The sequence below is a fragment of the Oleiharenicola lentus genome (assembly GCF_004118375.1).
Lineage (GTDB): Bacteria > Verrucomicrobiota > Verrucomicrobiia > Opitutales > Opitutaceae > Lacunisphaera > Lacunisphaera lenta.
Genome location: NZ_SDHX01000001.1, coordinates 2,521,850 through 2,637,192, shown reverse-complemented (window position 1 = coordinate 2,637,192; position 115,343 = coordinate 2,521,850). Strand labels below are relative to the sequence as shown.

Annotated in this window: 88 protein-coding genes and 2 tRNA genes (2 of these 90 running past the window's edge); 40 read left to right on the top strand and 50 right to left on the bottom strand. The window is 64.3% G+C overall.

Translation table 11 applies throughout. The features are described 5' to 3' along the window. The 11 genes from xylA to ESB00_RS10825 all read right to left on the bottom strand — a co-directional run. Window positions 1-486, bottom strand: the 5' end (the start) of a protein-coding gene (gene xylA / locus ESB00_RS10875) for a xylose isomerase (protein ID WP_129047714.1). It extends 843 nt beyond the left edge of the window; the window shows 486 of its 1,329 coding nt (coding positions 1-486); the start codon lies at window positions 484-486; the stop codon falls past the left edge of the window. 157 nt (window positions 487-643) lie between these two features. After that, window positions 644-1,516 carry an SMP-30/gluconolactonase/LRE family protein gene (locus ESB00_RS10870; protein WP_164976149.1) on the bottom strand — a complete coding sequence of 291 codons (873 nt, stop codon included), beginning with the start codon at window positions 1,514-1,516 and terminating at the stop codon, window positions 644-646. Between the two features lie 23 nt (window positions 1,517-1,539). Further along, the gene (locus ESB00_RS10865) at window positions 1,540-5,310 is read right to left on the bottom strand and encodes a ThuA domain-containing protein (protein ID WP_164976148.1); all 3,771 of its coding nucleotides are present in this window, start codon (window positions 5,308-5,310) and stop codon (window positions 1,540-1,542) included. After that, the gene (locus ESB00_RS10860) at window positions 5,307-6,734 is read right to left on the bottom strand and encodes a four-carbon acid sugar kinase family protein (RefSeq protein WP_129047712.1); all 1,428 of its coding nucleotides are present in this window, start codon (window positions 6,732-6,734) and stop codon (window positions 5,307-5,309) included. Before ESB00_RS10860 ends, ESB00_RS10865 begins: the two co-directional genes overlap by 4 nt. Beyond that, a complete protein-coding gene (locus ESB00_RS10855) occupies window positions 6,727-7,125 on the bottom strand; it encodes a VOC family protein (RefSeq protein ID WP_129047711.1) in 399 nt (132 codons plus the stop codon). The genes ESB00_RS10860 and ESB00_RS10855 overlap by 8 nt, the downstream gene beginning before the upstream one ends. A gap of 11 nt (window positions 7,126-7,136) precedes the next feature. Beyond that, window positions 7,137-8,192, bottom strand: a complete 1,056-nt coding sequence (locus ESB00_RS10850; protein WP_129047710.1) for a Gfo/Idh/MocA family protein — start codon at window positions 8,190-8,192, stop codon at window positions 7,137-7,139. Between the two features lie 14 nt (window positions 8,193-8,206). Further along, window positions 8,207-9,469, bottom strand: a complete 1,263-nt coding sequence (locus ESB00_RS10845) for an MFS transporter (protein ID WP_129047709.1) — start codon at window positions 9,467-9,469, stop codon at window positions 8,207-8,209. Next, the gene (locus ESB00_RS10840) at window positions 9,466-10,134 is read right to left on the bottom strand and encodes a cyclase family protein (RefSeq protein WP_129047708.1); all 669 of its coding nucleotides are present in this window, start codon (window positions 10,132-10,134) and stop codon (window positions 9,466-9,468) included. The genes ESB00_RS10845 and ESB00_RS10840 overlap by 4 nt, the downstream gene beginning before the upstream one ends. Before the next feature lie 60 nt (window positions 10,135-10,194). After that, on the bottom strand, window positions 10,195-11,259 hold the full coding sequence (locus ESB00_RS10835; RefSeq protein ID WP_129047707.1) for an isocitrate/isopropylmalate dehydrogenase family protein: 1,065 nt from the start codon (window positions 11,257-11,259) through the stop codon (window positions 10,195-10,197). A 230-nt stretch (window positions 11,260-11,489) separates the two neighbouring features. Then, the gene (locus tag ESB00_RS10830) at window positions 11,490-12,761 is read right to left on the bottom strand and encodes a hypothetical protein (protein ID WP_129047706.1); all 1,272 of its coding nucleotides are present in this window, start codon (window positions 12,759-12,761) and stop codon (window positions 11,490-11,492) included. Between the two features lie 76 nt (window positions 12,762-12,837). Beyond that, the gene (locus ESB00_RS10825) at window positions 12,838-13,680 is read right to left on the bottom strand and encodes a hypothetical protein (protein WP_129047705.1); all 843 of its coding nucleotides are present in this window, start codon (window positions 13,678-13,680) and stop codon (window positions 12,838-12,840) included. A gap of 164 nt (window positions 13,681-13,844) precedes the next feature. Here ESB00_RS10825 and ESB00_RS10820 point away from each other — a divergent pair, with 164 nt between their 5' ends. From ESB00_RS10820 to ESB00_RS10805, 4 genes are all read left to right on the top strand, one after another. After that, the gene (locus tag ESB00_RS10820) at window positions 13,845-14,990 is read left to right on the top strand and encodes an AraC family transcriptional regulator (protein WP_129047704.1); all 1,146 of its coding nucleotides are present in this window, start codon (window positions 13,845-13,847) and stop codon (window positions 14,988-14,990) included. Window positions 14,991-15,152: 162 nt separating this feature from the next. Next, the gene (locus tag ESB00_RS10815; protein ID WP_164976147.1) at window positions 15,153-17,489 is read left to right on the top strand and encodes a DUF1592 domain-containing protein; all 2,337 of its coding nucleotides are present in this window, start codon (window positions 15,153-15,155) and stop codon (window positions 17,487-17,489) included. Further along, window positions 17,486-18,832 carry a DUF1552 domain-containing protein gene (locus ESB00_RS10810; RefSeq protein ID WP_129047702.1) on the top strand — a complete coding sequence of 449 codons (1,347 nt, stop codon included), beginning with the start codon at window positions 17,486-17,488 and terminating at the stop codon, window positions 18,830-18,832. The genes ESB00_RS10815 and ESB00_RS10810 overlap by 4 nt, the downstream gene beginning before the upstream one ends. Before the next feature lie 63 nt (window positions 18,833-18,895). Continuing rightward, window positions 18,896-20,338: an ankyrin repeat domain-containing protein gene (locus tag ESB00_RS10805; RefSeq protein WP_164976146.1), complete on the top strand. Its 1,443-nt coding sequence runs from the start codon at window positions 18,896-18,898 to the stop codon at window positions 20,336-20,338. Window positions 20,339-20,412: 74 nt separating this feature from the next. Here the strand turns inward: ESB00_RS10805 and melA are convergent, their stop codons facing one another. The 3 genes from melA to ESB00_RS10790 all read right to left on the bottom strand — a co-directional run bounded on the left by melA (window position 20,413) and on the right by ESB00_RS10790 (window position 23,466). Further along, entirely contained in the window at window positions 20,413-21,879 is a 1,467-nt protein-coding gene (gene melA / locus ESB00_RS10800) for an alpha-glucosidase/alpha-galactosidase (protein WP_129047700.1), read from the bottom strand. A 171-nt stretch (window positions 21,880-22,050) separates the two neighbouring features. After that, a complete protein-coding gene (locus ESB00_RS10795; RefSeq protein ID WP_129047699.1) occupies window positions 22,051-22,377 on the bottom strand; it encodes an EF-hand domain-containing protein in 327 nt (108 codons plus the stop codon). A gap of 117 nt (window positions 22,378-22,494) precedes the next feature. Next, entirely contained in the window at window positions 22,495-23,466 is a 972-nt protein-coding gene (locus ESB00_RS10790; protein ID WP_281278159.1) for an aldo/keto reductase, read from the bottom strand. Between the two features lie 202 nt (window positions 23,467-23,668). On the opposite strand from ESB00_RS10790, the gene ESB00_RS10785 reads away from it, so the two are divergent. Next, complete coding sequence (locus ESB00_RS10785) at window positions 23,669-24,976, top strand: glycoside hydrolase family 27 protein (protein WP_129047697.1); 1,308 nt, start codon at window positions 23,669-23,671, stop codon at window positions 24,974-24,976. A gap of 8 nt (window positions 24,977-24,984) precedes the next feature. Here ESB00_RS10785 and ESB00_RS10780 read toward each other — a convergent pair whose 3' ends face one another. The 7 genes from ESB00_RS10780 to ESB00_RS10750 all read right to left on the bottom strand — a co-directional run bounded on the left by ESB00_RS10780 (window position 24,985) and on the right by ESB00_RS10750 (window position 35,790). Next, window positions 24,985-27,330: a 3-keto-alpha-glucoside-1,2-lyase-like domain-containing protein gene (locus ESB00_RS10780; RefSeq protein WP_164976144.1), complete on the bottom strand. Its 2,346-nt coding sequence runs from the start codon at window positions 27,328-27,330 to the stop codon at window positions 24,985-24,987. 101 nt (window positions 27,331-27,431) lie between these two features. Continuing rightward, the gene (locus tag ESB00_RS10775) at window positions 27,432-29,036 is read right to left on the bottom strand and encodes an SLC5 family protein (RefSeq protein WP_129047695.1); all 1,605 of its coding nucleotides are present in this window, start codon (window positions 29,034-29,036) and stop codon (window positions 27,432-27,434) included. Between the two features lie 11 nt (window positions 29,037-29,047). After that, window positions 29,048-30,610: a family 43 glycosylhydrolase gene (locus ESB00_RS10770; RefSeq protein ID WP_129047694.1), complete on the bottom strand. Its 1,563-nt coding sequence runs from the start codon at window positions 30,608-30,610 to the stop codon at window positions 29,048-29,050. Next, window positions 30,607-31,107: a GNAT family N-acetyltransferase gene (locus ESB00_RS10765; RefSeq protein WP_129047693.1), complete on the bottom strand. Its 501-nt coding sequence runs from the start codon at window positions 31,105-31,107 to the stop codon at window positions 30,607-30,609. Before ESB00_RS10765 ends, ESB00_RS10770 begins: the two co-directional genes overlap by 4 nt. A gap of 19 nt (window positions 31,108-31,126) precedes the next feature. After that, entirely contained in the window at window positions 31,127-32,245 is a 1,119-nt protein-coding gene (locus ESB00_RS10760) for a glycoside hydrolase family 43 protein (protein ID WP_129047692.1), read from the bottom strand. Further along, window positions 32,242-33,873 (bottom strand): sulfatase, encoded by a 1,632-nt coding sequence (locus ESB00_RS10755; protein WP_164976143.1) that lies wholly within the window; start codon window positions 33,871-33,873, stop codon window positions 32,242-32,244. Before ESB00_RS10755 ends, ESB00_RS10760 begins: the two co-directional genes overlap by 4 nt. Window positions 33,874-34,230: 357 nt before the next feature. Next, window positions 34,231-35,790: a sulfatase family protein gene (locus ESB00_RS10750; protein ID WP_129047690.1), complete on the bottom strand. Its 1,560-nt coding sequence runs from the start codon at window positions 35,788-35,790 to the stop codon at window positions 34,231-34,233. Between the two features lie 134 nt (window positions 35,791-35,924). On the opposite strand from ESB00_RS10750, the gene ESB00_RS10745 reads away from it, so the two are divergent. From ESB00_RS10745 to ESB00_RS10735, 3 genes are all read left to right on the top strand, one after another. Then, window positions 35,925-37,511, top strand: coding sequence for a sodium:solute symporter family transporter (locus tag ESB00_RS10745; RefSeq protein ID WP_164976142.1), 1,587 nt, complete (start codon window positions 35,925-35,927; stop codon window positions 37,509-37,511). 7 nt (window positions 37,512-37,518) lie between these two features. Next, window positions 37,519-38,736: an alpha-amylase family protein gene (locus ESB00_RS10740; RefSeq protein ID WP_129047688.1), complete on the top strand. Its 1,218-nt coding sequence runs from the start codon at window positions 37,519-37,521 to the stop codon at window positions 38,734-38,736. Window positions 38,737-38,834: 98 nt separating this feature from the next. Then, window positions 38,835-40,517, top strand: coding sequence for an SLC5 family protein (locus ESB00_RS10735; protein WP_218938729.1), 1,683 nt, complete (start codon window positions 38,835-38,837; stop codon window positions 40,515-40,517). Between the two features lie 93 nt (window positions 40,518-40,610). On the opposite strand, the gene ESB00_RS19655 is transcribed toward ESB00_RS10735, so the two are convergent. The 12 genes from ESB00_RS19655 to ppk1 form a co-directional block, all read right to left on the bottom strand. Continuing rightward, entirely contained in the window at window positions 40,611-40,784 is a 174-nt protein-coding gene (locus ESB00_RS19655) for a hypothetical protein (RefSeq protein WP_164976141.1), read from the bottom strand. Window positions 40,785-40,898: 114 nt separating this feature from the next. After that, window positions 40,899-42,353 (bottom strand): glycoside hydrolase family protein, encoded by a 1,455-nt coding sequence (locus tag ESB00_RS10730; RefSeq protein ID WP_129047686.1) that lies wholly within the window; start codon window positions 42,351-42,353, stop codon window positions 40,899-40,901. 4 nt (window positions 42,354-42,357) lie between these two features. Next, entirely contained in the window at window positions 42,358-44,304 is a 1,947-nt protein-coding gene (locus tag ESB00_RS10725; RefSeq protein ID WP_129047685.1) for a glycoside hydrolase family 2 protein, read from the bottom strand. Window positions 44,305-44,311: 7 nt separating this feature from the next. Next, window positions 44,312-45,721, bottom strand: coding sequence for an arylsulfatase (locus tag ESB00_RS10720; RefSeq protein WP_164976140.1), 1,410 nt, complete (start codon window positions 45,719-45,721; stop codon window positions 44,312-44,314). 100 nt (window positions 45,722-45,821) lie between these two features. Further along, window positions 45,822-47,186, bottom strand: a complete 1,365-nt coding sequence (locus ESB00_RS10715) for a glycoside hydrolase family protein (RefSeq protein WP_129047683.1) — start codon at window positions 47,184-47,186, stop codon at window positions 45,822-45,824. A gap of 523 nt (window positions 47,187-47,709) precedes the next feature. Beyond that, the gene (locus ESB00_RS10710; RefSeq protein WP_129047682.1) at window positions 47,710-49,074 is read right to left on the bottom strand and encodes an MFS transporter; all 1,365 of its coding nucleotides are present in this window, start codon (window positions 49,072-49,074) and stop codon (window positions 47,710-47,712) included. 108 nt (window positions 49,075-49,182) lie between these two features. After that, window positions 49,183-50,004 (bottom strand): MBL fold metallo-hydrolase, encoded by an 822-nt coding sequence (locus tag ESB00_RS10705; RefSeq protein ID WP_129047681.1) that lies wholly within the window; start codon window positions 50,002-50,004, stop codon window positions 49,183-49,185. A 267-nt stretch (window positions 50,005-50,271) separates the two neighbouring features. Further along, entirely contained in the window at window positions 50,272-50,652 is a 381-nt protein-coding gene (locus ESB00_RS10700) for an ACT domain-containing protein (RefSeq protein WP_129047680.1), read from the bottom strand. Window positions 50,653-50,746: 94 nt separating this feature from the next. Continuing rightward, a complete protein-coding gene (locus ESB00_RS10695; protein ID WP_129047679.1) occupies window positions 50,747-51,586 on the bottom strand; it encodes an EamA family transporter in 840 nt (279 codons plus the stop codon). Window positions 51,587-51,790: 204 nt separating this feature from the next. Continuing rightward, the gene (locus ESB00_RS10690) at window positions 51,791-53,485 is read right to left on the bottom strand and encodes an ABC transporter permease (RefSeq protein ID WP_129047678.1); all 1,695 of its coding nucleotides are present in this window, start codon (window positions 53,483-53,485) and stop codon (window positions 51,791-51,793) included. Between the two features lie 304 nt (window positions 53,486-53,789). Further along, the gene (locus ESB00_RS10685) at window positions 53,790-54,170 is read right to left on the bottom strand and encodes a hypothetical protein (RefSeq protein ID WP_129047677.1); all 381 of its coding nucleotides are present in this window, start codon (window positions 54,168-54,170) and stop codon (window positions 53,790-53,792) included. Between the two features lie 246 nt (window positions 54,171-54,416). Further along, window positions 54,417-56,579, bottom strand: coding sequence for a polyphosphate kinase 1 (gene ppk1 / locus ESB00_RS10680; protein WP_129047676.1), 2,163 nt, complete (start codon window positions 56,577-56,579; stop codon window positions 54,417-54,419). Window positions 56,580-56,757: 178 nt separating this feature from the next. Between ppk1 and pap the strand changes: the two genes are divergently transcribed. Next, on the top strand, window positions 56,758-58,233 hold the full coding sequence (gene pap / locus ESB00_RS10675; protein WP_129047675.1) for a polyphosphate:AMP phosphotransferase: 1,476 nt from the start codon (window positions 56,758-56,760) through the stop codon (window positions 58,231-58,233). Between the two features lie 69 nt (window positions 58,234-58,302). On the opposite strand, the gene ESB00_RS10670 is transcribed toward pap, so the two are convergent. Then, window positions 58,303-60,060: a DUF2264 domain-containing protein gene (locus ESB00_RS10670; RefSeq protein WP_246026463.1), complete on the bottom strand. Its 1,758-nt coding sequence runs from the start codon at window positions 60,058-60,060 to the stop codon at window positions 58,303-58,305. Window positions 60,061-60,115: 55 nt separating this feature from the next. After that, window positions 60,116-61,300, bottom strand: a complete 1,185-nt coding sequence (rho, locus tag ESB00_RS10665; protein ID WP_129047674.1) for a transcription termination factor Rho — start codon at window positions 61,298-61,300, stop codon at window positions 60,116-60,118. 141 nt (window positions 61,301-61,441) lie between these two features. Here rho and acs point away from each other — a divergent pair, with 141 nt between their 5' ends. The 11 genes from acs to ESB00_RS10610 all read left to right on the top strand — a co-directional run bounded on the left by acs (window position 61,442) and on the right by ESB00_RS10610 (window position 69,949). Next, the gene (gene acs, locus ESB00_RS10660; RefSeq protein ID WP_246026462.1) at window positions 61,442-63,376 is read left to right on the top strand and encodes an acetate--CoA ligase; all 1,935 of its coding nucleotides are present in this window, start codon (window positions 61,442-61,444) and stop codon (window positions 63,374-63,376) included. 57 nt (window positions 63,377-63,433) lie between these two features. Next, window positions 63,434-63,985 carry a type II secretion system protein gene (locus tag ESB00_RS20005; protein ID WP_129047672.1) on the top strand — a complete coding sequence of 184 codons (552 nt, stop codon included), beginning with the start codon at window positions 63,434-63,436 and terminating at the stop codon, window positions 63,983-63,985. Further along, the gene (locus ESB00_RS10650) at window positions 63,982-64,590 is read left to right on the top strand and encodes a type II secretion system protein (RefSeq protein WP_129047671.1); all 609 of its coding nucleotides are present in this window, start codon (window positions 63,982-63,984) and stop codon (window positions 64,588-64,590) included. Before ESB00_RS20005 ends, ESB00_RS10650 begins: the two co-directional genes overlap by 4 nt. Continuing rightward, a complete protein-coding gene (locus tag ESB00_RS10645) occupies window positions 64,587-65,285 on the top strand; it encodes a pilus assembly FimT family protein (protein ID WP_129047670.1) in 699 nt (232 codons plus the stop codon). The genes ESB00_RS10650 and ESB00_RS10645 overlap by 4 nt, the downstream gene beginning before the upstream one ends. 47 nt (window positions 65,286-65,332) lie before the next feature. After that, window positions 65,333-65,806, top strand: coding sequence for a hypothetical protein (locus tag ESB00_RS10640; RefSeq protein ID WP_129047669.1), 474 nt, complete (start codon window positions 65,333-65,335; stop codon window positions 65,804-65,806). Beyond that, a complete protein-coding gene (locus ESB00_RS10635; RefSeq protein ID WP_129047668.1) occupies window positions 65,803-66,813 on the top strand; it encodes a PulJ/GspJ family protein in 1,011 nt (336 codons plus the stop codon). Before ESB00_RS10640 ends, ESB00_RS10635 begins: the two co-directional genes overlap by 4 nt. Continuing rightward, complete coding sequence (locus ESB00_RS10630; RefSeq protein WP_129047667.1) at window positions 66,810-68,021, top strand: hypothetical protein; 1,212 nt, start codon at window positions 66,810-66,812, stop codon at window positions 68,019-68,021. The genes ESB00_RS10635 and ESB00_RS10630 overlap by 4 nt, the downstream gene beginning before the upstream one ends. Window positions 68,022-68,129: 108 nt before the next feature. Continuing rightward, window positions 68,130-68,351, top strand: coding sequence for a hypothetical protein (locus ESB00_RS10625; protein ID WP_129047666.1), 222 nt, complete (start codon window positions 68,130-68,132; stop codon window positions 68,349-68,351). A 182-nt stretch (window positions 68,352-68,533) separates the two neighbouring features. Further along, window positions 68,534-68,608 (top strand) — tRNA-Met (locus ESB00_RS10620). Beyond that, window positions 68,575-68,871: a GIY-YIG nuclease family protein gene (locus ESB00_RS20240; RefSeq protein WP_129047665.1), complete on the top strand. Its 297-nt coding sequence runs from the start codon at window positions 68,575-68,577 to the stop codon at window positions 68,869-68,871. Before ESB00_RS10620 ends, ESB00_RS20240 begins: the two co-directional genes overlap by 34 nt. A gap of 151 nt (window positions 68,872-69,022) precedes the next feature. Then, window positions 69,023-69,949, top strand: a complete 927-nt coding sequence (locus ESB00_RS10610) for a nucleotidyltransferase family protein (RefSeq protein WP_246026461.1) — start codon at window positions 69,023-69,025, stop codon at window positions 69,947-69,949. A gap of 185 nt (window positions 69,950-70,134) precedes the next feature. Here the strand turns inward: ESB00_RS10610 and ESB00_RS10605 are convergent, their stop codons facing one another. Genes ESB00_RS10605 through ESB00_RS10595 form a run of 3 tightly spaced genes read right to left on the bottom strand, consistent with a single transcriptional unit; the run spans window position 70,135 to window position 73,274 of the window. Further along, window positions 70,135-70,443, bottom strand: a complete 309-nt coding sequence (locus ESB00_RS10605; RefSeq protein ID WP_129047664.1) for a molecular chaperone DnaJ — start codon at window positions 70,441-70,443, stop codon at window positions 70,135-70,137. A gap of 1 nt (window position 70,444) precedes the next feature. Next, a complete protein-coding gene (locus ESB00_RS10600; RefSeq protein ID WP_129047663.1) occupies window positions 70,445-71,158 on the bottom strand; it encodes a PP2C family protein-serine/threonine phosphatase in 714 nt (237 codons plus the stop codon). Window positions 71,159-71,192: 34 nt separating this feature from the next. Further along, window positions 71,193-73,274: an ATP-dependent DNA helicase gene (locus ESB00_RS10595; protein WP_129047662.1), complete on the bottom strand. Its 2,082-nt coding sequence runs from the start codon at window positions 73,272-73,274 to the stop codon at window positions 71,193-71,195. 78 nt (window positions 73,275-73,352) lie between these two features. Between ESB00_RS10595 and ESB00_RS10590 the strand changes: the two genes are divergently transcribed. Then, on the top strand, window positions 73,353-75,590 hold the full coding sequence (locus ESB00_RS10590; RefSeq protein ID WP_129047661.1) for a heavy metal translocating P-type ATPase: 2,238 nt from the start codon (window positions 73,353-73,355) through the stop codon (window positions 75,588-75,590). A 77-nt stretch (window positions 75,591-75,667) separates the two neighbouring features. Beyond that, window positions 75,668-76,147, top strand: coding sequence for an outer membrane lipoprotein (locus ESB00_RS10585; protein ID WP_129047660.1), 480 nt, complete (start codon window positions 75,668-75,670; stop codon window positions 76,145-76,147). Window positions 76,148-76,178: 31 nt separating this feature from the next. Here ESB00_RS10585 and ESB00_RS10580 read toward each other — a convergent pair whose 3' ends face one another. Next, window positions 76,179-76,607, bottom strand: a complete 429-nt coding sequence (locus ESB00_RS10580; protein ID WP_246026460.1) for a L,D-transpeptidase — start codon at window positions 76,605-76,607, stop codon at window positions 76,179-76,181. A gap of 123 nt (window positions 76,608-76,730) precedes the next feature. Here ESB00_RS10580 and ESB00_RS10575 point away from each other — a divergent pair, with 123 nt between their 5' ends. The 8 genes from ESB00_RS10575 (at window position 76,731) to ESB00_RS10540 (ending at window position 82,930) form a co-directional block, all read left to right on the top strand. Beyond that, window positions 76,731-77,780 carry an aspartate-semialdehyde dehydrogenase gene (locus tag ESB00_RS10575; RefSeq protein WP_129047658.1) on the top strand — a complete coding sequence of 350 codons (1,050 nt, stop codon included), beginning with the start codon at window positions 76,731-76,733 and terminating at the stop codon, window positions 77,778-77,780. A gap of 44 nt (window positions 77,781-77,824) precedes the next feature. Further along, window positions 77,825-77,901: transfer RNA gene (locus ESB00_RS10570), tRNA-Val, on the top strand. A gap of 12 nt (window positions 77,902-77,913) precedes the next feature. Then, window positions 77,914-78,768 carry a hydroxymethylbilane synthase gene (gene hemC / locus ESB00_RS10565; protein ID WP_129047657.1) on the top strand — a complete coding sequence of 285 codons (855 nt, stop codon included), beginning with the start codon at window positions 77,914-77,916 and terminating at the stop codon, window positions 78,766-78,768. Then, entirely contained in the window at window positions 78,761-79,543 is a 783-nt protein-coding gene (locus tag ESB00_RS10560; protein ID WP_129047656.1) for a uroporphyrinogen-III synthase, read from the top strand. The genes hemC and ESB00_RS10560 overlap by 8 nt, the downstream gene beginning before the upstream one ends. Before the next feature lie 84 nt (window positions 79,544-79,627). Next, complete coding sequence (locus ESB00_RS10555; protein ID WP_129047655.1) at window positions 79,628-80,722, top strand: DegT/DnrJ/EryC1/StrS family aminotransferase; 1,095 nt, start codon at window positions 79,628-79,630, stop codon at window positions 80,720-80,722. A gap of 67 nt (window positions 80,723-80,789) precedes the next feature. Continuing rightward, window positions 80,790-81,464 (top strand): phosphoribosylanthranilate isomerase, encoded by a 675-nt coding sequence (locus tag ESB00_RS10550; RefSeq protein ID WP_129047654.1) that lies wholly within the window; start codon window positions 80,790-80,792, stop codon window positions 81,462-81,464. A gap of 11 nt (window positions 81,465-81,475) precedes the next feature. Further along, window positions 81,476-82,186: a hypothetical protein gene (locus ESB00_RS10545; RefSeq protein WP_129047653.1), complete on the top strand. Its 711-nt coding sequence runs from the start codon at window positions 81,476-81,478 to the stop codon at window positions 82,184-82,186. A gap of 57 nt (window positions 82,187-82,243) precedes the next feature. After that, window positions 82,244-82,930, top strand: coding sequence for a lysophospholipid acyltransferase family protein (locus ESB00_RS10540; RefSeq protein ID WP_129047652.1), 687 nt, complete (start codon window positions 82,244-82,246; stop codon window positions 82,928-82,930). Between the two features lie 119 nt (window positions 82,931-83,049). On the opposite strand, the gene ESB00_RS10535 is transcribed toward ESB00_RS10540, so the two are convergent. Both ESB00_RS10535 and ESB00_RS10530 read right to left on the bottom strand, forming a co-directional pair. Then, window positions 83,050-84,234: a PQQ-dependent sugar dehydrogenase gene (locus ESB00_RS10535; RefSeq protein WP_129047651.1), complete on the bottom strand. Its 1,185-nt coding sequence runs from the start codon at window positions 84,232-84,234 to the stop codon at window positions 83,050-83,052. Between the two features lie 28 nt (window positions 84,235-84,262). Next, window positions 84,263-85,645: a glycoside hydrolase family 28 protein gene (locus tag ESB00_RS10530; protein ID WP_129047650.1), complete on the bottom strand. Its 1,383-nt coding sequence runs from the start codon at window positions 85,643-85,645 to the stop codon at window positions 84,263-84,265. Window positions 85,646-85,855: 210 nt separating this feature from the next. Between ESB00_RS10530 and ESB00_RS10525 the strand changes: the two genes are divergently transcribed. Continuing rightward, window positions 85,856-87,097, top strand: coding sequence for a methyl-accepting chemotaxis protein (locus ESB00_RS10525; protein ID WP_129047649.1), 1,242 nt, complete (start codon window positions 85,856-85,858; stop codon window positions 87,095-87,097). A gap of 351 nt (window positions 87,098-87,448) precedes the next feature. Here ESB00_RS10525 and ESB00_RS10520 read toward each other — a convergent pair whose 3' ends face one another. Continuing rightward, on the bottom strand, window positions 87,449-88,900 hold the full coding sequence (locus tag ESB00_RS10520; RefSeq protein WP_218938728.1) for an ATP-binding protein: 1,452 nt from the start codon (window positions 88,898-88,900) through the stop codon (window positions 87,449-87,451). Between the two features lie 179 nt (window positions 88,901-89,079). Further along, entirely contained in the window at window positions 89,080-90,009 is a 930-nt protein-coding gene (locus ESB00_RS10515) for a 5'-methylthioadenosine/S-adenosylhomocysteine nucleosidase (RefSeq protein WP_129047647.1), read from the bottom strand. 111 nt (window positions 90,010-90,120) lie between these two features. Here ESB00_RS10515 and ESB00_RS10510 point away from each other — a divergent pair, with 111 nt between their 5' ends. Then, window positions 90,121-90,903, top strand: a complete 783-nt coding sequence (locus ESB00_RS10510) for a CE1 family esterase (RefSeq protein WP_129047646.1) — start codon at window positions 90,121-90,123, stop codon at window positions 90,901-90,903. A 68-nt stretch (window positions 90,904-90,971) separates the two neighbouring features. Here ESB00_RS10510 and katG read toward each other — a convergent pair whose 3' ends face one another. Together katG and ESB00_RS10500 are read right to left on the bottom strand one after the other, a co-directional pair. Then, a complete protein-coding gene (gene katG, locus ESB00_RS10505) occupies window positions 90,972-93,191 on the bottom strand; it encodes a catalase/peroxidase HPI (RefSeq protein WP_129047645.1) in 2,220 nt (739 codons plus the stop codon). A 582-nt stretch (window positions 93,192-93,773) separates the two neighbouring features. Continuing rightward, window positions 93,774-94,631 carry a tetratricopeptide repeat protein gene (locus tag ESB00_RS10500; RefSeq protein WP_164976137.1) on the bottom strand — a complete coding sequence of 286 codons (858 nt, stop codon included), beginning with the start codon at window positions 94,629-94,631 and terminating at the stop codon, window positions 93,774-93,776. A 118-nt stretch (window positions 94,632-94,749) separates the two neighbouring features. Here ESB00_RS10500 and ESB00_RS10495 point away from each other — a divergent pair, with 118 nt between their 5' ends. Next, window positions 94,750-98,193, top strand: a complete 3,444-nt coding sequence (locus ESB00_RS10495) for an MFS transporter (protein ID WP_164976136.1) — start codon at window positions 94,750-94,752, stop codon at window positions 98,191-98,193. Window positions 98,194-98,246: 53 nt separating this feature from the next. Here the strand turns inward: ESB00_RS10495 and ESB00_RS10490 are convergent, their stop codons facing one another. The 4 genes from ESB00_RS10490 to ESB00_RS10475 form a co-directional block, all read right to left on the bottom strand. Further along, window positions 98,247-98,615 (bottom strand): four helix bundle protein, encoded by a 369-nt coding sequence (locus ESB00_RS10490; protein ID WP_218938727.1) that lies wholly within the window; start codon window positions 98,613-98,615, stop codon window positions 98,247-98,249. Window positions 98,616-98,729: 114 nt separating this feature from the next. Next, window positions 98,730-99,965, bottom strand: a complete 1,236-nt coding sequence (locus ESB00_RS10485) for a sugar efflux transporter (RefSeq protein WP_129047642.1) — start codon at window positions 99,963-99,965, stop codon at window positions 98,730-98,732. A 350-nt stretch (window positions 99,966-100,315) separates the two neighbouring features. Further along, complete coding sequence (locus tag ESB00_RS10480) at window positions 100,316-101,413, bottom strand: Ldh family oxidoreductase (protein WP_129047641.1); 1,098 nt, start codon at window positions 101,411-101,413, stop codon at window positions 100,316-100,318. A gap of 101 nt (window positions 101,414-101,514) precedes the next feature. Further along, the gene (locus tag ESB00_RS10475; RefSeq protein ID WP_129047640.1) at window positions 101,515-102,495 is read right to left on the bottom strand and encodes a phosphoglycerate dehydrogenase; all 981 of its coding nucleotides are present in this window, start codon (window positions 102,493-102,495) and stop codon (window positions 101,515-101,517) included. A 112-nt stretch (window positions 102,496-102,607) separates the two neighbouring features. Between ESB00_RS10475 and ESB00_RS10470 the strand changes: the two genes are divergently transcribed. From ESB00_RS10470 to ESB00_RS19650, 3 genes are all read left to right on the top strand, one after another. Continuing rightward, window positions 102,608-104,041 carry an FAD-binding oxidoreductase gene (locus tag ESB00_RS10470; protein ID WP_129047639.1) on the top strand — a complete coding sequence of 478 codons (1,434 nt, stop codon included), beginning with the start codon at window positions 102,608-102,610 and terminating at the stop codon, window positions 104,039-104,041. A 229-nt stretch (window positions 104,042-104,270) separates the two neighbouring features. Next, entirely contained in the window at window positions 104,271-108,077 is a 3,807-nt protein-coding gene (gene smc, locus ESB00_RS10465) for a chromosome segregation protein SMC (RefSeq protein WP_129047638.1), read from the top strand. 116 nt (window positions 108,078-108,193) lie between these two features. Beyond that, window positions 108,194-108,355 (top strand): hypothetical protein, encoded by a 162-nt coding sequence (locus ESB00_RS19650; protein WP_164976134.1) that lies wholly within the window; start codon window positions 108,194-108,196, stop codon window positions 108,353-108,355. Window positions 108,356-108,515: 160 nt separating this feature from the next. On the opposite strand, the gene ESB00_RS10460 is transcribed toward ESB00_RS19650, so the two are convergent. After that, the gene (locus tag ESB00_RS10460) at window positions 108,516-110,762 is read right to left on the bottom strand and encodes an ATPase, T2SS/T4P/T4SS family (protein ID WP_129047637.1); all 2,247 of its coding nucleotides are present in this window, start codon (window positions 110,760-110,762) and stop codon (window positions 108,516-108,518) included. Between the two features lie 122 nt (window positions 110,763-110,884). Here ESB00_RS10460 and ESB00_RS10455 point away from each other — a divergent pair, with 122 nt between their 5' ends. From ESB00_RS10455 to ESB00_RS10440, 4 genes are all read left to right on the top strand, one after another. Beyond that, window positions 110,885-111,370, top strand: a complete 486-nt coding sequence (locus ESB00_RS10455) for a YraN family protein (protein WP_129047636.1) — start codon at window positions 110,885-110,887, stop codon at window positions 111,368-111,370. Between the two features lie 120 nt (window positions 111,371-111,490). After that, window positions 111,491-113,029, top strand: a complete 1,539-nt coding sequence (zwf, locus tag ESB00_RS10450; RefSeq protein WP_129047635.1) for a glucose-6-phosphate dehydrogenase — start codon at window positions 111,491-111,493, stop codon at window positions 113,027-113,029. A 127-nt stretch (window positions 113,030-113,156) separates the two neighbouring features. Next, complete coding sequence (locus ESB00_RS10445; protein ID WP_129047634.1) at window positions 113,157-114,119, top strand: glucose-6-phosphate dehydrogenase assembly protein OpcA; 963 nt, start codon at window positions 113,157-113,159, stop codon at window positions 114,117-114,119. Between the two features lie 71 nt (window positions 114,120-114,190). After that, window positions 114,191-115,343 carry the 5' portion of an MFS transporter gene (locus tag ESB00_RS10440; RefSeq protein WP_129047633.1) on the top strand. The gene runs 233 nt beyond the window's last position, so the window shows 1,153 of its 1,386 coding nt (coding positions 1-1,153); the start codon lies at window positions 114,191-114,193; its stop codon lies beyond the right edge, outside the window.

Below are 115,343 nucleotides of genomic sequence, written 5' to 3'. Positions count from 1 at the left end.
GTCGGGGTTGGTCGAGGCGCCGCACATGAAGCGCGGGTTGCTGAAGAGGTTGGCGGTGCCCCACAGGAGCTTCACGCCGGTGGCCTTTTGCAGGCCCTTCGCATGGGCGACGATCTTGTCGAGGATCTTGTTGGACTCGGCCAGCGTGCGGCCCTCGGGGGCGATGTCGCGGTCGTGCCAGCACCAGAAGGGCGCCTCGATCTTCTGGAAGAACTCAAAGGCGGCGTCCAGGCGCACCTTGGCGACGGAGACGGGGTCCTTGCCGGATTCCCACGGGCGCACGATCGTGCCCGGACCGAACGGATCGGAGCCGGTGCCACGGAACGCGTGCCAGTAGGCGATGGAGAAGCGCATGTGCTCCTTCAAGGTCTTGCCGTCGATGATCTCCGACGGGTTGTAGTGCTTGAAGGAAAGCGCGTTGGCGGAACGCGGGCCCTCATAGCGGATCTTGCCGATCTGCGGGAAGTGCTTGTTCAAGGTTTTCATGACAAATTGAGAAGCGAAAGAGCGTCAGGTGCGGGTGATTCGAAGACGACAAAAGCACAAAGAGGCAGGTGCTGATGATAATCTCGTTTGTTCTGCCAGAATGCTCGGTGCATTTCCAAATTCCTCGAACCAGACCCTGGGTGAAGATGGGCCCGCTTCAAGGTCTGTGGAGAGTCAGGAAAGCGAGCGCTCCTGCTTTAGTGTCCGGCACGACCAGCAGGCTGGCGGGTTCATCAAGCAGGAAGTCGGCGGCCGAAGTGAGGGTGGCTAGCAGTCTCTTCGGTCCATCTGCTGGAATGGCCCAAACCCTGCCGGTGAACACCTCGCTGACGTAGAGCGTGCCGCGGGAGTCGCGTGCTATGCCGTCGACGCTGCGGTGACCGGTCGCGACGATGCGAAAACCACCCGCACGATATTCGAGAATATTGCCAGTGAAGAATTCCGCGAGCAGAAGGGTGTCGTTGGACAGCGAGGTAACACCATTGGGCAGCAGCATGGTGCGCTGGTTTTCGACCGCGATGCTGACCTTGCCGTCGAGCGTGATGCGGTAAACACGGGCGATAACCGGAATGGCGGCCGCCTCCGCGCTATCCACGGGCCAGAGCTGGCCGCCGGGATCGCGCATCTTGGTCACGGCCCCCATGTCGGTCACGAGCACGCTGCGACCGTCGGGCGCCAGGGCAACATCGTTGAGGTAGGACGGTGGATGCGGAAAGTCGCTTGGGCCGGCCAGCAGTTCTTTTTTGCCGGTCGAGTCGATTTTCCAAACGCGCGTGAAGTCTGCCGTGATCAGGTGATCGCCGGTGAAGACGATGCCCTTGGGATCGTCATATCCGGCGGAAAAATCAGAGACAGCATCGCCGCGGATGCGCACGATCCGGCCATTGCCGTCACCGTCCTTGCGGGTTTCGCCCATGAGCGTGGCGAAAAGATCACCCCCGAAGCCGCGCGTGACGCTCTCGGGGTTGGGTCCGACGGCGATGACCTGAAGGGTCGGGGTCGCGGCGAGAGGGCCGAACGCGAGCGGCAAGAGCAGGGCGAGGCGTAGGGCATTCATCGTCCGGCGGTCCACTCGACGGCGTTGACGAGCAGACGGTTGAATTCCGGCGCGCCGCGCGCGCGGCCGTCGTGGCCGAGGGCGAGACCGACGGTGCGGCCGTTTTCGCGGGCGGGCACCCAGACGCTGGGATGAGTCTGCTTCGAGTTCGGGCTGGGTTGCGTCTCGGCCAGCACGGTGACGGGCACGCCGCCAGAGCGAGTTGTCACTTCATAAAGTTCGTCGGTGATTTTGAAAGAAGCGGGGACGCCGCGCATGACCGGATGGCCGGGCTGGCGGTTGAAGACCTCGAACTCAAAGGGCTTGGGGTGGGAGTTGGCAGCGATGCCGATATAACTGCTCTCGTATTCAGTCCAATCCGGCCAGGTGCGCCATACGCCGCTGTGGAGGGCGACGAAGCCGCGGGCGGCCTCAAGGTGGGTGGCGACAGCGCGGCGAAACGAAGGCGTGGCAGGCCAGCCCAAGGCGCTGCTCAGCACGAGCACGTCGGCGTCCACGAGGGCGAGGGCCGCGGTTTCGGGGTCGTCGACGTAGATAGGGCGGTGACCGGCGGCGGCGATCGTGGCGACGTCGGCCCGGTTGAACCATTGGGCGAAGTCGTGGTAGTTGCCGCCGCCCACGACCAGCACCTTGGCTCCGGAACCGGCCGCGAAAACCGGGACGGCTCGCACCACCGCCAGCCAGTCCTGACTGTCGGGGGCGGTGAGCTTGACGGCACCGCCACCGGAGATGCGGGGACCGGACACGAGTGAGCCGCCCGTGCGCGGGTTGAACCAAGAGACGGCAAAGTCGCCGGCTGCTCCGCCCAGGTCGAGGGTGGCTTCGCCGCCGGTCGGCAGATAGACGAGGTAGAGCTTCCCTGACTGCGCGAGGCAGTAGCGGGAGTTGTCGTGCGCGGGATTGCCGACGAGTTCGTCGGCGTTGGTCATTTGCGCGAGCGGGATGGCATGGTCGCGGAAGAAACCGAGGGCGATACGGCAGAAGTCCCAGGAGCGTTCGCGGCTGCGGAAATCCTCAAGGAGGAGGTCGTTTTCGGGGAGCTGGTAGCCGAAGTAGTATTCCACGCCCGCGCCACCCGCCATCAGCGTGCCCCAAAGCGTGGCTTTGCGGATGTCATGTTCGTCGTAGCCGACCTCCTTGCCCTGGTTGTTCTTGCCGGCATAGCCCTTGTAGCCGAGGTCGGGGGGCACACCCTGATTGGCCGGGTTTTGTTCGTCATTGCAGACAACCCAGGGGCGCCCGGCGGCGGCCGAGGCGCGGACCCAGCGCAGGGTCTGCTGATGGGCCAGTTTCCAGCTGTTCTGCGCCGAGGCGCCAGTAAGCTCGGACTGTTTGCCCAGGAGGTTCTCATAGACCTCGTCCTGCTGCTCGGGGAAACTGTGGATGACCAGCAGGTGGTCGTAAGGATCGGTGTCCCGGATGTATTGCGCCATGGCGCGCTGCTCCTCGGGGGTCTGGGTGTTTTCTTCACCCAGATTCCAGTTCAGGGCGAGGTTGTGCCCGAAGCGGGCGATCATCTCGCGGAAATACAGGCGCCGCTCCGGGCCGGTGGCGCCGGCGTCGAGGGCCTCGGGAATCACCTTGGGCGTCTTGCGGGCTCCGGCGCGATGGTCGTCGCTTTCATTTTCCTGGAGCTTGAAGTGGAGAAAGACACCCCGGGCCTGCGCGTGCTCGAATACGATGGCCCATTGGTCGAGCCGTGAGCAGTCGTAGTGAAATTTCTCGTCGCGCGCCACGAAAGGCCAGATGTTGTCACCGTCGCCGGCGGCGTTGTAGGTCAGGAACGACACGGCGTTGGCACCCTTGTGGCCGAGGTAATTGATCGCGCCGATGAGTCCCTTGCCTTTGCCGCCTTTCCAACTGGGATCGCCTTCACGCCAGTCAGCTACGTGGGGGGCCCAGGTTTTGAGAGGCACTTCCTTTTTGAGAGCGAGGGCATCATCGAAATCGGTGTAAGCAAGGAGCGTCTCGGGGGCGTCAGCGCCCGCCTTGAGGAAGGGCTGACCACTTCCTGCGGCGATAAGGTAGTGACCACCACGGTAGGTGAGCCGACCACCGGCACGAAAGTCAGGGTGTTTTTTGTTCGAGCCAGTCACAACAAAGGAACCGGACAGGCCGTCATAGGGAGCAACGGGTGAGCCCCCGCCGTAGGTGGCGGCATTGGATCCGCGGGTGAATGAAACCCGATAGTTCCATTTGCCGCCGCGGTCGGGGGAGAGATGGGCGCGCCAGATGGTGCCAGCGGTGGCGGAGGTCTCGGCGGCGTTGCCGTCGGCGGCGAAGTAGCCCGGCACGACGTAGCTGGGGGTGCCGGACTCGTGGGTGAAGGTGACATCGAAGCGGTAGTCTGTGAAGGGATTGGGGGCGGTGTCGGTCTCGGCGGCGAAAGGACCGGCCAGATCCACGGTGACCTTGTGCCAGGCGCGGAGCTCGCCGCCGACTTTTACGGTGGCGTCACCATGGGGTTGGCGGGGCACGGGGCGGAAGAGCTGCTCGCGCTGGGCGCGGGCGAGTTCAAGGCGCGACTGGCCGTGGCCGACCGCGCTCATGGGGATGAACTCGATCTTGGACCAGCGGGCGCGACTCCACTCCTTGCCGTCGGCGGAGGCGATGCGGGAGCGCACCTCGACCAAGGTGCCCTCGCTCACATCCACATCCCACCAAGTCTGGGTATAACGCTCGCCTTCCTCGAACATCGCATTGGAAAGCGGGCAGACAAAGCGACCGATGAGCCTGTCGGCGAGGCGGACCTCGAATTCCGATGCCCCGTCGCTCTCGCCCACGGCATGCAGGACGACGCGGTAGCGGCCGTTGGAGGCGGGGACGGTGAACTTGACGGCAGCCTCCTTGTTCCTGTCGGGGTGGATGGCGGCCCACTTGCCTTTGTCGAGGTAGTAGCCGGTGCCATCAAGCTTCAGGCTGGCGGCGGTGACAGTGCCGGCCGCAGCCGCTGAGGGTGCGGGGGCGCTCTCCGTGGCGGGTTGGGGCGCCTTGGGCGGGAGCGGTGTCACGGCGGGTGTATCCGTGTAACCGGCGGGAATCGCGAAGGCGGCCGGAACACGCCCGGCATGCACGCGCGGTTCAGGGCCGGTGCCCTCGGGAACATAGTTGGGGGCGTTGGTGAGGATCACCTTGTCCAGCTCGAAGCCATCTTCCCGCATTGAGATCTGAATGGTGTGCTCGCCCGCAGTCGGCACGTCGAGGTAGAGCTGGCCCGGCACGCCAACGTGCACCTTCTCGGTGCGCTGACGGCTGTCCCAAGCCCAATCTCGCTTTTTCACCGTTTGCCAGCGCCGTCCACTTTCCGGCCAAGTGCCATTGATTCCGAAATGCACTCCATTGTCTTCAGGTCCGGTGGACAGAATCCTAGCCCAGACGTGATAGCGCCCAGGGGTGGAGAAATGCACGCGATAGGAGAGGATCGCCAACTTACCCGGCTCGTTCGAAAAATTCTCTCCGGCAACGAGTTTTTCGTCATGCGACCAGCGCGTATCCGGCAGAATCTCCAGATAGGCGCCGCCGCTGGCGCCGAGCACATGGGTGCCATCGGTGTCGGGAGCCAGTGTCGGATGCTGCTGGGCGTGGGTGAGGTGCCAGGCGCGCACGGTGCTGAGTTCCTGCTTGATGAAATGTTCGGCTTCAAACGCGACCAGGCCGTCGCGCTCGGCGAAGACGAGATCGGGATCAGCGATGGGAGCAGAGGCGAAGGAGGAGACCAGTCCGACGGCGAGGCCGAACGTCAGACGGAACAGAGGTGGGGTTTTCATAAGGCGGGGGAGGATTGCAGACGGTTGACTGCTTCAACCAAGGCGGATTCGCCGCCCACGTTTCCTGGGAAAATGACGTAATCGAGACCGGGGAATTTACTCTCGGCACCGAGGCGCCACACGGGCACCCCTGGCAGGAGTTGGCCCTGCACCGTGGCCCGGCGAACTCCGAGGCCGGCGGTAGCGACATCGCTCGAAGTGATGCCGCCCTTGGCGATGAGGAACCGTGGCCGCACGGTGAGCTGGCGGACAATCTCGACCACGGCGGAGGAAACGCGACCGACGATGGCGAGGCTTTCCTCCGGGCTGGCACCTGTGACCAGATCGCGGCTGGTGACCAGGAGCACGAGCTCGCCGAGGCTGAGCAGCTGGTTGATCCGGAGGGCGGCGTTTTTGACAGCAGCCTGACGCTGGGTCGGACTGAGCAGGTCAGGCACGCGCACTTCCACCTCGCGCACGGGCAGCGCGGCCCGCAGCGCGCGAACCTGAGCCGTGGATTTGGGGACATAGGAGCCGACCACGATAAGTCCGCCGGTGGAGAGAGCGGGAATGGAAAAGGCTCTGCCATCCAGCAGTGGTTGTGGTGCCTGTCCAAGGCGGGCGGCGACCAGGGATGCAGCGGTGCGCACCAGAAAACGGAGTCCCGCGGTTTCGGCTTGGAGCAGGCCCAGCGCCAGCACTTCAATGTCCCGCCGGGCGACCGCGTCACTAACGACGATGCGGTTCGCCGGCAGTGCGATCAGTCTCGAGGCCACTCCAGATGGTCCCTCTGTTCTGAGGACGGACAACGGAAGATGCACCACTTCGCCGGCGGGAACACGCCCGCCGGTCTTTTCTTCCACCCAGGCGGGCAGAAAGGATTGGCGGTAGCCGAAGGTTGGATCGCGCGCGAAGGCGGTCTCACCGGCGGGCACAAGTTGGTCGCCCTCGGCCACGTAGTGAATCCCGTCGAGCGTGATCCGGCCTCCGGCTTCAAAGTAGGGGACGATCAGGGTGCCATGGAAAGGTCCGAGCGCCTCGGCCAGGGTGTCGGTCTCCAGCGGATAATGACCGCGCAAGGTGGAGTCGCCGCGGGAGAAGACGGTGAAGAGGGTGCCCGTCTGGACTGCCGCAGCGCGCAGATTGGCCGCCAGTTCAAGGTGCAGCGCGCGGGTGGCGGCCGAGGCGAGACTGCGTGAGTTGGTGAGGATATAGAAGCCCGGCGCGTCGCCCTGAAGGGCCGTCGCCAGGGTTTCGACCTTCCAATCGGTGACGACCTGGATGTTCTGGACTGTCTGGGTGCCGGTGGGGTCGTCGTCGAGCACCACGAGCTTTGGGGCGGTGCGGGCGGCGACGGCCAGGCCCGGCAGCAGGTCCTCGGGCCATTCAGCCGGGAGATTGGCCAGCGCGTCGGCGCGGGAGAGTGGCCGCAGGGTCTCAGGCACCGGTTACCTCCACTTGCACGCCTTGGGTGGCGGATTTGGTCAGGAAGAGGGCGCGCTTGCCGAGGGTGCCCTGATGAGGGGTGGCTTCGCCCGCGAGGCCGGCGGCCCGTAGCAGTTCGCGCGAGGTGCCGACGTCGGACACTTTCAAACAAAAGTGATGGAGGCCGGGGCCGTTCTGCGCGAGCCACGCCTGGAGCGGGTGATCCGGCTTCAGGGGCTCCACGAGTTGCAGGTGGGTGTTGCCGAGGTCGAGGTGGGTGAGGCGGATGGCGCCACCGTTGACGACTTCGCTGCAGACGACGGGGAAGCCGAGGCGGTCGCGCCAGATTTTGAGCGCTTCTTCCGTGGATGGAACGGCGATGGCGAGGTGGTCGAGGCCTTGATGGTTCATGGGCAAATTGATCAGGAACGGATATCGACGGGACCGCGCTGGGCGGCCGAAGCATACATGGCCTCCTGGATGGCCATGGTCTTGAGGTATTCCTCGCCGCTCGTTTCGCAGGGGGCACCGGTGAGAAGGCAGTCGGTGAAATGGCGCTGAGCGAGATAGCAGCAGTCGCCGGCAAAGCCGCGGCGTTCGTGTTTGTAGTCCACCGGTCGCTCCTCCCCGCCAAGCGGCTTCAAGGTGATCCGGCCGTCGAGATAGAGGCGGAGGCTGCCGCCATTGCCTTCCACGAGGAATTCGCCGAAGGTGTAGCGGGCCTCGGTGACGGGGCAGGCGGGCTCGTTGAAGCGGTTGGCGTCCCACTGGCCGACGGCTCCGTTGGCGAATTCAAAGATGAGCAGGCCGCAGTCCTCGCCCTTGATGATGGGGTTGAGGCGGCGAAGGAAAGCGGTTACGCGGCTGATGTCGCCGGCCAGGTAACGGAAGGTGTCGATGTAGTGGACGCCGGTTTCGTAGACGAGAAGCCGGGGGTAGTCGCGGAAGTAAGGCTGGCGGGGGATGTAGGCGTTCTCACCCCAGCCGTCGCCCATGCGCGAGCGGAAATACAGGGAATGGAGCTTGTCGCCGATGGCGCCCGCCGCGATCTGGCGCCTGATCTCACGGTGCCAGGGCTGGAAGCGGAAATTCTCGTGCACCATGAATTTCACGCCCGCGCGCGCGGCGTCGGCGACGATTTCCCGGGCGACGGCGAGTGAGGGGCCAAGGGGCTTCTGGCAGATGATATGGATGCCACGTTTCGCGGCCTCGGCGCAGATGGCCTGATGGGAGGGCGGCGGCGTGATTATGTCCACGAAATCGGGCTTCTCGCGGTCGAACATCTCCCGGTAGTCGGTGTAGCATTTCGTCAGGCCGAATTTCGCTGTGATCTCTGCGGCCTTGGCCGCATCGCGGTTGCTGAAGGCAACGATCTCGACCTCGGGAAGGCGGGACCAGGCTTCGTATTGAAAGTGGCTGAAGTAACCGGCGCCGATGCAGACGCCTTTCAGTCGGGGGGAAGCAGAAGCGGAACACATGAGCTAGGGAGGGATCAGGCAGGGGAGGGGGGGGCGATTTTGCGGGAAGGATCGACGACGACCCAGCACAGGGCGGCAAGCACGCTGAAAACTGCGATCAGGTAGAAAAAGACATCGGCGCTCCCCGTTAGGTGCAGCAAGAACGGGAAGGCGGGGCCGATGATGGCGGAGCCGATGTTGCCGGCCATGTTCATGGTGCCTGAGACCTGGCCGGCGTGCTGGCCGCCGATGTCGATGCAGAACGACCACGACGGGCTGAGGATCATGTCCACGCCGAACACCGCGACTGATAGCCAGAAGACGGCTGGGCCGACGGAGGTTTGCTGAACACTGATGATCATGCCCACGGCGGTGAGTAGGAACCCGGCGATGGCGGGGAGCTTACGCGACAGATGGCGGTGTCCGCTTGCATAGATCCTGTCCACCAGCCAGCCAGAGAATATGTTGCCGGCTGCTCCGCAGAGCAGGGGGACCATGGCATAGAGCCCCGCGCCGCCGGCGGAGAGATTATAGGTGCCCTTAATGTGCGGGTAAAGCCAGGTTAGGCAGAAGAAGGCAGTAAAATTGGAGAAGAGATACTGGGTCATCATCAGCCACAGGGAGCTGGACCGAAACATATGCCCGAGCGGCAGGCGGCCGGAGACGGGCGGGGCGGCGCCGCCCTGACGATTGGCGCGAATGTATGCCAGTTCTTGCGCGCTGATGCCGTTGTGCTCGGATGGATCATCGCGGAACCAGAGCCACCATGCGAGGGACCATCCGCAGCCGATGACCATGAGGATGGCGAAAGTCAGCTTCCATCCGAGTGACTCGACGGTGATGCCCAGCACAGGTAGGGCGAAAGCGGCGCCGAGGCGCGAGCCGGAGAAATTGATGCCCTTTACCAAACCGCGTTCTTGGGTGGGAATCCAAGAATACACTGTCCTTGCCATGCCGGGGAAAGCCCCGGCCTCACCGGCACCGAAAAGGAAACGGATCACCAGCATGGAGCCGTAGTTCCATGCGACGGCACTCAGTCCGGTGAAGATGGACCACGACGCGACGATGGCGGTGAGGATCTTTCGTGCGCCGAGCTTGTCGGCCAGCATGCCGGAGGGCGTCTGAAACAGAGCGTAACCGATCGCAAAGGATGACATAACCCAACCAAACTGCGTATCAGTCAGACCAAGATCATGGGTGATCTGACCCTTGGCCGTTGAGACACAAACGCGATCCACATAAAGCAGAACTGAGAGCAGAAAGGTCGCGCAGACGACAAGGTAACGTTTGGGTATCATGGGGTGGGTGTAAAGTCCCAGTCGGGCAGCGGACCCTCGGCAGCAAAGGCTCGCACGGGGCAGCCGTCGCCGCCGGCGAGTCGGAGGGGGAGAGCGGCAAAAAAGACACGGTCGGTCTTCAACAGGTCAAGGTTGGTCAGACCTTCGACGATAGTGACGCCGCCAGAGAGGAGAATCTGGTGAATGAGTGTGACCTCGGGCAGATTCGACACGTCGGCCACGGAGGGCGGCTCAACGCCGAGGAGCTTGACCTTCTTCGCTACGCACCAGCGGGCGAGTTCTTCGGAGATGCGCGGGAGGCCATCGCGATAAACGGCGGGGTTGTCCACGTGGGCGCTCCAGCCGGTGTGGAGCAGGAGGCTGTCACCGGACTGGAATTGGTCCGCGACGGCGCCGAGGCCGGCGACGGTGTGGAGGGACTTGGGGGCGAGACCGGGTTGGCGCACGACCCACGCCGGGCCCATGCAGCGGGCGGGGGTGTGCTGATCAATGGTCTCGGGGCCGGCGGCGAAATGGATCTGTGCGTCCATGTGCGTGCCGGCGTGGGAATAGAGGTGCCAGGTGGCGGCGTTCCAGCCGTTGGCCCCGACGGTGAATTTGGGTTCGGTTTCCACGCCGCGCATGCCGGGGCGCAGGGGCATGGTGAGGTCGATGAGGCGGTTCATGGATTTTTGATTTAGGATTCTCGATTTTTGATTTCGATCCAGGCCGGTCGGAGACCGGCCCTACTCGAGGGCGGCGATGATTTTTTCGGTGATCGCGCGTGTGCCGAGGCTGCCGCCGAGGTCGGCGGTGCGGTTGGCCGGGTCGCCGCAGACGCGGGCGACCGCCTGCTCGATCAATCGGGCCGCGCGTTTCGTCTCGGGGTGGTCGAGCCAATCGAGGAGCATGGCCAGCGAGAGGATGGTGGCGACGGGGTTGGCGATGCCCTTGCCCGCGATGGTCGGGGCGGTGCCGTGGGAAGGTTGGAACAGTCCGTATTCGTCGCCGAGGTCGGCCGACGGCGCCATGCCCATGCCGCCGACCAGGCCGGCGGCGAGGTCGGAAAGGATGTCTCCGAACATGTTCTCCGTGACCATCACGTCGAAAGTGTGAGGGCGCTGGACGAGAAATAGCGCCATGGCGTCGATGTAGACCCGGTCGGTCTGAACATCCGGAAACTCGGCGGCGACTTCGTCGAAGACTTTCCGGAAAAAGGCCATCGAAGGCAGGACATTCGCCTTGTCCACTAGGGTGCAATGCTTGCGGCGAGTGCGGGCGAGCTTGAAAGCTTCGCGACAGACGCGCTCGGCGCCGCGGCGGGTGATCTTCAAGGTGTCGGTCTCGAAGTCGCGCCCTGCGGGACGCGGCGTGAGACGTTCGGAGAAGAGGCCTTCACAGTTTTCCCGGATGATGACGAAATCGATCGGTTTGCCGTTGACGCCGCCATATCCCTTCAGCGGCGAGTGCGATTCGTGGTAGAGCTTGATCGGGCGGACGCCGTTGTAGAGGTCGAGTTTTTCGCGGATGTCGATCTGCGGGGTCATCTCGACCCCATTGGGCCAGCGCACGGAGGGGAGGCCCATGGCGCCGAGGAGGATGGCGTCGGCCTGTTTCATGCGGGCGATGGCCGAACCCGGCAGTGGGTCGCCGTTTTTCAAGTATTCGCCCGCGCCCACCGACAACTCGGTGCACTCAAAGCGAACGCCCCGCAGCCGGGTTTCCGCGGCGCGCAGGACATCTAGACTGGCTGCGACCACTTCGGGGCCGATGCCGTCACCGGGCAGGATGGAGATGTCAAATTTGATCATGCACTGAGATCGGTTCCGATGACGAGGATAGCGGGTTTTTGGGCATTAGTGCGTCGTCGTCGTAGGGTTATCGTCATACGGATTGTTCAGCGCGAAATCCGTGCGTTCTCGGGTCCAGTGCAGGAAACCTAGGCATTGAGTTCCTTGGAGGCCAGATAAGTCGCGGGGCTATCGTGATAGCGTGAGTCAGGTGATTCGGAAAAATGGCTGACTTCATTAGACGTCAGCGATCAGTAGATCGTCGAGCTGGGCAATGAAACCAGTGCCGAGTTGTCGCCGGCGTTCGTATTTATAGGCGCACCGGTGGTCCGCCGCAGCACGAGGCGGTCGAGCATGTGTCCCTGTGAGCGACCGGAGAGCTCAAGCGTATGCATACCGGCCTCGAGGCGTCGGCACACGGGGGTGTCGGGGTGCGGCTTGCCCGGGTCGGCGTGGGTGCTCCAGCTCCAGCCCGCCGGGTGGCCGAAGAGGGCGATCTTGCGCCAGTCTGTGCCGAGAACGGCCTGCCCCGGCACGTCGGTGCCGCTGAGAAAACGTAGCCAAGTGTCGTTGCCATCGGGATCGCGCGTGTCGGGGCGATTGGCATGATCGGGCAGACGGGAACGCCAGAGGAACTGGTAGTCGCCGGGAGTGGTGATGCGAAAGTCCAGGCGCAGCACCCCTTCACCTGCAGGTCGGCCTTGGTGAGGCAGCGTCCAGGCGATGTAGCCCGCGCCCGTGTGGCCGTTCGCATCTTGTTGGAGTTCCCAGCCCGAGGAGGGGAGCAAGTCTTCGGCCTCAATGACGAGCAATCCGTCGCGTTCGGTCGGGACACGGGCGGCGACGGGTGCATGATCGGCGGGCGGGGTCCAGGTTTCGTCGGTGGTCAGCACGAACTGGTCGAGTTCGCAGCCGTCTTCACGCATGGAGGCCGTGATGACATGCACAGCTGGACTGGTGATCTCAAAGAAGAGCTTGCCCTTGTGCTGGCGGTGACGGTTGGCCCACTGCCATTTCTTGCCGCCAAAGGTGTGGGAGCGGGCGCTCGAGTCGGGCCACGTGCCGTCGATGCCATAGTGCAGAGTGTTGTCGTCGCCATCGGTGCCAAAAGCGCGGGACCAGATAAAATAACGACCGGGCGTCTTGAAATGCACGCGCCAGGATACTACCGCCATGGCACCCGGTTCGTTGGCGATGCTGAGTCCGGGCACCGGTGGGGTGCCGTCGTTGCCTTCATCGGGCAGCACCTCGATGGAGGCGCCGCCGGAGGCGGTGGCAAAATTGGGCGGGTCGATGTCGCGACCGACCGACGGCGTGGTGCCGGCGTCGGTGATGTGCCAGGCGCGCTTCTCGGTGTGGGTTTGGGCGAAGAAGTGTTCGGCTTCGACGACCACGAAACCGCCGGTCTCGCGGGCGACGATGGCGTCGGGAACCACACGGGGGCGATCACTGCGGACCGACTGCGCGTCGGTGCTGACAATGCAGGCAAGCGAAAGGGCGATGGGGGCGAAGCAAATTTTCATGGACGGCGGGGGATGTGGACCCAGAAGGGAGCCGGGGCGCAGTCGCGCGGACCGGCTCATATCAGAAGGCCGGGTATTACTGCTTCGCGGCGAGGCCGCCCGACTTGAAGGGGGAGGCAGTGGGACCGGCACCTTCCGGTGCTTTCATCCGCCCGTCCATGGTGAGGAGGAACTTGTCGAGTTCGCTGCCGTCCTCTCGCATGGAATACATGATCGTATAGATGCCTGCGGCGGGCACATCGAGGTAGGCGCGGTGATGCGGGTAGCTCGGGCCGCGGGCGTCGCGGATCACTCCGCCCCACCACCACACCTTCTTGAGCTTGGGGAACTGGAGACAGCGGGCGGAGGCGGGCCAGGTGTCGTCGATGCCGGCGTTGAAGGTGTTGTCTTCATCGTCGTTGGAGCGCATGCGCGTCCAGATGTAATACCGGCCGGGTTTGGTGAAATGGACCGGGTAGTGCAGGACGGCGACGGCGCCGGGCGCGATGCCGATGTTGGCGCCATCGACCGCGCGCTCGTGATCATGCACGAAGGTATCGGGCAATGCTTCGACATACATGCCGTTAGAGGCATCGGTAACCATTACCGGATCCGGGTCAGGCTTGGTGGCAGGCACATGGCCTCCGCCGTTGATGAACCAGCGTCGGATGACGTCGCGGCTCTGGCGGACGAAGTGTTCGGCCTCGATCACAACCTGGCCGTCCTGTTCCTCGAAGGTGGTGTCGGCGGTGACCAGAGGGGTGTCGGCCGGTCCGGGTGGCGTGAGGTGGAGGGCGCGCTCCGCCTCGGTCATGGGCGGGCGCGGGGCGGCTTTCGTTTTTGGGGGTGGATGAGTAGCCTGAGGCGCGGCAGGGTTCTGGGCGGACAAGGGGAGTGCTGCGCAGAGCGCCAGGGCGAGCGGGGTGAGATAACGGTTCATGATGGTTCTGGAAATAGGACTGGGAAGGTAACCCGTTTTGCGCGGTGAAAGTTAACACCTCTGGTCCGCGCGGGACCATGAGCAGATTCGTATTTGTTTTTTGATTTTCCGGCGCCGGAGCGGTTTGGGATGGCGACGGACACACTAATGCTTTCGCTACGAGGATGCCCCATCGGCGCAAAGTCGCGCTGCTCATCGAGACCTCGAACACGTATGCCCGTGAACTGTTGCACGGCATCCGCGCCTGGTTGCGTGAGCAGAAACCATGGAACATTCGCTTATCCGAGCAGGGTCGCGGGGCGGGTCTGCCGGGTTGGCTGGCTGGTTGGCGGGGCGATGGCATCATTGCGCGCGTCACGAGCCGACGAATGGCCTCCGCGTTACGAGATACAGGACTGCCGGTCGTAGATGTGGCGGCCGCATTGCCTGAGCCGGTTTTCCCGCGGGTGGCGACCGACAGCCGGGCGGCGACTCGACTGGCGCTCGATCATCTGATGGAGCGGGGCTTCCGTCATTTTGCCTATTGCGGCGATGAGCGTTTCTGGTGGTCCGGGTTGCGCGAGCAGTATTTCGAGCAACAGGTTCGGGCCACCGGTCGGACCTGTGGTCTTTTCCGATTGGGAAAACCCCGGGTCACCGCGGATGGTGAGCAGCACGAACTCGTCGCGTGGCTGCGCGAACTGCCCAAGCCCGTGGGTATCCTGACCTGTTACGACGTCTGCGGCCAGCAGGTGCTGGAGGCATGCAGCGAAGCGGAGTTGGCCGTGCCGGAACAGGTTGCCGTGATCGGAGTGCATAACGACGAACTCCTGTGCGACCTCTGCGAACCGCCGCTGACCAGCGTGATCCCGAATGCGAGGCGGGCCGGCTACGAGGCGGCCTCCCTGCTGGCCCGGTTGATGGAAGGAGAGCGGGTGCCGGTTGAGGCCCGGTTGATTGAGCCGGTCGGCGTGGCCCAACGGCAGTCCACCGACGTGGTCGCCGTGAACGACCCGAAGGTATCCGCCGCCGTTCGCTTTATTCGGGCGAACGTCGATTCGGGCATCGACGTCAGCGATGTGCTGCGGGCCGTGCCCATGTCGCGCACATTGCTGGAGCGTCGATTCAAGTCATTGCTTGGCCACACGCCGCATGAGCACATCCTGCGCACGCGGTTGGCGCGGGTGCGAGCGATGTTGGTCGAGACTGATTTGCCGGTTGCGCTGATCGCGGAGCGCACGGGCTTCGAGCATACCGAATACCTCAGTGTAGCTTTCCGACGGGAAACGGGTCTGACGCCCAGTGCCTATCGCCAGCGTCACCGTCGATAAAGACGTGCCGGGCAGGTTCTTGGTTTACTATGCCATCTGCTGCGTGACGGACCAACAACTTAGCCTTTGCGAGTGCCGGCAATTCCAGCCTTCTTAAACACACCCCAGCGGCATTCATTCCCCTTTGCTGCATTTTTCACCCCACCACGCAATAACATGCTCATGTCCGCGCGCCTGAGCCTCGTCCATGCGCTGACCTTCATCACGGGGTTGGCGGGAACAACCACGGGGCCCAGCTTGGCCGAATTCGTGGACCAGCACTGCCTCGACTGCCATTACTCCGGCCGGAGCAGCGGCGATCTTTCCTTGGAGGATGTGGACTTCAGCCGGCCGGCTGAAAGACCCGAGATATGGGAGCGGGTTCTGCGCAAATTGGAGCACCGCCAGATGCCGCCCGTCGGCGAGCCGCGGCCTGACGAGAACGATTACCGTGCGATCACGGCCCGGCTCACCGGAGAACTGGATCGCGCGGCGGCCGCGCATCCCCGTCCAGGGCGCACCGATTCCCTTCGCCGGCTCAATCGCATGGAATATCAGAATGCCGTGCGCGATCTGCTGGGCGTCGAAATCGACGCAGCCTCACTGTTGCCGCAGGATGAGCCGGCGCACGGATTTGACAATGTCATGGTCGGTAATCTCTCGCCGACGCTAATGGATCGCTATGTCACCGCAGCGCAAAAGGTCGCTCGACAGGCTGTTGGGGCGTCCGCGCATCAGCCCGGTGGAGACACTTTTCGGGTGCCGGCCGAGGTGACACAGGACCAGCAGCTCGAAGGGCTTCCGCCCGGAACGCGCGGCGGTCTGCGCATCCCGTATCAGTTTCCGCAGGACGGCGAATACGAGATCAACGTGCGCCTCGTCCGTGACCGCAACGAACATGTGGAGGCACTGCGGGAACCGGTGGAAATCGAGTTTTTGCTGGATCGGGCGCGGGTGGCGCGCTTCACCGTGAATCCACCCCGGGAGGACAAGAACTGGGAGGAAGTGGACCGGCACCTCACGCATCGCCTCCAAGTGGCCGCTGGGCCTCGGGAGGTGGCGGTGACATTTCCGCACCGTCCCGCCGCCCTGAAGGAGACGATCCGCGAGCCCTATGTTTCCCGGTTCAACATCTTCCGTCATCCTCGCGCTGCGCCGGCGGTCTACCAGGTAACGATCACCGGGCCATTTGCCGCCCGGGGACCGGGAGACACACCGGGCCGGCGCCGCCTGCTGGCGCCGCTGGCGAACGTGTCGGAGGATGCGAGCCCGGAGGCCAAGGCGAGGGCGGTGCTGGCGCCGTTGCTGAGACTGGCCTATCGCCGGCCTGTGACAGAGAACGATTTCCGCGGCCCGATGCGTCTTTTCAGGGAGGGACTGGCCGATGGGGATTTCGATCTGGGGGTGGAGCGCGCCGTCGGAGCCGTGTTGGTGAGCCCGCAGTTCCTATTCCGCATCGAACGCGATCCTCCGGATCTCGCGCCGGGAACAGTCTATGCGATCACGGATTTGGAACTGGCCTCGCGCCTGGCCTTTTTTCTGTGGAGCAGCCTGCCGGACGACGAACTGCTCGGCCAGGCCGAGCGCGGCGCATTGCGTGATCCCGGCGTGCTGGAAGGCCAGGTCCGGCGTATGCTGGCCGACCCGCGGGCGGAGAATCTCGCCACCAATTTTGCAGCGCAGTGGCTGCATCTCCGGGCCCTTGATGCCGCCCGCCCTGATGAGCGCCGGTTCATCGATTTCGATGACAACCTGCGTCAGGCCATGCGTCGGGAAACCGAACTCTTCCTGCTAAGTCTGCTGCGGGAGGATCGTCCAGTGTCCGAGTTGCTGACTGCGGACTACACCTTCCTCAATGAACGGCTGGCCCGCCATTATGGAATTCCCCATGTTATCGGCAACCGCTTCCGACGGATCTCCTTTGCGGGCGATCCCAAACGGCAGCGCGGCGGGTTGCTGCGCCAGGGCAGCCTGCTCACGGTGACTTCCTACGCGACACGCACTTCGCCTGTGATCCGGGGCAAATGGGTGCTGGACAATCTGCTTGGCACGCCGCCGCCGCCGCCGCCGCCCGACGTGCCCTCGCTGGATGAAAACATCGTCTCGGAATCGCTACCGATCCGGCAACGCTTGGCCGCGCATCGCGAGCAAAAGGTCTGTGCGAGCTGCCACAATGTGATCGACCCCATCGGCTTCGCCCTCGAGGAGTTCGATGCGGTCGGCCGGTATCGCACACTTGAGGATTTTCATCCGGTTGACGCCTCAGGTGGGCTGCCCGACGGCAGCAGGTTTGACGGTGTCGCCGGGTTGGAGGCGGCGCTCCTGGCGCGGCCGGACCTGCTGGCCGGCACGTTCGCCGAGAAGCTGTTCGTCTTTGCACTGGGCCGGGAAGCAGGGGAGCACGATGCACCCCATATCCGGGAGGTCGTCCGCCGCTCCGCCGCCAATGATTATCGCCTGACGAGTCTGATCCTGGCACTCGTGCAGAGTGCCCCCTTTCAACTGAGGACCACCCCATGATCATCACCAAAAAGGCGCTTCCCCGGCGCACCTTCCTCCGCGGTCTTGGCGCCAGCCTGGCGCTGCCGCTGCTCGACGCCATGATTCCCGCGGCCACCGCCGCCGTGCTGACTCCGGCCCGACCTGTCCGCCGCCTGGGCTACGTCTTCATGCCGATGGGCTGCGACCAGTCGCGGTGGATTCCGGCGCGCACCGGAGCGCTCAATGAGCTGCCCCCGATCCTAGAGTCGCTCAATCCGCACAAGGAACACATAACCGTCATCTCAAACCTTGAGCTGCGCAATGCCTACCCCGGTTCGCATGCGACCTCCAACGCCGCCTTCCTCAGTGCGGCCAAGGCGAAGCACACCGAAGGTTCCGATTACTACCTGGGCACGACGGCCGACCAACTCGCGGCGCGGGAGATCGGCCATGAGACCCAGTTGCCGTCGCTCGAGCTCTCGATGGACATGCTGCAGACGACCGGCCAGTGCGACAACGGCTTCGCCTGCGTTTATCAGAACAACCTGTCTTGGTCCTCGCCCACGACCCCGCTGCCTTCCGAAGCGCACCCGCGGGTGGTGTTCGAGCGACTTTTTGGCGAGGGCGGAAGCCAGGCCGAACGTCAGGCGGCGCTTCGACGCCGCGCCAGCTTGCTCGACCTGGTGGCCGATGATCTCGCCAGCCTCAAGCTCGATCTAGGTGCCGGGGATCGGGCGCGGATCAATGACTATCTGGAGACAGTGCGCGAGGTCGAACGCCGTATTCAGCGGGCGGAGGCTGACACCTCCGCCGGCCGTCTCCCGCCGGACCTCGAGCGACCGCTCAGCGCCCCAGCGCTCTACGCCGATCATGCGCGGCTCATGTTCGATCTGCAGGTGCTGGCCTGGCAGGGCGACATCACGCGCGTCATCACCTTTCAGCTCGCTCGAGAAACGAGCAATCGCACTTACCCGGAGATAGGGGTGCCCGATCCCCATCATCCGCTGTCCCACCACGGTAACGATCCGGAGAAGATCGCCCGGATGGCGAAGATCAACGCGCACCATGTTTCCCTTTTTTCCTACTTCCTCGACCGGCTGCGGAACACGCCCGACGGCGACGGAAGCCTGCTCGACCATTCCGCTCTGCTCTACGGCAGCGGTATCGGCAACCCCAACGTCCATGATCACAGCGAGCTGCCAATCATCGTGGCCGGTGGTGGTGTGGCCGGTCTCAAGCATGGGCGGCACATCCGCTACGACCAGCCCACGCCGCTGGCCAACCTGCACCTCACTCTGCTCGACAAGGTCGGAGTGGCGATCGATTCATTCGCGGACAGCAACGGCCGGACCCACGAACTGTTCACGCCGCTGAGCGTGTGAGAAGTCATGAAAGTATTCCGGTCACATGGCCCGAGGGTCGCATTCTGGTTTGGCTTGGTAGTGATGCCCGCGCTCTCTGGCGCAGCGGATGGACCAGCGCTGGCCGCCGCCATGGAAAAGCGGGATCGGCAGGAAGTGACCCGGTTGCTTGCTGCCGGCGCGGACGTCGACGCCGCGCAGCCCGACGGAATGACGGCTCTGCTTTGGGCCGCCTATCTTGACGACACGGACATGGCCAGGGGCCTGATCGCGGCGGGTGCGGCTCCCGATCGCACCAACCGCTATGGTTTCACTCCGCTGCTTTTCGCCTGTCGCAATGGCAACGCCGAATTGGTGGCCGCCCTGCTGACGGCCGGATCGGATCCGCAAAAGGCGGAGCCTGCAGGGGAGAGTCCATTGCTGGCCGCTGCGCGCGTGGGAAAGAGCGGCCCGGTGCGCGCCCTGCTCGCCGCCGGTGTTCCCCCCGATGCCGGACTGCCGGGTGGGCAGACTCCGCTGATGTGGGCCGCGGCCGACGGGCACACCGAAGTCGTGAATGTCCTGTTGGCCGCAGGCGCGGATCTCAACGCGCGCCTGGCCTCGGGCTTCAATGCCTGGTTGTTTGCGGTCCGCGGTGGTCACACCGCCACCGTGCAGGCGTTGCTGCGCGCCGGAGCAGACCTGAATTACGTCACGGCTCCGGAGAGGAAACCGGGCGGCAAGCAGCCGCCGGCGGGCACCAGTGCATTGATCGTGGCGATTGAAAACGGGCACTTCGAACTAGCCGCGCAGCTGGTGGACCTCGGCGCCGATCCCAACGACCTCCGTTCTCACCATGCACCGCTCCATGTGCTGACGTGGGTAAGGAAACCGGACATCAGCGAAATGAACGGTGACCCCCCTCCCGATGGCAGTGGACGGCTTTCGAGTCTGGATCTGGCGAAGCACCTTGTCGCCCGGGGCGCCAAGGTGGATCTGCGCCTGACGGCCGCCGCGAAAGGACAGGGTCGATACGCGCGGGAAGGTTGCACTCCGCTGCTGCTGGCGGCCGATCGCGCGGACGCCGCCTACGTCAAGTTGCTCGTAAGTCTCGGGGCCGATCCGACCGCCCACAACGTGGAGGGCGCCAACGCGCTGATGCTGGCCTGCGGGCTGGGCAACGGGGCCGAGCAGGACGAGGCTGGCACCGAAGCCGAGGCATTGGAGACGGTGGCCTATCTGCTCGAACTCGGCCTGGATCCGAATGCGGTGACAAAGAGCGGGGAAACGGCGATGCATGGCGCGGCCTACGCCTTTTTCCCAAAAGTGATGGAACTGCTCGATGGGCGCGGTGCGCGTATCGAGGTTTGGAACCGCCCGAACGAGCACGGTTGGACGCCGCTCCGGATTGCAGAGGGGCATCGGTTCGGCAATTTCAAGCCTTCCTACGAAGTGATGACTGTCTTGCATCGGTTGATGAAAACCCATGGCGTGGAGATTCCGCCGCCCATGGAACGGGCCAAACCTAAGGGCTACCAAGCGCCCTGACGGGCGGAAGACAGGAACGCTCGCGGTGCTTCCGCCCCGCGAGCGGGTGTTGTTGGTCCAAACGCCAGCGAGGCTTAGTGCCCCTGACGCGGATTGCCTTGGATTCGCGCCAGCTCGCGCGAAGAGCGCACGCGCAGGCGGGCGGCTCCCTTGGTTCCGTTTGTCCTGATCATCGGCCCCTTGGCCAAGCGGCGCCTGGCCAAGGCGATCGCCGATTTGTATTGCGGCAGCCAATTGGCACCGGCCACGAGCATTTCGTCGACCATCTGCCAGACTTCCGGTGGATTGCAAACGGCGCCGACGAGCGGATCGAGCAGGAAGGCTTGGCGGAGCAAGGTATCGTCGCCTTTGACGGCAGCCTCGACGGCGAGTCGCTGGACGGAGATGCTGGCGTTACAGACGGCCGCACAGCCGAGAGGCAGGGCGCCGACCTGCGGCATCGAGATGCCGTTGCGGTCCACATAGCCGGGCGCCTCGATGATGGCGTCGTCAGGCAGGTTGGAAATGACGCCATTGTTGCGGACGTTGAAGTGGCCGCGGTAGGTACGTCCGGTCTCGAGTCCTTCGATGATGTAGGAACCATGCTCCGGGGTGCGCTGGTCGGCCCCGTAGGGCAGGGGCTTGTGCCCGGCGGCACCTTTGCCAAACTCCTGGGTGAACCAGTCGCGGCCTTCGGTACAGACCCGCAGGTAGCCACCGGTTTCACCGTTGATCCAGTGGCGCAAATCAATCCAGCGGCGGATCTCGCCCGGACGCTTGCGATACCACGGCACGTATTCGCTGAGGTGGCCGTTGGATTCTGTGCTGAAAAACCCGAACCGGCGCATCATGTCGATTCGCACCTTCTCGGTCTCGCGCAGGACGGGATGGCGTTCAAAAGCGGCGAGCATCTCGGGCACAAGGTCTCGGTCACGGTGTTTGACCGACAGATACCAGGTCTGGTGGTTGATGCCGGCGCAGATGACATCGAGTTCGTGCTTGGGCAGACCGAACGCCAGGGCGATGTCGCGGACGCCATTTTGCACCCCATGGCAAAGGCCAATCGTGCGAACGCCACCGTATTGGTTGCAGGCCCAGGTCATCATTGCCATCGGGTTGGCGTAGTTGAACAGGATGCAGCCGGGAGCCGCGACTTCGCGGATGTCGCGACAGAAGTCGAGCAGCGCGGCAATGCCGCGTTGGGCATACATGATGCCGCCGGCGCAAAGGGTGTCACCGACGCACTGGTCGACTCCGTATTTCAGCGGGATATCGACATCGTGTTGGAAGGCTTCCAGTCCGCCGATGCGGACGACGCAAAAAACGTAGCGGGCTCCACACAGGGCTTCGCGACGGTCCGTGGTCGAGATAATCCGGGTATTCAGACCGTTGTGCGCGATGTCGCGCCGGCAGAGCTCGGCCACCATGGCCAGATTGCGACGGTTGATGTCGGTGAAGGCGAGTTCGACGCCGGCAAATTCTGGAACGGCGAGCAGGTCGGCGACAAGTTTGCGGGTGAAGCCAATGGAACCAGCTCCGATGAACGCGATGCGGAAGGACATGGGGATACCGCCAAGCCCAAACTAAATTTGACCGCTTGGCAGGCGGCTGGAGATTTGACCGTAATCCTGCCGATTGACGATTCTAGCTTCATCGTCGGGCAGCGCGATTCTGAGATAAAAAAAGCCGGGTTTTAGGCCGGCTTGAATTTACGGGGGAACAACTCAGTCGCCTCACTGAGCGCTTTTATCTCCACGTTCCGCTTTATCGCGTTTCTTTTCGCCCTGCTTGCGGCCGGACCTCAACTCATCGGCTGACAGAAATCCGTCTTTGTCGACATCGAGTCGGGCGAAACGTTTCTTGGCCGCGTCAGGGTTGGGATTCTGCTTGTTCATGGCGGCAAACTCGGCCGGGTCCAATTTGCCGTCCTTGTTAGTGTCGGCGTTTGCGAAAGGGCCGCCTTGGCCCTGCTTGGGCTTGCCCGCCTCCGCTCCGAAAGCAAAGGGAGCGGCAAGCAGGATGACGATGAGGTAGGTTGCTTTGATGGTTAGGGATTTCATGATTTGGTTTAGTTTCTGTTAGACGGTGACGGAATGGATTGGTTACGCAGCGGTGCGTTCTGGCTGATGGGCCCATACGCAGGTTCAGACGAGCGGCTGCCCATGCATAAGCGTGAATCAAGAAGTGAGACCCGAGCCGTTGGCTTCGTTGATGGCGGTCAGTTCCGACAGATCCCACTGCATACCCAGCGCGGTCCAGCTGTCTGCCAGTTGCTCGGGAGTATTGGGCCCGATGACCGGGAACACGGGAAAGGGTTGGCGCAATGCATAACCCAAGACGACGGCGTTGACCGACACACGGTGTGTCCGGGCCAGAGAATTCAACAGCGGGACCAGCTGCATGTTGGTGGCGGTGGCGGTCGGCACACCGACGCAGGGGCGGGAGAAGAACCCCTGTGCCTGGGTGGAGTAAGGGACTAACGACAAGCCTGACCGGGAGTGCCAGCGGTGGTAGTCGAGATCGATCCGGGTCATGCTTGGGTCTCGCGCGGGAGGAAGTGTCCAACATCCAGCGTGGAACAGAATTTGGTTGGCGATGAAGGGGGCGAACCCATGACGGTTGGCATAGGCATTGGCGGCGGCCAGACGGTTCATACTCCAGTTCGAAGCTCCCAGGTATCGGATCTTTCCTTCACGGATGAACCCCTGCATGAACTCGACGATTTCCTCAACCGGGACGGCGGGGTCGTCGCGATGCAACCAGTAAAGCTCGACGCATTCACAACGGAGTGCCCGCAAGCTGGCCTCGATGTCGCGGCGGGCTTCGCGCAGGTTTACGCGACTTTGATGGGGGGCCGAAAGGGGCGGATGAAGGCCTTTGGTGGCAAGGACGATTCGTGAACGGACCCCCGGGCGATCCCGCATCCAGTCGCCGAGAATACGCTCAGCCCGTCCGCTTTCGTTTGGCACCCAGTCAGAGTAAACCCGGGCAGTGTCGATGAAGTTACCCCCGAGATCGAGGTAAGCATCCAGAAGCCGGTGCGCTTCTGATTCTGATTGGCGCACTCCGAGCAGTGCAGTGCCCAGGCAGAGTCGGCTGACCTGTAGAGTCGTGCCAGGCAACGGGGACAGAGGCGGACTTATGCTCATACCGGGTTTTAGTTCAAATTCGCGTGGTCGGACGGTGAGCAGAGTGTCTGGGTGACGCGCCGTTGCATGACGAATCTTCCTGCGAGACGCCGAACCGACCAAGGCCGTTGGTGCAGGTCGGTAATACATGGCATGTTACGGGCATACTCCGCGGTCGTTGCCGGTGTGGCTTGGCCCTGAAATCCTGCCTCTGTTCACATCCATGAATTTCTTAAAGCAAGTCGCCCAAACTCCACCGATGGGTTGGAACAGTTTTGATTGCTACGGCTCAGCTGTCACGGAGGCGGAATTCCGGGCGAATGTGGATTTCATGTCCGACCACTTGAAGCGTAGCGGATGGGAGTACGCCGTGGTGGATTTTTGCTGGTCCCATCCCGCCCCTGGTGCCTGCCACAATCCGCACCAAGGTCCGGGCTTCTCGCCGATGCTGCGCACGGACCGGTGGGGGCGGTTACTCCCGGCCACTGAGCGTTTCCCTTCGGCAGCCGGTGAAGCGGGCTTCAAGCCGTTGGCTGATTACGTTCACTCAAAAGGACTGAAGTTTGGCATCCATGTGATGCGTGGTATTCCGCGGCAAGTTGTCCATGAAGACATGCAGATCTGCGGTGGGCGCTATCGTGCTCGTGAGGCGGCTAATCCCGACAGCACTTGCAACTGGCTCAATCATATGGTCGGAGTCCGTGCGAGCGAGCCGGCGGGTCAGGCCTACTACGATTCACTCTTCGAACTCTATGCCTCATGGGGGGTCGATTTCGTGAAGGTCGACGACATCCTCGCAGACGGCAATTTTGACTCCGAAGGACCGTATCACGAAACGGAGATCGAGGCGGTTGCACGCGCGATCGACCGATGCGGGCGACCCATGGTTCTGAGCTTGTCGCCTGGCGACGCCCCCAAGAGCGCGGCTGCCCATGTCGGGCAGTTCGCCAGCATGTGGCGGGTCTCCGCGGACTTCTGGGACGACTGGCGCCGGTTGAAGCGGCAGTTCGACCTCTGTCATTGGTGGACCCCTCACCGCAAGGCGGGCGGCTGGCCCGATGCAGACATGCTTCCCATCGGCCGCCTATCAAAGCGTGGACCGAAGGGGCCGGAGCGGGACAGCTGGTTCACGAGGGACGAGCACTACACTTTGCTGACCCTGTGGAGCATTTTTCAGTCACCGCTCATGATGGGCGGCTGTCTGACGGATCTGGATTCGTTCACCTTGGGCTTGCTGACTAACGACGAGGTGCTGGCGGTCAACCAGCGGGGCAATGACGGAAGGCAATTGCTGCGTGCAGGTGACTTCATCGTATGGACCGCCCGTTCAGCCGAAGGGGAAAGCCGTTACATCGCACTTTTCAACGTTGGGGATGCCGGGATGAAGGTGCGTTTCGAGCCAGCCAAGCACGGTCTGTCGGGAACAAAAGCGCGCGACCTGTGGGCCCAGTGCGACGTTGTGTTGAAGGATGGTGTGATTGAGCGAGAGCTGGCCCCGCATGGTTGTGCATTGCTGCGTTTGAGCGCCTAGGTCCTGGGTCATTTCGCCATGGGTTGAGCAACCGCTGGCGCCGGTTGCTCGATGGAGCGCATGGCGGCGACCTGCGCGGCGGAAATGGCGCCAGCGTTCGGCGCGAAGACACGGCGCACATGCGAGAGAGCGGCCGCAATTTCCTCATCGGGCAGGGCCGCCCAAGGAGGCATCAGGTTGGAGTATTTCGGGCGATCAGGAGGCAACACCGCGGCGGGGCCGGCAAGCACGAGGCGGATCAATGTTTCCGGGTCGCCGGCGATGATCTTGCTGCCTGCGATGGCCGGCTGCATTCCGCTGACCCCGCTGCCGTCGTCCATGTGGCAGGCGGCACAGTAGAGCTTATATGCGGCGGCGTTGAGTGCATCCTCCGCCGACAATAGTGCGGGGGGCGCCGTCGGCATGGCTAGTGGTTTTGCGACAGCTTCGCGGGGTCTGGCTCGCTCCCCCGTGTAGGATATCCGCCAGATCCGGCCCTTTTCGGAGTCGCCGATGTAAAGCGTGCCATCGAATCCAAAGGCAAGCCCAGCGGGTCGAAACCGCGCGTCGGCGGGGCGCTTAAGCGGGTCAACCCCGGCGAAACCGTCGGCGAAGACTTCGTATCCGCCTCGGGGCATTCCGTCCGGGCCGAAAGGGACGAAGGCGACCACGTAGCCGCGCTGCGGTTCGGGGCCGCGATTCCACGAACCGTGGAAGGCGATGAAGGCACCGTTGAGGTAGTGATTGGGGAAGTGCTGGGTGATGTTGATCGCCATTTGCATCGGCGCCCAGTGGGCGGGAAAGGCGACAACCGGATCGGGAAATTTGCCAGGCTCGGCGGTCAGCCGACCGTCGCCGCCAAACTCGGGGGCGAGCATTCGTTGGTGGCGCAAGGGATCCCAGTAGGTGGAGGGCCAGCCAAGTTCGATTTGGTCCCGCAGCAGGTGCATTTCCTCGGCGGGCAGCTCGGCATTGTCGTGCGCGGTGAAATAGTGAGGGGCAACGGTATCGAGCTGGTCACGGCCCATCTGGACGGCAAAGAATGCCTGCTTCACCGGATGCCAGGCCAGCGAGAGCACATGTCGCAGCCCGCTGGCGTAGCGGTAGCCGTCCTTGATCTGATCCTGGTTCAGGCCATCGCTCTTGAATCGCCAGATCCCACCGTGGCGGGTTTGCAGTTCGGTCGGATCAACGCCCCGGGCTCCCGGCATCCGGTCGTTGGTGGCGGAGACATTCAAGGGGGAACCCACATTGACGAACAGGTTGCCGGCGGGATCGAAGGCAAAGGCCTTGGCGTTGTGTGCCGTCTGGGCGGGGAGCTGGGCCACGAGCTGGGGTGGGTCGGAGGGCACGAGCTCGCCGGGCGTGAGTTTGTAGCGGTAGACAGCGGACGCGCTGGAGTAGTAGAGGTAGCCGTTGCGCACGGCCAGGCCGGTGCCGCCGCCGGAACCGAACTCCCGGATGATGTCGGCCCGCCCGTCACCGTCGGTGTCACGCAGGCCGAATATGCCGCCCTTCCGCGAGATGGCATAAAGATCGCCGTTGGGCTTCGCCTCCAGGGCAAGGAAGCGAAGGGTGTCGCCGTCACGCCCGGCCATCAGGTTGTCCGCCACGATCGTGGCGCGGAAGCCGGGAGGGAGGAGGATGTCACCGTCATTGGCGTCGGGCACGGGCGGGGCCCGCCGGGCGGCGAGCGGTGTGGGCCGTGCGTGACTGGCAAGATCGGCGGTCATGATGCGAACATTGCGCAGGCGCAGCGCGTCCCGGCCAACCTCGGGAGCGTCGCCGATGGAGTGAATCTTGAAGGCAATCGTGCCAATGCGATAGCGCTCGTCGATGAGGTGCGTGACGGGCACGTCGTTGACCCAGACCTTGATGGTCTGGCCGAGGCACTCGATCCGGAACCGGGACCATTCTCCCATGCGAAAGGCGCCGCGGGCCCGTGCGTCGTTCTTGAGGTCGTGGAGCCATTTCCAGTCGGCGCCGTAGTCGTCAAAGATGCCTCCGGTCCAGGCGCGGGACGTGGGATCGATCTTCACCTGATAGCCATTGAGCCGGACCTTGGCCGCGGTCGGGGCGGGTTCGCAGCGCAGCAGGATGCCGGTGTTGAAGGTTCCTTCCGCGAGCAGCTCCACCTCCAGGATAAAGTCACCGTAGCGTTGCTGAGTGACGAGGAACGTGTGCTCTGGCGTATTCCGGCGCTGCCGCAGGACGATCTCGCCACGCTCAACCACGATCGGAGCCAATTCGGCCGGGCCGATGATATTCCAGCCGGTAAGATCGGCCCGATTGAAAAGTTGCTGCCAGGATGCTTCATCGGCCAGCCCGAGGTGGATGGAGGCGCAGAGCAGGATGATGTGACGCAGGGGGTGCATGAAGAGAGGAGGGGATTCGTTCACCATCAGACTGAGCCGGGTTTGGGCGGCTCTGTCATCACAGTGGAGGGGGGAATAGGACGGGAGATAAAGATGACGGTTTAGAAAATGGCATAGAGCGTGAGCACGCACCCGAGGAATATGATCCACCAGAACCGAAAGGTTGCATACCAAGGATGCGGGATTTCCGGGGCTAGCTGCGCGACCGGACCGGCCTCGAGCACGGCGAGCTTGTCGGCGCCCGGGGCGGGGAAGAGGAGGCTCACGCCGTAAAGGAAGGCCACGTAAAACAGGAAGAAAAACGGGTAAACCTTGTAGAAGTGCGCCTGCACGAAAAAATCCGGCATCAGCGTTTGGCCCCACGGAGTTTTGGTCCCGACGATATAGGCCACGCTCACCACCAGGCCGATCGCCAGGGTTGCTACCGCCCCCTGCTCGTTCACCCGGCGGGAGAAGCGTCCGAGGATGAAGCAGGTGCCTACCGGGAGCAGCATGAAACCGCCCACTTGTAGGATCATGAGGTAAATCGGGCCCAACTGGCCGTAATACGGCGCGGCGAAAGTGCCGTAGACCATGATCGAGGCAGCGGCGAGTTTTCCGACGAACAGCGCGCGGGCTTCGTTCACCGCCTTTCGCGTGCAGGAGGGGTAGATGTCGAGCGCGATCACGGAGCTGATGGCGCACACTCCCGCATCGGCGCTCGACATCACCGCCGAGATCAGACCGGAGAGCACGAGACCGGAGAGAACCAGCCCCAAGAACCCGAGGCTGGGGAGCAATTCGCGGACCAGCACAGGTATTGCGCTATCGCCGGCTCCGGGATAGAGTTTCGCCGCGATCATTCCAGGAATGGCGAGCATGAAGACGGTAACGATCTTGAGGAACGAACCCAGCAGCATGCCCATCTTGGCGTCGTGCACGCTGCGGGCGCCGAGCGCGCGCTGGAGCACAGCAACACTGCAAAACGCAAAAAACGCCGAGTGTAAGGCTATTCCCGGGAGTGTGGTCCAAGGCATATGTGGGTCGTCGGCTGGCCGGAGAAACTCAAAATAATGGGGGCCCAGGTTTTCATACAAAGCGCGCGGCCCGCCTATTTGCTGCAAGCCGACGATGGTGATCACGAGGCAACCTACGATGAGCAGGCTCGCCTGCACGCGATCAGTATAGACAATAGACGCAAGGCCGCCGAAAACGGAATACAGGCCGATACTGATTCCCATGATAACGCAAACTAGGAGCAGGTATTTAGGGTCGAGACCGAAGATGTGCAGAACCGCAAGCCCACCGGCGTAAAATCCGATAGGCGTGGCGAGAATGCTCTGGACCACGAAGTTGAAACTGAAAAACAACTTCGCTACTCGGTTGAAGCGTTTCTCGAGAAATTCAGGGATGGTGTAAAGTCGGTTGCGAAGATAAAGCGGGATGAAGAAGATCGCTGAGATGCCAAGCATGACGCCGCCGATCAATTCGTTGTTAGATGCTGCGAGGCCGATCTTGCTGGCGAGGCCCGACTCGCCGATCACGGAGGCGCTATTAATGTTTGTGGCAAACAGCGAGAACCCGATCAGCAACCAGCTGAAGGACCGACCGCCCAGAAAATAGCCTTCTTTCGTCCCGGCTTCCTTCTTGCCCACATGCAGGCCGTAGAGGGTGATGCCGATTAGGTAGAGCGCGACGATGCTGAGCTGAACGAAGAGGGGATTCATATAATCTGTGATCAGGGCAGGCCGCGGTAGCGGAAGGAGTGAAAACGAGCCTCACCCTCGCCAAAGGCGTAGAGCGCGACGCGAGCGGTCGCCTCGGAGGAGAGTGAAGCACCCCAAGCGAACTTCTCCCAGTTCCGGCCATCTGTGCTGTGATAAAGAGACACATCGTGGTCCAGGTTGCGGATCTTCAGCCAGACTCGCTGCCCAGCAAAGTTGCCTGGGGCCTGCGGCTTGCCGCGACGTGGGTGGTAGAGCTTGCCGTCGCCGTGAAGAGCAAGACCTGGGCCGGCCGTGTCGCCGGAGAGGATCGTAAGGCCAGCTTCGGCGCCAGTCGGCACTTCGAGGCATACCTGCACTTCGAAACTGCGGTTGGCAGGCAGGACGGTGAGACGGGCAGCATCTGCCACGGATACTCCCTTGGCTTGCATTCGCAGCAATCCGCCGCCGGAAACATAACGGCTGGCGAAGTCCGGCACAGGTTCCAAGGGGTCCCATTGGATGCCGACATCCGAAGACGCGAAATCGTCGCTGAGCGCCATGCCGTGGCCGACGTTTTCGCCGGGAGGCTTGCGCAGGGTGTCCTGCGGATTGATGCCTTCAGGGATCACCGGCCAGCCGTCATCGGTCCAGGTTACCGGTAGGAGCAAAGTGTTGCGCCCGAGCGAGCGGCGGCCGTTTTGGATCGCGTGATACATGACCCACCACGAACCGTCGGTGGCATCGATCAGGGTGCCGTGGCCCTGCGACCACCATGGCTCGTCGCGCCGGGAGGTGCGGAGCATCGGATTGTGCGGGGAGTTTTCCCAAGGACCAAGCGCTGAACGTGCGCGTGCGACCACGATCAGGTGGCTGGTGGACGGACCGGCGGTGCCGCCCATGGCAGAGACCATGTAACAGTATTCGCCCCGCCAGAACAGCTTGGGACTCTCGAGGCATTCGCACTCGACGACCCAGTCTTTCGGGATCGGCCAACCGTCATAGACCTTGGTGAGCTCGCCCGTTGCCCGCAGCCCATCGGGGGAAAGCGGCACGACCTTGCCTTCGTTGACGTAGATGTAGCGACGGCCGTCGCGGTCGACGACGTGGCCGGGGTCGATGCCGCCGAAACCGAGGTCGACGGGCTGGCTCCACGGGCCCTGTGGGTGTTTGGCGGTGACCACGTAGTTGCTGAAGCGCAGGCGACCGTCAGGTCCGTTGGGCAACATGAGCGGCGCGTAAAGGTAATAGGTGCCGTCGTGATGGATGAAATCAGTGGCCCAGATGTTGCCTAGTCCGGCCAGTGATTCGATGCGCACGAGCGGACGCCAGTTAACCAGATCGCGGCTGTGCCAGATGATCGGGCCGCGCGAATCATGTTCACAGTGCGTCATGTAATAGTCCGCGTTGACGCGCAGCACCGTGGGGTCGTGCCAATGTCCGGCCAGGATGGGATTCCGGAAGGTTCCGTCCCCCTGATCCGGCTGCCATTGGCTCTCGATTTTCGCGGGAGAAGCGTGAACGGCGCCCAAGCCCGCAGACAGGGTCAGCGCCAAGCAAAACCAGCCGCGGTGGATCATAGCAGCAATGCTATTCATGCGACCTCAGGGGGGAGAAGAGATTGAGAAAGATGTGGTGAATCGGCCGAAAAGGTCTCGGGATCCCAGCGCAGGTGGAACCGATGCTCGTCCTCGGCGAAGGGGATGAAGCCCAAGCGCTGGTAGAGTCGGCAGGCACGGTTGCTTTTGAATACCTTAAGGGTTATCGGGCTGCCAGAGAGAAGGGACTCCTGTTGCAGCGTCATAATCAGTGAGCTGCCGACACCCTGGTTTTGGTAGTCGGGCAAAATCTGAATTTGGATGAGATGGATTTCAGATTTGGTCCGGTGGACCTTCAGCAATCCAATATCAAGATGATCGGCGGTAATGATATGAGCGCATTCCAAGTGATCAAAGATGCGCTTTAGCTGCGCCGATGACTCCCACGGGTAGTGTCGCTCCACGACGTCCCACATGGTGGAGAGGCGGAGCGATTCAAGGAATGGCAGGTCGCCTCCCTGAGCAGGACGCAGTTTGATGCACACCGGATGAGGCATGGGGAGATGCCGCGTGGTCTCACTTGAGCCGGATCACCTGCGGGGTATGGCTGGGGGCGTTTTTACGCAGACGACCATCCGATTCAAATTCGAGCGGATCAATCACGAGCATGGGGCGCTCGGGCTGGTCCTTGAGAATACCATGGCAGGAAAGCCACAGGCGTCCGTCTGGACCGGTGAAGATTTCGTTGTGGCCGACCTGGTTGAAAGGGCTGGCGGGATCACCGGTATAGGGCAGGCCGTTTTTCCTGCAGGCTTGCTCGCTCTGCTCGCCGTAGAAGGGCTCGGGGTGTTTGGCCCAAGGGCCAGTGACGGCGGGTGCCGTGGCATAGCCGATCTCGTAGCCGCGGGTCCACGAAGAGTAGAACAGGTAGTAAGTGCCGTTGCGTTTGATCACGTAGGCGCCCTCGATGCCGATGCTGTCCCAGCCGTAATATTTCGCGACCTTCCGGACGGGGCGACCATCGTAGCCTGGTTCCATGGTGGGTGTGCCATCAGGGTTCATCGCATAATCGACGCGATCCGGTTGGATTGCGCTTTGGGGTTCGGTCAGCAAGCGGCCGGTTGCGAGATCGATCTGAGCGTAGCCGATGCCGAATTCGCGGCCGCGATTCCAAAAGGCCCAGACCTTTCCGTCGTCGTCCTTGAATAACGTGAAATCGTTGCCATTCGAAAGCGGTTTCTCGTCCGTGACCACGCGGTAGGGGCCGAAGAGATTGTCGGACACGGCGTAACCTGTATGCTGGCCCGGATAGCCGGCATCGGGATTGGAGGCGTTGAAGAGGGCGTAGTATTTTCCGTCGATTCGATGGATCTCCGGAGCCCAGAAGCGGCGTTGATACCATTTGCCGGAACCGGCGGGCGGGGCGGGCAAGATCACCTTCTCGAATTTCCAATCGGTGAGATTGTCCGAAGAGTAGAGCACGACGCCGGGATTGAAGATACCCCAGGCCTCCTGCCGGGGCCAGTGGGGCCAGGCGGTGGCGGTCATATACCAGCGGTCGCCGTCGCGGAAGACCTGGCAGTCGCGCACGCCCAGCGGATCAAGACCGGAGGAGATCGGATTCTGATAGCGGAACTCGGCGGCGGCCAGGGAGACCACGAGGCCGGCAAGCAGGAGAAGGCTGATTTTTTTCATGGGGTGGTTTTACGGTAGAAGGCAGAATCGCGTGCGAGGAAGGCGGTGAGCTGGGCGTGGAAGGCGGCGACATCTGCCGCGTGGGCGGGATCCGCGGCGAGGTTGGTGATTTCGAACGGATCCGCACGCAGGTCATAGAGTTCGCGACCTCCGTCGGCGTAGCTGATGTAGCGGTGTGTGGCGGTGCGAAGGGCGTGGTTGCCTTGGTTGTAGGTCTGCAAAAGGACGTTTTCCCACGGGGCCTGGGGGTCGGCGAGCAAAGGGGCGAGGTCGCGACCGTGGACATGAGCGGGAACCGGCAGTCCGGCGCGGGCTGCAAGCGTAGGATAGATGTCCTGCAGGCTCACCAGTCGGTTGCAGACGAGGCCGTGGTGCCCAGCGGCCGCTGCCGGATCGCGCCAGAGCAGAGTGGTGTGGTTGGCCCCTTCCCAGAGTGCTTGTTTGCGGAATCGCCGTTTGTCCCCGAGATTCCAACCGTGGTCGCCCCAGAGCAGCACGACGGTGTTGTCGCGATGAGGGCTGCGCTCCAGTGCGTCGATGACCTGGCCCAGGCAATGGTCAGCGAAGGCAATGCTCGCGAGATAATGCTGCAGGGCGGACTTCCAGGCCTCGGTGACCCCGCCGGGGCCATGCAGTTTTTCTCCGGTTGCGATCAAGGAATCGAAATCCTTGCCCAGCCACTGTCGGGCGGTGCCAGCGGGCAGGTCGGTGATGTCATCCGTCACCCAGCGCACCAGTTCGGAATCGATCCGCATTTCGGCGACAGGAAAGCGATCGAGAAATTCCTGGGGCACCACCCATGGCAGGTGCGGCAGAAAGAGACCGAGGCCGAGGAAGAACGGTTGATCGGGAGGCAACACCACCTCGGTCGGCTGGCCGCGACCGTCAATAATGCTGGCGCGGCCCTTCGCGATCAAGTCTGCCGCGAAGCGGGCGTTTTGGAAATCGAAGGTTTCCTCCACGGGGATGTGCGACACCCCGAAGGTGAAAAGGCCGTCGTTCGGACTATAGGGAGAAAGCGTGCGGCGCGCGGCCGGCACCGGGTCGCTGCGTCCGTGGTGCTCGGCCATGCCCTGGTCGGCGTTCGCCCCGACACGGCGTTCAACCCAGCGAGTCCAGGAGTAGTCTGAGTCTGGCCAATCCTGTCGCACGCCATCGCGCATTTCGACCATTTGCTTGTGAAAAACCTTGCCGAGCCCGGTCGTGAACCAGCCCTGAGTCTTTAGATATTGAGGGAGGGTGACGACCTCCTTCAGCGCAGGATTGTGGCGAAAATGTTCATTGTGCTGGTAGTAGCCCGATAGATGGGGAGGGATGCCGCCCAGCAGGGCGGTGCGGGAAGGGCCGCACAGGGCGGACGCACAATAGGCCCGGCTGAAGGACAGTGATTGGCTGGCAAGTCGCTGAAGGTTGGGCGTCAGACGGCGGCCGATCTCCGCCAGTCGCTTTGGATCGGAGTATACTCGGCGAAGAAAATTGTCGGGCTGATCGAGGTGGGGCGTGGTGTAGTGGTTCAGATCGTCAATGGCGATCATCACGAAATTGGGACGCGCAGAGGCAAAGCCCGCCAGCGGTATCACGAATAGTAGCAGAAGACGTGAAAGCAGGAGCATAGATGGGAGGGGCATGGCACAATGTCCCGCGAGAAATGTGGGCGCGATGCACGACGTGTAGGAACGTAACGCATCCGGTCCTGGCCATTTCGACGTGACCGCACAGGATGGCATCAAGAGCGAAAAATGCTGCCGCTCAGAGGGAAGGACTTTTGATCTGTTCGTGACGGATATCAAAATGCCTGGGCGAAGTGGCTAGGACATGGTAGCCAAGCTTCGCACGGAGAAATGTCACCTGCCGGTGATTATTAAGGGCGCCTTTCTCATCGGCTCGCACCGGAGTCGGATCGATGAGTTGCGAATACAGGCAATTTTCGAAAAGCCTTTTGACATCCTCGATCTGCAAGACGCTTTGAATCGCTGCGGTTCTTCTTAGCGTGGTTCGGGATCTGCCCAGTGGGGGAGTTTTAGATCGCCCCGCTGCCAGCGTTCGTAGAGGTCGTTGAAGGCCTCGTTGGCGAAGGGGTAGCGGTCGAAGAAATCGGGGTCATTTCCGGTCAGGCGCGGATCGCCCTCCGCACGCAGGGCGTCGAAGAGGCGCCGGCGCAGGCTTTCCAACTGGGCGGCATGGCCGGGCAGCAGGGCAAGGTTGCGGATGTTGTCAGGATCGTCGGCGAGCGCGTAGAGCTCGTCGGCGGGGCGCAGCCCGAAGTTCAGTTCCCAGTGCGGGTTGGTCACCCCCTGAGCGCGCCGGGTCTGCAACAGCACGTCGCGGGTCGCGGCTGCGTCCGTATCGAGGTAACCGGTCTCGGGATTGCCGGAGGGCCAGCGCTCAGGAGCGAAGTTGTGGAGGAAGAGGTAGCCGTCGGTCACGATCGCCCGCACGGGGTAGCCGGCATTGTGTGGCCGGCCCGGATCGTGGCGTTCGCGGCCCAGCATCACATGGTCGCGGCTGGGGTCCACGCGGCCGTTCGAGTTGCTGGCGAGGAGGGGGCTCAAATCCCGTCCGGCAAAGGCTGCCATGCCCGAGGCTTCCGGGAGGATTCCTGCCGCAGCCAGCACCGTGGGGGCCAGGTCGATGAAGGAGACGAAGTCCGTGACGGTGCGCCCCGGATGGGGTATGCCGGCAGGCCAGCGGATGGCCAGCGGCAGGTGCGAGGCCGCCTCATAGACCTGGCCCTTCACCCGCGGGAAGGGCATGCCGTTGTCCGCTGTGACGATGACGAGCGTGTTATCCAGTTCTCCTCGTCGGGCGAGTTCTTCGAGGATGGCGCCAAGTTGGGTGTCGAAGTGCTCAATCTCCATCGCGTAATCAAGGAGGTCGTGGCGGACATCGGGGTGATCCGGCCAGTAGCCCGGCACGCGGTCGATTTGATCGAGGGATTTTCCGCCCTTGTTGACGCCGGAGCGAAATTCGTAGGCGCGGTGCGGTTCGTTGCCTCCATACCAGAAGCACCAGGGACTATCGGCAGGCACCTGGTCCAGGAAGTCCGAGAGGTTGCCCGCGTAATCCACGTTGGCGATTCCCCGAGTTGGTGGCTGAAGCTTGCGAGCCTGGAATCCCGGTCCGAGCACGTTTCGGGGGGAACCGTCGGGAAAGCGGGCCACACCCGGTGACCAGCCTTTGCCCGTGAATCCGATGGCGTAGCCGGCTGCAGCCAATGCTTCGGGATAGGAGCGATACTCCGGGGGGAAATAGTTCCAATGCACAAAGGCGGCGCCACTTTGCCAGGGGTTGCGACCAAGCAGCAGTGTGGCGCGCGACGCCGAGCATTTGGCGACAGGCGTATAGGCGTTGGAGAAAAGCACACCCTCTCGGGCGACGCGATCGAAGTTGGGCGTGTTGACCCAGCGCGTGCCATACGCACTTGCATGGGGGAAAGACCAGTCGTCGGCGAGGGCGATAAGAATGTTGGAGCGGCGAGTGGGAGCGGCGACGGCGACAACTGCGCAAAACAGCACAAGCAATACGGGGAGAAGTAATCGGGGCATGGGGTGGGGATACGCACGCTGATCTTCGTCAGATGCCACCTCCAGTCCGCAGGCATTCTCACCGTAATACAGCGATTCCATTGTCGGAGGCCACGGGAAAGACACGATGCGCAAACCCCCATCCCCAAATATCCGTGACCAGCCATCAATTGATCGATCTCGGCATCTGCGCCACCTACCTCATCGCCATCACCGTCTTTGGCATTTGGATAGGGCGGAAAGAGTCCGGCACCCAGGAGGGTTACTTTCTCGGAGGGAGGAAATTTGGCTGGTTCTCGATCGGGTGCTCGGTCTTCGCCACCAATATCTCGATCACGCAGTTCATGAGCGTGAGCGGCATGTCGCGGGATATCGGACTGGCGTCGATCAACAACGACCTGGTGGGCGGTTTATTGATGGCGATCTCGGCACTGTTTTTTGTGCCCATCTACATCCGCAGCCGGTTGTTCACGATGCCTGAGTTCTTGGCCCGGCGCTATGGGCCGGCCGCAAGACAGGTATTCGGTTGGGTCTACCTTGTGCAAAGCGTGCTGCAGCAACCCACCGGCTACTACATTGGTGGGCTTGCGTTGCTCGGAATGTTTGGTTTCGGCAATGAGCACCTGCCTCTGGCCTGTTTGATCATTGGACTGACGGTAGGACTTTACTCGGTGCTCGGTGGTCTGACCGCGGTCGTGAAGACCGATGTGGTTCAGCTCGGCCTGCTGCTCGTGGGCGGCATGTTGCTTTCCTACATGGCGGTGGACCGGGCAGGCGGTTGGTCGGCGCTTCATGCGCAGTTGGGAACGACTCATTTCGAATTGCTGCTTCCGCGGGGCACGGCGATGCCCTGGACCGCTTTGCCAGGTATCGCGCTTCACTCCTGCTACTTCGCGTTCTGTAGTATCCATATTCTCCAAAGGGTTCTGGGGGCGCAGAACGAATATCACGCACGCCAGGGCATGCTCTTTGCCGCTTGGCTCAAGTTTCTCGCGATCCCTCTGTTTGCTTTGCCCGGCATCGCCGCGGTTGTCCTGCTACCCCAGGCGACCGGCGACGCGACCTATGCGGCGCTTGCGCGCGAAATCTTGCCCGTGGGTCTGTCCGGTCTGGTCCTTGCAGGCATGCTGGCAGCTTTGATGTCTTCGGCCGATTCCAGCGTGAACGCCGTGGCCTGCGTCGTGGCCGCCGACATCTATCCGTCGATAGCGAAGAAGCCCACAGAGGCAACTGGATTGCGCATCGGGAAGTGGACTGGGGCCGCGTTGGTGGTCTTTGCGGTGGTGGTGGCTCCGCATTACCAAAACCTCGGGACGATCTATCCGTTCATCCTGCGCCTAGGCGGCTTCCTTCTGCTGCCTGTGGGTTTGTGCTTCCTCTTTGGCCGTTTCTCAACGCGTGTAAACGCCCAAGGGGCGATCGCTTGTCTGGGCATCGGTTCGTTGCTCGGTCTCGCCTATGTGGTGGCAACCTCGCTGCCTGCCACGAAAGCCAGCCTGCCGGGCTGGCTGACGGCATTGCACTTTTATGAAATGCTACCGCTGTTTTTCGTATTCAACACGGCGGTGCTCTTCGGCGTCAGCTGGCTCACGCCGCCGCCGCCGCCGGACCGGCTGGCCGTGCTGACCGAACGGGTTGCGGGCGTCGACACCGGGGCCGAAGGTCGGCCGCTGTGGCAAAGTTTCAACCTCTGGCTCGCGCTCTTCTGTGGGACGCTCGGCCTGATCTATCTCGTATTTTGATTTCCCCATGAAAAGCATCCTCTCCCTGTTTTGCCTTTGCGCACTGCCCTCCCTGGTCGCGGCCGATACCACAGTCGAACGCCTGTCCCGACGCCATTTGAAAGACTTGATAGCCGCTCGGGATTACCCGGCCGTGTTTCAGGCCTGGAACCCCATTGACATGCCGGGGGTGTGGCCGCTTTGGACCAACGACAACCGTCTGCGCGCCGCAGCCAAACATGACGTGCTCTGGGAGGAACCGGTCAGCCAACTCGGCTTCAACACCGCTCTCGTGCTCGGGGCCGAGTGGGCCGGGGAATATGCGGGCCTCGCCACGGAGTTCACTCCCCTCAGCCAGAAGCGCGCCTTGGCTAACCGGGCCATGATGCTGGCGAAAAATCCCGCCATGATTTTCCTGCTCGAGGTGCGCTGGCGCGACGCTCCCGGCAGTTTTCTGCCTGAGGACTCCCCGTTTTGGCGACGCAATGCCGACGGCTCGCGCGTGCCCGGTTGGGACAATGGCCCCGAGCCCTACTACCTGCTCAACCCGGAGAACGAAGCCTTCCGTGCCAACATCGGCCGCCAGGCTCGGCTCGCGATCGAGTCCGGCATCTACGATGGCATCATGCTCGATTGGAGCGGCCACCTTGAGGTCGTCAAAGCTGTGCGCGCGGCCATTGGCGAGGAGGCGCTCATCATCGTCAACATCCACGACAACGTGGAGCACGCCAAACTCTACGCTTCGCTGATCAACGGCTCCTTCATGGAGTGTAACCCCGATGGTCCTGGCCTCGCCACGCGCAGCAACGGCACCACCTGGGACAAGCTGCGCGATGGATACGTGTTCATGGAGAAGCACCTCCGTGAGCCACGGCTCAACTGCCTCGAAGTTTGGGGTCATCGCGACGATCACCGCCGCCTGCGGGCCGCCACCACTCTCGCCCTCACCCATGGCAACGGGGCGGTGCTCTATGCCGATCCGAATCCCCTGCCAGCGCCAGATCACATGCACGACTGGTATCCGCTCTGGGACATTTCCCTCGGCCGCCCCGTGGGCGAGGGACAGACCCGGCCCGACGGCATCGTGGAGCGGGCCTTTGAGCGCGGCCTTGTGCTCTACAACCACCTCGGCAACGGCACCCGCAAGGTGCAGTTCCAGCGCGAGATGAAACGCGCCTACGATGGTAAGGTCAGTCGCGAGTTCTGGGTGAGCGACGCCGACGGCGACATATTTGTCAGTCCCTGAATCGTACAAGGCTCTCAATCCCATTTCCAATGTTCCCATTACTCGCCAGCGCCCATGTTAAACTCCAAACGGCCGACATCATCACGTTCGCCGTCTATATGATCGCCATCAGCCTGATCGGTTGGTGGTTCGGACGCCGCGAGACCAACGTGGCGGAGACCTCGTCAGACTACTTTCTCGCCGGTCGCACGCTGCCTTGGTATGTTGTGGGCTCTTCTTACATCGCTGCCAACATCTCGACTGAACACTTCATCGGCATGATCGGGGCCGCCATGATCTACGGCATTTGCGTGGCCACGCCCGAGTGGAGCTGCATCATCGCCTTCACCTTCCTGATCTGGATTTTCATCCCATTTCTGCTTTCAGCTAAGGTTTTCACAGCACCCGAATTTCTTGAGAAACGATTCAATCCGGGAATGCGCAATTTCTTCGCGACGGTCACCGTGATAGCTAACGTCATCGCCTTCCTCGCTCCGGTGATCTATGGTGGCGGGTTGGCGTTGAACAGTCTGCTCGGCTGGAACCTGACCTTCTGCATCGCACTGATCGGCATTACCTCTGGCGTATGGGCCATCTGGGGTGGACTGAAGTCCGTCGCCTGGATGGACCTCCTCACCATCATCATCATGGTCGGCGGGGGATTGGCAGTCACGTATTTGGGCCTGCAGTCGCTCGGACAGGGCGAGGGGCTGGTGGCTGGTTTCCAGGAGATGGTCACCCGGAATCAGGCGCAAACCGGAGTGTGGAAAGAGGCGCTGGACCGCTTGACGCCCACCATTGTGCCCGGACACGAGACCTACAACCGTCTTTCTGTGATCCAGCCCCTGGAACACGAGACCACTCCTTGGCCGCACTGGGTGATGAGCTTCTTCTACATCGGGCTGTGGTATCTTGCGATCAACCAGTTTATGGTGCAGCGTATTCTGGCAGCCAAGAATATGTATCACGCCCGCATGGGCATCGTATTCGCCGGCTACCTCAAGCTCTTGCTGCCTTTCATTGTGGTGGTGCCCGGTCTGATCTATTTTGCGATGCATCCCGAGATACTGCTCGCGGGGTCCACGCTGGCCGAGGTTCGCCCCGAGGCTGACAAGACCTATACCAACCTGATCCGCGATTATGTGCCGGTCGGCATCAAGGGCATCCTCATGGCTGCGTTGTTCGGTGCGATCCAGTCAACTGTCAGCGCCGTGTTGGCCTCGACCTCCACCGTGATCACCTTTGATTTCTACCGGCGGCATCTCCGACCCAATGCCACAGATCGGGCCACGATCCGCTTCGGTCGTATCACCACCAGCGTGCTGCTCGTGCTTTCGATCGCTCTGGGGGTTTGGATCAGCGGGCTCAAGAGCAGCCTGTTTGTCTACATCCAGCAGCTGTTCATGTTCTTTGCCCCGCCGTTCTCGGCGGTCTTCCTGCTGGGCATTCTTTGGCGCAGGATCAACGGCACGGCTGCACTGGCCACCGTATGGCTGGGCTTTGCCTTCGGCATCGCTGTGAAGTTCTGGGTCAACACGGGGGAAGCTCCGGCCTGGCTCGCGCCCTATTCCAACCAAGGCCTGGTCAACTGGGCGATCTGCATGGTGCTATGCATTGTCGTCAGTCTCGTGACGGCCCCGCCGCGGCCCGAGCAGGTCACTGACGAACTGACTCTGAACTGGCGGAAAATGAACATCGGGGGTGATCTGGGCGACCGCTGGTATAACAGCGTGACGCTTTGGTGGGGCCTGAGCGTCGTGATCATGATTGGCTTCATCTTCCTCTTCGGGGTCGTGCTCTGAGTCGGGCGCGTGCCGCGGTTCTCCACCGAACGGCAACCGCGCCTGTCGACTCACCAGGACGTCAGGTGACTCGGTCCCGAGGTGTCGTGTCCCTCAGGGATTGGTCTGCCGGCGCAGTTCCTCGCGTTTCTGCTGGTATTCGGCGGGGGACATCCGTCCTTCCCGCATGGCCTTCTGGTATTCCTGTTCGGCGGCCCCGCGCCAAAGTGAGGCGCAGCCGCTGGTGATAATCAGCACGACGAGCAAAAGGAGGGCGACGGGTTTCATCAGGCAGCGTGGGTCATGAAATCAGGGCGCATTGTTCCATCACGCGGGATGGCCGGCAAAAAAGGCTCCCGCACTCTGGCGAATGACCGGCCGGCCGGCGGTGGTCTGTCAGGTTCACCGGAGGGTCACGTTGCTCACGTCTCCGCGCTCTACGACAATGAACTCATCGAGCGTCTTCAGGCGCTGGCCGGCAACGCGGATGTTCTCGAGTTTGATGTCGCTGATTGTGCCGCCGGTGGCGTTGAGGTAGTTGAAGTATTTGATGCGACCGGTGACCTCGATGTCGCGGAGGGTGATGTCCCGGATGGAGCCGGCCTGGCCGATGTGCAGTCCGAGCACGCGATAGACGTCGCCCTCGATGCGGATACGCTCGAATACAAAGTCGCTGATCGCCGCCCCCATGTTCAGGCGGGAGTTCACGACGGCACGGTTACCCATGAGTTCGCGATCACTGGTCACCTCGCTTGCCATGATGATGATGTCCGACACGCGCACGCCGCGCACGGGATCCTTGAGGTTCCAGGTGAACTGGAAAGGCGCACCGTTCATCTGGGCCCAGATGAGGCAGCGGCGGACCACCATGTCGTTGCAGTAAACCTTCACCACGTCGTCGTTGACCTTGAAGAATGAGTCCTCGACCACGGAGCGGTCGCCGGCTCGCACGCCGTCGGTGGTATACCACCAGCCAAAGCACTGCACGCCACGCACAAGGGAATCGTCGCCCACGCTGATGCAAAAATGCACGGGGTCGGTGAAGGTCACACCCTCGACCGTGGCCCGGGGACCGTGCAGATAGACGGCGATTTCACGGTATTTGCCGTAATTCCAGGGGATCTGGGCATCGGCGTAGCGGTGGCGCACGGCGCGCCACTTGGCGCCACTGATGACGCCACGACCGCGCACCGTTACGTTTTCGGCGTGGCTGCTGAACGCACCGTGAACCACGGCGCCTCCGGCGATGTAAACGATGTCGCCGGCGTCGAGGGGGAATCCCTTGTTGAGGTCGTAACCGAGGGCGACGAGGTCGTATTCACCGGGAGGGAAGTAAAGGATGTTGGGCTTGGCCGGGTCGTTGTGAACCGTCGGATTCCGGGAGAAATCAATGACATTGGCCGCACCGAGATCAGGCACGGCCTGTTCCAATTCTTTGGCGAACAGGAAAAGCGGCTGCTTGCGGTCACCGTTGATTTCCAGGGCGATTTGACGCGGTTGGTCGAGGGAAAGTTGGATTTTCTGGCCACTGATGCGCGCGCTGATGCCGTAGGATGCGGGCAGAATGCTGACGGATGTCGGCTTGATGGCGGCGGGCAGTGTGACGGTTATAGTGACCGAGCCGGAGAAGGAGAAGGTCGTCCAGTGGTTGGCTTCGCCCATGGCCTGTCCGGCACCGTGGAATGGATTGGTGCTTTCGTATACATAGGCGGGCTGGGCCGGCGCGCCTTCCTGACTGACTTCAACCGTGTAGCGACCGGAAATCCAGCGGTTATCAGCCGGGCGCGGGTAGGTTTCCAGGGCGGCGTGGACCGGGAGCACCACCGTGAGAAAGAAGAGGCCGAGGAGCACTTTCATACAGTCAATGTTTGCGTTTGGTGGCGCCCTCGTCGGGCGTGTTGTCCGCACCGCCGTCCGTCGGATTGACGATTGGTGGGGGCTCGGTGCGCGGGGTGCCGGCCAGGTCGGTTACCCAGAGTGAGCGGTTGGCGGCAGTCACGCGAGCGCGGTCGAGCTTCTCAACTTTTCGGTCATAGGTATAGAGTCCGTTCATCTCGTTCTCGACATCGGTCCACTGCGTATAGACGGCGCCGGAGAGAAGTCGGTTGTCCTTATAGTCACGCAGCTGGGTGACGAATTTCTCGTATTCGGCGGTGGCGGCCTCCTTGCCCTCGTAGTTGAAATGCACCCATGGGCCGTCAAGGTCCCAGACGTGGCCATCCTCGAGGTAGCCGATGGCACCGTATTCGCCATTCACGGCGGCGCGTTCGCTCGTGGCGAACGGGTAGGTGGGAGGACGGTAGTGGTGATTGTCGATGATGTGCCCGACTTGGTAGTCGAAGTGCGGCTTGCCGGCGTCGATACCGCTGTTGCCCGTGACGAGGCGCGAGGGATCGAGTTCCATGACGAACTCCGTCAGCCGCTTCACGTCGTAGGCACCCCAGTGCTCATTGAAGACGATCCAATTGACAATGCTGGGACTGTTCCAGTGGGTGCGGACCATGCGGGCAAGCTCCGCTTCGAACTGCGCTTTCTCCTCTTCGGTACGGACCTTGAAGGTGCTGGGCATGTCCTGCCAGACGAGCAGGCCGGCCCGGTCGCAGTGGTGGAACCAGCGCCGCGACTCCACCTTGATGTGCTTGCGGGTCATGTTAAAACCCCAGGCTTTGGTCTGTTCGACCTCCCAGCGCAGGGCGGCGTCGGTCGGGTGGGTGTGCAGGCCGTCGGGCCAGAAACCCTGGTCGAGCGGCCCCATCTGGAAGACAAAGCGGTTGTTGAGGAAAATCTTCTGCACAGGACCGCGGCCGTTGACGCGTAGTTGTCCCAAGGCGATCTTGCGCATTCCGAAGTAGCTGGATACGCGGTCCACCTCCCGGCCCGCCTGCTTCAGCACGAGATCGAGATCATAGAGGAAGGGATCTTCCGGCCACCACAGGCGGGGCGAGGGCAAGGACAAGGTTAACGGCTGGTTCACGGGCCCCTCGGCGCGGCCAATGATTTTGTCGCCGATGCGCACCACCGCCTCGACCGCGAGATCCGCAGCGTGGGCATCAGGGCTCGCTGTGACGGTCAGTGTTTCCGCGTCGATGTCGGGCACGGCGTGAAAGTCGGCGAGATGTCTCTCCGGCACGGGCTCAAGCCAGACCGGGAGCCAGATGCCGGAGGAAGGGGCGTAGGTGTAGCGCTGCGGGTTGGCGAACCGGTCGTTGGTCTGTTTGCCGACGGCGATGCCCTGGTCGTTGCCGGGGTCGAACACCGAGACGATGACCTCCTGTGGTCCATTCGGGTTGAGGTGAGGGGTGATATCGAAGCTGAATGGGTCGTAGCCCCCGCGGTGCTGGCCGGCAAAGCGGCCGTTGATGTAGACCGTGGCCTCCCAGTCCACCGCCTCGAAGTTGATCCGCACGCGCTGCCCTTCGCTGCGCCAGCCGGCCGGCACATCGAACAGACGACGGTAGTGGGCGCGCTGGGAGGCGAGCTGGCGGCGAATGCCAGAGAGGGCGGATTCCCAAGGGAACGGGACGAGGATGGTTTCCCGAAGAGTCCGGCCGGTCGGCAGGGCATCGGAGGGTTGCGCTTCCTGGAATTCCCAGATGCCATTCAAATTGAGCCACCGTTCGCGGACGAGTTGCGGGCGAGGGTATTCACCAAGAACGTTGCTTGAATCCACTTGCGCCGCCCAGGGAGTCATCAGCGGGGCGGAAGCCGGTTGCCAGGTAGCGGCAAACGCGGGGACGGAGAAAAGGGCCAGTCCGGCGAGCAGTAATGCCGGGCGCAGGGTAAAGAAATCGGGTTTCGAGGATTTCATGAATAGTTCAATCGATACGAGTGGTGGCCGGCCAGGCGGGATCGTCGCGTCGGGCGGTGGTCAGGTAGGCCTCGATGCTGGCCACGATGTCGGCGTGTTCGGCGGCAACGTTTTTGGCCTCTGAGGGGTCGTTCTCCAAATCGTGGAGGCGCACCGATCGCGTCGGATGGGTCGTGCGGATAAATTTCCAGTGCCCCTTGTAGAGGACGGCTTGGCTGAAGCCGCGCTCGTTGAATTCCCAATAGAGGAAATCGTGCGCCGCCTGATCAGCCGGTCGACCCTGCATGGCCGCGGCAAAGCTGACTGAATTGAGTCCCTCGGGCGCTTTGGCGCCGGCCAGCTCCGCGGCGGTGGCGAACCAATCACCCAGGTAGGCGGCATGGCCGCTGGTCACTCCCGCAGGTACCAGTCCAGGTCCCCAGGCAATAGTCGGCACCCGGATACCACCTTCCGTAAGGCTGCGTTTCGTTCCGGTGAAGGGGCCGGCCGGGCGGAATCGGGCTAGGTTATGCTTGGATTCGTTGTGCGGACCATTGTCGCTGCTGAACAGGACGATGGTGTTCTGGTCCAGGCCAAGCAGGCGAAGGTGGTCAATCAGCCGCCCGACGTAGCTGTCGAGCCGGGTGATCATGGCGGCATGACCTTTGTCCTGTTCCGGCCAATCGCGGCCGGCGTAAGGGCCGAAGTCGGGCACTTGGGCTCCATTGCCCTGGGTGGTGGTGCGTTCGTTGTTGGCGTGTGGCAGCACCGGACTCCAATAGACGAAGAATGGTTCATGCTGGTGGCGTCCGATAAACTTCAGGACCTCGTCCGTGATGAGATCGTCGGCAAACAGCACCGGGTCGTCAGTCACACTGCCGCCAAAATCTCCGACCGCTCGAGCCCGGTTGGGCAAGGGTAGGCGCTCTTCGTTTCGCCAGAGATGATCGGGGAAGTGATTGTGGGCATGGTAATGGTTGAGGTAGCCGAAGAAAGTTTCGAATCCCTTGCGCAGCGGCAGTCCGCTGGCGGCCGGTCCGGACTCGCCGAGACCCCACTTGCCAAACACGCCGTTGCGATAGCCCGCGGACTTGAGGAATTCGGCGACGGTGAGGTCCCCGCTGTGCAGGGCCAGTTTGGTGGGGTTGGTGGAGTTGCCCCGGATGCGCGTGCGGCCTTGGTGCAGACCGGTCATGAGCACGGACCGGGAAGGCGCACAAACGGTGGCGCCGGAGTAAAACTGGGTGAAGCGCATGCCCTCCGCCGCCATGCGGTCGAGGCGGGGAGTCTGGATAAGTTGCTGCCCGAAGCAGCCCAGTTCACCCCAACCGAGATCGTCTGCGAGGATAACAATCAGATTGGGCGGGCGCTGCGGTGCGGCATGGAGCACGGTGAAGGCCAGACAGGTGAACAGAGAGGAAATCAGTTTGAACTTCATGGGCAGGGTAGGGGAAGTGGTTCCACCATTAGGCGGCAGGTGGAAAATAATCAGATCATTCCGCATCGCACCGTAATCGGCGGAGGCGATCCATATCGTCTCACGGTCGGAATTTAAGGCCGGAAACGGTGGCCGGGTCGATTTCCAGTTCCAGATCGGTCATGCTCGTAACCAGGTTTCCAGCGATGCGAACATTTTCGAAAACGACATTGTCAATGCGCCCGGTCGGATGGTCACTGCTGATCACACTGGCTTGGCTGAACGGCCCTTCGGCGGAGATATTGCGCAGGACGATGTTTGAAAGCCGTCCCCACTCCTTGGCTCTGGCCCAGTTGGTTTTCTTGATCTGGAGCATGAGGAATCGAAAACGGGCGTTCTCGATGCGGATATTCTCAAAGAGGTAGTCGCGCAGGTGTGCCCTGCCGCCGTGGATGGAGTTAAAAATCGCGCGGTTATTGGCGTCCTGGTGATGGTCCACGGCGATGATATCGATGTCGCTGACCCGAAACCCGGCGTTGTCGGGATTCATGTTCCAGCTGAGCTGGAAGGGGGCTCCGTTCTCCATCTGCCAGATGACGCACCGGCGCACGACCATGCCGCTATGATAGAGCTTAAGGGCGTCATCATTGCAGCGCAGAAACGAGTCCTCGACCAGTCCGCGCGGTCCGATGCCGATCCCGTCGGTCCCGAACCACCAGCCCAGTAGCTTGACGTTGCGCACCACGCAGTCGGCACCCCGGAGCAGAATCTGGTAATGGGGCGATTCGACGATGGTGATGCCTTCGACGGTGACGCCGGTGCTGGCCTGGTCGGCCTCAATGGCATGTGGGACAGTGTAGGTGTCCGGCGGATTGCCGGGCAGATGTCCCCCGCGTAGAATGCCACGTCCGCGGATCATCACTCCCGGGGCGTTAGCCACCCTGATGCGGCCATGCACCACGGCGCCGGCTGCGATATAGACGGTTTGTCCAGCGCGAGGCTCAACGAATTGGTCGCCCAAGTGATGTTCACCCGGGCCGAAATATATTACGCTGCTGTCGTCCGTGGCCGGAAGATTGCTTTCAAGCGGATCGGCAAAAAGAAAAAGTGGATGCTTTGATTCGCCATTTATCTCCAGATAAAATTGCCCCGACTCGCGCAGCGTGAAATACGCCGCCCCTTCCCGGACCTCCACGGCAATATTTTTGCTGCTGGGCAAAATACGAGCCTGCTGAATCCGGCCGTCTGAGGCCGTCACCCTGAGCTTGACCGGAGAAGCGATGGAGAAGCTGGCCCAAGAGACTGCTTCGGCAAGATTGGAGTCGGGTTTCTGCGCTAGGGAGAGGTAGGTTTTAATTCGAGTAAAACTTTCCTCTGTCTCTATTTCAACTGAGTAGCCCAACATAGAGACAGGCCCGAACAGGGTGCCGAACAGGCCAGCAGCGAGGTGAAAGAGCAGTGACAGTCGCTGCGAAACATGAGGCATTATAGGATGTTAAACCGATGATAGCCCACAAAGCCATACGTGGGCTGTTTTATCGTCACTCAAATGCTAACTGTGAAGTCCCACCCATTCCAGATCAACGAGACGGTGGACGTCCAGTGGTTCACATGGATGGATTAGGTCTCCAGAAATTGCTCCCTGCAGCGAGGTGTGCTAAAGCCTCTTGCCTTCAGAAGGGCTGACCAACCTCAAGAAAGGTTTCAATCCGGTGCATTTGGGAACTGAGCGGCAAAGGAAAACGACTCGCCCCGCCTTGTGACGGGCTTTCATCGAGACACCTAACGAACAAATGCAGCAAACCGGCACGGTCTAGACGCAGAGCCTCTTGCGCCGGCTGTATGCATCAGGCATGTACTCTGAGTCATGGGATGGCTGACTGAATGAATCCTCTGGGCGTATTGTTTTTGAATACGAAGCGGAAATAACATTCCCGTTGACCTTTCGTTTATAATGGGGTCCAATGACTTACGTCGGTTCGATTCCGCCCCGCACCTCCAAATAGGAGCTACAGCGGCTTTTCTTCTTCGTCTGCCTCTGTCTTCAGCTCGTGGAGCGGGGGGACTTGGCGGAGGGACGGGGCCATCCAGGCGATCAGGGCGGTGACGGCGATGGTGCCGAGGCCGCCGACGCCGGCGGCGATCACGGGGCCGAAGAGGGCGGCCATCAGGCCGGCGCGGAGGGACGAAACCTCGTTGGAGGACCCGATGAAGAGCTGGTTCACGGCGGTCACGCGGCCGCGCAGGCTGTCGGGGGTCAGCAGTTGCACGAGCGTGTGGCGGACGACGACGCTGTAGTTGTCGAAACAGCCGCTAAGGAAGAGCGCGACGAGCGAGAGCCAGAACGTGGTGGAGACGCTAAAGAGCGTGAGCGCGGCGCCGAAGCCGGCGACGGACCAGAGCATGAGCAGGCCGGGGCGCTTCGCGGAGGCGCGGTGGGCGGTGAACATCGCCATCGCGATGGCGCCGGCGGCGGGGGCGGCGCGCAGCCAGCCGAGGCCGGCGGGGCCGACGTGGAGGATCTTGTCGGCGTAGATGGGCAGGAGCGCCGTGACGCCGCCAAGGATCACCGCGAAGAGGTCGAGCGACATGGCGGCGAGCACGTTGGGGTTGCGCCACATGAACTTCACGCCGGCGAACATGCCCGTGCGCGGCGGGGCGGGCTTGCGCTCGGTGGCGAGCGGGCGGACACCGGTAAGCATGACCACGAAGGTCGCCCCGGCGACCACATCGAGCACATAGACGGTCGAGTAGTTGGTGAAGGCGACAATCAGGCCGCCGAGGGCGGGGCCGAGCACGGTGGAGAGCTCGAAGGTGCTGGAGGTCCAGGTGATGGCGTTGCTGAGCGCGGACTGCGGCACGAGCGAGGGCACGAAGGAGCCGCGCGAGGGTCCGGCGAGCACGCGCAGGCAGGCCTGGACGAAGAGGATCAGGTAGGTGATCGGCAGCGCGGGGTTGTCGAAGCGGAGCGTGGCGGGGTCGGCGTGGCGCTCGAAGAGGAGGGCGATGCTGTGCAACAGGCCGTTGGCGTGTTCGAGAAGGCCGAAGCGCGGGATGGCGGCGTGGTAGTGCGTGACGGCGACGAGCAGCAGCGAGAGGACGGTCGAGATGGCCGTCGTCCGCATGATGATGAGCCGGCGGTCAATGCGGTCAGCTAGCGCGCCGGCGGGCAGCACGAGGGCGAAGAGCGGCACGACGTTGACCAGGCCGACGAGGCCGAGGGCCGTGGCGGAGTTGGTCCACTGGTAGATTTGCCAGGCGGCGGCGACGTTGAAGGCCTGCCGGCCGATGTTGGCGAGGAAGTTGCCGATCAGGTAACGGCGGTAGCCGGTGTGGCGCAGCGCGGCGTAGGGATCGTGGGCGCGCTCAGACATGACGGCGGCGTGACAATGTCTTTTTGTAGGGTCGCTGCTTGCGGCGAACTTCGGAGGTGAGGTCGGCGCAAGCGCCGACCCTACAGGGCCAGTTCCTGAAACAATCGCTCATCCCGCGAAGAAGGGATTGTTTTTCCGCTCCTGCTTGAGGGTCGTGAGCGGGCCGTGGCCGCAGGCGAAGACGGTGTCCTGCGGGAGCTTGAAGAGCTTGGTCTTGTTGTTGCGGAACTGGGCGTCGTAGGAGACGAGGCCGCCGCCCATCGAGCTGGCAAAGAGGGAATCGCCGACGATGGCGAGCGGCCAGGCGAGGCCGGTGACGTAGTAGCTGGTCTGGCCGGGCGAGTGGCCCCAGGTGGAGAGTGTCTTGATGGAGATATCGCCGAGATGGAAATGGGCGTTTTCCTGGAAGGTCTTGGCTCCGGCGATCGGGGCGGGCTCGAGTTCGCTGGCCCAAACCTCGGCGCCGGTGGCCGCGAGCCTGGGCAGGTCGGCGACGTGGTCGTCGTGCGTGTGCGTGAGGAAAACATAGCGCAGCCTGAGGCCCTCCGCTGCGATCGTGTCGAGGATGCCGGACGCATCGGCGCCGGTGTCGAACGCGGCGGCAAGCTTGGTCTTCTTGTCCCAGATGAGGTAGGCGTTGACCGTCATGTCTTCATGGACGGTGTTGAACATCGCGAAGCCGCGGGGGAACTGCGGCTGATCGGGATACCACTCCTTGCGGGCATGGGCGAGGAGACTGGTGCGGCCGAGGCCGAGGGCGGTGGCGATGGCGCGCAGGGGCTGTTCGCGGATCTCACCGGCCTTGACGGCCGTCAGCTCGGCGAGCGTGATCTTGGCCTTCTCGGCGAGCGCGGCGTCGGTGAGCTGCTGACCGCGCTGGGCCTTGTTGATGACGTCGGTGAAATTGTCCTCCAGGGGAATGCGTGGCATCCGGACAGCGAATCACGCCGGGGCGGCTTCGCAAGACCGGCGTTGGCGGGCAGCCAATCCGGGTGGAACCACTACTCGATTCCGCCAATGGCGAATACTCAGCCCAATCCTAGCAGTCAGGGGTCACCACGAAATACACTGAACACACGAAAAAGACATCCCCGGAGAGAAATCTGCATCTCCTGAATTCAGGTTTGGGTGTCCCCCATCGAAATAGGCAGTCTCCGGTCGAATTTCATCATTTCGTGTGATTCGTGTGTTTCGTGGTTAGTCAACTCTCACGCGGTGTCCGGCGGTGCGGAGGGCTTGGGTGGCGGCTTCGACTTTGTCCGCTTTCACGAGGATGTAGTCGGTGTTGAAGGTCGACAGGGCGAAGATGCTGATGCCGGCCTTGGCGAGCGGGTCGAGCAGGGAGGCGAGGATACCGGTCAGGGCAAAGTCGAGCGGACCCTCGACCTTGAAGGCGCGCCAGCCGACTTCCTGCTTCACGTCATTCGGGGCGAGACCTTCGACGCAGACGATGGAGAGTTCTTCGGCCGTGCGCGTGATCGAGATGAAACCGGTGGCGGTGACAACCCATGAAGGCAGCGGGGCGTCGGCGCGTAATTGGCAGACGGCCAGACGCTCTTTGGACAGGGAGAGATTCATGCGAGGCGGGGATTTTGGCGGCATGGGAGCCTGGCTCCAGCCCAAGGTGAAACCAAGCAGGAGGCAGGCGAACAGGAGTTTTTTCATCGCGAGTTCAGCGTTTTTCGGCGAACCAGACGGCGGTGGTGAGGAGGACGAGGCTGATAAAGAGGCGGGGGATGTCGGCGTATTCGCCGAAGAAGAGGAGCGAGACGGCGACCATGAGCGGGATCTTGGCGTTGTTCATCACGGCGAGCGTGCCGGTGCCGACCCGGGTGGCGCCGATGTTCCAGAGGAAGAAGCCCGCGCCCGAGGCCAGGGTGCCGAGATAAAGGAGCGTGTAGCCTTGCTTGGCCGTCAGGCTGAAGGCGGCGAAGTCCATTCGGGCGAGTGCGAAGGGCACGGTGAGCAGGACGGCGCCGGCGTAGAGCAGACCGAAGATGTCGCGGTCGCGGAGGGCGGGGTGCTGGGCGCGCAGGCGCTTGTAGCCGACCTGTCCGGCGGCGAAGGCGAGATTGGAGATCTGCACGAGGGCGAGCCCCCAGAGCGTGGGTTGCACAGCCTGGCCCTTGAAGGCGACGACCACCGTGCCGCCCACGGCGAGCAGGGCGGCGGCGAGGGCGCGGGCGCGGAACGTGCGGTCCAAGGCGTCGGTCAGCACAGTCACAAAGACTGGAGTGGTCAGCGTGAACAGCGCGACCTCATGGGCCTGTAGGTGGCGGAAACTTTCGATGTAGCCCAGATACATGACGCCGAACTGCACCGCGCCGAGGGCGATCAGCGAGGCGATTAGCCGGGGCGTCAGGCCCTTGAGGCGCAGGAAGGGCAGAAACACCAGCAGCGCGAGCCCCAGGCGTGCGGCGGCGACAAAGCTGCTGTCGAGCCCCGTGGTCAGCCCCTTGGTCAGGCCCGGAGAAAAGGCCCAGAGGAGGGAGACGAGGACGAGGTAGAGCATGGGCGGAAGCGGGAGACCGGAGACGGGAGGCTGGAGGCAGGGATTGGAGGTCAGCTGTCAGAAATCAGAGGACAGGAGGAGGAAAGCGGAGGGGCCCACGGAATACACGGAACGCTCGGAAGGGGGCTGCCACGCTGATCGAAATGAAGAATCTTTGACGCCGAGCTGGGAAGGTTTCGTATATTCCGTGTGATCCGTGGGCGCCTAAACTCTAAAGATCGCGCCGAGTTTCTTGCCGAGGAGGATGGTCATGCCGGCGATGGTGATGCCGAGGAAGGCCATGGCCCATACGCCGAGGGCGGAGGCGATGAACTTGCCGTCGCCGAGGAGCTGGAAGAGTTCGTAGATGGCCTTCGTAATCGGGTAATAGACCTGCTTCTGCGCGAGAATCAGCGAGTCTGACACCTCCAGCATCGCGAAGGAGAAGGCGAGCAGGCCGCCGGCGATGAGGTTGGCGATGATGAGCGGCAGCGTGATCTTGAAGACGGCCTTGAGCGGCGGGCAGCCGAGGTTCTGCGCGGCCTCCTCCAGCGTCTCGCTCGTCTGCTGGAAACCGGCGGCGGCCGAGCGCACGACGTAGGGCAGGCGTCGGATGGAGTAGGCGATGATGAGCAAAATGGTCGGGTCGGCGACCGGGTTGATGAAGGAGAAGAACTTTCCGTCCTGGCTCATCGCGAGGTAGCCGAAGGCCAGCACGAGGCCGGGCACGGCGAGCGGCATCATGGCGAGGAAGTCGAGGATCTGGCGTCCGCGGATTTTCGAGCGGACGATCACGTAGGCGAGGATGATGCCGAGCACGAGGTCGATGATCGTGGAGATGCTCGCGTATTTGAGGCTGTTGGCGATGGCCGGCACGGTGAGATCGTGGCCGAGCGCGATACGGAAATTATCCAGATTGAAATTCTTGGGCAGCACGGAGGCGTACCAGTCGTTGGAGAAGGCCACCATCACGACGCCGAGGTGCGGCAGGATGGCGACGAAGGTCACGCCCGCGAAAAGTGCGGTGCAGAACCAGGCGCGCAGGCCGGTCACTTCCTTGGGGCCGCCCGAGGAGGTGGCCTTGGCCATCATCGCGTAGGCGTCGCGGCCGAACAGGCCCTTGCCGATCGCGTAGAAGGCAACCGAGCTGAACAGCATCACGGCGACGAGCGCGTAGGGGAACGGGTTGCCGCCGATATCCTTCAGGCCGTAGAAAATCTGCACCGAGGTGACGCGCGCGTAGTCGAAGATGAGCGGCACGCCGAGGTCGGTGAACGACCAGATGAAGACGATGGTGCCGCCGGCGAAGAGGCCGGATTTGATGAGCGGCAGGGTGATTTTGAAAAACTTGCGCAGGCCGGTGCAGCCGAGATTTTCCGCCGCCTCCTCCATGGCCGGATCGACGTTGGCGAGCGCGGCGACGGCGTTGAGGTAGATGATCGGGTAGAGGCTGAAGGCCGTGACGATGGCGATGCCGAGAAACTGGTTGGCGCCGAGCCAGTCGAAGGTCCAGCCGGGGTCGCAGATCCCGACCTTGATGAGCAGGGCGTTGAGGGCGCCATATTGTCCGAGGATCTGCTTGATGCCGATGGCGCCGACGAAGGGCGGCAGGATCATCGGCACGAGGATGAGGGAGCCGAGAAAGCCCTTCAGCGGAAACAGAAACCGGTCGGTGACAAAGGCCAGCGGCAAGGCTATGAGCAGCGCAAAACTCGTGGTGGTGAGCGCGAGCAGGAAGGAGTTGGCCAGGCCGCCGAGGTAGATCGGGTCGCCGAGCAGCGACCACAGGTAGGCAAAGGTCAGCCGGCCGTCGGCGTCGATGAAGCCGCCCTTGAGGATCTGCAGGATGGGCCAGAGGAAGAACGCGCCGAAGAAGACGAGCGTGAGGGCGAAGACGATCCGCGCGAAATTGGGCGACATGCACCCGAGGAGATGGCCGCCCCCGCGCGGGGAGACAAGAGCGAAGGCGGGGGCGAGGTAGCGGCGCCAACGACGCGCGCACCAAGCCCGCCCACAACAGGAGGAATATCAAATCCTATCAAACTCACAAACCCCGTCATCCTGAACCAGGTGAAGGATCCAAGTTTATGTCCGCTGACGAGTATCGTGCCAGATCCTTCGCACGGCTCAGGATGACGCTAAAGACGTCCAATGACGATCACATGCAGGAATGTTCCGGTTAGGTTCTCAGTTTACGAGAGAACACAGGGAGAGGAGGCGTTGGCTACCGCGGGCGCTGCATGGAGTCGGGGTTTTCGCCGGCGCGGAGGGAGATGGCGGCGCCTTCGCGACCGAGGGCGAGGCATTCGAAGAGGTTGCGCACGCCCTGGCCGAGCAGGTCGTGGCCCAGGGCGTCGAGTTCCACCTGCTCGACGAACTTCCGGCCCAGAAGGGCGGCTTCGGTGCGCACCTGTTCTGCGACGGCGCGATTCGGGTTTTCGTCGCTGTCGTAGTAAGGCGCGAGTAGCTCGACGATCTCGGCCGCGGTGGTGGCGGCGGCGGTGTTGCCGCGTCCGTCGCGTTGGAGGTACGTCACCAGTCGGCGGGCGACGCGTCCGGCGTGCGGCAGGTTCAGGGGAACGTCGAAGAAAGGGGCGGATTCCACGCGGGCAAGGTTGCGGGCGGCGTGACGGTAGCCAATCCGGAAAACGACGGAGTGTTTCGGTGTGAAAGGCGGCAGAAATTACCGGTCGGGTCGGTGGTTGCGCCGACCTCATACGCGAGGTCGGCGCGAGCGGCGACCCTGCAGGAAAAGTCCAGAGGGTTATTGCCCCCGGCCGGTGCGGAGAGATTGGATCTCCACGGGATCCTCGTGCCGCGGCACAGCTGGAGCTGTGCCCTCCACTCGCGCTCAGGCCACGACTTCGATCTGGGCGGCGGCGCGTTTCTCGGCGTCGGCCATGAAATGGTTCTGCGCGGAGAAGTCGGTTTCGCCTTCCTTGCGGGCGGGCGCGACGTAGGTGCCGTCGGACTGGAGATCGCGGGCGTCCACGTTGTCGCGGAGTTCGGCCGGCAGGATCTCGTGGAGCACGCGGTCGCGCAGGGCGGGCGTGTTGATCGGGAAGAGGGCCTCGACGCGGCGGAAGAAATTGCGCGGCATCCAGTCGGAGCTGCCGGCGTAGAGCAGCGGTGCACCGGCGTTTTCAAAATAGAAGATGCGCGCATGCTCGAGGTAGCGGCCGACGAGGTTGCGCACGCGGATGTTCTCGCTGAGGCCCTTCACGCCGGGGAGGAGGCAGCAGGTGGCGCGGACGATGAGGTCAATCTGCACGCCGGCCTGGGAGGCGGCGTAGAGGTTGTCGATGGTGACCTTGTCCACGAGCTTGTTCATCTTGGCAATGATGCGCGCGGGCTTGCCGGCGGCGGCGTTGGCCGCCTCGTTGGCGATCAGTTCCTGGATGCGGGAGTGGAGGTTGAAAGGTGCGACGAGCAGGTGCTTGAACTCGGGCGAGCGGCCGAAGCCGGTGAGCGAGTTGAAGAGCTGCGCGACCTCGGCGGCGATCTCGGGGTTGCAGGTCAGCAGGCTGAGATCGGTGTAGAGGCGCGCGGTCTTCGGGTTGTAGTTGCCCGTGCCGAGGTGGACGTAGCGGCGCAGGCCGTCGGGCTCCTGCCGCACGACCATGCTGGTCTTGCAATGGGTCTTGTGGCCGACGAGGCCGAACACGACATGCACGCCGGCCTCCTCGAGCTCCTTGGCCCACTTGATATTGTTGGCTTCGTCGAAGCGGGCCTTGAGCTCGACGAGCGCGGTGACCTGCTTGCCGTTGCGCGAGGCCTCGATAAGGGCGCCGATGATCGGCGAGTCGCCGCTCGTGCGGTAAAGCGTCTGTTTGATGGCGAGCACGCCCGGATCACGCGCGGCCTGCTGGACGAATTCCACCACCGGGTTGAACGAATCGTAGGGGTGGTGGAGCAGGATGTCGCCTTCGTGGATCGAGGCGAAGATGCTCGGCGAGGCCTTGAGCAAGGGTGATTCGACCGGGGCAAAGACGGGGAACTTGAGGTCCGGCCGGTCCACGAGGTCGGACAGGCTCATCATGCGGACGAGGTTGAGCGGGCCCTTGAGGCGGAACACGCGTTCCTCGTCGAGCTGGAGGTTCTCGCAGAGCAGCTGGAAGACGGCGGCCGGGGCGTCGTCCTCGATTTCCAGGCGCACGGCGGCGCCGCGGCGGAGGTTGCGCAGCTCCTCCTCGATTTTCTTGAGCAGATTGTCGGCTTCCTCGTCGTCGATGTAGAGGTCGCTGTTGCGGGTGACGCGGAAGGCCTGGGCGCTGATGATGTGGTAGCCCGGGAAGAGGTCGCCGGCGCACAGCTTGATGATCTCGCTGAGGAAGACGAAGGTCTGCGGGCCGCGCTTGTCGGGCGTGATCTGCACGAGGCGCGGGAGGATGCGCGGCACGGGCAGGACGGCGGTGAGGCTTTCCTGCTCGGGTGTGTCGGGGTTGTCCACCGTCACGATGACGTTGAGCGTCTTGTTGGCGATCTGCGGGAAGGGGTGCGACTGGTCGATGGCCAGCGGCGTGAGGACGGGGTGGACCTGCTTGGCGAAGTATTCGTGCACCCAGGTGCGTTCCGCGGGGCTGAGCTGGCTGGCGGTCTTGAAGGTGATTTTTTCCTTCGCGAGGGCGGGCACGAGGAGGTCGTGCCAGCAGGCGTACTGGTCGTCCACGAGGCGGCGGATCTCGGTGAAGGCGCGCTTGAGCTGTTCGCGCGGGCTGAGGCCGTCGAGGCTGGCCTCCCCGCCGGTGGAGTCCTTTTGCTGGAGAAGGCCGGCGATGCGGATCTCGAAAAACTCGTCGAGGTTGGAGCTGACGATGGCGAGGAACTTGGTACGCTCGAGGAGCGGGTTGGCCTCGTTGCGGGCCTGCTCGAGCACGCGGCGGTTGAAGGCCAGCCAGCTGAGTTCGCGGTTGGCATAGACGACCTTGCTGCCGCCGGCCTTGGGCGTGATGGAGCGCCCGGTCTTGGCGGTGATCTTGGCGGAACGGGGTTTGCTGCGCGGAGTGGGAGGCATGGAGAAGGGCCGGAGGGCGATCCGGTAAGGAGGAAAACCTAGCCTAGCCGGTTTGGGAACCAACGCAAAAGCCGAGGGGCGACCGAGAATTAACATTCCCGACACAAATCACGGAATCCACCGGTGGATCGCCAGCGGCGTCTCGACATTGCCCGGGAATCGCCGCCATTTTTGCCGCATGGCCAAGGCGAAGCAGCGGCTGCCCAAGCGCGTCTATCAGGCCCGGGCCGACCGGCTCCGGGCGGACCTCCTGCAGCTTCAGCTCGAGCTCAAGCAGGTGCCCTTCAAGGTGCTGCTCATCCTGGCCGGACCGGAGGGCGCGGGGCGCGGCACCCTGCTCAACAAGCTGGCCGAGTGGCTCGACCCGCGGGGCGTGGAGACGTTTTCGTATCATCCGCCGACCGACAACGAACGGGCGCACCCGCAGCAGTGGCGGTTCTGGCGCAGTTTGCCGGGAATGGGCCGCATCGGCCTCTACGCCGGCTCGTGGTATACCGAAACCCTGCGCGAAGAGGCGCGCAACCGGCGTGCGCTGCGGCATGTGGCCGACGAGGCGGAGAGGATCAGGGATTATGAGGCGCTGCTCGCCGACGGCGGCACGCTCATCGTGAAAGTGTGGCTGCATCTTTCGAAGGAGGCCCAGGGCCGGCGCCTCCGCACGCTGCGCGCCGATCCGGCGACCGCCTGGCGCGTGACCGAGGAGGACTGGCATCACCACCGCATCTATGACCGGCTCGACAAGACCGCCCGGCTGATCCGCGAGAAAACCGACCGGCCCGGGGCCCGCTGGCATTTGATCGACGCCGAGGATGAGCGGGCGCGGGACCTGGCCGTCGGCCAGCTGCTGCTGAAGCGTTTCGCCGAGCAGAAGAAACGCCTCGCGCGGCTGCCCCGGGCCAAGGCGCCCAAGAAGCTGACCCCGCTGCGTCCGGCCGGGCTGCGCCGGCTCAACGCGCTGCCGCTCGACCAGGAGCTTTCCGAAAAAGATTACGGCAGCCTCCGCGAGAAATGGCTGGGGCGGCTGAACCGCGCCGTGCGCACCGCGCTCGGGGCGGACCGGTCCATTGTGCTGGTTTTCGAAGGCTGGGATGCGGCGGGCAAGGGCGGGGCGATCCGCCGCCTGACCAGCGCGATCGATCCCCGCGACTACAGCGTCATCCCCGTGGCCAAGCCCACGCCGGAGGAGAAGCACGCACATTACCTCTGGCGGTTCTGGCGCGACGTGCCGCGGAACGGCCGGCTCGCGATCTTCGACCGCTCCTGGTACGGCCGGGTGCTGGTGGAGCGGGTGGAGGGCTTTTGCCGCAAGGACGAGTGGCGCCGGGCCTACGGGGAGATCAACGATTTTGAACGCCAGTTGACCGAGCATGGGACGATCGTGCTGAAGTATTGGCTGCACGTGTCGCACGAGGAGCAGCTGCGCCGCTTCCGGGAACGCGAGACCACGCCGCACAAACGGCACAAGCTGAACGACGAAGACTGGCGCAACCGCCGCCAGCGTGCGGCCTACGAGATTGCCGTCGGCGACATGCTCGCACTGACGGACCGGCCGAACGCGCCGTGGCAACTGGTGCCGGCCGACAACAAACGGTTTGCCCGATTGGAAGTGCTGCGCTCGGCCAGTCGCGCGATCGAGGCGGCGATGAAGCTGTAACCGCGGTCCCGGCTCGCCGCCATCCCTGCAAAAAGAAACGGCGCTCATGGAGCGCCGTTGCAAAGTTTCTCAAGCCTCGACCAGAGTCAGATCCGGATCGAAGGCGACCGTCAGGCGGTAAACCTGCCCGGGGCGCATGATCAGCGGGTGATCGCGAACGAAGGTCTGCACGTAGTGCAGCTTGCCGAAGTTTGTCTTGTAAACCGGGTCGGCGGTGACGGTCTCCGTCTCGGCCCAGTTGGCGTGGAAGTCGTCCTTGAGCACCGAGCAGCGGTGCCCCTGCGCGCCGAGGGCGGGCGAGCTGCCCATACGGTAGCGGGAGTGCGGGGCGCCGATGACGAGAGACATGCGGAACTTGTCGAGCTGCACCTGGTTTTTGACCGTGTAGGCGAAGTCGCCGGTGATCTTGCTGCCGGTGAAGGTCCACTGGACCTTCACGCTGCCGATGCCGCGGGCGAGTTCTTCCTTGATGTTGATCAGCTCGGGCTGCTCATACCGGAAGTAGAACGAGTTCTTGAGGCCGAGACCGGTCACGCACTTCTGGCCGTAGAAGGCGGGCAGGGTGACGTGTTCGCCGAAGGTCAGCTCGGGGAGCATGATCGGCAGATAGACGTTGTTCGGCCAGTCGAAGACTCCGGGGCAGTGCGGGAACGCGAGGTTGTCGGCGGTGCAGTCGGTGCCGGAGCTGACGAGCGGGATCTGGACGTGCAGGCCGGACTCGGCGTCGCGGTAGAGGAAGAGGCCCTGCTCCTTGCGGTTGGACTTGTCGAAGATCACGAAGCGGCCGCTGGTGCGGGCCGGCTCGGCCTTGACGTTGTCGGGCATGGAGACGGTCTTCGCGAGACGCGACCACTGGCAGAGGTAGCGGGCGGCGTCGAAGTTCGCCATGCGCGTGGTGTGCGAAGCATAGGCGGTGCGCTCGTCGTCGCGGATGTCGAGAAATCCGTGCTCCTGGTCGAGGTAGGTGTGGAAGAAGTAGTAGAACAGCCGGCGCAGGATATCGAAATACTTGTTCTTCTGGTCGTCGGGAATCCAGCCGTCACGCAGCCCCTGCAGGATGAGGGTGATGCAGTGCATCTGGCCGTAGGCGCCGGCGGAGCGGCCGTAAGCCCAGCCGAGGCCGTCGGCGCGCACCATGTCGGGCATCATCTTGATGTATTTCTCGGCGTAGGTGCGGAGGGTGGGGAGCTTGCGCTCGCGGAGGGCGGAGTTGGCGTGGAGCTGGAGGGCCGAGCGCGTGAACGCGAGGGTCATCACGCCGTAGAGGTTGAAGTGGCCGCCGAAGCCCTTTTCCGCGTCGTCGAAGAAGCCGGAGGAGCTGGTCTGCTCGATGCGCTCGACCATGCGCTCGATGAGGCGCGAGGTTTCGTCCTTCTTGGAGAGGCCGAGGCTGTAGCGGCAGACGGCCTTGGCGATGTTGAAGGCCTGCCAGTAATTGTCGTAGTCGCTGCGGGTGAGCAGGAGCTTGTCGAGGCGCTCGCGGGTTTCCTCGACCAGGCGTTCCCAGACGGCGTTGCGCTCCTTGGAGGGGCCGAAGGACAGGAGGCCGAGGGCGGCGTAGGCGAGGCCGTTCTCGTGGGCGGGCTCGGTGAAGGCCTGGGCGGTGACGCAGCGGGCCGTCAGGTCGATGAGGTCGTAGCCCTTGAGGGTGGTCTCGCCGGTGGCGCGGTAGTATTCGCCGAGGGCGAAGGCGACGTGACCGGGTTCGTCGGAGCGGGAGGTCTCGGAGCCGACCGGCGTGACGGTGCCGTCGGCGTTGATGGAATCCAGGTTGTGGGCCAGCATTGAGCGGGCCATGTCGAGACATTGCTCGGAGAAACTATTCATGCGGAGAACGGGCAGGTTGGCGGTTGGAAAGGGGGACGGGCAAGGGCGAAGTTGGTTACTTTACGATGAGTTTGATGAACTCGGCGTTCGTCTTGGTCTTGCCCAGACGGGTAACCATGGTGTCGGTGGCTTCCTCGATCTTCTGCTGCACGAGGGCGCGGCGGAAGAAGTGGATGCCCTCAAGGGTCTTCGGGTCGCTGATCAGCAGCTCCTCCTTGCGGGTGCCGGAGGACTGGATGTTGACGGCGGGCCAGATGCGCATCTCGGCGGCCTTGCGGTCGAGGACGAGCTCCATGTTGCCGGTGCCCTTGAATTCCTGGAAGATGACGTCGTCCATGCGGGAGCCGGTTTCGACCAGGATGGAGGCGATGATGGTGAGGCTGCCGCCGTCCTCGGTGTTGCGCGCCGCGGCGAAGAGCTGGCGGGGCTTTTCGAGGGCGCGGACGTCCAAGCCGCCGGTGCCGGTGCGGCCGGAGTTCTTGGCGGTGTTGTGCGCGCGGGCGAGGCGGGTGAGGGAGTCGATGAGCAGGACCACGTCCTTGCCGGCCTCGACGAGGCGCTTGGCGCGCTCGATGCAGAGGTCGGAGATGCGGATGTGGTTTTCAACCGGGTCGTCGTTGGACGAGGCCCAGACCTCGGCAGGGACGCTGCGCTTGAAGTCGGTGACCTCCTCGGGGCGTTCGTCCACGAGCAGAATCATGACGTGGCACTCGGGATGGTTCTGGAGGACGCCGAGCGCGATGTCGCGGAGGTAGGTGGTCTTGCCGGTGCGGGGCGGGGCGACGATGAGTCCGCGGGTGCCCTTGCCGATCGGGGCGAAGAGGTCCATGACGCGGGTGGTCATGCGGCCGTCCTTCAGCTCGAGCTTGATCTGCTCCTCGGGCGTGATCGTGGTGAGGTTGGCGAATTCGGTCTTGCGGCGGCGCTCGTCGATGTCGAGGCCGTCCACCTTCTCGATGAAACGGATCTTCGGGTTGGGGAAGCGCGGGTCGGGCGTGGCCGTGGCCGTGATGATGCTGCCCTGCTGGAGGTGAAAGCGGCGGATGAGCTCGCGGGGCACAAAGGGGTCCGTGGGGCGGCGTTTGCCAAATTTGTTCAGATCCAACAACTGCCCGTTGCGGCTGTTGTCGATGTCGAGGATGCCTTCGACACGGATCGTGTTTTCCGGCTGCGCCGGAGCGGGGGAGGGAGCCTGCGCCTGGGCGGGAGCCGGAGCGGCGGGCGGGTTTTCTTTATCCATACAAAAAATCAAAAACGGGTGGAGTGGACACTGCGCGGGCTTGACCGTGCAATCCGTCGGGGGCATTGCTGAAAACGCTTAGCTTCAACCCCCAATAAAAACTTAGAGGAGAAACTTGTGACGGACCAAACGATTACCTCGGTGTCTCGCGAAAGCCGGATTTTCAAACCATCGGCTGAATTCAAGAACCAAGCAAACCTTGGCAGTTTCGCCACTTACCGTAGGCTCTACGCCGAGTCTGTCAACGCTCCAGAGAAATTTTGGGACAAACAGGCCAAGGAGCACCTCGTCTGGCGCAAGCCGTTCAAGAAGGTTCTCCAGTGGAAGCCGCCGCATGCCAAGTGGTTCCTGGGCGGAAAGTTAAACGTTTCCGAGAACTGCCTCGACCGCCACCTCGGCACGGCCCGCGAGAACAAGGCCGCGCTGATCTTCGAGGGTGAGCCGGGCGATGTCCGCACGATCACTTACCGTCAGCTCCACTTCCATGTGTGCCGCATGGCGCATTTCCTCGAGAACCTCGGCATCAAGTCCGGCGACCGCATCGCCATCTACATGCCGATGATCCCCGAGGCCGTCATCGCGATGCTCGCCTGCGCACGCATCGGTGCGGTGCACACCGTCGTGTTCGGCGGGTTCAGCCCCGAGGCGCTGAAGGACCGCATCAATGACTGTCAGGCCAAGCTCGTCATCACCGCCGACGGCGGTTGGCGCCGCGGCAAGGTCATCGAGCTGAAGACCAACGTGGACAAGGCCATCGCCGGCGCGCCCTGCGTGCACAGCGTCGTCGTCGTCAAACGCTGCGGCAATCCGGTCACGATGGTCGAGGGCCGCGACGTCTGGTGGAAGGAAGCCTGGGAAGGCGCGCCGAATTACCACGACGCAAAGGCCTTCGATTCCGAGCATCCGCTCTTCATTCTCTACACCTCCGGCTCCACCGGAAAACCCAAGGGCGTGCTCCACACCTCCGCCGGCTACCTGCTCGGCGCGAAGCTCAGCTCGCACTACGTTTTCGATCTCAAGGAAAACGACCGCTATTTCTGCTCGGCCGACATCGGTTGGATCACCGGCCACAGCTACGTCGTCTATGGCCTGCTCTCGAACGGCTCGACCGTCTTCCTCTACGAGGGGGCGCCGAACCAGCCGGAGCCGGACCGTTTCTGGCAGATGATCGACCGCCACGGCCTGACCATCCTCTATACGGCGCCGACCGCCATCCGCGCGTTCATGCGCTGGGGCGACAACTACGTGCTGCGTCACCGTCTCGACTCGCTGCGTCTGCTCGGCTCCGTCGGCGAGCCCATCAACCCCGAGGCCTGGATGTGGTATCACAAGATGATCGGCAAAAAGAAGTGCCCGATTGTGGACACCTGGTGGCAGACCGAAACCGGCTCGATCATGGTCACGCCGTTGCCCGGCGTGACGCCGACCAAGCCCGGCTCGGCCACGCTGCCGTTCTTCGGCGTGAAGCCGATGGTCGTGGACTCCGACGGCAACGAGGTGCCGCGCAACTCCGGCGGCAAGTTCGTGCTTACGCAGCCCTGGCCGTCGATGCTCCGCACGCTCTGGGGCGACGACGAGCGCTTCAAGAAGGCCTACTTCTCCGAGTTCCCGAAGCACCCGCACTACTACTTCACCGGCGACGGCGCCCGGCAGGACAAGGACGGCTACTTCTGGGTCATCGGCCGCATCGACGACGTGCTGAATGTCTCCGGTCACCGCATCGGCACCGCCGAGGTGGAGAGCGCGCTCGTCTCGCACCCGGCCGTCGCCGAGGCCGCCGCGGTGGGCCGCCCCGATGAACTCAAGGGCCAGTCGCTCGTGGTCTTCGTGACCCTCAAGTCCGGCCAGGCCGCCAGCGAGGAGCTCAAGGAGGTCCTGCGCGCCCACGTCGGCAAGGAGATCGGTTCACTCGCGAAGCCCGACCAAGTGCGCTTCGCCGCCGGTCTGCCCAAGACCCGTTCCGGAAAAATCATGCGTCGCCTCCTCAAGGAGCTGGCCACCTCCGGTTCGGTCAAGGGCGACACCACCACGCTCGAGGACTTCTCCGTCATCGCTGCGCTGCAGAGCGAAGAATAACCCTTACCTCGGAAGCCGGCGCGGGCCCGCCGGCTTCCTTTCCGCTCCCCCAGGCCCATGTCCCTGTCCGCCCAGCTTCGCCCGGCCCGCTCCCGCGGAGCGTTCACGTTGCTGGAGCTGCTGGTGGTAATCGGCCTGATCGCGATTCTTACGGGCTTGGTGCTCGGGGCGGGCCGGCGGGCCTCGGATGCCGGCAAGGCAAGCCGGGCACGGGCGGAGTTGACCGCGCTCGCCGCTGCGCTCGATGCCTACCGCCTCGCCCATGGTGACTACCCGCGCACGGATGAACCCGCACGGCTGCTTCAGGCCCTCATCGGGAAGCGCGGACCGGATCATCAGGTAATCACGAGTCGCGCTTTTGTCGAAGTCGCGCGACTTCAGACCGCAGACGCGCGTGACCCTTTCACCGATGATTCGGCCGTGCTGCTTGATCCGTGGGGCCGGCCTTATCGCTACGCCTACAAATCGCAGGCTCCGTGGACCAACTCAGCGCCTGTGCTCCATTCAGCCGGGCCCGATGGAACGGACACCACGTCACTCACGGCCGGTGGATTTCCTGACCGCAGCGCGTCGGGCAACGCCGACAATCTTTACGCCGATCAACCATGAGAACCCGCGGCCATGCTGCATTCACGCTGCTCGAGTTGCTGGCGGTCATCGCACTCATCGGCCTGCTGGCGGCCTTGATCTTCCCGGCGTTCGGCGCCGCCCGGCGTTCGGCGGGCAAGGCCAAGACGAAGGTGCAGTTCGCGCAATGGACGGCGGCAATCGAGTCGTTCCGCGCCGAGTATGGCTACTATCCGGCGTTTGACGCGAGCGGGCTGGTGAACGGCGGTGTCACGCCGACCGACCACCTGTTTCACGACCTGCTGGCCGCGCGAAAGCGCGATGGCTCGGCGCTGGCACCCACGGACGCAGCGGCGCAGCAAAATCGAAAACTCCTCGCGCTGCACCTCTTCGGCGAGGGCGAACTGGATGCGGCGGGGTTGGTCCGCGACGCTTTTGAAAACACGGCGCTGGCCGTGCTGACCGACCGCGACCTCGACGGCGTGATCAAGGAAGGCACCGATTTCACCACGCTACCGGCGGTCGGCGGACTGACCCCGGGCGCCGCGGATTTTCCCCCGACCGGCATCCGGGCCGGCGTGATATTCTACGCGCCCGTCCCAGGGGACACGGCGGCGAACCCCGGGTTTATCTTCAGCTGGAAATGAAAACGAGGAGGCGCGCATTCTCCCTGCTGGAATTGCTCGTGGTCATCGGGCTCGTGGCGGGTTTGACGTTCCTGTTTGCCGGCGGGCTCGCGGGCGGGGGCAGGGCGGCGGTGATGCACTCGGCGCAGGCCACGTTGGCCAATCTCATGACGGCCGCCCGCAGCAAGGCACCGGCGCTGAACCGGAAGGTGCGCTTGCTTGTCCACGTCGATCCCGCGCAGCCGGAGCGATATCTCCGGCTGTTGGTGCTGCAGGTCGGCCGACAGAGCGGGGCGAGCCCGACCGAATGGGATACCGTGCAGCGCGTGAGCTTGCCGCCGGGCGTCTGTGTGGTGCCGGCCGCTTTAACCGGTCTGGTGGCGGATGAGGCCGAGTGGAAACGTGTCTCCAATCCTGATGCGGACTTGGTTTCGGATTTGTTCACCAACCAGGCGTTGACCTATGCGCTCGAGGGTGACGATACGGCCCAAACCTGGCTCGGCGTCGCCTTCACGCCCAACGGCACACTTGCCGCGCTCGTGACGGGCCCACCGCCTAAAGGGTATGTCGTGCTGGCGCAGGTGCAGGTGCGTCCGCCCGGCAGCTATGGCCCGGGCGAACCGCCGTTGCGGCTGGTGGATCCGTCCGGTGTCCGGGGCCTGGTGCTGAGCGCTTACGGGGTGCCGGCGCCGTTGAACGATCGCAACGCCTTCTGATGAGTGGTCGCTGTCATCGCCGGGCATTTTCTCTCGTCGAGGTGATCATGGCCACGGGGATTTTCGCCGCTTCAGTCACGGTCGTTATCGCCCTGCTGCCGGCGCTGGCGCGCCAGGGCGGGGAGTCGGTTGAGTCGCTCGCGGCGCAACGGGTGCCGGACCTGCTGCGGCATGAACTCAACCGGCTGGGCGTGGCGGGGGTGGATGCCCTGGCCGGACAGATTCCGGTCATGCCGGCGGCATTGGCGGATGGCTTCGTCCTGGTCGCGGATCGGGAGGTGGTCCGCCTGCACGCGCGTGATTACCTGCCGCCCGCGGCCGGCCTGCTCGCGACCGACGAGCAATTTTTCCTCGTCGAGTGCTGGCGGTTTCCCGGCGAGCCGCTGCGCTTCGATTCGGCCAAAGGCTTCATGGCGCTCATGGTCCGGGTGTCATGGCCACACCGCCTGCCGGGAGCGGGCACGCCCGTCGCGACCGAGGCGCGGCAGGAGTTTCTTTTCACCGTGGCGATCAACCGATGAGAACCACGGCCAAAACGGACGCGTTTACGCTGCTGGAACTGCTCGTGGCCGTGGCCATCACGCTGGTGATTGCCGGCCTCATGCTGACGGTCACCACCCAGGTGCTGGGTCTCTGGCAGCGCACCCAGGGAGCGCACTCCCAGGCGGCCTCGGCGCGGCAGGTGTTCGACCTGATCGGGCGCGACCTGCAGGCGGCGCTGCACCGGCGCGATGCCCGCTGTTGGCTCGCGCTGGACATCCTCGATGCCAAAACCTCATTGGCGAATCATGGCTGGCTGCTCGATGCCGCGCTCCCAAAACCGGCCAGCGGCGGCAGTCTGCGCCCGCTGCCGGATGCCGATGCGAATGGCGTGCACCGGCTCCGGGATGCGCGGTTTGGACTTTCCGGAGCGTGGCTGCGCTTGGTCACGACCAATGTCGAATCCGGCGGCAGTCTGCCGGCGGTCGTGGCGTATCAGGTGGCGCGCCGGCCGGTGTCCGGCGACCCGGTCGCGACCAATTTGGCCCCCGTGCGCTATTCGCTCTATCGCTCGGTGGTGAGCCCGGAAGAGACCTTTGACCATGGCTACGACGTGATGGCGACAACCTATGGCAGTACGAGCAACACGCCGACCAGCGCGCTCTCCACCGCCTATCGGCAGCCACGCAACGTGACGAACCCCAGCCACGCGAATCTCCTCGCGAGCAACGTCGTGGATTTCGGCTGCTGGCTTTACCGGCGTGACAGCGCGGGCGAACTGGTGCGGATCTATCCGGGTGCGACTGGCGATGTCTCGCATCACGCGGTGGGGCAGAGCACGACGGATGACTCGCGGTTTCCCGCGGTGGTTGATGTCATGCTGCGGGTGCTCAGCGAAAGCGGTGCCTCCTTGCTGGAGGCGATCGAAAGCGGCCGGGTGACGCGTCCGTCCGAGCATGCCAGTGACGCCGCCTGGTGGTGGGCGGTGGTGGAAGCCCACTCGACCGTCTTTACGCGCAGGATCGAGATCCAAGGAGCGGCGCCATGAGAACTGTGAGCCGCGGCTTCGCCCTCGTCCTCACGGTTGTGTTGCTCGCGTTGCTCGTGCTCGCGCTGCTGGCGCTCAGCGCCCTGAGCCGCGTCAGCGCGGACATCACGGCCACCGCGGCTTATCAGACGCAGGCGCGGCAGAATGCCCTGCTCGGGCTGCGCGTCGCACTCGGGGAACTGCAGCAATACGCCGGGGATGACGAGGCGGTCACCGGCATGGCCGGCCTCACCGGCGTGCCCCCCGGTGCGGGCAATCCGTCGCGGCATTGGTGCGGCGTCTGGAACGCCAGCGGCCAGTTTGTCCGGTGGCTCGCCTCGGGGGCGGACGGCGCGATGATCCCCGTGTTGAACGGAAGTGACTCGGTCGCATTGCTGGCGACCGGTGCATTGGGGGCCGACGGCACCGACAAGGAGCATGTGCGCGTTCTGCTGGTGCCCATGATGACCAGCACCAGCAGCGGCGCCACCCAGCGCCACGGCGGCTACGCCTGGTGGGTGGGCGACGAGGGCGTGAAACTCAGCGCCGTGGTGCCCGACGCCGAGGCGCCGGTGCCGGGTCAAAAGCACGCGCTCGACGAACTGATTGCCTCACTCTCACCCACGGCTCCGAATCTCGACCGGGTCGAGGCTTACGCGCAAATTGCCCTCGTGCCCGCGTCACCGCTCACCCCCGGGCAGTTGCAAAGCAGCCTGCATGCGCTCACCTGCACGCATCGCGGCTTGCTGGCGGGAGTTGCCCAGGCGGGCCGGTTGAACGTCAACTCCACCTCCGCCCGCTATTGGCGCGGCGTCGGCGCGACCTACAACCGCCTGCAACCGGCCGATCCGATCAACCTAAGTCTGACGACCTTTGCGAACCGCATCCGCGATAACTTTGCGGCGACCGTGGCGGCGGGGAAGGAGGCGGGCGGTCCGTTTGTAAGCGCGGCGGCGTTTTTCGACAGCCCGTTGCTGGCGACAGCCCTGCAGGACAGCGGCGTGACGCCGTTGGAATTTCGCGACGTCATGCTGCCTTGGCTGTCCGGGCGGTCGGATACATTTCGCATTCGCGCCTACGGCGAGTCGGCCAACCCGGCTGAGGCCACGAAAGTCGAGTCCAGCGCCTGGTGTGAGGCGATCGTGCAGAGGCGGCCGGACGCGTTGCCCGGTTTTGGCAACCGTTTCGCCATCGTCTATTTTCGCTGGTTGGGGCCGGAAGATATCTGAACCGGCGTGAAATCGCACACGGTTTGGCAATATCATCCGTAGCTGCGCCAATTTATGCGCAGTGCGAAGGCGGGCCTTCGGCTAGGCTGGCGACCATCCCATCCGGCCATGCCTGCCACCCCGCAACTGTTTAGCCCCACCTGCCACCCGTTCGCGATCGTACCGGATAGCCAACCGAAGGGCCGGTGGGGACAGATTCTCAACGCACTTCTCGATCGCGTCGCGGATGAAGGCTACGAGGATGAGCAGGGTTTCCATTTTTGCGCCGACCGCGCGCACGTCGAGGCCGCGCGCATGGTTGAGCCGGTCTGCCAAGGCGAGCACATCTAGCCCAAGGAGAACGGCGGGGCGGCGGCAGAAAAATCTTGTGGATTTCCGGCGAAAACTGTGACTTCTTGCGCGTCCCTTTCGCCAGGGTAGCTCAGCCCCGACTTGTCGGGGTTGATGGTAGAGCAGCCCCGACTCTCGTCGGGGTTGGTCGCCGTCAGAGCCACTCGGCTGCGGGAACCCTCGCCAGGGTAGCTCAGTGGTAGAGCAGAGGACTCATAAGCCTTTGGTCGCGAGTTCAATCCTCGCCCCTGGCACCAATTTCTTGGTTTATACTGTTTACGTTCTCCGAGGTGCTTCAGGCCGGCACTACATCGGCCAGACCTCGGATTTGAGCGCCCGTCTGGCTCAGCACCGCGCTGGCCACACGCACACGACAAAGCGAATGGGTGGCACAATCGAACTAATCGCGAGCCGCGAGTTTGCCAGCCGAACGCAAGCAGTCGCTGTTGAGCGGATGCTTAAGGCATGGAAGAACCCGCTCAAGGCCATCGCCTACCTTCATGGGGGGCTCGGAGCTTAGAGCAGCCCCGACCAGAGTGCGGGGCAAGCCCCGACTCCTGTCGGGGTTGGTCGCGAGTTCAATCCTCGCCCCTGGCACCAGTTTAAGCCGCTGTCATTGACAGCGGCTTTTTGTTTTACCGCGCGCTCTTCCGTGTGCATCCGTTTCATCCGTGGCTAAAAACTCATACGACTTGGTGGTGTTGGCGGCGGGCATGGGCAGCCGGTTTGGCGGGGTGAAGCAGGTGCAGCCCGTCGGGCCGCACGGCGAACTCATCATCGAATACTCCGCCTTCGACGCCCTGCGCGCGGGTTTCGGACGGCTCGTGCTCGTGATCCGCAAGGACATCGAAAAGGACTTCCGTGACACCATCGGACGCCGCCTGGAAGCGCGGATGGACGTGCAGTATGTGTTTCAGGAGATGGATACGCTGCCGGCGGACTGGGCCGGACGCGGTCAAGCCGCGCCCCTGCAGGTGGGGAACCGAACCAAGCCCTGGGGCACGGCGCATGCGGCGCTCGTGGCGCAGCCGGCGGTGCGCGGGCCGTTTGCCGTGATCAATGCCGATGATTTCTACGGAGCCTCGGCCTACCGCACGCTGGCGGCGCACTTCGCGGCTTCGACCGATTACGCGATGGTCGGTTATCCGCTGAGCCAGACGTTGTCGGAACACGGGACGGTGAGCCGCGGCCTCTGCGCGACCGATGCCGCGGGACGCCTCACGGCCATCACCGAAATAACGAAAATTGAAAAGACCGTCACGGGCGCGCGCTACACCGACGCCACGGGGCAGACGCAGCAGCTGACCGGTGCGGAGATCGTCTCGATGAATTTTTGGGGATTCACGCCGGCGGTCTTCCCGCAGCTGGAGGCGGCGTTCGCGGCATTTTTGGCGTCGCGCGGCCAAGACCCGAAGGCGGAGATCTACCTGCCCACCACGCTCAGCGACCTGAACGCGCGCGGCGAGGCCCGCATCGCGTTGCACCGCTCGGAAGACGCGTGGTTCGGCCTGACCTACAAGGAGGACCTGGCTTCCGCGCAGGCGGCGATCCGTGCGCTCGTGGCTGCGGGAAAGTATCCGGCGCCGTTGTGGAAGTAGGGCAGGTCACCACCAAACACACAGAAAGGGCGGAAGGGTACGGAGGACCGGTCCCGGTTTTTCGCACGTGCCAATAGGATCATGGTCCCAAGCCGAAAGCGTGCAGTTGAATCCGGGTCAGCGCAATTGCGTGCACTCGGGGGTTGAGGCGGGCAAGCGAGCTGACCACACAACCTCGCCCGGGTTTACCCCAAATCCTTCAGCAGCTCCCGCAGTTCCCGTTCGGGGTCCTCGTGGTTTTGCTCCACGGCGAGTTTCAGCGCGTCTTCGAGCCAGGGCTTGGCCGCGGTGCGGCGGTTGAGGCCGACAAGGGCTTTGCCGAGGAGGATGCGCGGCATCATCCAGTCGGCCTTTTTTCGGGCGCAGGACTCGAGGTGTTCAACCGCCTCCGCGGCGCGGTTCTCAGCGAGCAGCGCCTGGGCCAGGCTGAAGCGGAACAGTTCGTTGTCCGGCTGCTTCGCCACCAGTGCGGCGAACTGCTGGGAACGTGACATCTCAGTCGAAGAACAGCGCCACCCCGGTCGAGTTGTCGAGGCCACCGCGCTCGTTGGCGCGGTCGATGAGCGCCTTGACGGCATGCTCAGGAGAGGCCGACTCGGTCATGACCTTGGCAATTTCCGGCTGCGAGACGAAGCGGGTGATGCCATCGCTGCAAATCAGGTAACGGTCGTGCGGCAGCACCGTGTGCGAGAAATAATCGCCCTCAATCGGCGGCGGCTGCCCGATGCAGCGGGTGAGCGCGTTGCGGTTTTCCATCAGCAGGGCCAGGGGCTCGCCGCGGGCGGCGCGCTGCTTGAGTTCCGTCTCGATGGTGTGGTCGGTGGTGAGCTGTTCGAGGGACTTGGAACGCAGCCGCAGGGCGGTGGAGTCGCCGACGTGGCCGAAGTGCAGCTTGACGCCCGTGACGTGAACAAAAGTGAGCGTCGAACCGATGCCGAACTGCGGGCTCAGCACGCGGCCGAGCTTGAACACCTGGTCGTTGATTTCGGTGATGATTCGCTCGTAGTTCAGCTTCTGGCCCACGGCGTGTTCGCTGACGATCTTCTGCAAGGTGCTAACAGTCAGCTGGCTGGCCTGCCCGCCGGAAGGGAGCCCGCCGATACCGTCGGCGACCGCGTAGATGCCCAGCTTGTCGTTGCAGAGGAAGCTGTCCTCGTTTTCGGGGCGGGCGCGACCGACGTCGGTGTGGGCAAAAGTGCTGAGCTTCATTTAAGAGGTGCGATGACTAGTGGCAGCTTTTGGCTCAAGGGAAAGGCCGAAAAACACGCTCCCGATTTTCCCGGCTCATGCGCTCGTAAGCAGTGGTCGGCAGGCTGGCGAGGAACTCCCGGCCGTAGGTCTTGGCGAGAACCCGGGTGTCAAGAATCGTGACCAACCCGCGGTCGGTTTTGCTCCGAATGAGGCGCCCCACGCCCTGACGGAACTTGATGAGCGCGTCGGGCAGGGTCAGCTCGTTGAACGGGTTGCCGCCGGCGTCGCGGATGTGTTCGCACTTGGCCTCGGTGATGGGGTGGGTCGGCGGATCGAAGGGCAGGCGGGTGATGATGACCTGGGACAGTGCCGTGCCGGGCACGTCCACGCCGGTCCAGAAGCTGTCGGTGCCGAACAGCACCGCGTTGCCCAGGGTGCGCATCTGGTGCGCGAGCTCGGTGCGGGAGAGCTCGGCGCCCTGCATAAGGAAGGGACGCCCCGCCTGCCGCCATTCCGGTTCCAGCGTGGTGGCCACGGCGCGCATGTCGGTGTAGCTGGTGAAGAGCACGAGCGAGCCGCCTTTGACCTGGCCGGTGCAGAACCGGATGTAGTCGGTCAGCGTTTCGAGGGCGAGGCGGGCTTCGTTGGGCGAGGGCAGCGGCACATCCGTCGCGACGAAGACGCGCATGTGGCGCTCATAGTCGAAGGGCGACTTGACGGCGACCGCCTCGGCCTGTTCGGCGCCGATCCGTGCCGCGAACGGCTCGATGCTGCCGCCCATGGCGAGCGTGGCGCTGGTGCAGACGACGCTCGTCTGGCAGCCGAAGAGGTGTTTGCGCAGTTCCGGAGCGACGTCGATCGGCGCACTCCGCAGGGTGACGATGGTCTGTTTGCGGCCGCTGCGCTCCGTCCAATAGACGTGGCCCTTGTCGCCGAGGGTGAGCCACTCCATGAGGCCGGCCTGCAGGCCCTTGATCCGCTGCTTCTGCTCAAGCAGCTCCTCGCTCTCGCGGCTGTCGGGCGCGGCCTTGTCGGCGAGCTTGGCCAGCACGCGTTCGAGCGCGCCGAGCGGCCCCTGCAGCACCGGTTCCGCCACCCCGGCTTCGCGGATGCGCACGATGGCACGCTGGTCCAGCACGCGCGCGGCAAGGAAGTCGAAGAATTGTTTCGCCGCGTCGAGCGCGTCCACGACGAGCTGCTGGGCCTCGGGGCCGCCGAGTTTGCGGAGCACGCCGCGCTTGGTCTTGGGGTTGAAGAGGTGTTTGAGTGCGCGGTCCACGCCGTAGCTGCTGAGAGAGAGGCCGAAGTTGTCGGTCGCGACCTCGGGCACGGTGTGCGCCTCGTCGAGCACGAGAAAATCGTCGGGAAACAGCACGCCGCGGGCCTCGCGCTGCGCGCCCTGGGCCTGGGCTCCGCCGGCGTTGATGAGGGCGAAGAGCAGGGCATGGTTGACGATGATGACGTGCGCCTGCCGCAGCCGGGCACGGGCGCGTTGGTAGTGGCATTTTTCGCAATCACAGTGCTTGCGCGAGCAAGCGGAGGAGTCGGCGTTGACGGCTTCCCAGACCTCGGGCCGCGGCGGCGGCTTCAGCTCGTGCCGCAGTCCGGTGACCGTGGTCTCGGCCCAGCTGGCGATGCGCTGGAGTTCCTCGTAGTCGGCGTCGGCAAAAAGGCTGGCGCGGTCGGCGAGCGCGTGGCTCAGGCGGGTGGGGCAGAGGTAGTTGGATTTACCCACGAGCACGGCCGAGCGGAAACCCGCATAGGGCGCACCCGCGGGAGCGGTCTTGAAGATGCGGCGGCAGAGCGGCAGATCCTTCTGCTCGATCTGTTCCTGCAGGGAAATGGTGTGCGTCGAGACGATGAGCTTCCGGCTCTGGTCCACGGCGTGAATGAGTCCCGGAATCAAGTAGGCGAGACTCTTGCCGACGCCGGTGCCCGCCTCGAACAGGAGCGGCGTGTCGTCGGTGAACGCGCCGGCCACCGCGCGCGCCATCTGCTCCTGCTCGGGCCGGTGCTCCAGCTTCAGGGCGTCGCACAGCGTGCCGGTCTCGGCGAAAATCCCGCGCGTGAGTTCCGGCAGGCGGGACGGCTTGGCGCCGGCGGCCGGTCCGGCCTCATCATGCAATCCAATCATCGTCGTTCACTGAGCTTATTAAGCCGGCACGGTGCAATTGATATTTGCGAGACCCGGTGCCGGCGGCATCCTGACGGCATGGGCAAATCGGAAAAGGGGAGAGGCAACTGGACCGAAGAGCTCGTGCGTTTTCTCTGCGAGCAGCCGGGCATCGGCGCCGTGCGCCTCGATCCCTCGGCGCACCGGATTGCGGTGGCAACGCTCGGCCAGGTGAATCTGGCCGACCTCGAGCAGAAACTGGCCGCAACCATATCGGCGGTGGAGGCGCGCTTTGCCGACCAACCGGCGCGGCTCGCGGCGGCTGGCTTCACCCTGCGCAAGGACGGGGCCGCGGTGGTCATCGGCCGCAACATGGGCGCGACCGCGGAAAGCCTCTGGCTCTGGCGCGAGATGGAGTGGCCCGAGATCAAGGCCGAGCCAGCGCCCGAGGATCAGGAGTGGCGCACGCTGGCCGTGCTTGCCGCGATCTGCGGTGGCGCGGGCATCGCCGGGTTGCTGGCGGACTTCCTCGTGCCCGGGCAGCCGTGGCTGGCGCGGGCGTTTTACCTCGTCGGCTTGGTTGCCGGTGCGTGGGACGCGGCGATCGATTCGTGGGAGAATCTCAAGAAGCGCGAGATCGACATCCATTTTCTCATGCTCGCGGTGGCGGCCGGCGCCATGGTCATCGGCGCCTGGGGCGAGGCGGTGCTGTTGCTTTTCCTCTTCTCCGCCTCCGGGGCGATGGAGGAATACGCGCTCGATCGCACGCAGCGCGAGGTCAGCTCGCTGCTGAAAAGCGCCCCGAAACGGGCGACGGTGCTCGACGCCGCCGGCCACGAGCACGAGGTGGCGGTCGAGGAACTCCAAGTCGGCCAGCGCGTGCGGGTGCGGCCGGGCGGGGCGTTTCCGGCTGACGGCCTGGTGGTGCACGGCAAGAGCGCGAGCGACGAGGCCAACCTCACCGGTGAGGCGACCCCGGTGGAGAAGGGGGTGGGCGACCAGGTCTTCAGCGGCACGCTCAACCTCTGGGGCGCGGTGGACTTCGAGGTCATCCGTCTGCCCGGGGAGAGCACCCTGCAGAAGATCATCCGGCTCATCCAGACGGCGCAGAAACTGAAGGCGCCGAGCGAGCGGTTCACGGACAAGTTCGGCACCGGCTACACTTACGCCGTCATCGGCGGATCGTTTGCCATGTTCCTGCTGTGGTGGCTGGGCTTGGGGCTGCCGGCCTTTGCCAACACGGGGGAAACGCGCTCGGCCTTCTACCGCGCCATGACGCTCATGGTGGTCGCGAGTCCCTGTGCGCTGGTGTTGTCCATTCCTTCGGCCATCCTTGCCGCCATCGCCTGGGGTGCGAAGCACGGCGTATTGTTCCGGGGCGGCGCAGCCATCGAGAAGCTCGCCGACGTGAACATCGTCGCGCTCGACAAGACCGGCACGCTTACAACGGGCGAACTCGTGGTGACCGGTTACGAGAGTTTTCCGCCCGGCCGGGAAACCGAGGTCATGGAGCTGGCCTACGCGTTGGAGAGCAAATCCGAGCATCCCCTCGCGCGCGCCATCGTGCGCGATGCCAAGGCCCGCGGCGTGCGCCTGATCGAACTGGCGGACTTCAGGAACATCGTGGGACAGGGCGTGCGCGGTCGCCACGGCGACACCCAGGCCCTGCTCGGGCGACGCGAACTGCTGGAAGCGGGCCCGCTGGCCGGCTGGGCGGGACAACTGCCGCCGGCGCCGGCCGACCTCGCCGAGGTCTGGGTTGTTGGCAAGGACGTGCTCGGTCGCGTCCTCTTGCGGGACCAGATCCGCGCTGAGTCGAAGGGCGTGCTGGCCAAGCTCAAGGCACTCGGGATGCGCACAGTCATGCTGACCGGTGACCGCCGTCAGGCAGCCGAAGCCGTGGCCCGGGAACTCGGTCTCGACGAGGTTCGGGCGCACCTGACTCCGGAACAAAAGGTCGCCGCCATCCAGGAGCTCCGCCAATCCGGCGGCCGCGTGGCCATGGTGGGGGATGGGGTGAACGATGCCCCGAGCCTGGCCGCCGCCGACGTGAGCGTGGCCATGGGCGCCCGCGGCAGCGACGCGGCCTTGGAGCAGGCCGAGGTCATCCTGATGCACGACCGGATCGAGAACTTTCTGGCCGCCAAACGGTTGAGCAGCCGGGCGCAGGCGGTTATCCGGCAAAATCTGACCATTTCGCTCGGGGTTGTGATCATCATGGTGATCGCGACCGCTTTCGGGGCGGTGCCGCTCGCTGTGGGTGTGGCGGCGCACGAGGGCAGCACGCTGATCGTGTGCCTCAACTCCCTGCGCCTGCTTTTCGGCAGCAACAAATAGTCCGTCGCGCGGAACCTCGGCTTGCCTGTATGCGTCGTATAGGCGAACGTGTCCGCACGACGGGCCGCTTTCATCCCATGAATCAACGTCGTCTTCTCTTCCTTTCGTGCAGCGTTGTTGCGCTGACACTGGCCGGGTGCCGCTTCCCGTCTTCGACGCAGACTTTGCCCCAGTCCCAAGTCGGCCAGATGCAGAAACGCGCCGTTGCGACGGTCATCAAGGTCAAGCCGGTGGTCATAGACGGGCAGAAGACCAATCTCGGCCAATATGGCGGCGCCGTCATCGGCGGAGCCGCGGCCATCCCCAGCGGGGGCGGTATCAGCGGACGCGGGGACGCCCTGGTCATGGCGGGCGCCTCACTCGTGGGCGCGATTGCCGGGCAGGCCGTTGAGGAACTGGCCACGCGCAAGAAGGCCCAGGAAATCACGGTCGAGATGCCGAACGGTGACGTCTATGTCATTGTTCAGCCCTCACCGCCGGATTTCCAAGTCGGTGACAAGGTGCACATCATCTCCGGACAGAGCGGCGCCCGCTTGGAACTGGCTTTGGACTTTTGACCGCGCCCGGGCCTGCGCCCGTTAGGACGGATCAATCCTCGATCCACACCAGATCGCGCACCCGCACTTCCTCGAACAGCTCTAGGATACCGAGGTTGCTCATCTCGACACAGCCGGCGCTGAAGGGTTGGCCGAGCCGGTCCTCATGGTTGGTGCCGTGGATGTAAACGTAGCGGTCGAAGGTGTCCACGACCTGACCGGTGGCGTTGGTGCCGGCGTTGTGGCCCGGTTCGAGTCCGCGCAGACGAAGGATGCGGGTGGTGATCAGGTTCCGCGCCTGTTCGTCAGCCCCCAACTCGGAGAAATGTTTCCCCGTCGCGACCCGCGCCTTGAAGACGATGCCGGGAGGCTGTCCGGCGCCGATCTTCTCCGTGATTTCATGCAGGCCGCGCGGCGTGCCGAGGGAATCCTTGATATTCGAGGGCGGGCGCAGCGAGGTGGAGATGACGTGGGACTTCACCAGACAGCCGTCCCGGTAAAATCCAAGCAACTGTTGCGCAATGGATACGGTGATAAGCCGCGATGTCGGCTTGAGTCCGAGCGCGGCACACTTTTCTTTGGTCCGTTCCAACACATCATTCACGTGAGTAATTCATCCTCCTACAGAGTCGGTATCGTCGGTGCGACGGGCGCAGTCGGTCAAGAGCTGATCGGTTTGCTGCTGTCGCGCTCGTTTCCGCTCGCGGAGCTGAGGCTGCTGGCCTCGGCGCGTTCCGCGGGCCGCCAGCTGGAAGTGGGCGGCAAGAAACTCACCGTGCAGGAGGCGAAGCCCGAGGCCTTTGACGGTCTGGATATCGCGCTGTTCGCCGCCGAGGGTGCGATCGCCAAGGCGCTGGCCCCCGAGGCCGCCAAGCGCGGTTGCCTCGTGCTCGACAAGAGCTCGGCCTTCCGCATGGACCCGAAGGTCCCGCTCGTCATTCCCGAGATCAACCTTGCGGCCACCCGCAACCATGCGGGCATCATCGCCAGCCCGAATTGCTCGACCGCCATCGCGCTGATGGGGCTTTACCCGCTGCACCGGAAGTTTGGCGTGAAGCGCGTGTTCTTTTCCACCTACCAGTCCGTCTCCGGCACCGGCGCCGACGCCATTGACGAACTCGAGGCGCAGACGCAGGCCTACGTGAAGGGTGCAGCCATCGAAAAGAAGGTCTATCCCTACCAGATTTTCCAGAACCTGATCCCGCACATCGACTCGTTTGGCGCCGACGGCTACACCGGCGAGGAGACCAAGATGCGCGAGGAGAGCCGCAAGATCATGGGCCTGCCCGCGCTGCAGGTTTCGGCCACCTGCGTGCGGGTGCCGGTCGTGCGTGCGCACTCCGTGACGGTGAATGCCGAGTTCGAACAGCCCGTGGACGTCGCGGCCGCCCGGGAAGTGCTGGCGGCCTTCCCCGGCGCCCAGTTGCTCGACGATCCCGCCAACAAGGTCTACCCGACACCGCTCGATTTCAGCCGGCAGGTGAAGTGCGGCGTGGGCCGCATCCGCCGCGACACCGCCTTCGAAAACGGCCTGACCTTCTGGGTGAGCGGCGACAACCTCTGGAAGGGGGCCGCACTCAACTCGATCCAGATCGCCGAAGCGATGATCCGCGAGGGCATCGCGCTCAGGCCGCGCGAACTGGCCACGGCGTAATAACCCTTGCCGCTGCCGGGGCGTTTTCGTTTCGTCGCGCTTTCGGACGCTTAGCTCAGTTGGTTAGAGCACCTCGCTTACACCGAGGGTGTCGGGGGTTCGAGTCCCTCAGCGTCCACCAGTTTTTGACCGCATGAAATTCATCCTCGCCACCCGTAAAAGCCCGCTTGCCCTGACGCAGACCGAGATGGTCGCGGCCCGCATCAAGGCCGCCATCCCGGGCGCGGAGTGCGAACTGCTCAAGGTGGTCACCACCGGTGACCAGCGGGTGGAGTGGTCGCTCGCGAAGCAGGGCGGCAAGGGTCTATTCACGGCCGAATTGGAGCAGGCGCTCCTGCGCGGCGAGGCCGATGTGGCGGTGCACAGTTGCAAAGACCTGCCCGGCGATAATCCGCCGGGGCTGGTCGTGGCGGGCTTCCTGCCCCGCGAGGTCACGCATGATGTGCTGGTGCTCCGCGAGGGTGTGTCCGTGCCCGCCACCATCGGCACGAGCAGCCCGCGCCGGCAGCAGCAGATCGCCAAGCTTTTCCCGCAGGCCACCTTCACGGAAATCCGGGGCAACGTGGACACCCGGCTCAAGAAAATCGCCGCCGGTGACGCCGACGCGACGATCCTGGCCGCGGCGGGCATGAAGCGGCTCGGCATCACGGGCTGGCCCGGCGTGGTGTTGCGTCCGCTGTCCTTTGCCGAAAGCGTCCCGGCCGTGGGGCAGGGGGCCATTGCCCTCCAATGCCGGGCCGGGGACGAAGGAAAACTTGCCGCGGTCGTTGATGCACCCACGGCGCGCGCCGTCGTGCTGGAGCGGGCCTTTCAGGCGAGCCTTGGGGCGGGTTGCCAGATCGCTTTCGCTGCGCACGCCACCCGCGACACGCTGCACTTTTTCCACGAAAAGACCGGCATTCGCACGCTGCCGTTGCGCGACGCCGATTTCGCCGCACCGTCGGCCACCGCCGGCCGCATCCTCCAGGAGCTTGGTTTTCATGGCTGATAAAAAATCTCTTTCCGGTCGCCGCATCGCGGTCACCCGTCCTGCCGGTTCGGCCGGTGAATGGCGCACCCGCCTCGAAGCCCACGGCGCGGAGGTCATCGACCTGCCGCTCATCAAGGTCAGCAAGGAGGTGAATCTCAATACGCTCGCCGAGGTGCTGCAGGAGATGGGCAGCTACGAGTGGGTGATATTCACCAGCGCCAACGGCGTGAAGTTTTTCTTCGATGAGTTCATCCGCGTGCATGAGGACATCCGTGCGCTCGGGCTCGTGCGCCTCGCCGCGGTCGGCGAGGCCACGGCCGCGGCGTTGCGGGATTTGCATCTCCGCGTGGACCTGCAGCCGAAGAAGGCCAGCGGCGAGGAGCTCGCGAAGGAGCTCATCAAGCGCGAGTCCATGGACAGCGCGAAGGTGCTGGTGGTCACCGGCAGCCGGAACCGGGAGGCCTTGGTCGAGTTGCTGCATGAGGCGCGCACGATCGTGGACCAGCTGCAGGTTTACAAAACCGAGGAAACGTCGCTCAACGCGGATCCCGTGGCCGGTGACTTCCGGGCCAAGGGCGCCGACGCGATTCTCTTTGCCAGCCCGTCGGCCGCGCAGTCGTTTTTCGATCAGGCCGCCGCGCTTAAGCTTGCGCCCAAGGCCCGCAAACCGCTTGCCGGCAGCATCGGACCGACGACGACCGCAGCGATGAAGCAGCTCGGCCTGCCCGTGGACTTCGAGGCCGCGGAGCCCAGTTTGGATGCTCTCGTGGCCGCGCTGCTCAAGAAAATCTGATTCTGGCCCGCGGCACACACCGAACACACGGCATAATGTCGGATTGAGTTCTGGGTATTCCGTGTGTTCCGTGGGTACTTCTGCATGAAAGTCCCTTTTCTCGATCTTAAGCTCCAGCACGCGCCGCTGCGCGCCGAGGTGCTCGCCGCTCTGGCCGACACCTTCGACAACACCCGCTTCTGTCTCGGCAAAGACGTGGAGGATTTCGAGAAATCCTTCAGCACCACCCTCGGTTACCCGCGCACGCTCGGCATGAACAGCGGCACGTCGCCGCTGCACGTTGCCTCGCTCTGTGGCGGCTTCGGGCCGGGGGACGAGGTGATCACCACGCCTTTCACTTTCGCCTCCAGCTGCTGGGGCATCAGCTACGTCGGCGCCAAGCCGGTGTTCGTGGACATCGATCCCGACACCTGGTGCATCAGCCCCGAGGCCATCGCCAAAGCGATCACGCCACGCACCAAGGGCATCGTGGTCGTCCATATCTTCGGTCAGCCCGCGCGCATGGACGAGATCATGGCCGTGGCGAAGCAGCACAATCTGTTCGTCGTCGAGGACTGCGCGCAGGCCGTTGGTGCCCGCTACAAGGGCGTGCCGGTGGGTGTGATCGGCGATTGCGGCACGTTCAGCTTCTATCCGACCAAAAACCTGGGCGCCTGCGGCGAAGGCGGGGCCTTTGTCTCGAAACATCCGGCCGTCATGGACAAGGCGCAGCTCCTGCGCGTCCATGGTTCGCCCAAGCGTTACGCGCACGCCGAGGTCGGTTTTAACTTCCGCATGGACGGCTTCCAAGGCGCGGTCCTCAACATCAAGCTCAGGCACCTCGCCCGCTGGACCGAGCGCCGCCGGGCCATCGCCGCCAAGTACCGCGCCGGCATCAAGCACAAGGACATCCAGCTGCCCGTCGTTCCGGCCTACGGCGAAAGCGTCTGGCATCAGTTCACGCTGCTGCATCCGCAGCGCGACGCCCTGCGCGTCCATCTCGAAAAGAACGGGGTCGGCACGGAGATCATTTACCCGGGCCCGATGCACCGGCAGGAGTGCTACGCCTCGCTCGGCTACGCCGCTGGCAGCCTGCCCCTGGCGGAGAAAACCAGCGCGACCTGCGTCAGCCTGCCGATCTTTCCCGAGCTGACCGACGAACAGGTCGAGCATGTGATCAAGACGGTGAACTCGTTCTGAGAACACGAAGGAGCGAAACCGCAAAGACGACTTTGCTCCCTGGCTGCTTTGTGTTTTATTCAGCGCCATGATCAACGGCGTCAGACTCAAGGTGTGCGGGCTAACCTCCTTGGTGGATGCCGAGGCGGCTGATGCCATCGGCGCCGATGCGCTCGGGTTCATTTTCTATCCCAAATCGCCGCGCGGGATCACGCTCACGCAGTTTGCCGCGATGAAGGACCGGCTGCCGCCGCGCAAGAAGGTGGCGGTGTGCGTCGAGCCCTCCGCCCCGGAGTTGGCCGCGCTGGTGGGCCTGGGGTTCGATCACTACCAGATTCATTTTGGCACAGAGACCCCGTTCCCGATCATGGCCGGCTGGTCGCATCTCACGGGGCGAAACCGGCTCTGGCTCGCGCCCAAGCTGCCGCCTGAACAGGACGTGAAGCCCGACTGGCTGCCGCTGGCGGACACCTTCCTCCTCGACACCTTTCACGCCGACAAATTCGGCGGCACGGGCGAAACCGGCGACTGGGCGAAATTCAAACGCCATCGCGACACGCACCCCGGGAAGACCTGGATTCTCTCCGGCGGCCTGAAACCCGACAACGTCGCCGCCGCGGTCTCGGCCACCGGCGCGAAGTTTCTCGACGTCAACAGCGGGGTGGAGCTGTCGCCGGGCGTCAAGGATCCGGCAAGACTCAAGGCGCTGGTGCTCGCCCTGCACCACGCCACGAAGCAGGACAATCCGTCGTATTCCGCTTAGCCAAGTTTGCCATGAGTGGAGGCAGCCCGGTGCGCGTTTTGGGTCGGGATACGCTGGCTCTGCTGGCCTTGCGGTTGTCGGCGGTGCGACTCGATGGACTGAACCGCGGACATTTCTATGTGGGCCTCGTCGGGACCTGGGTGGCGGGGATCGGCCGCTATTGGGACAATCCCAAGGCGGAGCTGGCGCAAAAGCTGGGGTTTGGGTCGTTGGCCTATATCTTTGTGCTGTCGGCGCTGTTGTGGTGCGTCTTCCGGCCGGTCGCCGGCCGGGCGGCCAATTATTGGAAACTCGTCAGCTTCGTCGGACTGACCTCCTTCCCGGCGTGGCTGTATGCGATTCCGGTCGAGCGCTTCATGAGCCTGGACGCGGCGATCGCGCTGAACGTGCTGTTTCTGGCCGTGGTCGCCGCGTGGCGGCTGGCCCTGCTGTTCCGTTACACCCGGCTGGTTTATCGCTTTGGCTGGTGGCGCACGACCGTCTGCTGCCTGCTGCCGATGACCGCAATCATCTGCCTGCTCGCCGCGCTCAACCTGGAGCGCGCGGTGTTCGAGATCATGGGCGGATTGCGGGAGCCGACCTCGGCCGATGGCGCCTATTTTGTCATTCTGCTTCTCTCGCTGCTGAGCGTGTGTCTCTTTCCTGTGCTGCTGCTCAACTGGCTGTGGTTCCTGCTCCAACGCCTTCGCGCGGGTCGGGTCGGGCGCCAAGGAAGCGGTTGACGCCCGGGGGACGCGCTCGTATCTCCGGCTCGCGTTTCGCTTCGCCGCCCACCCTGCATGTTTCGCCAACATATTCTACCCTGGTTGGTCCTGTGGTTCTACCGCACCTGGGTTGCGACCTGGCGCACCACCGTAATCCATTCCAAGGCGTTTCAGGAGATGCTGGACAACGGCCGACCCTGCGTGCTTGCGCACTGGCATCGCGATGAACTGGCCGTGGTTCGCTACGTCGGCACCTACCGCGTGGCGACGATGACCTCGAACAGCCGGGACGGGCAGCTGATCGACTTCGTCATCCGCCATCTCGGCGGCGTTACCACCAAGGGTTCCTCCAGCAGCGGTGGCGCGAGCGGGCTGCGGGCGCTGATCCGGCTCATGAAGGCCGGGCATTGCACCTCGATGGCGGTGGACGGCCCGCGCGGGCCGATTTTCAAGGCCAAACCCGGTGTCTTTGAGCTGAGCAAGCTGACCGGAGCGGCGATCATCCCGGTGGGGGTGGCCAGTCAAAGCCGGATCATTTTCGAGAAGTCCTGGAACAAGGCGCGTTTGCCCAAGCCGTTCACGCGGGTGGTGGTGATTTTCGGCGAGCCCCTGGAGGTGGATATCCGGAATGAGCCCGACCTCCACAGTCCCCAACTCGCGGAGCGGTTGGAAGCCAGCATCACGGGGACTTGCCAGGAAGCGGAGGCACTGGGCCGGAAGCAGGTGGGCAGCAACCCGGCTCGCGCGGGTGGGTTTGCATAGTGCTTCGAATATCTTCGCGGGTGGGCCAGCGACCTTGATCGCACTCCGAGGCCATGGGCAGCGCGTGCCAGCAAGCTGCCCACGCAACGCAGGGTTATCCGGATCCCCGATAACGCAGGTCAGTTGGCCGGCTCGATGCGCAGCAACCGGCCGTTTTTCTCATCGGTGAGCACGTAGAGATGCCCGTCCGGGCCTTGGCGCACGTCCCGCACGCGGGCCCCGATGGGCAGGCTTTCCTGGCCTAGCACACGCCCTTCACCATCGAGATCGATCCGACGCACTTCTTTGCGCTTCAACGCGCCCGAAAACAGGTCGCCGCGCCACGCCGGGAACGCGCTGCCGTTGTAGAACTGCAGGCCGCTCGGCGCCTGGGCCGGTGTCCACACGACCACCGGGTCCGTCATGCCGGTCAAGGTGTTGGCGCGACTGATGGTGCCGAAGGTGTATTCGATGCTGTAGGTGGCGCGCGGCCAGCCGTAGTTGGCGCCGGGCGTCAGCAGGTTGAGCTCGTCGCCGCCGCGCGAGCCGTGTTCGTTGGCCCAGATTCGGCCGCTGGCCGCATCGCGTGCGATTCCCTGGATGTTGCGGTGTCCGAGCGTCCAGATGAACGGATCGAAGCCCGGCCGGCCGGAGAAAGGGTTGTCGGCGGGGGCGGTGCCGTCGTCGCTCAAGCGCAGGATTTTTCCGAGCTGGCTGCCGGGCCGTTGCGCCTGTTCGCGCATGAGCTCGCCGTTGAGCCGGATCGGCGGATTGCCGCCGTCGCCCAGGGCGAGCAGCAGCGTGCTGTCGGGCAGCCACAGCAGGCGCGAGCCGAAGTGCTGCGGACCCGGCTTCAAGGGCGAGACGGTGTGCAACACCTCGACCTCACTCAATGAAGCGAGGTCGGCCGACAGGCGCCCGCGGGCGAGCCTCGTGCCATTGGCTTCAAGCGTGCCGAGGCCGTAGGTGAAGTAGATCCACCGGTTTTCGGCGAAGCGCGGATGCGGCACGATGTCCATCAGGCCGCCGTGGCCGATCCCGAGCGTCGCGGGCAGGCCGGTCACCGGGGCCGGCAGGAGCACGCCATGGGACACGACGCGCAGGCGACCCGCCCGTTCGGTGACGAGCATCTCGCCGGTGGGCAGCCAGGCCAGCGACCAGGGATGCTCGAGGCCTGCGACCACCGGCTGCAGGCGCCAGCCGGTCGCGGCGGGCACTCTGCCGGTCGGCTGCACCGGCCCGGACGGCACGCGCATCATCCAGAGCGCAGCCCCGGCCAGAAATACAACCACGGCGCCGACGACGCGCTTGGTGCGGGACTTCATGCGCGCGCAACTGAGGCCGCCCGGCAACTCACTTCGCGGCGGGCCGGGATTGCAGCCGGCCGTTGATCGTCTGGGCGCCGATGGTCACATTATCCAGCACGAGCCCTTCGACGTTTTTCAGCACGAAGGTTTTGTCCGCCTGCTGGATGGCGATGTTCCGCAAGACGACCTCGGTCAACGGCGCGGCGGCCGGGGCGTCGCCGTCAAAGACCGTGCCGGCGCGCTCGACCGTGAAGTTCTCGAACACGATGTCGCGGTAGGTGGACGGGAAGTTGCCGCCCAGCTGGCCGGGGTAGTCGAGCTGGAACCAGAAGAGGTTCTCGAAGGACTCGACCGTGAAGTTGCGCACCCGGATGTGCTCGACGGTGCCGCCGCGGTCGAGGTTGGCCTTGAAGCGGATCGCCGAGACGCCCTTGCGCAGGATGTTGTCGGAGAAAAACACGTGGCGCACGTCGCCCGACATTTCGCTGCCGAGGGCGATGCCGTCCTCGCCGCCCATGTCGTTGTGGCGGACGACGACGTATTCGCTGGGCCGGCCGAGGGTGCGGCCGTCGAGGTCGCGGCCGGACTTCACGACGACGGAGTCGTCGCCGGTGCGGAAGTGGCAGTGCTCGACCAGCACGAAGCGGCTGGAATCGACGTCGATGCCGTCGTTGTTGGCGTGGTGGCTGTCCACGCGGATGCGGCGCACGGTGGCGTGGTCCGTGTAAACGAGATGATTCACCCAGAACGGCGCGTGCAGCAGGGTGTAATCCTCCAGCAGGACGCGCTGGGCGCGGAAGAACTGGATGAGCGGCGGGCGCAGGTGCGTGCCTTCGCCGAAGACGCGCTGGGCGACCGGCGTGCCGTCCGAGCCCATGCGACGCAGGCGGTCCATGTCGTCGCCCTGCAGCTCGCGCTTGTTCCAGCCATGGAACTCGCTCGCGCCGTTGCCGTCGATCGTGCCCTTGCCACTTATGGCGACATCCTCGACCTCGAAGGCGTAGATCAGCGGCGAATAGCTGTAGAGCTCGGTGCCCTCCCAGCGGGTGAGCACGACGGGCAGATAATCTTTCGGGTCGGGGCTGAAGAGGAGCGTGGCGCCCTCGGCGACGTGGAAATTGATGCGGCTCTTCAGGTGAACGGGGCCGTGGCTGAGCCAGTGGCCCGCCGGCACGATCACGCGGCCGCCGCCGGCCTGGGACGCGGCGGTGATGGCCGCGTCGATGGCCGGCCGGACGTCGGCACCGGGCTTGGCGCCATAATCCGTGATCACGAAATCCTTCGCCGGGATTCGCGGCAGTTCGATGGTGGCGACGATTTCATCCACCATGGCCCAGTCGCCGGGCGCACTCTTGATGGCCGCGCTGGCGGTGACCGCGAGGGTCGTGGCAAGGAGGAGGAGGGACAGGGTGGGGCGCGGGAAGTCCATTCTTCGTTACAGTTGCCTGCCTCCCTCTTGGGTCAAATCACGATTCCTCTCGCTGCGCATGGTTTGTCCGGGACGGCAGGGGTGGGGAATCTCTGCGCATATATTGGCGGGTTGGCCCGGTTGGGTAAAGCTGGCGGCCGGCGGGCCGATGCTGGGGGAACAACGGCGCCAGGCCGGGGCCGCCGCTCCGGTCGGTGCCGCTGCACGTGCATGTCACTCTCATCCCATCACAAAATTCTTGCCGGGTTCGCCCTGGTCATGGCGGCAGCCGCCCTGCTGGCCGGGGCGGCGCTGGCTTGGCTCTACCACCTCGACCGACAACTCGGCACCCTGTCTGCCGTCACGACCGGAGCCGAGGTTTTGCGCGTCATGACCCCGGAGGTCAGGCGCGGCTATGTCGTCGTGCTGGCCGTGGGCGCGGCCGGCACCCTCGTGTCATGCCTGTGCATCTGGTGGGTGTGGTCAACCCTGGGTCGGGTGCTGCGCAATGTCGGGCGAACGCTGCAGGCCTCGTCCTCCCAGGTGCTGGTCTCCGCCGGTGCGTTGTCGAACGACAGCCGCGAACTGGCGGACAATGCCACCCGGGCCGCCGGAGCGATCACGAGCACCGGCGCGGCCATTGAACAGCTCGGCGGCCTCACTCGCCGCAACACCGACAACGCCGGAGCACTGCGACAGCTTACGGGTGAGGCGCGCCAGGCCGCCGGTGCCGGTTCGGGCGAAATGCAGGCACTCACCGCCACCATGCGCCTGATGGAGGAGCGCAGCGCAGAGGTTGCCCGCATTCTCGGCACCATTGACGAGATCGCCTTCCAGACCAATTTGCTGGCATTGAATGCCGCCGTGGAAGCAGCCCGGGCGGGTGAAGCCGGGGTCGGCTTCTCGGTCGTGGCCGAGGAAGTGCGCTCGCTGGCCCGGCGCAGCGCCGAGGCGGCCCGTGAAACGGCTGATCGCATCCAAACCGCCACGGACACAACCCGGGAAGGCGTGGCGTCGGCCAACCGCGCCGCGGAGCGGCTCCAGCACATCGTCTCCTGCAACCAGCGACTCGACGAACTTGCTGCCCGGATGGAGACGGACAGCGGGGAACAGCGCGCCGGTTTGGAGGCGCTTCGCGCCTCGGCGACGGAGCTCGACCGGTTGACCAGGCAAAACGCGGTCACCGCACAGGGCGCCGCCGAATCCTCGGGCACCTTGCGCGATGAGGCCGATCATCTCGGCAAGGCGGTCCTGACTCTGCGGGAATTGGTCGAGGGTGCCGCCGTGGGTGCCACTCAGGAGCCCAACGCGGCGCGGATGGCCGCGGCCAGCGATGGGGTTGGCCGGCCGAAGACCTGGCTGAGTTCCCGCCGGTCGTCGAACAACGCACCTTGCGCGGCACCGACATCCCAGCTGGCGAGTCCGGTAACCAACGGGGGCGGCAGACCGGCTTTGGGCAGGGTGCCTGCGTAGTCCACGTCGGGCAGGTTCACGGAGGGGATCGCCCGGCCGGCCTGGCGCGAGAGCCCGGCTGCCAGCTCCTTCAATGTCTAGGCGGGGTCGCCGGCGCGCTCATAGGTGCGACCCGGCACGGCGGCACCGGTAAGCGCGGCCACGGCGGCGGCATAGGCCCGGACGCCACAAGTCCGGAGAACCCGGGTCACCGTTACCACTCGCCGGTTGTATTGGTCCCGGTCAGCCAGATCTGCTCGGTGTCGCGCATCCAGCTCGTCTCCGGCGGCGAGCTTCAGTTCAACGGTCTGCTCGCCCGCAGCCGGTCGGTTTAACGCGTCGCACTCCGCCGGCTCCGAGGACTGCGCGGCTTCACTCCCGCGCAGCGCCGTTGCTCGGGGATTTTTTTGCTGCTGCAGGAGGCAGCTTGCCAGCGGTCCGCCCGGAAAGGGGCAGATAAACGGAAACCTCCGAGCCGCGATTCGGGGCCGACTCCACGCAAATGCCGCCGCCATGGCCGTGCACGATGCCCAGCACGGAGGCGAGGCCGAGTCCGCGCCCGAGGCCGCGTTGCGAGTAGAAAGGGTCGAATATCCGGTCGAACTCGCTCGCGGCGATCCCCTCGCCGTTGTCGCTGATGCACAGGCAGGCATACAGCCCGGGCGGCAGCTCGGCGCGGTAGGGGCCGGACATGGTCCTGGGCTCGAGCAAGACGGCCTGGGTCAGGCGCACTTGGATCAGGCCGGCGCTGCCGTTCATCGCTTCGATGGCGTTGGCCAGCAGACCGTGCACGGCGGGTTCGAGCGCGGAGCGGTCGATCGCGACGGTGGCATCGTCGGCGATATCGAGCGTGATGCGCACGTCGGGATTGTCGGGAGCGCCAGCCGGGATGAAAGAGCGGAGCCACGGTCCGAGCGTGACCGGCTCGCAACGATAGCGCGCCTCGCCGGAATAGCGTGTGAGCTGCGTGACGATCGCCGCGGCGCGCTTGCCGCACTCGAGCTGGGCGTCCGCATACTCGGTGCTGCGGCCGTCCCGCAGGGCGTCGAGGCGTTCCAATTCGGCGTGTCCCATGATGCCGGTGAGCAGGTTGTTGAAATGGTGCGCGATGCCGCCGGTCAGGTGGCGTAGGCTCGCCAGGCTGCCGGCGGCCTGGCGGTTGCGGTGTTCGAGCTGGTCGATCGAAGTCTGCAGGCGTCGCACCGCCGGTTGGAAGATGAGGAGGGCCTCCAGCGCCAGCACGACCAGGGTGATGAGCAGGAGCGCCATTTCCACTCGTTGCAAAAAGGCCACGCGCGCGCTCGCGCTTTTCTCCAGACCCAGGACGACGGAGTCCATCAGCGGGAGAAACAATTCCTGGTCGGCCAGCAAAGCGGTGCGATTGGCGGCGGAGAGCGTTGACTGCGGTGACAGGTCGGCGGCGAGCGCGGCGATGCGGCCCAGCGGGTGGCCGGCTTCGTCCAACAGGGCCGCCAGGGTGCTGTGGGCGGTGGCGCCATAGGCGATGTCGGGCAGACCGATCACGAGTTTCCGGTGGGTGCCCACCCAGCGGTCGCGCATGGCTTCTATGGCGTCGAGCTGGGCGGAGGCGTCGGCCTGGGTGGGATCGAAGAGCAGGATCTTCAGTGTCAGGCGCTGGCTGAGCATCCGCTGATAACCCGCCATGTTGACCACATGGCTGTCGCCGCTTTGGCGGTTCAGCGTGAGCTGCACGAGCACCTGTCCGGCGATGGCCAGCGCGGCAATCAGGCTGAGTGCCACGAAGTAGCGGCGGCGGAAATGGCGCCCGGCTTGCTGTCCGGGTGATGGCGGCTGGCTGGACACGGTCACATGGACTCTCTGGTCACACTAGCAGCCTCGCCGGCACTGGCAAGTTCCGCTCCGCCAGGTCCGGCCGATGAAAGGGCGTGGGGCGATGAGGTCGGAAGGTCAGCAATCGGGCTAATCGCCGCGGCGTCGCCGGACTGGGTGACGCCGCGGGATGGCCTGCGAAGGATCGGCCCTTACATCTCACGGAGGATGGCGCGCAGCACCTTGACCGCGTGGGCGGAGGAAACGGACTCGTGGGCGTCGATGGGGTTTTTCTCGCCGTGATCCTGGCCGCCCGCGAGGTCACTGAGCGCGCGCACCGCGAGGAACGGAACCTGGTTCGTGTAGCACACGTGCGCGTAGGCCGTCGTCTCCATGTCGGCGCAGCGCGCCCCCCAGGTCTCGCGCACAAATTTCCGGTAGTCGCGATTGTCGAGGAACACGGTGCCGGTCACGCCCACGCCTCCGAAGCTCACCGTGACTTTGCGCCCGGTCTTGGCGCTGGTGAACGGGCCCAGTTTGGCCACCGCCCGGCGGGCGGTGGCCAGCAGGGCTGGATCGGCGGGGAAGAATGGCGTCTTCTCGAATCTGGGCCGGTCGCTGCGCGTGGCATGGACGGCGTCGGGGAAGATCATGCCGAAGTTCGGATACTGCTGCTTGAAATAATCGGCCTTGATCCAGCCTGAGCCGTCGGGGGTCGGATTAAAATAGGCCGCTTCGCTGTGATAGGCCCATTGCTCAGGGATGACGACATCACCCACGTGCAGGTCGGGATCCGTGCCACCGGCCACGCCGGCGAAAAGCACGTGCGTGATCGGCAGGCGCTCGAGCGCGAGTTGCAGCGCCATGGCGGCGTTGACGAGGCTCATGCCGGTCTCGAACACGACCACATCCTTGCCCTCGACCTGGCCGTGGAAGTAGCGGAAGCCCTTCACCTGCTGCTCGCGGAACCCGCCGTCGAGCAGGCCAAACTCCTTCACCATCGCGTCCATCTCGGGCGGGTAGGCGTTGAGCACGGCGATCAGCGGCTTGGACGGTTCGGCGGCCCGGATCAGAAGGGGCCAAAACAGCCCGACCAACAGGGCCAATCGGCATAGGAAATCACGGCGGGATGTGGGGAACATGGCGACGCACGAGCAAGGCATGTGCCACTCTGCCGGCGGCAATTCCGCCTGGCCTGATTCTCCTGTTCGAGGGACTTGAAACCATGGGTTATGTCCGGCGTCATCAACCCCATGCGTTTTGTCCAACTGGTGCTGGTCGCTTTGCTTGCGGTCGTGCCTGCGGCCGCGGAGTCGCTGCCACGCATGACGTGGACTGTGGCGGGGACCGCCCGCGAGGCACTGGTGCACTTGCCGACCGCGATGCCACCGGAGGGCGCGCCGCTGGTGTTTGTTTTTCACGGCCATGGTGGCTCGATGCGGCAGGCCGCCCGGAGCATGCCGCTGCATGAAAAGTGGCCCGAGGCGGTCGTGGTTTATCCGCAGGGGTTGCCTACGCCGGGACAACTCACGGACAAGGCTGGCCGCCGCGCCGGCTGGCAGGCGCACGCGGGGGATCAGGCGGACCGGGACCTGGCCTTCTTCGATGCGATGTTTGCGGAATTGGCCACGCAGCACCGGATTGACCGGCGCCGCGTGTATGCCACCGGGCACTCGAACGGCGGGGGCTTCACCTACCTGCTATGGGCGGAGCGGGGCGAGCGATTGGCCGCGTTGGCGCCCTCTGCAGCGCTGTTGTCCCGCGGGTTTCAGAAATTCAACCCCAAGCCCCTGCTACACCTGGCGAGCCGGGAGGATAAATTGGTGAAGTTCGCCTGGCAGGAGCGCATGCTACGCTTTGTCCTGCGACTCAATGGCTGCGGAACGCTCCGGCCGGATACGTTGGGCTACACGTCCTATCCTTCGTCCACCGGTCACGAAGTAGCGGTGTATCTGCACTCCGGCGGCCATGCCTATCCCTCTGACGTGGCACCCGGTTTGATCGTGAAGTTTTTCCAGTCGCAGGCGTTGCCCTGAGGCCGGCCGCAAAAAAAGCGGGGCCCGCAGGCCCCGCCGGTTGTTGCATGGCAATTTTTGCGCCCGGCTCAGCGCCGGTCGAAGCGGTCGGCATTCATGACCTTGTTCCAGGCGGTCACGAAGTCGCAGACGAATTTCCCTTCGTTGCCGCTCTCGGCATAGACCTCGGCCAGCGCGCGGAGCTGCGAGTTCGAGCCGAACACGAGGTCCACGCGGGTCGCGGTCCACTTGATGTCGCCGGTGGCGCGGTCGCGGATTTCGAAGAGCTCCTCGCTCGGGCCGGTGGGCTTCACGACGTGCGCCATGTCGAGCAGGTTGACGAAGAAGTCGTTCGTCAGCGTCTCGGACCGGCTGGTGAACACGCCGTTGGGCGACTTGCCATGGTTGGCGCCGAGCACGCGGAGGCCGCCGACGAGCACCGTCATCTCCGGCGCGGTCAGGCCCAGGAGCTGGGCCTTGTCCACGAGGAGCTGCTCGGCTGGCATCGTGTAGCGGGTCTTCTGGTAGTTGCGGAAGCCGTCGGCGACGGGCTCCAGCACGGCGAAAGACGCGACATCGGTCTGCTCCGGCGTGGCATCCGTGCGACCGGGGGCGAAGGGCACCTCGATCTTGTGGCCGGCCTTGGCGGCGGCCTGCTCAATGGCGGCGGCACCCCCGAGGACGATGAGGTCGGCGAGGGAGACCTGCTTGCCGCCGGTGGCGGAGGCGTTGAAGGCCTGCTGCACGCCTTCGAGCGCGGTGAGCACCTTGGCGAGCTTGGCCGGCTGGTTCGCGTCCCAGTCCTTCTGCGGGGCGAGGCGGATGCGCGCGCCGTTGGCGCCGCCGCGCTTGTCGGAGCCGCGGAAGGTCGAAGCCGAGGCCCAGGCGGTGGAGACGAGTTCGGAGACGGACAGGCCGGTGGCGAGTATCTTCGCCTTGAGCGCGCTGATGTCAGCGGCGTCGATCAGCTTGTGCTTTGCAGCGGGAATCGGGTCCTGCCAGATTAGGTCCTCGGCGGGCACCTCGGCGCCGAGGTAGAGGCACTTCGGGCCCATGTCGCGGTGCGTGAGCTTGAACCAGGCGCGGGCAAAGGCGTCGGCAAACTGCTCGGGGTGGGCGAGGAAGCGGCGGGAGATCTTCTCATAGGCCGGGTCGAAGCGCAGCGAGAGATCGGTCGTGAGCATCGACGGGCGGTGTTTCTTCGTCGGGTCGTAGGCGTCCGGGATGATCTCCGGCGCGTTCTTGGCGACCCACTGGTGCGCGCCGGCGGGGCTCTTCACGAGCTCCCAGTCGTAGGCGAACAGGTTTTCGAAGAAGTTGTTGCTCCACTTCGTCGGCGTGGCGGTCCAGGTGACCTCGAGTCCGGAGGTGATGGTATCCGCGCCCTTGCCGCTCTTGTAGGAACTGGTCCAGCCCAGGCCCATCTCGGCGATGCCAGCGGCCTCGGGCTCCTTGCCGACGTGGTCGGCGGAAGCGGCGCCGTGGGTCTTGCCGAAAGTGTGGCCGCCGGCGATGAGCGCGACGGTTTCCTCGTCGTTCATGGCCATGCGCGCGAAGGTCTCGCGAATGTCCTTGGCGGCGAGCACCGGGTCGGGGTTGCCGTTGGGGCCCTCCGGGTTGACGTAGATCAGGCCCATCTGCACGGCGGCGAGCGGGTTCTCCAGTTCGCGGTCGCCGGTGTAGCGTTTGTCATCGAGCCACTTGCCCTCGGAGCCCCAATAGACGTCCTCCTCGGGTTCCCACACGTCGGCGCGACCGCCGCCGAAGCCGAAGGTTTTGAAGCCCATGGACTCGAGCGCGACGTTGCCGGCGAGGATCATGAGGTCGGCCCAGGAAATCTTTTTGCCGTATTTGCGTTTGATCGGCCAGAGGAGGCGGCGCGCCTTGTCGAGGTTGGCGTTGTCGGGCCAGGAGTTGAGCGGGGCGAAGCGCTGCTGCCCCGCGCCCGCGCCCCCCCGGCCGTCGGCCGTGCGGTAGGTGCCGGCGCTGTGCCAGGCCATGCGGATGAAGAACCCACCGTAGTGCCCGAAGTCGGCGGGCCACCAGGGCTGGGAGTCGGTCATGAGCGCGTGCAGGTCCTTTTTGACCGCGGCGAGGTCGAGCGACTTGAACTCCTTGGCGTAGTCGAAGCCGGCACCCATCGGGTCTGACAGCGAGGACTGCTGGTGAAGCATCTTCAGATTGAGCTGGTTCGGCCACCAGTCGCGATTGGACCGGCCGCCGGCCGTCGTGGGCTTGGTCGCGCCGCCGTGAAGATGGGGGAAGGGGCATTTGCCGCCGGTGCTGCCGTGGGGAGGATGATTTTCCATGAGGATCGGGAGTGGAGGATTTCGGACAGGAGCTCGTCCCGCGTGGGGAGGCGGGCAGGAGGACGGATTAAACCAGTTTGCCCCGGCGAAGGGAAATACCGAGTTCCACTCACAGTCATAGGCAGCAGCTATCGTAAGTGTCTTTAGAAATAGATATAAACCGAGTGGTGGTGGTCGCGGAAGGGTCGGTCGGTAGAAACCGACTGGATCGGGCCGGCAGACCAGGTCACCGCCCCAGGAGGAGGTTCGCGGGGAGTTAAGTCACTGCCTCCGACGTGTTCGGAGGATGCTTAAGAAAAGAATTCATAGCAGGCCCCGGGTCCGCCGCGTGGCACCTGCCGTGCTAAAACGAGGTGTTCCCGCCACACACCAAACCACACCAGCGAACCACCCACTGCCATGACCCGATCCACCTCCGCCCTGTTCGTTGCAGCGATGCTCCCCCCCGCTACCGTTTTGCCTCTCATGCGGGGGATATTCGGATAGATTATTAGGGCGCAGCGACAAAGGGGTATCCCGCTGGCCGAGCTTTCGCCAGCGGCTCAAGCTCGGCTACACCACTTATGGAAGTGCTGTCGGGGTTCAGCCTTCCTTCAGCTTGCGGAGGGCCTCGAGTGCGCGGGTATAGCCGGGGTCGCCGGTGAGGGCGGTCTCGTAAGCGGTGATCGCGCCGGGTTTGTCGCCCTTTTTCAGGAGGATGTCGCCGATGAAGGTGTGCACGCGGGCGTCGTTTTTGCGGTCGGGCTGGGCGACGATCTCGCGCAGTGCGGCGAGGCCGCGATCGAGCTGCAGGCCGGTTTGGGCGGCGAGGCGGCCGAAGTGGTAGAGCGCGTCGGGATCGCCGGGCGTTTCGCGCAGGACCTCGTCGTAGAGGGCGATGGCCTCGGTGAATTTCTTTTCGTGCGAGTAGAGGGAGGCGTAGGCGGCGCGTCCGCGGCGGACGTCGAGTTTCTTGATCTCCGCCGCCTGCGCGTAGGCGAGCTCGATCCCTCCGCCCACAATGCCGGGGGCTTGCCGGCAGAATTCCATGAGGCTCCAGCGGGCGTTGAGGTTGGTCGGATCGAGTTCGACGGCGCGGTCGTAGGCGGCCTTGCATTTTTTCGCGAAACCCAGCTTAGCGAAGAGCCCGGCCTTGGTGGCGGCAAAGCCGTAGGCGTGGCCAAGCTGGAGCCGGTAAACGGCGTCGTGGGGCAGAAGCTCGACGGCCTTCTCCTGGGCGGCGACGGCGGCGTCGGCGTTTTGCAGGGCGAGATTGGCCTGGCCGAGGGCCTGCCAGGCCTCGGCGTTGGCGGGCTCCCTTGCCGTGATGCCCTCGAGCACGAGTCGCGCGTCATGCCACCGGCGCTGTTGGAAAAGCTCGCCGACCTGTTCGCGGACCGACGGCTCACCCGCATGCACGGCGAGGACGGTCAGGGCGGAAAGCAGCAACGGGCGGAGCATGTCGTCTAGGACAGGGCGGGCACGGAATGTTTCCAGCCAATTCCGGCCCCAGCCCGCGAGCAAAGGAAGAACTTGCCGAAGCAGGGTAGGCGGGCACTGTGAGGGCGCTACCCCCTGCATGAAACTACCCCGTGCTTCGCTGGCCGCGCTCCTCCTTGCCCAGGCGCAGGAAACTTTTAACGACTGCGCGGCGAAATTCATGCTCATCGGCCTCACCCAGCAGCTGGCGCGGGCGGCCGGGGAGGATCCGAAGCCGATGATCTCGTTCATCGCGCTGCTGTTGGTGCTGCCCTATGTGCTGTTTGCGCCGGTCTGCGGGTGGTTGGCCGACCGGTTTCCCAAACGCAGTGTGCTCAATTGGACGCTCATCTCGCAGGTGGGAGTCATGCTGCTGTTGGTCGCGGCCCTTTCCTTCAAGTCCTACGGCCTGGCGATGGTGGCCTTTTTCCTCCTCTCGGCCGAGACCGCGGTCCTGGCGCCGGCCAAGCGCGGCATCCTGCTCGAATACGTCGGCGAGCGGCAGTTGTCGCGCTGGGTGGGCTACATGGAGATGCTGAACATCACGGCGATCCTGGTGGGCACCTTTGCGGGCGGCTGGCTGTTTTCCCATTGGCTGGGACAGGGGGAGGATATCTGGGCGGCCGGCCTGAAGGTGGCGTGGTTGTTGACCGGATTGGCCGTGGTGGCGTGGGCATTTTTCCAAGTGGCCCAGCCCACGAAGTCCCAGTCGACGGAGCCTTTCCGCTGGAGCCTCTGGTTCCGGCACTTCACGGACATCGTCGAGGTGTGGCGCGAGCGGCCACTGTGGCGCTCCACGATGGGCATCTGCTTCTTCTACGCGGTGGGCGGCTACTTCATGCTGCTTATCCCGCAGATCGCCTACGAACTGGAAGGCGGGGGAGTGAAAACCTCGGCCGTCTCCAGCCTGATGATGCTGTGGGTCGGCGTCGGCACGATGCTGGGCAACCTGCTGGCGGGTCTGCTGTCGCGGCGCGGCGTCGAACTCGGCCTGGCGCCGATTGGCGGCGCCCTGCTGCTGGGCGTGCTCTTTGCGATGGGGTTCACGCCGTTTGGCGGTTCAGGCTTCACCGGCCTGCTGGTCGCGGCGGGATTTGCCACCGGGCTTTTCGTGGTGCCGCTGTATGCGTTCATCCAGCAGAAGTCAGGCGATCATCGGCGCGGGCGCATCCTGGCCGGCGTGGCCCTGCTGGACAGCCTCGCGGGTTCGGCGATCAGCGGCGTCTACTCGTTGGTGGCGGGCGACGGCGCCTTGGCGCTCAACCCCCATGCCCAGCTTTTCCTCCTGGCCGCGGTGACCTTCGCGATGCTGCTTTACGGCGTCTGGCACATCCCGCACCACACGGTCTGCACGGTGATGCGGTTGATCGGACCGATCTTCTACCGGGTGAAATCCATCGGCTGGGAAAACATCCCGCAGGGTGGGGCGCTCATGATCTGCAACCACCTCTCCTATGTGGACGCGGTCGTGCTGCAGATCGCTTCGCCGCGGCCGATGCGGTTCATCGCGTTTGCGGGCTTTGTGAAGAGCCCGTTCATGCGGTTTATCTTTCGGGCGGCGGGGGTGATTCCGGTCACGGCCAACAAGCCGATGAAGGGCATCCGGCTCGCGGTCGAGGCGATCCAGAACGGCGAGCTGGTCTGCGTCTTCCCCGAGGGCGCGATCTCGCGCACCGGGCAACTGATGCAGCTCAAGCGCGGCTTCGGCCTGATTGCCGAGTCGGCCAAGGCGCCGGTGGTGCCCGCGGCGATCGACGGGCTGTGGGGTTCGATCTACTCCTTTGCCGGCAACAAATACCTCTGGAAACCGCCCCGGCTGATGCCGACGCACGTCTGCGTGATGTTCGGCGCTCCGATACCGTCCGCGAAGGTCAATCTCGACTCCGCCCGCCGGGCGTTGCTGGACCTCGGTGAACAGGCCTTCCAGGAACGGCCGGTGTTGAAACGCAATCTTGCGCGCGAGGCGGTGCGGGCGCTCGCCAAGCACCCGCGGCATGTCGCCGTGGTGGACCGCACGGCGGACCGCCGTGAGATCAAGGCCGGACAATTGATCGCGGTGGCCGCCGTTCTCGCCCGCCGCATCAAGGCGACGGTCCCCGAGAAGCGCGTGGGCATTGTGCTGCCGCCGGGCGCCGGCGCGACCATCGCCAATCTCGCCATTGCCTGCGCGGGCAAGGTCCCGGTGAACCTCAACTTCACGGCCGGCAAGGCCGCGGTCGAGGCGTCGCTGCGGTTGGGCGAGATCAAGACCGTCATCTCCGCCGACGCGATGCGGGCCAAGGTGCCGAATTTCCCCTTCCCGGAGCGCACGCTGGACTTCAAGAAGGAGGTCGAGGCGGCCGGCGGCAAGAAGGCCATCATCCCGTGGCTGCTCGCCGCCAATGTGCTGCCCAACCAGTGGGTGGCCGACCTCATGGGCTTGTCGCGCACCGGCGACAACGAGGAGGCGGCGCTGCTCTTCACGAGCGGGAGTTCCGGCGAGCCGAAGGGCGTGGTGCTGACGCATCGCAACATCCTGTCGAACTGCGCGCAGATTTCCTCGCTCTCCATCCTGCCCGAGACGGCGACGATGCTCGGCTGTCTGCCGGTGTTTCATTCGTTCGGCTTCACCGTGACGCTCTGGTATCCGCTCATGCGCGGTTGCCGCGTGGTGACCGTGCCGAGCCCGCTCGACACCAAGAAAATCGTGGATGCGATCAAGGAGGAGCAGGCGACGGTCATGATCGGCGCACCGACCTTCATCCGGCCGTTCCTCAAGAAGGCGACGAAGGAGGAACTCAAGACCCTCAACCTCGTGGTCACGGGCGCCGAGAAGCTCCCGATGGATCTCTACGACGCGTTCCTGGCGCAGTTCGGCATCGAGATCCTGCAGGGCTACGGCCTCACGGAGACCACGCCCGCCGCGAGCATCAACCAGTATCACCCGCCGATCACGACCTCGACGGCCGAGCACCAGGAGGGCAAGCGGCTCGGCGCCGTTGGCCGGTTGCTGCCCGGCTCGACCGCCAAGATCACCGATCCCGACACCGGTGAAGAACTGCCGCTCAACTCGACCGGCATGCTCTGGCTCAAGGGCCCGCACGTTTTCCCGGGCTATCTGAAGGATCCGGAGAAGACGGCGGCGGCCATCAAGGACCGTTGGTTCATCACGGGGGATCTGGGCCGGATCGACGAGGACGGCTTCCTGTTCATTGAAGGCCGGCTCTCGCGTTTCTCCAAGATCGGCGGCGAGATGGTGCCGCACGGGACGATCGAGCAGCGGCTCATCACGGCCTTCGAGTGGGACCAGAACGACGGCCCGACCGCCGTGGTCACCGGCATCCCCGATGCGTCCAAGGGCGAGGCGCTCGTGCTCCTCACGACGAAGGAGGTCGTGCTCGCTGATGTCCGCGCGAAGCTGCTGGAGGCCGGATTCCCGAATCTCTGGGTGCCGAAGCTCATCGTGAAGGTGGACGCGATCCCCGTGCTCGGCACGGGCAAGACCGACCTGAAGGGATGCCGGACCTTGGCCATCGAGCGCGCCACGACGCTGGCGGAAGCGTGAGCCTAGCGGAGAGGGGGTGAGGGGGTGAAACCTGAGGGGGTGAGGAGGGCAATCTAGTCGCCTTTGGCGCGCTTGGCCATGGTCACGAAGATGGCGATCAATTCGTCGGATTCCTGCCAGAGGTAGGTGAGGGCCGGGGAATCGATGCCGCAATCATCGCGCAACAGCTCGAGCCAGAGCTGGGATTCGTCGGCCTCCTGGGTGCATTGCTCAATTTTTGCAATGAACTCCTCCGCGCTTCGCGCGCGGGAGCCTTCCCGGTAGTTTGCGGCAACCGATGTTCCAGATCGCAACACCTGCTTGCCAAGAACCCTCAACTCTTCGCGCCGCTTGTCCAATCCGATATAAAATCTTACCACCGCACTGGCGAAAGCCTTGGTCCTTTTTCGCATGAGCACTTTTCTTTCTTCGAGGGGAATCATGGCGGCAACTTTGCCCATCTCTGTTCTGAGAGCAGCGGAAGACTCGACCTGATTTAAGGTCGTTATCCTCAGGTTTCACACCCTCACCTCCTCAGTTTCGCGTGAGCCGGCGCCTCAGGCCGCCGGGTGTTCGTGCTTTTCCCGCGCGAGCCAGAGCAGCAGGAAGGCGGCGCCGCAGAGGCCCGCGCAGACGAGGAAGATGGCCCGATAGCCCAGCACCTCGGCCAGCGTGCCGAAGGCGAGGTAGCCGACGGTCGAGCCGAGGCGGTTGGCCGTGGTGTAAAGGTTGGTGGCCGTGCCGGGTTGGTCGGGAATGTAGCTCTGGAAGAAGGTGATCGCGATGCCTGACACGATGGCGATCATCGCGGCGCTGAGGATCTGCACCGGGTAGATGTGCCAGGGCTCACGGACGAAAAAGAGCAGCACGTAGTAGGCGATGGCGATGATCACGCCGAGCCGGATGAGCCGACCGGGATGTTCGCGCGAGGCGAGCAGACCGAACCAGAACATGAAGGGGAGCTCGAAGACCGGCGCGACGCTGTAGGCGATGCCCACGTGGCTCTCGTTGCCGCCGAGCGTGCGCAGGATCATCAGGGGCAGCCCCATCATGCCCATCGTGACGCAGACAAAGACCAGCGCCATGGCGGCGAAGTAGCAGAGCAGGTCCGGGCGGCGCAGCACCTGCGTCAACGGCAGGCGGGTGGCGGCATTGGCGGCGGGTGGCGGCCGGTGCGGAATGAAAAGCAGCACGATCACGAACAGCAGCGCAAACAGGCCCGCGCAGACCAGGAAGATGCCCTCGTAGGCGGCGTGGATCATCACCCACGCCGAGATCGCCGGGCCGATGGTCCACGCCAGCGAGAAGAGCAGGCGGAAAATGTTCATGTAAAGCGGCGCCTCCGACTGGGGGATGCCATGGCGTCCCATCGCCTCGCGCGCCGCCGCGAAGAGCTGGGCGAAGCTGATCGACGAGATGCCGAGCGCCACCGAGCCGATCACGGTCAGCCAGAGCACGCTGCGCACGTAGGCATAGCAGCCATAGCCGAGGGCCCCGCAGAGGCAGCCGAGGAGCAGGATGGAGCGGCGGCTGAAACGCGTGTCCGACCAGCGCGCCAGCGCCGTGCTGATGCCGATGCCGGCCAGCGTGGTGATGGTCATGAACACGCCGAAGGTCCAGTTGGACATGCCCACCTCGATCGTGCCGAACATCGAGTAGAACGGCACGACGAACGAGTAGGCCATGCCGAGCACCAGGTTGCTCAGCATGAGCACGACGAACTCGCGCTCGGCGAGGAGCCGGCGCCAGGGCGTCAGAAGGGCTTTCATGCTGAAGTCGATGTTGTCGGCCATGGGCGGGGCACGAAGAGACTCGTTCAGCGCGGCTATCGCAAGTGCGCGTTGGGGGCTGACCCATACAGCGGCGTCTTTCCGCTGGGGGGCGGCGTCGCATACCGACCTGAACCGGAACAGATCCACACCAGCGTCATCCTGAGCCGTGCGAAGGATCCAAGGAAAAGGACGGTCGTTCGCCGACCGCCCGGGTCCTTCGCACGGCTCAGGATGACGGAACGCGGTTGCTCGCAAACGTAGGGCCGGTCTCCGACCCGCCGCTTGGCCCCGTGCCGGCCAGTCGGAGACTGGCCCTACAAGAAAAAGGCCCGGCTTGCGCCGGGCCTTGAAGTGTCTGACTGGGTGGCCGTTCAGACCGTGTAGGTCTTGAAGGCGGATGCGTCCCACAACGGCAGCTTCGCCTCGGTGGCGAGCTCGTTGAAGGCCTCGATTTCGGCCTTGGTGAAGAGCAGGCCGCCGGCGGTGGCGCTGTGCTTGGCCCAGCCGGCTTCGAGCTGGCCGGGGAGCATGCACTTCTCGTTGCCGTGGCCGAGCACGTCCTGGATGACGGCCTTCACGTTCTGTTGCTGGCTGCGGCCCTTGGCAAAGGCGCCGCCGCTGATCGCGTCGGGGTGGATGACCTGGAAGAAGAAGCAGCAGGTGCCCTTGTCGCCCTCGGTCTTTTCCCAGCGGTTGCGGATGGTGGGCAGCGAGCCGCCGATGAAGCCGCCCACGATCTCGTTGATGAGCGCGAGGCCGTAGCCCTTGTGGGCGCCGAAGGGGATGAGGAACTTGGCCTTCTTGGGGTCGGTGGTGACCTGGCCGTTCTCGTCCACGGCGGCGTCGGGCGGGAGCGACTTGCCCTCGCGGGCGAGCTGCTGCACGCGGCCCATGGCGACGACGGACGTGGCCCAGTCGATCACGATCGGGTAACCGACGGCCTCGGTGGTCGGGAAGCCCCACGAGTGCGGGTTGGTGCCGAGCGTCGGGAACTTGCCGCCGAAGGGCACGACCTCCGCGAGCGCGGCGGTGCAGTTGGTGTAGGCGATGTAGCCGCGGCGCGCGGCGTCCATCACGTAGCCGCCGCCCCAGAGGTAGTGGAAGGCGTTGTCCACGGACACGGTACCCACGCCGTATTTGTCGGCGAGGCGGATGGCCTCGTTGATGGCGCGGTAGGCGGTGGATTGGCCGAGCTTGCGGTTGGCGTTCCAGATCTTGGCGGCCTCGAACTTCGAGGGCTTCTCCTCGATCTTCGCGCCGGGGACGCAGCCCTTCGAGCCGGAGCCGAAGAGGTGGTCGAGGTGCAGGGCCTTGATGCCGTTGTGCGTGCGGATGCCGTGGCGCGAGGCGTCGGCGCAAACGATGGCGCCCTCGCGGGCCTCGTCGGCATCAAAGCCGCGATGGCGGTAGGCCGCCTCGATCAGGGCGTTATGCTGGGACTCGGAGACGATGAAGTAGGTTTCGGGCATGGGAGGAATTATTTAAGACTACGGGACTACTGACCACTGGCTACCGACCTGAAGACGCGACGGCTTGGCCGTGGTCAGGGGTCCGTAGTCTGGTGGCTTGTTTAGACGACCTTCTTGACCGGCACCTCGGGGTTGATCTGGGCGAGGGGCTTCTCGCCGTTCATGGCGAGGATGAGGTTCTTCACGGCAGTTGTGGCCTGACGGACGACGCTCTCGTAGGTGCGGGAGCCGACGTGCGGCGTGCAGACGACATTGGGCAGCTTGAGCAGCGGGTGGTCGGGTGTCGGCGGCTCGGAGTCGAGCACGTCGGTGCCATATCCGCCCACCTGACCGGACTTGAGCGCCTCGACCATGTCGGCGGTGTGCACGATCTCACCGCGGGCGCAGTTGAGGATGAGCACGCCCTTCTTCATCTTCGGGAAGGATTTCGCGCTGATCATGTCGCGCGTCTCGGGCGTAAGGTTGGTGTGGAGCGAGAGGTAGTCCGCGGCGGCGTAAACCTCATCGAGCGTGGCGGCGCGCTTCACGTTGTGGGCGGCGGCGAACTTCTCATCCCAATAGACGTCGAAGCCGATGACGTTCATGCCGAAGGCGCGGGCCCGGATGGCGACCTCCTTGCCGATGCGGCCGAGGCCGATGATGCCGATGGTCTTCTCCAGAAGCTCGTGACCGGTCTTGCGCTTCCAGCCGTTGGACCGGGTGGAGTCGGTGTGAAAGAGGAGGTTCTTCTCGAGGGCGAGCAGGAGCAGGAAAGTGTGCTCGGCGACGGTGGTGTGGTTGACGCCCGGGGTGAAGAGCAGGGGGAGGCCGAACTCGGTGCAGGACTTCACGTCGATCTTGTCCACGCCGATGCCGTATTTGCTGATGACCTTGAGGCGCGGCTTGGCCTTCTCGAGCACGGCGCGCGTGATCATGTCGTCGCCGCAGATGTAGCCGTCGATGTCGCCGACGAGGGCGAGGGTGTCGGCCTCGTTGAGCGGGCCGCGGGCGCGGATGATTTCCCAACCGGTGTCGGCCAGCATCTGGTGATGGGCCCCGGGGGTGTCTTGAAACGAGGTGGTGGTGAGCAGAATGCGCGTCATAGGGAACGCGAATCTGAGCAGGCCGGGCCGGCGCACTCAAAGCGAATCTTGCCGCGAGCCTGTCATGCGGGTTGCGCTGACCGCAAAAATTCCGTTGGTTCTTTTTTCGCTAATGAAAACACCTGTGCAAGTCACTGCCTCCCTTAAGCGTCGGTTGGGCGCTGCGGTGGATGTTTCCGAAAAAGGCCGCTGGGCCGCATCGTTCGACAGCAGCAAAATTTCTTTCCTGCCGGACGCCGTTATCACGCCGCGCCAGGAAGCGGACATCGGCGTGGTGCTCGAAATGGCCAACCGGCACCGCGTGCCCGTGACCGTGCGCGGACGCGGCACCACGCTCATGGGCTCGGCGGCGCCGGTGCGCGGCGGCTGGGTGATCGACATGCTGCGGCTGAACAAAATTTCCATCGACGCCGACGCCGGCATGGCGCACGTCGGCGCGGGCGCGACGACGGCGAACATCCAGGCGACGGCGGAGAAGCTGGGCTGGTTTTATCCGCCTGACCCGTCATCAAAGAATTACTGTACCATCGGCGGAAATATCGCCTGCAACGCCGGCGGCATGCACGGTGGCAAATACGGCGTGACGCGCGACTTCATCATCGCGCTGCGTGGCTACCTGCCGACCGGCGAGTTCGTGGAGTGGGGCACGGCGACGAAGAAGTTTTCCGCCGGCTTCAACCTGCGCGACCTGTGGATCGGCAGCGAAGGCATGCTGGGTGTCGTGACCGGGGCCGTGCTCAAGCTTGTGCCGTTACCGCCCGCCCGCTGGACGCTGCTCACCTCCTTCAAGGACGAGGGCGCGGCGCTCAAGGCGGCCCGCGCGCTCTTCCGCGCCCGCGTGCAGCCCGCGATCTGCGAATTTCTTGACCGCGAGAGCGTGGTCTGCGCCGAGCGGGCGATGAAGACCACGATCTTCCCCGGCCAGGCGGGCCGGCCGGTGATTTTGCTGGAGCTGGCGGGAGGCGTCAGCGAAGTGGACGACCTGAAGCTGGAGGTGCTCGCGTGGGCGCAGGCGAACGCGCTCGGTTTCAAGGAGGCGCGCAGCCGCGACGAGGCCGAGGCGCTCTGGACCGTGCGCCGCAAGTGTTCCGGCGCCATGTTCGAGCTCGGCGACGCCAAGCTGAACGAGGACATCGTCGTCCCGATGCGCAATTATGAGAAGTTTGCCCGCTACCTCGCCGGGTTGAAGCGGAAGTCCGGCCTGCCGATTCCGACCTTCGGGCACCTCGCGGACGGAAATTTGCATGTGAACATCATGTATCACCGCGCCGATCCGAAGGAGACCAAGGCCGCCGAGGCCGCCGTGCAGAACCTGATGGAAACGGTCGTGTCGTTCGGCGGCGCCATTTCCGGCGAGCACGGCATCGGCCTGGCCAAGACGCCCTTCCTGCGCATCCAGCATTCGCCTGCCCAGGTGAAGGCCATGCAGGCGGTGAAGAAGGCCCTCGACCCGCGGGGCATCCTGAATCCCGGGAAGATGTTCAAGGAGGTGCGCATCTGGAAATACCCGAAGCTCCAGGTCCACCTGCCGTGGGATCACAAGTGACCACCTCATACAGGTGGTCATCCGCAGCGCAGCCCTGCGGGGCGATGACTTCGCATGGGTTCTTGCTCCGCCAGAATGACAGGACGAGAGTTCAGCCCGCGGACAATCCATCCCCGTAGGATTGACCAGCCCAAAATGGGCATTGTGAGCAATTTTTCAGAGGGAAAATCGCCGCTTTTACCGTTGCACCGGCCGGGAGCGCTCCCTCAATTCGACGCTTTAATCGCTGATGCATCTCAAGGCTCTCAAGCTCCACGGCTTCAAAAGTTTTGCCGACAACACGACCCTCAGTTTCCAGCCCGGTGTGACCGCGATCGTCGGCCCCAACGGCTGCGGCAAGAGCAACATCGCCGACGCCATCCGCTGGGTGCTCGGTGAGCAGAGCGCCAAGGCTCTCCGCGGCGGCAAGATGCAGGACGTGATCTTCGAGGGCGCGGACACGCGCAAGCCCGCCCAGTTTTCCGAGGTGGCCCTGCACCTGACCGACTGCGAGAAGCAGCTCGGCAGCGAGTTCCACGAGATCGAGATCATGCGCCGCGTGTCGCGCGACGGCTCGAGCGAGTATTACTTCAACGGCCAGCCCTGCCGCCTGAAGGACATCCACAAGCTTTTCATGGACACCGGCGTCGGCCGGACCAGCTACTCGATTATGGCGCAGGGCCAGATCGACCAGATCCTGTCGTCGAAGCCCGAGGAGCGCCGGGTGGTGTTCGAGGAGGCCGCCGGCATCACCAAATACAAGAGCCAGCGCCGCGAGGCGATGAACAAGCTCGCGCTCACCGAGCAGAACCTGGCCCGCGTGACCGACGTCATCAACGAGATCGCGCGCCAGATCGGTTCGCTGCGCCGCCAGGCCGCCAAGGCCATGCGCTACAAGCGCCTCAGTTTCCGCCTCCGGCAGCTCGCGCTCGCCCACGGCAGCCACCAGTGGCAGGGCCTCAGCGCCACGCTCGGGGAACTCGAGGGCCGCGTCAGCGGACTGCGCGGCGCCGCCGAGTCCCGCCGCACCGTGCTCGAGGAAAAGACCCGCGCGCTCGACGAGCAGAAAGCGGAGCGTTCGTCGCTCACGCAACGCGTGCAGGACGCCCAGCAGGCGGTTTTCGATCTCCGTTCCCAGAAGGAGCAGGCCGAGAACCGTTCCGGCCTGGCCGAGGTCAAGCGCACCGGCCTCGCCGAGCGGCTGGATTCGGGCAAGGAAGACATTGCCGAGCTGGAGATGCAGCTGCGCGAGCTGGCCACGCAGGTGGACTCCGGCGCACAGGACAAGCAGATGCAGCTCTCGCTGCTCGGCAGTTCCGACGCCGTATTTCAGGACCGCAACCGCGAGCTCGCCGTCATCGAGGGCGAGCTGACCAAGGCCGACCAGCAGCTCAACCAGGACAAGTTCCATCTGCTGCAGCTGGAGAGCACGGTCGCGCGCCTGCGCACGGACAGCTCCGGCCTCGAGGTGGACGCCCGCACCAGCCAGCACAAGTTCGACACGCTTTCCCAGGATCTCGCGCAACTGCGCTCCGCCGTCGAAGGCGCCGCCTCGGCCCTGGCCGAGGCCAGCCAGAAGGTGCAGGAGGCGCGCATCGAGCAGAGCCGCGTCAACAACGAGGCCCAGGCCGCCCAGGCCGCGCTCCAGGAACTGACGCAAAAGTTCCGCGAGGCCCAGCGCCGGCTGCAGGAGATCGACCGTGGTCTCGCGCAAAAGACCGCCCGCCTGAAGCTGCTCCAGCAACTGCAGGAAAAGTGGGAGGGTTTCGGGGAGGGCGCCAAGGCGCTGCTGACGGGCCGGCTCGCCTCGGTGATCGGCGAACAGAAGTTCACGCCCATTACCCAGGGACTCGAGGTTCGCGCGGAATACGCCAAGGCGCTGGAAGCGCTGCTCGGAGCCTCGGTTGAGGCGATCGCCGTTTCCGACCTCGCCACCGCGCAGAAGATTCTCGGCCAGCTCGCCGCCGACCAGATCGGCAGCGTCTGCCTGCAAGTTTCCGGCCTCGCCGGGGTCTCGGCCAACGGTGAACTTCCCGCCTTCCTCAAGCCGGCCTCCGAGGCGGTGGCCAATCTCGAAGCCTCGCACCCCGCGGCCGCCATGCTGTCGGCCTGCTACCTGACCGAGGATCTCAACGGTTTTCTGGATTTCTGGCAGGCGAACCCGGGCTTCAGCTTCCTGATGGTGGCCACGCCGAAGGGCGACCTGGTGGACCGGCGCGGCCTGATTTCCGGCGGCCATCACAAGAAGCCGCAGAACAGCATCGTGCAGCGCGAGGTGGACCTGCGCGAAACCGGCAAGGCCGTCGTGGCCGAGCAGGCCGCGCACGACGAGCAGCGTGCGCTCATCGACCAGCTCAACGCCGCGCTCGCCGAGGCCGAGGCCACGCTGGAGCAGCGGCGCAAGGACGTGCTCGCCGCCTCGCAGCACGCCGCGGCCCTCCATACCGAGGAAAAGAACGCCCAGCGTTCCCTCGACGATGCCAGCAACCGGCTCCAGCGCATGGAAAACGAGCTGGCCAACCTCAAGCGCGACCACGACGAGGCCCTTGCCCGCCTCGCGAAGGCGCAGGCCCAGCTGGCCGAGGCCCACGGGGCGGTCGAGGCCCAGAAGCAGGTCATCGCCGCCATTGAATCTTCCATCAACGACAAGCGGGCCGACCGGGACCAGAAGCGCGATTCCCTGGCGCAGGCCCGCCTGGAGCTCGCCGAGCGCCGCCAGAAGGTCGAAGTGCTCGACCGCGGCCTGACCGAGATGGAGCGCCGCCGCGTCCAGTTGGCGGATCTCCACGACCAGCGTCAGATCGAGATCGAGACCTGGAACGAGCAGATTGCCGCCCTCGAGCAGGAGAGCGCCGGCCAGCGCGCCCGCGCCGAGGAAATCGCAGTCACCCTCGCCAACGCGCAGGAGAACGTGGAAAAGGTCCGCACCGACCTCGCCCGCATCGAGCAGCAGATCAACGCCGAGGAATCGGGCATGAGCTCCATCCGCACGGAAGCCGAGGCTGCGATGACGGAGCTTTCCCGCCATGAGGTGAAGGCCGCCGAGACCAAGGCGCGCGTGCAGTTCCTCGTTGAGGAGATCACCCACGAGTTCCAGACCGATGTCTCGACCCTCGACTGGCGCCGCCTGCTCTGGCACGCCGAAGACGAGCCCGAGGGCATGAAGGATCTTGACCTCGACGAGGACGATGACGGTTCGGCCCCGGCGCCCGCCGCCCAACCCGTCGAAGGTGAGCCGGCGGCCGAAACCAAGCCGAAGCGTCGCAGGAAGAAGGAAAACAAGGGTGAGCCGACCGAGTCCGACCTCGCCGCGCTCGACAACACGAACTGGGCCGAAATCAAGACCGAGGTGGATGCCCTGCGTCAGCGCATCGGCACGATGGGTGCGGTCAACCTGGTCGCCATCGAGGAATACTCCGAGCTGAAGCAGCGCTACGAGTTCCTGAAGACCCAGAGCGACGACCTGATCAACGCCAAGACGGAGCTGCTCAAGGCCATCGACGACATCAACAAGACTTCGCTCGAGCAGTTCAAGGTCACCTTCGAGCAAATCCGCAAGAACTTCGCCTACACCTTCAACCTGCTGTTCGGCGGCGGCCGGGCCGAGATCGAGCTGATCTCCGCCGAGGATCCCCTGGAGAGCGGCATCGAGATCGTGGCGCAGCCGCCGGGCACCAAGCTGAAGGGCATCACGCTGCTCTCGGGCGGCCAGAAGACCCTCACCGCCGTGGCGCTCCTCTTCGCGCTCTACATGGTGAAGCCGTCGCCGTTCTGTCTGCTCGACGAACTCGACGCCCCGCTCGACGAGTCGAACATCCACCGGTTCACCAACCTGCTGAAACAGTTCGTCAAGGACTCCCAGTTCATCATCATCACGCACAACAAGAGCACCGTGGCCGCGGCCGACGCGCTCTACGGCGTGACGATGCAGGAGCGCGGCGTGTCCAAGACCGTCTCCATGCGCTTCAACAAGGAGCGCGGCGAGGCCGAGACCCTGCCGACGACCATCGCCGACTCCGTGCGCGGCGCCAAGCCGCAGGCTCCCGCCGCGGTTTGACGGCCTCGGTGCGCAGGGATTGCTGCGCACGGGCTGTCATTAGCGCAACCTCTAGCGTAGCGCGACCCGGCCTTGGCCGGGCGGGGTGTGGTATAGTTGCCTCAAAAGGAAACCCCATGAAAACCCCCTTCGTAGCAATCCTGGCGGGTGCCGGGCTCTGGCTGCTCTACCTGTTCTTCGGCCGGCAGATCGACATCGCCTTCTGTGCGGTGATCCTCTTCGGCACCGGGCTGGTCGCCTGGACCTTCGAGCAATACGGCCATCACGGGCACCGCTGAGAAACAATTGACCGGAGCCCCGGCGCAGTTCCCGCCGAAGGTCATGGCGGGTGGGGTGACTGTGCGCCGGCCCCGGTGACAGGAAAAAGCAAAAGGCGCGACCTTTGCGGATCGCGCCTTCTTTGCTTGCCCGACCGTGGGGTGGCCGGTCGGGAAAGGATCAGTGGGCGTGGGCCTTCTTCTTCGCGGCGCCGCCATCCGGAGAATCCTCAGTGATCATGTCCGCGGGCACGTTGGCGAGGGCGTCCTCCATGGTGGTGAGGCCCATCTTGACCTTCAGCATCGAGTCCTGGTGCAGGGTTTTCATGCCGGTCTTCATGCAGACGCGCTTGAGATCGGCGACCTCGACCTCGGCGTTGATGGCCTCGACGATCTCCTCGTTGTTGACCATGAGCTCGTGGATGCCGACGCGACCCTTGTAACCGTTGCCGCTGCAGACGTGGCAGCCGCCGGGCGCGGCCTTGAAGATCTCGGGCGCTTCCGTGAGGTTGAGCGCCTTCATGATGACCTCCGCCTCGCGGCCCTCGGGCTTGTATTTGACCTTGCAGTTCTTGCAGACGCGGCGGAGCAGGCGCTGGGCGCACACGCAGACGAGGGCGGCGGAGATGTTGAAGGGCTCGATGCCCATTTCACCCATACGCGAGACGGTCGAGGGCGCGTCGTTAGTGTGCAGGGTCGAGACAAGCAAGTGACCGGTGAGCGCCGCTTCGCAGGCGATCTGGGCGGTCTCCTTGTCGCGGATTTCACCGACGAGGATGATGTCGGGGTCCATACGCAGGTAGCAGCGGAGCGCGCGCTGGAAATCCAGGCCGATCTGCTTGTTCATCTGCATCTGGTTCAGGCCGGGCAGGGTGTATTCGATCGGGTCCTCGGCGGTCTGGATATTGACGTCGGGCGTGTTGATCTCGGCCAGCGCGGCGTAGAGGGTCATGGACTTGCCCGAGCCGGTGGGGCCGCAGTGGAGGATCATGCCGTAGGGCTGGCGGACGCATTCGCGGTATTTCGCGAGGTTCTCGTCGGAGAATCCGAGCATCGGCAGGGGCAGGGTGGACTTCTGCTTGTCGAGAATACGCATGACCACCTTCTCGCCGTGGTTCATCGGGCCGGTGGCGACACGAAGGTCGATGTCGATGTTCTTCTTCGTGAATTTCTTGAAGACGATACGGCCGTCCTGCGGCAACCGGCGCTCGGAAATGTCGAGGTTGCACATGATCTTCAGGCGGGCGACAAGCGCGTGGGTGACCTGCTTGGGCAGGCGCATCTTCTCGGCGCACATGCCGTCCACCCGGTAGCGCACGATCAGGTCCTTTTCCTGCGGCTCGATGTGGATGTCCGAGGCGCCGGAGACGTAGGCATCCTCGATGATGCGGTTGGTGAGCTGGATGATGGGGGCGGAGTCCTCGCTCTCGAGGTCGGTGGCCTTCACCTCGCTCGTGCCGCCCTCGGTGTAGGCGCCGGCGATCAGGTCCTTCACCTCGTCGATGTCCACCTCCGCGGCTTCCTCACCGGCCTTCTTCGCCCCGGCCTTTTCGCCGAAGTGTTTTTTGAGCAGCGTGTCGAGCAGGCTGGCGGGGATGACCTTGACGTCGTCGATCGACATCTCGGTCGCCTGGGAGAACGCCTCGCGCTTGGCGTAGTCCAGAGGGTTGGTCATGAACACCGCGCAGGAGTTCGTGCCCGTCTTCTTGTAGGGGAAAATGCATTCGCGGCGAATGATCGCGTCGCCGGTGATCTCGACGAGTTTTTCATCCACCTCGCCGTCGTCCACCTTGGTCACGAGCGGCAGCTCGGTGAACTTGGAAATGAACTTGGCGGTATCCTCGGCGCTGAGCTGGAACTTCGGGTCCAGCATGCGCTGGATGAGCGTGGAGGAATACTCGGCCACCTCCATGAGCACGCTGAGATCCTTGGGCGTGAAGAGCCCGCCGGTGCCGGCGGACGGCTCCTTGTTGAGCACCTGGATGGCGCCGATGACGATGTTGGTCTTGAGCGGGACCGTGAGCATCGAGTGCACCTCGAAGCCGACATCCATCTTCTTGAGCGAGGCGGCATCAGGGCCCTTGCCGCTGAAGAAGAGGGGTTCGCCGGTCTGGATGACTTTGCCGACGTTGCCGGTGCCGGCGGGCAGCTTGAGCGTGAGCAGCTTCTGCTGGGTGCCCTTGAGCTGCATCTCCTTGTCCTTGTCCGAGCCCCAGAGGGTCGGGGAGTAGTAGACATGCTTGAAGGCGATCTCACCGGCCTCGACGAGGTAGAGGGTCATGGACTGTGCCTGCAGGGATTCGACGACCTTGCTGGCAGTGAGCTCGATGACGGAGTTGACGTCCTCCCGGCTCGGCGCCGGTTTGGAGATGACCTTGATGAGCAGAGACCGACGCAGCGTGCCTGTGAGATTGCTGGAGGAGGCCATGTGGTGGAAGAGGGGATGGGGGGCGCCCGTCGCGCGGAAACCCCTGCGGGTCAACGCCGACGATTAAAAATCGCGCTTGCTTGTAATGCCTCTTTTTAGCGTGGTCGAGGGCTAACTTGCAAATGATTCGCTGGCTTAAAAATCTGTGGACGGGGCTCGGCGCCAAACCGGAGCCTGTTTCCGCTTCAGCCGCAGCCGGTGCCCGCGGCGAAAAGGCGGCCGCCGATTTTCTGAAAGCCCGCCAAGGCTACGCCATCCTGGCCAGAAACTGGCGGAGCCCCCGCGACCAGCGGGATGAGATTGATCTGATCTGCCGCGATGGGGATGTGCTCGTCTTCGTCGAGGTTAAGGCCCGGGCGGCGGGGGCTTTGGTGAGCGGTTACCATGCGGTGGACGAGCGTAAGAAGCGCGCGTTGCGCCGGGCGGTGCAGGCTTATCTCAGCCAGCTCACGCCGCCGCCGCGCACGTTTCGCTTCGACGTGGTTGAGGTCACGCTGAGTGAGCGTCTGCCGCCGCAGGTGATGCACTACGAGAACGCACCGCTCTTCCCCAAGGGCTATCATCTGGCCCGGCAGGGTCCCACCGGCGGCACGGCCGGCGTTCAGTAGCGGAGCAAGCGGGGGGCATAAGCTTTAAATCGTGGCCGGTTGAGTGTGTCACATCCCCACGGTGTCGGAATAAATCCTTGCGGGGGCCTGCCGGCGGACAGACTTTCCCCGCACACACTTATGGCAGACACCCGTCACCCGTTTTTGCATGGTCTGAGCAAGCACCGCGGTTCGCCGCCCACGGTCGTGGTCATCTTCGGCGCCTCTGGCGACCTCACGGCGCGCAAGCTGATCCCGGCCATCTACAATCTCGCGCATGACGGCCTGCTCCCGGCGGACTTCTATCTGATCGGTTTCGGGCGCAAACCGATTCCCGACGAGGAATTCCAGAAAATCGCGGAGGGCGCGATCAAGGAGTTCTCCCGGCGCGAGCCCACGGCCGACGTGTGGGGCCGCCTCGCCCCCCGCACGCTCTATGTCAGCGGCGGCTACGACGAGAAGGCGGCCTTCGACCGGCTGCGCGACCGCATCGCCGGATTGGAGAAGCAGATCAACCAGGAGCTGCAGCCGCTGTTCTACATCTCGACGCCCCCGACCGTCTTCGCCCCGATCATCCGCAACCTCGGCGCCAGCGGGCTGGCCTCGCGCTACCTCGGCCAGCGCCACCAGTCGAAGGTCATCATCGAGAAACCCTTCGGCCGCGATCTGGCCAGCGCGCAGGCGCTCAACAAGGAGCTCACGGATGTGTTCGAGGAGCCGCAGGTTTTCCGCATCGACCACTACCTCGGCAAGGAGACCGTGCAGGACCTGCTGGTGCAGCGTTTCGCCAATTCGATTTTCGAGCCAATCTGGAACCGCAACTTCATCGACCACGTGCAGATCACCGTGGCCGAGCAGGTGGGCGTCGAGGCGCGGGCCGGTTACTACGAGCAGAGCGGTGCGCTGCGCGACATGATCCAGAACCACACCATGCAGCTCCTCGCGCTCACCGCGATGGAGCCACCCGTCTCGATGGACGCTGAGTCCGTGCGCGACGAGAAGGTGAAGGTGCTCAAAGCCATCCAGGCGCTGCGCCTCGACGGGCCGGATCCCGACGTGGCCCGCGCGCAATACGGCGAGGGCCTCATCGGCGGCAAACCCGTGAAGGGGTACCTCCAGGAGAAGGACGTCGCTCCGGCCTCCGCCACCGAGACCTACGCGGCGCTCCGTCTCAGCATCAACAACTGGCGCTGGCAGGGCGTGCCGTTTTACCTGCGCTCGGGCAAACACATGGCCCGGCGCGTCTCGGAGATCGCGGTGCGTTTCAAGCGCGCCCCCGGCAGCCTGTTCTCCGAGTCGGAGCGCTTCCAACTCGCCCCCAACACCCTGGCTTTCCAGATCCAGCCCGACGAGGGCATGAGCCTCATCCTCAACGCCAAGATCCCCGGCCTCGAAACGCGCACGCAGCCGGTGAAGATGAACTTCAAATACGCCACGACCTTCGGCTCCAACACGCCCGAGGCCTACGAGCGCCTCGTGCTCGACGCGATGATCGGTGACGGCACGCTGTTCATCCGCGGCGACGAGACCGAGCGCTCCTGGCAGCTGATCACCCCCATCCACGAACATTGGGCCGCCCAGGGCCGCAACGGCCTCGACTCCTACGCTTCCGGCTCTTGGGGCCCGAAGGCCGGCGAGGCCCTGCTCGCGACCCACGGCCACAGCTGGCGGGAACCCTGAGCCGCGGCCGGCGCGGCAAGTAACCAGAAGCAAGGATCAAGTAACAAGATGATCAGCGCTTACATTCACCCTATCAACAGGCAGGTTTTTGATACCTGTCCGTTGATACTTGGCGACCTCTCAGCCCATGCCTGAATTTTTCGACGCTCTGCCCGGCCAGGAGGTGCCCGTCGGCGGCATCGCGGCGGGTTTCAAGAAACTCTGGGCCGACACCCCGGCCAAGGACGGTCGGGCCGTGCAGCTCAACCTCGTGCTGCACCTCGGTCGACGCTCCTCCGCGGCCGATGCGGTCACGCAGTTCCGCCACCTGCTGAGCTTCGCCCACCGTTATCCGGCCCGCGTGGTCGTGCTTTGTCCGGACTACGAGGAGGGCCGTCCCGTCGAGATGCGCGCGAAGATCTACGGCGAGTGCTTCTTCGGCAAATCCAAGAGCGACACCCGCTGTGTGGAGTTTGTCATCCTGCATTACACGATGGCCGCCCGTGCGCACCTGCAGGACCAGGTGTCGGTGTGCCTCTCCACCGACCTGCCGCTCTACTACTGGGCGCACGCCTTCGCCGAGAGCCGCAAGATCGCCGACTACGACACGCTGCTCACCCGCTCGCAGCGCGTGCTCTTCGACAGCGCCATTGTGCCGCCGGACGCCTTCACCTTTCCCTGGCCTAACCTGTCGGCGGTGCGCGATCTGGCCTACACCCGCACCCTGCCGCTCCGACAGAACCTGGGACAGTTCCTCAGCCGTTACGAACCGGCCGACATTGCGGCCGGGCTGCAGGGTGTTTCGCTGCGTCATCAGGCCGAGTATGCGGCCGAGGCCGCTTGTCTGCTCGGCTGGATCAAGAAGGGCCTGGCCCGCGGCGGCGCCGACCTTGCGCAGATCGCCTTCCGGGTGACCCCGGAAAAATGTCAGGGCTGCTTCGAGCTTTCGTTCAGCTACGCCGATCCGAAGAAGACTTTCCTCTGGCAGGCGGATCTTTCCAGGAATCACGCCGAGTTTGTCGGTGATCTGGGCCGCGGCCGCACGACGCTAACAGTGGGAGCGCACCTGCTCACCGCCGAGCAGGCGCTGGCCGAAGCGATGTTCTTCTGAGCGGGCCGGTCAAACGCTAGCGCAAAACAGAGACTGGCTTTCACACCGGAGGCGCGTCTTAGTCACCACGCATGTCCACCCCGACCGGCTCCGCCCCGAGCCATCCCCACGACCGGCCGACGCGCACCCGCTATTGGGTGATTGTTTTCGCCGTCACGCTGGCCGTCATCCAATACATCGACCGCGTGGCGATCTCGCAGGCGATGCCCGACATCGCGGCGGAGATGAAGTTCACCGATGCGCAGAAGGGCATGATTTTCTCGGCCTTCACGCTGGCCTACGCGCTCTTCGAAATTCCCACGGGCTGGATGGGCGACAAGCTCGGTGCGAAGAGCGTGTTGATCCGCGTCGTGCTGTGGTGGTCATTTTTCACCGCGGCAACGGGCTGGGCCTGGAACTATGTTTCCATGCTGGTCACCCGTTTCCTTTTTGGTGCGGGCGAGGCGGGGTGTTTCCCCAACCTCACCAAGGCGCTGAGCACGTGGCTGCCCAAGGTGGATCGCACGCGCGCGCAGTCGCTGATGTGGATGGGCGCGCGCTGGGGTGGGGCGTCGGCACCGCTGCTGGTGGTGTTGGTGATGACGCTGGTGAGCTGGCGCGCGGCTTTCGTGGTGTTCGCCTTGCTCGGCGTGATCTGGGCGATTGTCTTCGCCAAGTGGTATCGCGACAACCCCAAGGATCATCCCAAGGTCAACGCGGCCGAACTCGAGCTGCTGAAGGAAAACGCCGCCAACGCCAGCGGCCACGGCAACGTGCCGTGGCGGGAACTGGCCACGCGGCCGACCATGTGGCTGCTCTGGGGCCAGTATTTCTTCCTCAGCTACGGGTGGTATTTCTTCGTCACCTGGCTGCCGACCTACCTGCGCGACGAGCGCGGGCTGGAGATCAAGTCGAACGTTGTGATGAAGTGGCTCGCCGCCGTGCTGGAAGGCTGGTTCAGCCCCGAACTCACCTTGAAGATCCTGGCCGCGGCGCTTTCCGGCACCCCGCTGCTCTTCGGCGGCTTCGGCGCCCTGCTGGCCGGCCAGGTGTCGAGCCGGATCATCGCGCGCGGTGGCAGCGTCACGCGGGTGCGGCGCACCTTCGGTTTCGTGGGCCTGGCGGGTGCGGCTTCGCTCCTGATGGCCTCGTTCTACATCCGCGACCCGCTCCTGGCGATGATCGCCATGGGCATGGCGGGCTTTTTCAACGACCTGACGTTGCCGGGCAGCTGGGCGACCTGCA

Coding starts and splice junctions, on each gene's coding strand:
- ESB00_RS10815 (WP_164976147.1), top strand. CDS start 15,153: ATGTCCGCGCGCCTGAGCCTCGTCCATGCGCTGACCTTCATCACGGGG.
- ESB00_RS10590 (WP_129047661.1), top strand. CDS start 73,353: ATGGGCAAATCGGAAAAGGGGAGAGGCAACTGGACCGAAGAGCTCGTG.
- ESB00_RS10635 (WP_129047668.1), top strand. CDS start 65,803: ATGAGAACCACGGCCAAAACGGACGCGTTTACGCTGCTGGAACTGCTC.
- ESB00_RS10475 (WP_129047640.1), bottom strand. CDS start 102,495: ATGACGCGCATTCTGCTCACCACCACCTCGTTTCAAGACACCCCCGGG.
- ESB00_RS10455 (WP_129047636.1), top strand. CDS start 110,885: ATGATTCGCTGGCTTAAAAATCTGTGGACGGGGCTCGGCGCCAAACCG.
- ESB00_RS10525 (WP_129047649.1), top strand. CDS start 85,856: ATGTCACTCTCATCCCATCACAAAATTCTTGCCGGGTTCGCCCTGGTC.
- ESB00_RS10670 (WP_246026463.1), bottom strand. CDS start 60,060: ATGAATAGTTTCTCCGAGCAATGTCTCGACATGGCCCGCTCAATGCTG.
- ESB00_RS19650 (WP_164976134.1), top strand. CDS start 108,194: ATGAAAACCCCCTTCGTAGCAATCCTGGCGGGTGCCGGGCTCTGGCTG.
- ESB00_RS10810 (WP_129047702.1), top strand. CDS start 17,486: ATGATCATCACCAAAAAGGCGCTTCCCCGGCGCACCTTCCTCCGCGGT.
- ESB00_RS10855 (WP_129047711.1), bottom strand. CDS start 7,125: ATGAACCATCAAGGCCTCGACCACCTCGCCATCGCCGTTCCATCCACG.
- ESB00_RS10840 (WP_129047708.1), bottom strand. CDS start 10,134: ATGAACCGCCTCATCGACCTCACCATGCCCCTGCGCCCCGGCATGCGC.
- ESB00_RS10470 (WP_129047639.1), top strand. CDS start 102,608: ATGAAAACACCTGTGCAAGTCACTGCCTCCCTTAAGCGTCGGTTGGGC.
- ESB00_RS10500 (WP_164976137.1), bottom strand. CDS start 94,631: ATGCTCCGCCCGTTGCTGCTTTCCGCCCTGACCGTCCTCGCCGTGCAT.
- ESB00_RS10560 (WP_129047656.1), top strand. CDS start 78,761: ATGGCTGATAAAAAATCTCTTTCCGGTCGCCGCATCGCGGTCACCCGT.
- ESB00_RS10690 (WP_129047678.1), bottom strand. CDS start 53,485: ATGTCGCCCAATTTCGCGCGGATCGTCTTCGCCCTCACGCTCGTCTTC.
- ESB00_RS10830 (WP_129047706.1), bottom strand. CDS start 12,761: ATGAAAATTTGCTTCGCCCCCATCGCCCTTTCGCTTGCCTGCATTGTC.
- ESB00_RS10625 (WP_129047666.1), top strand. CDS start 68,130: ATGCCTGCCACCCCGCAACTGTTTAGCCCCACCTGCCACCCGTTCGCG.
- zwf (WP_129047635.1), top strand. CDS start 111,491: ATGGCAGACACCCGTCACCCGTTTTTGCATGGTCTGAGCAAGCACCGC.
- ESB00_RS19655 (WP_164976141.1), bottom strand. CDS start 40,784: ATGAAACCCGTCGCCCTCCTTTTGCTCGTCGTGCTGATTATCACCAGC.
- ESB00_RS10530 (WP_129047650.1), bottom strand. CDS start 85,645: ATGGACTTCCCGCGCCCCACCCTGTCCCTCCTCCTCCTTGCCACGACC.
- ESB00_RS10795 (WP_129047699.1), bottom strand. CDS start 22,377: ATGAAATCCCTAACCATCAAAGCAACCTACCTCATCGTCATCCTGCTT.
- ESB00_RS10770 (WP_129047694.1), bottom strand. CDS start 30,610: ATGAATAGCATTGCTGCTATGATCCACCGCGGCTGGTTTTGCTTGGCG.
- ESB00_RS10605 (WP_129047664.1), bottom strand. CDS start 70,443: ATGTCACGTTCCCAGCAGTTCGCCGCACTGGTGGCGAAGCAGCCGGAC.
- pap (WP_129047675.1), top strand. CDS start 56,758: ATGGCCAAGGCGAAGCAGCGGCTGCCCAAGCGCGTCTATCAGGCCCGG.
- ESB00_RS10460 (WP_129047637.1), bottom strand. CDS start 110,762: ATGGCCTCCTCCAGCAATCTCACAGGCACGCTGCGTCGGTCTCTGCTC.
- ESB00_RS10700 (WP_129047680.1), bottom strand. CDS start 50,652: ATGAATCTCTCCCTGTCCAAAGAGCGTCTGGCCGTCTGCCAATTACGC.
- ESB00_RS10445 (WP_129047634.1), top strand. CDS start 113,157: ATGCCTGAATTTTTCGACGCTCTGCCCGGCCAGGAGGTGCCCGTCGGC.
- ESB00_RS10865 (WP_164976148.1), bottom strand. CDS start 5,310: ATGAAAACCCCACCTCTGTTCCGTCTGACGTTCGGCCTCGCCGTCGGA.
- ESB00_RS10495 (WP_164976136.1), top strand. CDS start 94,750: ATGAAACTACCCCGTGCTTCGCTGGCCGCGCTCCTCCTTGCCCAGGCG.
- ESB00_RS10845 (WP_129047709.1), bottom strand. CDS start 9,469: ATGATACCCAAACGTTACCTTGTCGTCTGCGCGACCTTTCTGCTCTCA.
- ESB00_RS10695 (WP_129047679.1), bottom strand. CDS start 51,586: ATGCTCTACCTCGTCCTCGTCTCCCTCCTCTGGGCCTTTTCTCCGGGC.
- ESB00_RS10540 (WP_129047652.1), top strand. CDS start 82,244: ATGTTTCGCCAACATATTCTACCCTGGTTGGTCCTGTGGTTCTACCGC.
- ESB00_RS10720 (WP_164976140.1), bottom strand. CDS start 45,721: ATGAAGTTCAAACTGATTTCCTCTCTGTTCACCTGTCTGGCCTTCACC.
- ESB00_RS10850 (WP_129047710.1), bottom strand. CDS start 8,192: ATGTGTTCCGCTTCTGCTTCCCCCCGACTGAAAGGCGTCTGCATCGGC.
- ESB00_RS10715 (WP_129047683.1), bottom strand. CDS start 47,186: ATGCCTCATGTTTCGCAGCGACTGTCACTGCTCTTTCACCTCGCTGCT.
- ESB00_RS10750 (WP_129047690.1), bottom strand. CDS start 35,790: ATGCCCCGATTACTTCTCCCCGTATTGCTTGTGCTGTTTTGCGCAGTT.
- ESB00_RS10760 (WP_129047692.1), bottom strand. CDS start 32,245: ATGAAAAAAATCAGCCTTCTCCTGCTTGCCGGCCTCGTGGTCTCCCTG.
- ESB00_RS10825 (WP_129047705.1), bottom strand. CDS start 13,680: ATGAACCGTTATCTCACCCCGCTCGCCCTGGCGCTCTGCGCAGCACTC.
- ESB00_RS10515 (WP_129047647.1), bottom strand. CDS start 90,009: ATGTTCCCCACATCCCGCCGTGATTTCCTATGCCGATTGGCCCTGTTG.
- ESB00_RS10485 (WP_129047642.1), bottom strand. CDS start 99,965: ATGGCCGACAACATCGACTTCAGCATGAAAGCCCTTCTGACGCCCTGG.
- ESB00_RS10650 (WP_129047671.1), top strand. CDS start 63,982: ATGAGAACCCGCGGCCATGCTGCATTCACGCTGCTCGAGTTGCTGGCG.
- ESB00_RS20005 (WP_129047672.1), top strand. CDS start 63,434: ATGTCCCTGTCCGCCCAGCTTCGCCCGGCCCGCTCCCGCGGAGCGTTC.
- ESB00_RS10480 (WP_129047641.1), bottom strand. CDS start 101,413: ATGCCCGAAACCTACTTCATCGTCTCCGAGTCCCAGCATAACGCCCTG.
- ESB00_RS10585 (WP_129047660.1), top strand. CDS start 75,668: ATGAATCAACGTCGTCTTCTCTTCCTTTCGTGCAGCGTTGTTGCGCTG.
- ESB00_RS10755 (WP_164976143.1), bottom strand. CDS start 33,873: ATGCCCCTCCCATCTATGCTCCTGCTTTCACGTCTTCTGCTACTATTC.
- ESB00_RS10535 (WP_129047651.1), bottom strand. CDS start 84,234: ATGAAGTCCCGCACCAAGCGCGTCGTCGGCGCCGTGGTTGTATTTCTG.
- ESB00_RS10710 (WP_129047682.1), bottom strand. CDS start 49,074: ATGTCTGAGCGCGCCCACGATCCCTACGCCGCGCTGCGCCACACCGGC.
- ESB00_RS10775 (WP_129047695.1), bottom strand. CDS start 29,036: ATGAATCCCCTCTTCGTTCAGCTCAGCATCGTCGCGCTCTACCTAATC.
- ppk1 (WP_129047676.1), bottom strand. CDS start 56,579: ATGCCTCCCACTCCGCGCAGCAAACCCCGTTCCGCCAAGATCACCGCC.
- ESB00_RS10765 (WP_129047693.1), bottom strand. CDS start 31,107: ATGCCTCATCCGGTGTGCATCAAACTGCGTCCTGCTCAGGGAGGCGAC.
- ESB00_RS10735 (WP_218938729.1), top strand. CDS start 38,835: ATGATCGCCATCAGCCTGATCGGTTGGTGGTTCGGACGCCGCGAGACC.
- ESB00_RS10555 (WP_129047655.1), top strand. CDS start 79,628: ATGAAAGTCCCTTTTCTCGATCTTAAGCTCCAGCACGCGCCGCTGCGC.
- rho (WP_129047674.1), bottom strand. CDS start 61,300: ATGGATAAAGAAAACCCGCCCGCCGCTCCGGCTCCCGCCCAGGCGCAG.
- ESB00_RS10790 (WP_281278159.1), bottom strand. CDS start 23,466: ATGAGCATAAGTCCGCCTCTGTCCCCGTTGCCTGGCACGACTCTACAG.
- ESB00_RS10550 (WP_129047654.1), top strand. CDS start 80,790: ATGATCAACGGCGTCAGACTCAAGGTGTGCGGGCTAACCTCCTTGGTG.
- ESB00_RS10805 (WP_164976146.1), top strand. CDS start 18,896: ATGCCCGCGCTCTCTGGCGCAGCGGATGGACCAGCGCTGGCCGCCGCC.
- ESB00_RS10730 (WP_129047686.1), bottom strand. CDS start 42,353: ATGAAAGTGCTCCTCGGCCTCTTCTTTCTCACGGTGGTGCTCCCGGTC.
- ESB00_RS10630 (WP_129047667.1), top strand. CDS start 66,810: ATGAGAACTGTGAGCCGCGGCTTCGCCCTCGTCCTCACGGTTGTGTTG.
- ESB00_RS10640 (WP_129047669.1), top strand. CDS start 65,333: ATGGCCACGGGGATTTTCGCCGCTTCAGTCACGGTCGTTATCGCCCTG.
- ESB00_RS10725 (WP_129047685.1), bottom strand. CDS start 44,304: ATGAAATCCTCGAAACCCGATTTCTTTACCCTGCGCCCGGCATTACTG.
- ESB00_RS10705 (WP_129047681.1), bottom strand. CDS start 50,004: ATGCCACGCATTCCCCTGGAGGACAATTTCACCGACGTCATCAACAAG.
- ESB00_RS10785 (WP_129047697.1), top strand. CDS start 23,669: ATGAATTTCTTAAAGCAAGTCGCCCAAACTCCACCGATGGGTTGGAAC.
- melA (WP_129047700.1), bottom strand. CDS start 21,879: ATGTCCTTCCGCATCGCGTTCATCGGAGCTGGTTCCATTGGCTTCACC.
- ESB00_RS10645 (WP_129047670.1), top strand. CDS start 64,587: ATGAAAACGAGGAGGCGCGCATTCTCCCTGCTGGAATTGCTCGTGGTC.
- ESB00_RS10490 (WP_218938727.1), bottom strand. CDS start 98,615: ATGATTCCCCTCGAAGAAAGAAAAGTGCTCATGCGAAAAAGGACCAAG.
- ESB00_RS10545 (WP_129047653.1), top strand. CDS start 81,476: ATGAGTGGAGGCAGCCCGGTGCGCGTTTTGGGTCGGGATACGCTGGCT.
- ESB00_RS10780 (WP_164976144.1), bottom strand. CDS start 27,330: ATGCACCCCCTGCGTCACATCATCCTGCTCTGCGCCTCCATCCACCTC.
- ESB00_RS10740 (WP_129047688.1), top strand. CDS start 37,519: ATGAAAAGCATCCTCTCCCTGTTTTGCCTTTGCGCACTGCCCTCCCTG.
- ESB00_RS10835 (WP_129047707.1), bottom strand. CDS start 11,259: ATGATCAAATTTGACATCTCCATCCTGCCCGGTGACGGCATCGGCCCC.
- ESB00_RS10510 (WP_129047646.1), top strand. CDS start 90,121: ATGCGTTTTGTCCAACTGGTGCTGGTCGCTTTGCTTGCGGTCGTGCCT.
- smc (WP_129047638.1), top strand. CDS start 104,271: ATGCATCTCAAGGCTCTCAAGCTCCACGGCTTCAAAAGTTTTGCCGAC.
- ESB00_RS10595 (WP_129047662.1), bottom strand. CDS start 73,274: ATGATTGGATTGCATGATGAGGCCGGACCGGCCGCCGGCGCCAAGCCG.
- hemC (WP_129047657.1), top strand. CDS start 77,914: ATGAAATTCATCCTCGCCACCCGTAAAAGCCCGCTTGCCCTGACGCAG.
- ESB00_RS10820 (WP_129047704.1), top strand. CDS start 13,845: ATGCCCCATCGGCGCAAAGTCGCGCTGCTCATCGAGACCTCGAACACG.
- ESB00_RS10600 (WP_129047663.1), bottom strand. CDS start 71,158: ATGAAGCTCAGCACTTTTGCCCACACCGACGTCGGTCGCGCCCGCCCC.
- katG (WP_129047645.1), bottom strand. CDS start 93,191: ATGGAAAATCATCCTCCCCACGGCAGCACCGGCGGCAAATGCCCCTTC.